The organism is Peptostreptococcus porci (assembly GCF_009695815.1).
Classification (GTDB): domain Bacteria; phylum Bacillota; class Clostridia; order Peptostreptococcales; family Peptostreptococcaceae; genus Peptostreptococcus; species Peptostreptococcus porci.
The window spans coordinates 115,344-230,686 of record NZ_VUNE01000004.1; the positions used below are offsets into that span (position 1 = coordinate 115,344).

Annotated in this window: 115 protein-coding genes (2 of these 115 cut by a window edge); 43 read left to right on the forward strand and 72 right to left on the reverse strand. The window is 32.1% G+C overall.

The window, feature by feature from the left end; all coding sequences use genetic code 11:
- From FYJ71_RS07685 to FYJ71_RS07705, 5 genes are all read right to left on the reverse strand, one after another.
- Positions 1 to 162, reverse strand: the 5' portion of a protein-coding gene (locus FYJ71_RS07685) for an SIR2 family NAD-dependent protein deacylase (protein WP_235899104.1). 756 nt of this gene lie to the left of the window's left edge; only the first 162 of its 918 coding nucleotides appear in the window; its start codon is at positions 160 to 162; its stop codon lies off the left edge, out of view.
- Positions 104 to 883, reverse strand: a complete 780-nt coding sequence (locus FYJ71_RS07690; RefSeq protein ID WP_154538280.1) for a protein-ADP-ribose hydrolase — start codon at positions 881 to 883, stop codon at positions 104 to 106. Before FYJ71_RS07690 ends, FYJ71_RS07685 begins: the two co-directional genes overlap by 59 nt.
- A 7-nt stretch (positions 884 to 890) precedes the next feature.
- Entirely contained in the window at positions 891 to 1,328 is a 438-nt protein-coding gene (locus tag FYJ71_RS07695; RefSeq protein ID WP_154538282.1) for an Rrf2 family transcriptional regulator, read from the reverse strand.
- A 173-nt stretch (positions 1,329 to 1,501) separates the two neighbouring features.
- A complete protein-coding gene (locus FYJ71_RS07700; RefSeq protein WP_154538284.1) occupies positions 1,502 to 2,131 on the reverse strand; it encodes an NAD(P)-dependent oxidoreductase in 630 nt (209 codons plus the stop codon).
- 294 nt (positions 2,132 to 2,425) lie between these two features.
- A complete protein-coding gene (locus FYJ71_RS07705) occupies positions 2,426 to 2,821 on the reverse strand; it encodes an SH3 domain-containing protein (protein WP_154538286.1) in 396 nt (131 codons plus the stop codon).
- Between the two features lie 224 nt (positions 2,822 to 3,045).
- Between FYJ71_RS07705 and FYJ71_RS07710 the strand changes: the two genes are divergently transcribed.
- Together FYJ71_RS07710 and FYJ71_RS07715 are read left to right on the forward strand one after the other, a co-directional pair.
- Entirely contained in the window at positions 3,046 to 3,771 is a 726-nt protein-coding gene (locus tag FYJ71_RS07710; RefSeq protein WP_154538288.1) for a response regulator transcription factor, read from the forward strand.
- The gene (locus FYJ71_RS07715; RefSeq protein WP_154538290.1) at positions 3,764 to 5,161 is read left to right on the forward strand and encodes a HAMP domain-containing sensor histidine kinase; all 1,398 of its coding nucleotides are present in this window, start codon (positions 3,764 to 3,766) and stop codon (positions 5,159 to 5,161) included. Before FYJ71_RS07710 ends, FYJ71_RS07715 begins: the two co-directional genes overlap by 8 nt.
- Before the next feature lie 188 nt (positions 5,162 to 5,349).
- Here FYJ71_RS07715 and FYJ71_RS07720 read toward each other — a convergent pair whose 3' ends face one another.
- The 13 genes from FYJ71_RS07720 to FYJ71_RS07780 all read right to left on the reverse strand — a co-directional run bounded on the left by FYJ71_RS07720 (position 5,350) and on the right by FYJ71_RS07780 (position 22,332).
- On the reverse strand, positions 5,350 to 5,991 hold the full coding sequence (locus FYJ71_RS07720; RefSeq protein WP_154538292.1) for a V-type ATP synthase subunit D: 642 nt from the start codon (positions 5,989 to 5,991) through the stop codon (positions 5,350 to 5,352).
- Between the two features lies 1 nt (position 5,992).
- Positions 5,993 to 7,378 carry a V-type ATP synthase subunit B gene (locus FYJ71_RS07725; protein WP_154538293.1) on the reverse strand — a complete coding sequence of 462 codons (1,386 nt, stop codon included), beginning with the start codon at positions 7,376 to 7,378 and terminating at the stop codon, positions 5,993 to 5,995.
- On the reverse strand, positions 7,371 to 9,143 hold the full coding sequence (locus tag FYJ71_RS07730; RefSeq protein WP_154538295.1) for a V-type ATP synthase subunit A: 1,773 nt from the start codon (positions 9,141 to 9,143) through the stop codon (positions 7,371 to 7,373). Before FYJ71_RS07730 ends, FYJ71_RS07725 begins: the two co-directional genes overlap by 8 nt.
- Before the next feature lie 17 nt (positions 9,144 to 9,160).
- On the reverse strand, positions 9,161 to 9,484 hold the full coding sequence (locus tag FYJ71_RS07735; RefSeq protein WP_154538297.1) for a V-type ATP synthase subunit F: 324 nt from the start codon (positions 9,482 to 9,484) through the stop codon (positions 9,161 to 9,163).
- Positions 9,484 to 10,479, reverse strand: coding sequence for a V-type ATP synthase subunit C (locus FYJ71_RS07740; RefSeq protein WP_154538299.1), 996 nt, complete (start codon positions 10,477 to 10,479; stop codon positions 9,484 to 9,486). Before FYJ71_RS07740 ends, FYJ71_RS07735 begins: the two co-directional genes overlap by 1 nt.
- 13 nt (positions 10,480 to 10,492) lie before the next feature.
- Positions 10,493 to 11,038 carry a V-type ATP synthase subunit E gene (locus FYJ71_RS07745; RefSeq protein ID WP_154538301.1) on the reverse strand — a complete coding sequence of 182 codons (546 nt, stop codon included), beginning with the start codon at positions 11,036 to 11,038 and terminating at the stop codon, positions 10,493 to 10,495.
- 45 nt (positions 11,039 to 11,083) lie between these two features.
- A complete protein-coding gene (locus FYJ71_RS07750; RefSeq protein ID WP_154538303.1) occupies positions 11,084 to 11,569 on the reverse strand; it encodes a V-type ATP synthase subunit K in 486 nt (161 codons plus the stop codon).
- A gap of 115 nt (positions 11,570 to 11,684) precedes the next feature.
- Positions 11,685 to 13,658, reverse strand: a complete 1,974-nt coding sequence (locus FYJ71_RS07755) for a V-type ATP synthase subunit I (RefSeq protein WP_235899105.1) — start codon at positions 13,656 to 13,658, stop codon at positions 11,685 to 11,687.
- Between the two features lies 1 nt (position 13,659).
- Positions 13,660 to 13,971 carry a hypothetical protein gene (locus FYJ71_RS07760; protein ID WP_154538305.1) on the reverse strand — a complete coding sequence of 104 codons (312 nt, stop codon included), beginning with the start codon at positions 13,969 to 13,971 and terminating at the stop codon, positions 13,660 to 13,662.
- Between the two features lie 539 nt (positions 13,972 to 14,510).
- A complete protein-coding gene (gene adhE, locus FYJ71_RS07765; protein ID WP_154538307.1) occupies positions 14,511 to 17,147 on the reverse strand; it encodes a bifunctional acetaldehyde-CoA/alcohol dehydrogenase in 2,637 nt (878 codons plus the stop codon).
- A gap of 403 nt (positions 17,148 to 17,550) precedes the next feature.
- Positions 17,551 to 18,828: a Zn-dependent hydrolase gene (locus FYJ71_RS07770; RefSeq protein WP_154538309.1), complete on the reverse strand. Its 1,278-nt coding sequence runs from the start codon at positions 18,826 to 18,828 to the stop codon at positions 17,551 to 17,553.
- Between the two features lie 238 nt (positions 18,829 to 19,066).
- Positions 19,067 to 20,446, reverse strand: coding sequence for a dihydropyrimidinase (gene hydA, locus FYJ71_RS07775; RefSeq protein ID WP_154538311.1), 1,380 nt, complete (start codon positions 20,444 to 20,446; stop codon positions 19,067 to 19,069).
- Between the two features lie 296 nt (positions 20,447 to 20,742).
- Positions 20,743 to 22,332 carry a sigma-54 interaction domain-containing protein gene (locus FYJ71_RS07780; protein ID WP_328597753.1) on the reverse strand — a complete coding sequence of 530 codons (1,590 nt, stop codon included), beginning with the start codon at positions 22,330 to 22,332 and terminating at the stop codon, positions 20,743 to 20,745.
- Positions 22,333 to 22,970: 638 nt separating this feature from the next.
- Between FYJ71_RS07780 and FYJ71_RS07785 the strand changes: the two genes are divergently transcribed.
- From FYJ71_RS07785 to FYJ71_RS07825, 9 genes are all read left to right on the forward strand, one after another.
- Positions 22,971 to 23,462 carry a DUF1097 domain-containing protein gene (locus FYJ71_RS07785; RefSeq protein ID WP_154538313.1) on the forward strand — a complete coding sequence of 164 codons (492 nt, stop codon included), beginning with the start codon at positions 22,971 to 22,973 and terminating at the stop codon, positions 23,460 to 23,462.
- A 73-nt stretch (positions 23,463 to 23,535) separates the two neighbouring features.
- A complete protein-coding gene (locus tag FYJ71_RS07790; protein WP_154538315.1) occupies positions 23,536 to 24,729 on the forward strand; it encodes a CaiB/BaiF CoA transferase family protein in 1,194 nt (397 codons plus the stop codon).
- 15 nt (positions 24,730 to 24,744) lie between these two features.
- Positions 24,745 to 25,200, forward strand: coding sequence for a beta-alanyl-CoA:ammonia lyase (locus FYJ71_RS07795; RefSeq protein ID WP_154538317.1), 456 nt, complete (start codon positions 24,745 to 24,747; stop codon positions 25,198 to 25,200).
- 17 nt (positions 25,201 to 25,217) lie between these two features.
- Positions 25,218 to 25,607, forward strand: a complete 390-nt coding sequence (locus FYJ71_RS07800) for a hotdog fold domain-containing protein (protein WP_154538319.1) — start codon at positions 25,218 to 25,220, stop codon at positions 25,605 to 25,607.
- Between the two features lie 12 nt (positions 25,608 to 25,619).
- Positions 25,620 to 26,852 (forward strand): FAD-dependent oxidoreductase, encoded by a 1,233-nt coding sequence (locus FYJ71_RS07805; RefSeq protein WP_154538321.1) that lies wholly within the window; start codon positions 25,620 to 25,622, stop codon positions 26,850 to 26,852.
- Between the two features lies 1 nt (position 26,853).
- Positions 26,854 to 28,107 carry an NAD-dependent dihydropyrimidine dehydrogenase subunit PreA gene (gene preA / locus FYJ71_RS07810; RefSeq protein WP_154538323.1) on the forward strand — a complete coding sequence of 418 codons (1,254 nt, stop codon included), beginning with the start codon at positions 26,854 to 26,856 and terminating at the stop codon, positions 28,105 to 28,107.
- A gap of 140 nt (positions 28,108 to 28,247) precedes the next feature.
- Positions 28,248 to 29,384, forward strand: a complete 1,137-nt coding sequence (acrC, locus tag FYJ71_RS07815; protein WP_154538325.1) for an acryloyl-CoA reductase — start codon at positions 28,248 to 28,250, stop codon at positions 29,382 to 29,384.
- 12 nt (positions 29,385 to 29,396) lie between these two features.
- Complete coding sequence (locus FYJ71_RS07820; RefSeq protein ID WP_154538327.1) at positions 29,397 to 30,188, forward strand: electron transfer flavoprotein subunit beta/FixA family protein; 792 nt, start codon at positions 29,397 to 29,399, stop codon at positions 30,186 to 30,188.
- Between the two features lie 12 nt (positions 30,189 to 30,200).
- Positions 30,201 to 31,229 (forward strand): electron transfer flavoprotein subunit alpha/FixB family protein, encoded by a 1,029-nt coding sequence (locus FYJ71_RS07825; protein ID WP_154538329.1) that lies wholly within the window; start codon positions 30,201 to 30,203, stop codon positions 31,227 to 31,229.
- Positions 31,230 to 31,344: 115 nt separating this feature from the next.
- Here the strand turns inward: FYJ71_RS07825 and FYJ71_RS07830 are convergent, their stop codons facing one another.
- The 13 genes from FYJ71_RS07830 to FYJ71_RS07890 form a co-directional block, all read right to left on the reverse strand.
- Positions 31,345 to 32,178: an IS1096 element passenger TnpR family protein gene (locus FYJ71_RS07830; RefSeq protein WP_154538331.1), complete on the reverse strand. Its 834-nt coding sequence runs from the start codon at positions 32,176 to 32,178 to the stop codon at positions 31,345 to 31,347.
- 168 nt (positions 32,179 to 32,346) lie between these two features.
- A complete protein-coding gene (locus tag FYJ71_RS07835; RefSeq protein WP_154538333.1) occupies positions 32,347 to 33,165 on the reverse strand; it encodes a radical SAM protein in 819 nt (272 codons plus the stop codon).
- A 1-nt stretch (position 33,166) separates the two neighbouring features.
- Positions 33,167 to 34,339, reverse strand: coding sequence for an MFS transporter (locus FYJ71_RS07840; protein ID WP_195836918.1), 1,173 nt, complete (start codon positions 34,337 to 34,339; stop codon positions 33,167 to 33,169).
- Positions 34,340 to 35,108: 769 nt separating this feature from the next.
- The gene (gene tuf / locus FYJ71_RS07845) at positions 35,109 to 36,302 is read right to left on the reverse strand and encodes an elongation factor Tu (RefSeq protein WP_154538337.1); all 1,194 of its coding nucleotides are present in this window, start codon (positions 36,300 to 36,302) and stop codon (positions 35,109 to 35,111) included.
- 47 nt (positions 36,303 to 36,349) lie between these two features.
- Positions 36,350 to 36,997, reverse strand: coding sequence for an RNA polymerase sporulation sigma factor SigH (sigH, locus tag FYJ71_RS07850; protein ID WP_154538339.1), 648 nt, complete (start codon positions 36,995 to 36,997; stop codon positions 36,350 to 36,352).
- A 24-nt stretch (positions 36,998 to 37,021) separates the two neighbouring features.
- Positions 37,022 to 37,564 carry an NYN domain-containing protein gene (locus FYJ71_RS07855; protein WP_235899106.1) on the reverse strand — a complete coding sequence of 181 codons (543 nt, stop codon included), beginning with the start codon at positions 37,562 to 37,564 and terminating at the stop codon, positions 37,022 to 37,024.
- A complete protein-coding gene (rlmB, locus tag FYJ71_RS07860; RefSeq protein WP_154538343.1) occupies positions 37,551 to 38,285 on the reverse strand; it encodes a 23S rRNA (guanosine(2251)-2'-O)-methyltransferase RlmB in 735 nt (244 codons plus the stop codon). The genes FYJ71_RS07855 and rlmB overlap by 14 nt, the downstream gene beginning before the upstream one ends.
- 11 nt (positions 38,286 to 38,296) lie before the next feature.
- The gene (locus tag FYJ71_RS07865; RefSeq protein ID WP_330389414.1) at positions 38,297 to 38,737 is read right to left on the reverse strand and encodes a Mini-ribonuclease 3; all 441 of its coding nucleotides are present in this window, start codon (positions 38,735 to 38,737) and stop codon (positions 38,297 to 38,299) included.
- A complete protein-coding gene (gene cysS, locus FYJ71_RS07870) occupies positions 38,722 to 40,125 on the reverse strand; it encodes a cysteine--tRNA ligase (protein ID WP_154538345.1) in 1,404 nt (467 codons plus the stop codon). Before cysS ends, FYJ71_RS07865 begins: the two co-directional genes overlap by 16 nt.
- A 35-nt stretch (positions 40,126 to 40,160) precedes the next feature.
- A complete protein-coding gene (locus FYJ71_RS07875; RefSeq protein ID WP_235899107.1) occupies positions 40,161 to 40,622 on the reverse strand; it encodes an S-ribosylhomocysteine lyase in 462 nt (153 codons plus the stop codon).
- A gap of 23 nt (positions 40,623 to 40,645) precedes the next feature.
- Complete coding sequence (locus tag FYJ71_RS07880) at positions 40,646 to 43,141, reverse strand: cell wall-binding repeat-containing protein (protein WP_154538349.1); 2,496 nt, start codon at positions 43,139 to 43,141, stop codon at positions 40,646 to 40,648.
- Positions 43,142 to 43,284: 143 nt separating this feature from the next.
- Complete coding sequence (locus FYJ71_RS07885) at positions 43,285 to 44,070, reverse strand: TIGR03943 family putative permease subunit (protein WP_154538351.1); 786 nt, start codon at positions 44,068 to 44,070, stop codon at positions 43,285 to 43,287.
- Positions 44,071 to 44,081: 11 nt separating this feature from the next.
- Positions 44,082 to 45,677, reverse strand: coding sequence for a permease (locus tag FYJ71_RS07890; protein ID WP_154538353.1), 1,596 nt, complete (start codon positions 45,675 to 45,677; stop codon positions 44,082 to 44,084).
- 240 nt (positions 45,678 to 45,917) lie between these two features.
- Here FYJ71_RS07890 and FYJ71_RS07895 point away from each other — a divergent pair, with 240 nt between their 5' ends.
- Positions 45,918 to 46,877, forward strand: coding sequence for a CobW family GTP-binding protein (locus FYJ71_RS07895; protein ID WP_154538355.1), 960 nt, complete (start codon positions 45,918 to 45,920; stop codon positions 46,875 to 46,877).
- Between the two features lie 149 nt (positions 46,878 to 47,026).
- Here FYJ71_RS07895 and FYJ71_RS07900 read toward each other — a convergent pair whose 3' ends face one another.
- The 4 genes from FYJ71_RS07900 to FYJ71_RS07915 all read right to left on the reverse strand — a co-directional run bounded on the left by FYJ71_RS07900 (position 47,027) and on the right by FYJ71_RS07915 (position 51,592).
- Positions 47,027 to 48,778 (reverse strand): cell wall-binding repeat-containing protein, encoded by a 1,752-nt coding sequence (locus FYJ71_RS07900; protein WP_195836919.1) that lies wholly within the window; start codon positions 48,776 to 48,778, stop codon positions 47,027 to 47,029.
- 225 nt (positions 48,779 to 49,003) lie between these two features.
- Positions 49,004 to 49,786 carry a metal ABC transporter permease gene (locus FYJ71_RS07905; protein ID WP_154538359.1) on the reverse strand — a complete coding sequence of 261 codons (783 nt, stop codon included), beginning with the start codon at positions 49,784 to 49,786 and terminating at the stop codon, positions 49,004 to 49,006.
- A gap of 1 nt (position 49,787) precedes the next feature.
- Positions 49,788 to 50,456 carry a metal ABC transporter ATP-binding protein gene (locus FYJ71_RS07910; protein ID WP_154538361.1) on the reverse strand — a complete coding sequence of 223 codons (669 nt, stop codon included), beginning with the start codon at positions 50,454 to 50,456 and terminating at the stop codon, positions 49,788 to 49,790.
- A 140-nt stretch (positions 50,457 to 50,596) separates the two neighbouring features.
- Complete coding sequence (locus FYJ71_RS07915; RefSeq protein WP_154538363.1) at positions 50,597 to 51,592, reverse strand: metal ABC transporter substrate-binding protein; 996 nt, start codon at positions 51,590 to 51,592, stop codon at positions 50,597 to 50,599.
- A gap of 263 nt (positions 51,593 to 51,855) precedes the next feature.
- Here FYJ71_RS07915 and FYJ71_RS07920 point away from each other — a divergent pair, with 263 nt between their 5' ends.
- The 6 genes from FYJ71_RS07920 (at position 51,856) to FYJ71_RS07945 (ending at position 56,254) form a co-directional block, all read left to right on the forward strand.
- On the forward strand, positions 51,856 to 52,314 hold the full coding sequence (locus tag FYJ71_RS07920; RefSeq protein ID WP_154538365.1) for a Fur family transcriptional regulator: 459 nt from the start codon (positions 51,856 to 51,858) through the stop codon (positions 52,312 to 52,314).
- 111 nt (positions 52,315 to 52,425) lie between these two features.
- A complete protein-coding gene (gene rd, locus FYJ71_RS07925; protein WP_091994470.1) occupies positions 52,426 to 52,587 on the forward strand; it encodes a rubredoxin in 162 nt (53 codons plus the stop codon).
- A gap of 246 nt (positions 52,588 to 52,833) precedes the next feature.
- Positions 52,834 to 53,631, forward strand: a complete 798-nt coding sequence (locus tag FYJ71_RS07930) for an MBL fold metallo-hydrolase (RefSeq protein WP_154538367.1) — start codon at positions 52,834 to 52,836, stop codon at positions 53,629 to 53,631.
- A gap of 2 nt (positions 53,632 to 53,633) precedes the next feature.
- Entirely contained in the window at positions 53,634 to 54,113 is a 480-nt protein-coding gene (gene rlmH / locus FYJ71_RS07935; RefSeq protein ID WP_277087104.1) for a 23S rRNA (pseudouridine(1915)-N(3))-methyltransferase RlmH, read from the forward strand.
- 60 nt (positions 54,114 to 54,173) lie between these two features.
- Entirely contained in the window at positions 54,174 to 55,259 is a 1,086-nt protein-coding gene (locus FYJ71_RS07940) for a DnaD domain protein (RefSeq protein WP_154538369.1), read from the forward strand.
- Between the two features lie 8 nt (positions 55,260 to 55,267).
- Positions 55,268 to 56,254, forward strand: a complete 987-nt coding sequence (locus tag FYJ71_RS07945) for an ATP-binding protein (protein ID WP_154538370.1) — start codon at positions 55,268 to 55,270, stop codon at positions 56,252 to 56,254.
- Between the two features lie 418 nt (positions 56,255 to 56,672).
- Here the strand turns inward: FYJ71_RS07945 and dnaB are convergent, their stop codons facing one another.
- From dnaB to yedF, 19 genes are all read right to left on the reverse strand, one after another.
- Positions 56,673 to 58,007, reverse strand: a complete 1,335-nt coding sequence (dnaB, locus tag FYJ71_RS07950; protein WP_154538371.1) for a replicative DNA helicase — start codon at positions 58,005 to 58,007, stop codon at positions 56,673 to 56,675.
- Positions 58,008 to 58,082: 75 nt separating this feature from the next.
- Complete coding sequence (gene rplI / locus FYJ71_RS07955) at positions 58,083 to 58,532, reverse strand: 50S ribosomal protein L9 (protein ID WP_154538372.1); 450 nt, start codon at positions 58,530 to 58,532, stop codon at positions 58,083 to 58,085.
- Position 58,533: 1 nt separating this feature from the next.
- The gene (locus FYJ71_RS07960; protein ID WP_154538373.1) at positions 58,534 to 60,540 is read right to left on the reverse strand and encodes a DHH family phosphoesterase; all 2,007 of its coding nucleotides are present in this window, start codon (positions 60,538 to 60,540) and stop codon (positions 58,534 to 58,536) included.
- 17 nt (positions 60,541 to 60,557) lie between these two features.
- On the reverse strand, positions 60,558 to 61,580 hold the full coding sequence (locus tag FYJ71_RS07965; protein WP_154538374.1) for a DUF2232 domain-containing protein: 1,023 nt from the start codon (positions 61,578 to 61,580) through the stop codon (positions 60,558 to 60,560).
- A gap of 120 nt (positions 61,581 to 61,700) precedes the next feature.
- A complete protein-coding gene (rpsR, locus tag FYJ71_RS07970) occupies positions 61,701 to 61,928 on the reverse strand; it encodes a 30S ribosomal protein S18 (protein WP_091994457.1) in 228 nt (75 codons plus the stop codon).
- 21 nt (positions 61,929 to 61,949) lie between these two features.
- Entirely contained in the window at positions 61,950 to 62,384 is a 435-nt protein-coding gene (locus FYJ71_RS07975) for a single-stranded DNA-binding protein (protein ID WP_091994497.1), read from the reverse strand.
- A gap of 17 nt (positions 62,385 to 62,401) precedes the next feature.
- Positions 62,402 to 62,692 carry a 30S ribosomal protein S6 gene (gene rpsF, locus FYJ71_RS07980; RefSeq protein ID WP_154538376.1) on the reverse strand — a complete coding sequence of 97 codons (291 nt, stop codon included), beginning with the start codon at positions 62,690 to 62,692 and terminating at the stop codon, positions 62,402 to 62,404.
- A 308-nt stretch (positions 62,693 to 63,000) separates the two neighbouring features.
- Entirely contained in the window at positions 63,001 to 64,308 is a 1,308-nt protein-coding gene (locus FYJ71_RS07985; RefSeq protein ID WP_154538377.1) for a sensor histidine kinase, read from the reverse strand.
- Complete coding sequence (locus tag FYJ71_RS07990; protein ID WP_154538378.1) at positions 64,305 to 65,048, reverse strand: LytR/AlgR family response regulator transcription factor; 744 nt, start codon at positions 65,046 to 65,048, stop codon at positions 64,305 to 64,307. The genes FYJ71_RS07985 and FYJ71_RS07990 overlap by 4 nt, the downstream gene beginning before the upstream one ends.
- 135 nt (positions 65,049 to 65,183) lie before the next feature.
- Entirely contained in the window at positions 65,184 to 66,245 is a 1,062-nt protein-coding gene (locus tag FYJ71_RS07995; protein ID WP_154538379.1) for a cell wall-binding repeat-containing protein, read from the reverse strand.
- A gap of 204 nt (positions 66,246 to 66,449) precedes the next feature.
- Positions 66,450 to 67,418: a hypothetical protein gene (locus tag FYJ71_RS08000; protein WP_154538380.1), complete on the reverse strand. Its 969-nt coding sequence runs from the start codon at positions 67,416 to 67,418 to the stop codon at positions 66,450 to 66,452.
- A 2-nt stretch (positions 67,419 to 67,420) separates the two neighbouring features.
- Positions 67,421 to 67,906, reverse strand: coding sequence for an RNA polymerase sigma factor (locus FYJ71_RS08005; protein ID WP_154538381.1), 486 nt, complete (start codon positions 67,904 to 67,906; stop codon positions 67,421 to 67,423).
- Between the two features lie 265 nt (positions 67,907 to 68,171).
- Positions 68,172 to 69,161 carry a helix-turn-helix domain-containing protein gene (locus FYJ71_RS08010; protein ID WP_154538382.1) on the reverse strand — a complete coding sequence of 330 codons (990 nt, stop codon included), beginning with the start codon at positions 69,159 to 69,161 and terminating at the stop codon, positions 68,172 to 68,174.
- 211 nt (positions 69,162 to 69,372) lie between these two features.
- Positions 69,373 to 70,272 (reverse strand): radical SAM protein, encoded by a 900-nt coding sequence (locus FYJ71_RS08015; RefSeq protein ID WP_154538383.1) that lies wholly within the window; start codon positions 70,270 to 70,272, stop codon positions 69,373 to 69,375.
- A 15-nt stretch (positions 70,273 to 70,287) separates the two neighbouring features.
- The gene (locus tag FYJ71_RS08020) at positions 70,288 to 71,091 is read right to left on the reverse strand and encodes a hypothetical protein (RefSeq protein ID WP_154538384.1); all 804 of its coding nucleotides are present in this window, start codon (positions 71,089 to 71,091) and stop codon (positions 70,288 to 70,290) included.
- A 260-nt stretch (positions 71,092 to 71,351) separates the two neighbouring features.
- Entirely contained in the window at positions 71,352 to 72,548 is a 1,197-nt protein-coding gene (locus FYJ71_RS08025) for an aminotransferase-like domain-containing protein (RefSeq protein ID WP_154538385.1), read from the reverse strand.
- Between the two features lie 116 nt (positions 72,549 to 72,664).
- The gene (locus tag FYJ71_RS08030; protein WP_154538386.1) at positions 72,665 to 72,844 is read right to left on the reverse strand and encodes a DUF951 domain-containing protein; all 180 of its coding nucleotides are present in this window, start codon (positions 72,842 to 72,844) and stop codon (positions 72,665 to 72,667) included.
- Between the two features lie 39 nt (positions 72,845 to 72,883).
- Positions 72,884 to 73,150, reverse strand: a complete 267-nt coding sequence (locus FYJ71_RS08035) for a DUF3343 domain-containing protein (protein WP_154538387.1) — start codon at positions 73,148 to 73,150, stop codon at positions 72,884 to 72,886.
- A 7-nt stretch (positions 73,151 to 73,157) separates the two neighbouring features.
- Complete coding sequence (gene yedF / locus FYJ71_RS08040; protein WP_154538388.1) at positions 73,158 to 73,772, reverse strand: sulfurtransferase-like selenium metabolism protein YedF; 615 nt, start codon at positions 73,770 to 73,772, stop codon at positions 73,158 to 73,160.
- Between the two features lie 349 nt (positions 73,773 to 74,121).
- Between yedF and FYJ71_RS08045 the strand changes: the two genes are divergently transcribed.
- The 4 genes from FYJ71_RS08045 (at position 74,122) to FYJ71_RS08060 (ending at position 77,054) form a co-directional block, all read left to right on the forward strand.
- The gene (locus tag FYJ71_RS08045; RefSeq protein ID WP_154538389.1) at positions 74,122 to 74,754 is read left to right on the forward strand and encodes a GerMN domain-containing protein; all 633 of its coding nucleotides are present in this window, start codon (positions 74,122 to 74,124) and stop codon (positions 74,752 to 74,754) included.
- 55 nt (positions 74,755 to 74,809) lie between these two features.
- Positions 74,810 to 75,952, forward strand: coding sequence for an aminotransferase class V-fold PLP-dependent enzyme (locus tag FYJ71_RS08050; protein WP_154538390.1), 1,143 nt, complete (start codon positions 74,810 to 74,812; stop codon positions 75,950 to 75,952).
- Positions 75,953 to 76,145: 193 nt separating this feature from the next.
- A complete protein-coding gene (locus tag FYJ71_RS08055; protein ID WP_154538391.1) occupies positions 76,146 to 76,598 on the forward strand; it encodes a thioredoxin fold domain-containing protein in 453 nt (150 codons plus the stop codon).
- Between the two features lie 267 nt (positions 76,599 to 76,865).
- On the forward strand, positions 76,866 to 77,054 hold the full coding sequence (locus FYJ71_RS08060; RefSeq protein WP_154538392.1) for a hypothetical protein: 189 nt from the start codon (positions 76,866 to 76,868) through the stop codon (positions 77,052 to 77,054).
- A gap of 130 nt (positions 77,055 to 77,184) precedes the next feature.
- Here FYJ71_RS08060 and rsmG read toward each other — a convergent pair whose 3' ends face one another.
- The 3 genes from rsmG to mnmE are packed head-to-tail and all read right to left on the reverse strand — an operon-like array spanning position 77,185 to position 81,216.
- Positions 77,185 to 77,907, reverse strand: coding sequence for a 16S rRNA (guanine(527)-N(7))-methyltransferase RsmG (gene rsmG / locus FYJ71_RS08065; protein ID WP_320640535.1), 723 nt, complete (start codon positions 77,905 to 77,907; stop codon positions 77,185 to 77,187).
- The gene (gene mnmG, locus FYJ71_RS08070) at positions 77,908 to 79,794 is read right to left on the reverse strand and encodes a tRNA uridine-5-carboxymethylaminomethyl(34) synthesis enzyme MnmG (RefSeq protein WP_154538393.1); all 1,887 of its coding nucleotides are present in this window, start codon (positions 79,792 to 79,794) and stop codon (positions 77,908 to 77,910) included.
- A 42-nt stretch (positions 79,795 to 79,836) separates the two neighbouring features.
- Complete coding sequence (gene mnmE / locus FYJ71_RS08075) at positions 79,837 to 81,216, reverse strand: tRNA uridine-5-carboxymethylaminomethyl(34) synthesis GTPase MnmE (protein WP_320797938.1); 1,380 nt, start codon at positions 81,214 to 81,216, stop codon at positions 79,837 to 79,839.
- 369 nt (positions 81,217 to 81,585) lie between these two features.
- On the opposite strand from mnmE, the gene FYJ71_RS08080 reads away from it, so the two are divergent.
- Both FYJ71_RS08080 and FYJ71_RS08085 read left to right on the forward strand, forming a co-directional pair.
- Positions 81,586 to 82,125, forward strand: coding sequence for a TDE2712 family protein (locus FYJ71_RS08080; protein WP_154538394.1), 540 nt, complete (start codon positions 81,586 to 81,588; stop codon positions 82,123 to 82,125).
- 74 nt (positions 82,126 to 82,199) lie between these two features.
- Positions 82,200 to 82,943 carry an HAD family hydrolase gene (locus tag FYJ71_RS08085; protein ID WP_195836920.1) on the forward strand — a complete coding sequence of 248 codons (744 nt, stop codon included), beginning with the start codon at positions 82,200 to 82,202 and terminating at the stop codon, positions 82,941 to 82,943.
- Between the two features lie 91 nt (positions 82,944 to 83,034).
- On the opposite strand, the gene FYJ71_RS08090 is transcribed toward FYJ71_RS08085, so the two are convergent.
- Entirely contained in the window at positions 83,035 to 83,280 is a 246-nt protein-coding gene (locus tag FYJ71_RS08090) for a hypothetical protein (RefSeq protein ID WP_154538396.1), read from the reverse strand.
- Positions 83,281 to 83,791: 511 nt separating this feature from the next.
- On the reverse strand, positions 83,792 to 84,967 hold the full coding sequence (locus FYJ71_RS08095; RefSeq protein ID WP_154538397.1) for an IS110 family RNA-guided transposase: 1,176 nt from the start codon (positions 84,965 to 84,967) through the stop codon (positions 83,792 to 83,794).
- 270 nt (positions 84,968 to 85,237) lie between these two features.
- Here FYJ71_RS08095 and FYJ71_RS08100 point away from each other — a divergent pair, with 270 nt between their 5' ends.
- Positions 85,238 to 86,326: a cell wall-binding repeat-containing protein gene (locus FYJ71_RS08100; RefSeq protein WP_154538398.1), complete on the forward strand. Its 1,089-nt coding sequence runs from the start codon at positions 85,238 to 85,240 to the stop codon at positions 86,324 to 86,326.
- A 125-nt stretch (positions 86,327 to 86,451) separates the two neighbouring features.
- Here the strand turns inward: FYJ71_RS08100 and panC are convergent, their stop codons facing one another.
- The 9 genes from panC to rpmH form a co-directional block, all read right to left on the reverse strand.
- Complete coding sequence (gene panC / locus FYJ71_RS08105; RefSeq protein ID WP_154538399.1) at positions 86,452 to 87,300, reverse strand: pantoate--beta-alanine ligase; 849 nt, start codon at positions 87,298 to 87,300, stop codon at positions 86,452 to 86,454.
- Between the two features lie 21 nt (positions 87,301 to 87,321).
- A complete protein-coding gene (gene panB, locus FYJ71_RS08110; protein WP_154538400.1) occupies positions 87,322 to 88,149 on the reverse strand; it encodes a 3-methyl-2-oxobutanoate hydroxymethyltransferase in 828 nt (275 codons plus the stop codon).
- A 37-nt stretch (positions 88,150 to 88,186) separates the two neighbouring features.
- Positions 88,187 to 89,059, reverse strand: coding sequence for a Rossmann-like and DUF2520 domain-containing protein (locus tag FYJ71_RS08115; protein ID WP_154538401.1), 873 nt, complete (start codon positions 89,057 to 89,059; stop codon positions 88,187 to 88,189).
- Between the two features lie 219 nt (positions 89,060 to 89,278).
- A complete protein-coding gene (locus FYJ71_RS08120; RefSeq protein WP_154538402.1) occupies positions 89,279 to 89,959 on the reverse strand; it encodes a beta/alpha barrel domain-containing protein in 681 nt (226 codons plus the stop codon).
- A gap of 181 nt (positions 89,960 to 90,140) precedes the next feature.
- Positions 90,141 to 90,902: an RNA-binding cell elongation regulator Jag/EloR gene (jag, locus tag FYJ71_RS10015; protein ID WP_328597754.1), complete on the reverse strand. Its 762-nt coding sequence runs from the start codon at positions 90,900 to 90,902 to the stop codon at positions 90,141 to 90,143.
- Positions 90,903 to 90,921: 19 nt separating this feature from the next.
- On the reverse strand, positions 90,922 to 91,620 hold the full coding sequence (locus FYJ71_RS08130) for a YidC/Oxa1 family membrane protein insertase (protein ID WP_154538403.1): 699 nt from the start codon (positions 91,618 to 91,620) through the stop codon (positions 90,922 to 90,924).
- 43 nt (positions 91,621 to 91,663) lie between these two features.
- Complete coding sequence (yidD, locus tag FYJ71_RS08135; protein WP_235899108.1) at positions 91,664 to 91,903, reverse strand: membrane protein insertion efficiency factor YidD; 240 nt, start codon at positions 91,901 to 91,903, stop codon at positions 91,664 to 91,666.
- Positions 91,878 to 92,261 carry a ribonuclease P protein component gene (rnpA, locus tag FYJ71_RS08140; protein ID WP_154538405.1) on the reverse strand — a complete coding sequence of 128 codons (384 nt, stop codon included), beginning with the start codon at positions 92,259 to 92,261 and terminating at the stop codon, positions 91,878 to 91,880. Before rnpA ends, yidD begins: the two co-directional genes overlap by 26 nt.
- Before the next feature lie 87 nt (positions 92,262 to 92,348).
- A complete protein-coding gene (gene rpmH, locus FYJ71_RS08145) occupies positions 92,349 to 92,483 on the reverse strand; it encodes a 50S ribosomal protein L34 (protein ID WP_091994402.1) in 135 nt (44 codons plus the stop codon).
- A gap of 514 nt (positions 92,484 to 92,997) precedes the next feature.
- Here rpmH and dnaA point away from each other — a divergent pair.
- The 9 genes from dnaA to FYJ71_RS08195 all read left to right on the forward strand — a co-directional run bounded on the left by dnaA (position 92,998) and on the right by FYJ71_RS08195 (position 103,185).
- Entirely contained in the window at positions 92,998 to 94,386 is a 1,389-nt protein-coding gene (gene dnaA / locus FYJ71_RS08155; protein ID WP_154538406.1) for a chromosomal replication initiator protein DnaA, read from the forward strand.
- A gap of 275 nt (positions 94,387 to 94,661) precedes the next feature.
- Positions 94,662 to 95,762 carry a DNA polymerase III subunit beta gene (dnaN, locus tag FYJ71_RS08160; protein WP_154538407.1) on the forward strand — a complete coding sequence of 367 codons (1,101 nt, stop codon included), beginning with the start codon at positions 94,662 to 94,664 and terminating at the stop codon, positions 95,760 to 95,762.
- Positions 95,763 to 95,946: 184 nt separating this feature from the next.
- Positions 95,947 to 96,153: an RNA-binding S4 domain-containing protein gene (locus FYJ71_RS08165; RefSeq protein WP_154538408.1), complete on the forward strand. Its 207-nt coding sequence runs from the start codon at positions 95,947 to 95,949 to the stop codon at positions 96,151 to 96,153.
- 32 nt (positions 96,154 to 96,185) lie between these two features.
- Entirely contained in the window at positions 96,186 to 97,301 is a 1,116-nt protein-coding gene (recF, locus tag FYJ71_RS08170) for a DNA replication/repair protein RecF (protein ID WP_154538409.1), read from the forward strand.
- Positions 97,302 to 99,209 carry a DNA topoisomerase (ATP-hydrolyzing) subunit B gene (gyrB, locus tag FYJ71_RS08175; protein WP_154538410.1) on the forward strand — a complete coding sequence of 636 codons (1,908 nt, stop codon included), beginning with the start codon at positions 97,302 to 97,304 and terminating at the stop codon, positions 99,207 to 99,209. It abuts the gene before it with no gap.
- Positions 99,210 to 99,225: 16 nt separating this feature from the next.
- Positions 99,226 to 101,670, forward strand: coding sequence for a DNA gyrase subunit A (gyrA, locus tag FYJ71_RS08180; RefSeq protein ID WP_154538411.1), 2,445 nt, complete (start codon positions 99,226 to 99,228; stop codon positions 101,668 to 101,670).
- A 14-nt stretch (positions 101,671 to 101,684) separates the two neighbouring features.
- A complete protein-coding gene (locus FYJ71_RS08185; protein ID WP_154538412.1) occupies positions 101,685 to 102,002 on the forward strand; it encodes an STAS domain-containing protein in 318 nt (105 codons plus the stop codon).
- Between the two features lie 2 nt (positions 102,003 to 102,004).
- Positions 102,005 to 102,412 (forward strand): ATP-binding protein, encoded by a 408-nt coding sequence (locus tag FYJ71_RS08190; RefSeq protein ID WP_154538413.1) that lies wholly within the window; start codon positions 102,005 to 102,007, stop codon positions 102,410 to 102,412.
- Entirely contained in the window at positions 102,412 to 103,185 is a 774-nt protein-coding gene (locus tag FYJ71_RS08195; RefSeq protein WP_154538414.1) for a SigB/SigF/SigG family RNA polymerase sigma factor, read from the forward strand. Before FYJ71_RS08190 ends, FYJ71_RS08195 begins: the two co-directional genes overlap by 1 nt.
- 138 nt (positions 103,186 to 103,323) lie before the next feature.
- On the opposite strand, the gene FYJ71_RS08200 is transcribed toward FYJ71_RS08195, so the two are convergent.
- From FYJ71_RS08200 to FYJ71_RS08215, 4 genes are read right to left on the reverse strand one after another with little or no spacing between them, the layout of a single operon-like run.
- Entirely contained in the window at positions 103,324 to 104,535 is a 1,212-nt protein-coding gene (locus tag FYJ71_RS08200; protein ID WP_154538415.1) for an ABC transporter permease, read from the reverse strand.
- Positions 104,532 to 105,635, reverse strand: a complete 1,104-nt coding sequence (locus FYJ71_RS08205; protein ID WP_154538416.1) for an FtsX-like permease family protein — start codon at positions 105,633 to 105,635, stop codon at positions 104,532 to 104,534. The genes FYJ71_RS08200 and FYJ71_RS08205 overlap by 4 nt, the downstream gene beginning before the upstream one ends.
- A gap of 9 nt (positions 105,636 to 105,644) precedes the next feature.
- Positions 105,645 to 106,310 (reverse strand): ABC transporter ATP-binding protein, encoded by a 666-nt coding sequence (locus FYJ71_RS08210; protein WP_154538417.1) that lies wholly within the window; start codon positions 106,308 to 106,310, stop codon positions 105,645 to 105,647.
- A gap of 26 nt (positions 106,311 to 106,336) precedes the next feature.
- Positions 106,337 to 107,353, reverse strand: a complete 1,017-nt coding sequence (locus FYJ71_RS08215; protein WP_154538418.1) for an NHL repeat-containing protein — start codon at positions 107,351 to 107,353, stop codon at positions 106,337 to 106,339.
- Positions 107,354 to 107,654: 301 nt separating this feature from the next.
- Here FYJ71_RS08215 and FYJ71_RS08220 point away from each other — a divergent pair, with 301 nt between their 5' ends.
- The 9 genes from FYJ71_RS08220 to hydF form a co-directional block, all read left to right on the forward strand.
- Positions 107,655 to 107,798, forward strand: coding sequence for a CD1871A family CXXC motif-containing protein (locus tag FYJ71_RS08220; protein ID WP_154538419.1), 144 nt, complete (start codon positions 107,655 to 107,657; stop codon positions 107,796 to 107,798).
- An 18-nt stretch (positions 107,799 to 107,816) separates the two neighbouring features.
- The gene (locus FYJ71_RS08225) at positions 107,817 to 108,716 is read left to right on the forward strand and encodes a 4Fe-4S binding protein (RefSeq protein WP_154538420.1); all 900 of its coding nucleotides are present in this window, start codon (positions 107,817 to 107,819) and stop codon (positions 108,714 to 108,716) included.
- Between the two features lie 120 nt (positions 108,717 to 108,836).
- Positions 108,837 to 109,415 carry a TlpA family protein disulfide reductase gene (locus tag FYJ71_RS08230; protein WP_195836921.1) on the forward strand — a complete coding sequence of 193 codons (579 nt, stop codon included), beginning with the start codon at positions 108,837 to 108,839 and terminating at the stop codon, positions 109,413 to 109,415.
- A gap of 1,425 nt (positions 109,416 to 110,840) precedes the next feature.
- A complete protein-coding gene (locus FYJ71_RS08235; protein ID WP_154538422.1) occupies positions 110,841 to 111,161 on the forward strand; it encodes an ATP-binding cassette domain-containing protein in 321 nt (106 codons plus the stop codon).
- Between the two features lie 418 nt (positions 111,162 to 111,579).
- The gene (locus FYJ71_RS10190) at positions 111,580 to 111,861 is read left to right on the forward strand and encodes a CPBP family intramembrane glutamic endopeptidase (protein ID WP_408634632.1); all 282 of its coding nucleotides are present in this window, start codon (positions 111,580 to 111,582) and stop codon (positions 111,859 to 111,861) included.
- A gap of 51 nt (positions 111,862 to 111,912) precedes the next feature.
- Positions 111,913 to 112,056, forward strand: coding sequence for a hypothetical protein (locus FYJ71_RS08245; RefSeq protein WP_154538424.1), 144 nt, complete (start codon positions 111,913 to 111,915; stop codon positions 112,054 to 112,056).
- Positions 112,057 to 112,648: 592 nt separating this feature from the next.
- The gene (gene hydE, locus FYJ71_RS08250; RefSeq protein WP_154538425.1) at positions 112,649 to 113,713 is read left to right on the forward strand and encodes a [FeFe] hydrogenase H-cluster radical SAM maturase HydE; all 1,065 of its coding nucleotides are present in this window, start codon (positions 112,649 to 112,651) and stop codon (positions 113,711 to 113,713) included.
- A gap of 23 nt (positions 113,714 to 113,736) precedes the next feature.
- Complete coding sequence (gene hydG, locus FYJ71_RS08255; RefSeq protein ID WP_154538426.1) at positions 113,737 to 115,161, forward strand: [FeFe] hydrogenase H-cluster radical SAM maturase HydG; 1,425 nt, start codon at positions 113,737 to 113,739, stop codon at positions 115,159 to 115,161.
- Between the two features lie 16 nt (positions 115,162 to 115,177).
- Positions 115,178 to 115,343: the beginning of a [FeFe] hydrogenase H-cluster maturation GTPase HydF gene (gene hydF / locus FYJ71_RS08260; protein ID WP_154538427.1), read on the forward strand. Its footprint extends 1,040 nt past the window's final position; only the first 166 of its 1,206 coding nucleotides appear in the window; it begins with the start codon at positions 115,178 to 115,180; its stop codon lies beyond the right edge, outside the window.

Genomic DNA, 115,343 nt, shown 5'->3' on the forward strand with positions numbered 1-115,343 from the left:
AGTTAATCCAGCAGATGTTGACATTCCAGCACCAATTCCAACCAATACTGCATCAGCATCATCAATTTTTTTCTTTATTTCCAATAGAGTTGCTTCACTTATACTACTTCTTATATCCAAACAGTCCTCTGTAAATCTGTTCATCTTTTTCTTTAAAAACATTAAATACCACCTTCATTTCAGTACCCTTTTCTTTTTTGAAATCTCTAACAGTATTTATAGCTATTTCTGCCGCCTTGTCATTTGGAAAATGAAATTCACCCGTCGATATACAACAAAAAGCAATACTTTTTACTCCATTTGCCTCAGCGACATCCAAGCATGATCTATAGCATGACTCCAATAATTTACAGTCATTTTGAGTCAACTTGCCTCCTATTATCGGTCCAACAGTATGGATTACAAATTTGCTAGGTAGGTTAAAAGCCGAAGTTATTTTTGCTTGACCTGTATCTTCTCCATGCCCCTGCATTTTGATTATTTTGCTACATTCCCAACGCAATTGAACACCAGAGAATGTATGAATAGCATTGTCAATACAATGATGTCCTGGATAAAAGCATCCCAACAGACTGCTGTTTGCTGCATTGACTATTGCATCAACTTTTAAAAGTGTAATATCGCCTTTCCACAGATGTATGTCCTTTTCTATTTCATCAAGATTATCAATATCCACAACGCCTTTTTTCATTATTTCTGCTTGTAAATATTCGTCTTGAATTTTCAAAAACTCGTCGTCAATCACTCTCGGTTCACGTATATTAAATAATGCTCTCAAAAGCTGCTTCTGATCATCTTCATTTGTCGGTATTTTTATATCCAAGTTTTTTGCTTCCTCTAGCAACCTTTTTATTAGGTATATTCTTTTTTCATCCTGGTTCATATTAGCCTCATTTCACACCTGCACTTAATTTTATTTCACTAACTATATCAGAAATTTTGTATTTAAAAAGATTTTTTTTCATTTCAAGCTGCACTTCATCAAGCTTTGAATTTAGCGTTTCATGTATATTTTTTCCAACGGGGCAGTTAGGGTTTGGCGAATCGTGGAAACTAAAAAGATTTTTATCTCCTGTAGGTTCTACTGCCTCATAGACATCTAACAAGGATATATCCTCTAGCGGTTTTGAAATTTTCGCACCCCCCTCGCCCCTTTTAACTTCAATTAATTGGGCATTTTTCAACTGTTGAATTGTCTTTCTGATAATAACAGGGTTGACACCCACACTTCCTGCTATAAAATCGCTTGTAAGTTTATACTGCCCATCAAAATAACTAATACAAGCCAAAATATGAACAGCTATTGTAAATCTACTTGGTATTTGCATATCTCTCTTCCTCTAATTTATTATTTTCAATATTAAAATCAATAACACACACTTCTGTTTTAAATATTATATTCTAAATATTCTCTTTTTACTTTATTAGTATACCACTAAATAGATGTTACAACAACTAGCACATCAGCCTAGTTTAACCATCATTTTATTGGAAAATTTGACTATTTTCCCAATACAGATATTCTTTCTCTGATATGATTACCTGACTCTATTTCATCTAGCATTGCTATTGCATAATCGGCATAACTAATTACTGACTCTCCTCTATCGTTTAATGTAAAATACTCTCCTGCCAAAATATATTCACCACTCCTCTTTCCATCGGCTTGATAGTCTGCAGCAGGACTAACGTATGTCCATTTTAAATTATTTTGCTTTCTTAGATGATTTAATGCACTTTGATGAACACTTGCAACTGGTTTAAATATTTCTGGAAAATCTGGTGCATCAGCTACTGTTACAGTCTTTTCTTCATCTGTATAAAGACTTCCAGCACCTCCAACTACCAACAGTCTAACATCAGTATTTTCCAAAATCTCAGCAAGATATTTTACCGCATCAGGTATAACATTAAGTGAATCCTCTGTCCAAGCTCCTATAGCATCAACAACTACGTCAAACTTCACTAAATCATCTTTACTTAAATCAAATACGTCCTTTATTAATACCTTTGAGGCATTAGTTTTATTTTCACCTCTCACTATTGCAGTCACATCTACACCTCTATTTAAGGCTTCTTCCACAATCAAATTTCCTGTTCTTCCATTTGCTCCAACTACTGCTATTTTCATAATACTTCCTCCTAAAACTTATTTATTTCATTGTTGTAATATAAATTATTACAACTCAAGCTTAACATTTTATCATCGTAATGTCAATAGTTACAACAAAACTTTTTTATTTTTTTAAATCGGTACTTTATTCATATAAAAAAACGTTGATGATTAATAGATTTAGCTATTCCCAGTTTTTTCGTCATAAATATAAATAAAGAGTTGGAGTTGATGCTTGAAAAATTATTCATCAGTCATAAAACATCAACTTCAACCCTTATATTATGCTATATTCTACTCAACATCGCACCTCTAATCCTGTGTTAGATATTGAATTGAGACGAAGCAAGTATTTCCTTTGTATTTAAACTTGACCCATCCATATTCGTAAACACCCCAAATTACGTCGCCGTATTTTAGCTTTCCAACCTTTTTATAGTTTATTCCTGGTCCAGATCTTACATTTAAATAGTCGCTGATAACCCTATATCTTGATGGGAATTTTATTCTTCTGTACTCTATCTTATCCTCCCCATTTTCAGATTTCTGAATATAATTTACATTGTTTTCAATCAGCTGTACTCCTTCTTTGTTATTTTCTTTTGGCAATGTTTTTGCACTTACCCCAAAAATGGCACCATAGCCTGACAATACTATTGTAGATGTCAATGCTACGGCAGTTAAATTTTTTAATAAATTTTTCTTCATTGTTCATCCTCCATTTTAATTTTCATCAGTTTTTTTTACAAAGCTTTGTAATAAAATATTAACATAGGTGATATTTAATTTCATCTTAATAAATCTTAATTAAATCTTAAATTCTATAATAATTTATGCAATTAAACCTATTATTATGATAAAATCTAGATATATAAATTATTTGGAGTAATCCACTCGAAGATATAAAGTTTAATTTGGATAGAGGTGTTAATATGGAAAAATATAAAATACTTGTTGTTGAGGACGATGATGATGTTAGAAATAGCATAAAATTGTTGCTAAAATCCGAAAACTATATGGTTGATGAAGCTAGATGTGGCGAGGTGGGTCTAGAGAAATTCTCAGACGATACAAGCTTGATAATACTCGATATTATGATGAACGGTATGACAGGACTTGAGTTTTGTGAATCGATAAGAAAAAAATCTACTGTTCCGATATTGTTTTTAACAGCCAAAGCCAGTGAATCCGACAAGCTGCTTGGATTAATGGCTGGTGCAGATGATTATCTAACAAAACCATTCTCATATGCAGAATTATTTGCAAGAGTAAATTCTTTGATAAGAAGAAGCTATCAATATAGCAGTGTCAAAAACAACTCTAATGTTGACTTGCCACCCACAAATGTTTTGAATGCCAAATATATTGAACTTGAATCTGTAAAAATTAATGTCAATGAAAATGAGGTCTTTATAAGAGGCGAGAGAGTTGAATTGACTGAAATGGAATATAAGATACTTCTTTTAATGGCTCATTATCCTAAAAAGGTATTTTCTATACAAAATATTTATGAAAGCACTTGGGATGAATCGTTTTTTAGTTCATCGGCAAATACGGTTATGGTTCATATCCGAAACATTCGTTCGAAAATAGAAGAAGACAATAAGAAGCCGAAAATATTGACGACCGTATGGGGGAAAGGATACAAGCTTGAGTAACATTAATTTTCAGAAAAAGAAAAAATACGTGCCCAATAAATTATTAAATAGAAAAACCTCACTAAAGAAACAAATGGTCAGCATTCTAGCATTGGGTATGATTATATCAAGTCTATTCTCTTCAATATGTGCCTTGATATTTATTGAAACAGACATATATTATATCATACCCAAAAAGCTTGAAGGCGTTTGCTTCGAATACATATGCAATGACCTTGAAAACTATATCAAGGACAATAATATTTCTTCAACCGATTATCTCAAAATTAGAGAGTGGAACGATAGCCATGAATTTACCGTCGACTTCCTATATATATTTGAGGGCGAAAAAATGCTATACAACTCTTATGTTTACATAGAGAAGGTCGGTGATGAAGAACTGAGATATTTGGAAAACTTGAGCAAATCATCAAAGGATTTGGTTTATGAGTACGAAGTCAAAAACAAAAATATAAAATTTAAATACAGTAAAGCCGATGTTTATATTGCACTAAATATAGCCAGCTATACTCAAATATTTTTTGCATTGGTGATAATAATGATGTGGATCATTGTCTTCGTTCTGTTTTTTATTCATGGGGTAAAGAAAGAAATCTCATATATAAATCTTTTAAGCTCACAAGTGGATAATATGGATATCGGAAACTTGGATACCAAATTTTCAATCAAAGGGAATAATGAGATAACAAACTTGGCAAACACACTGAATACTCTCATAAATAATCTACAGAAAAAAGAAGAAAAGGAGCTTGAAATGATTCAGGCACAAAAACGCCTAGTGACGGGAATGGCACACGATTTACGTACTCCAATGACAGCACTTTTAAATTATGCTGAAATTCTGAAGCGATGTGATGACGAGGAAAAATACATATACATTGAAAAGATAAAATCCAAGACAATGGAACTCAAAAGCCTATCAGATCAAATGTTCGAATATTTCTATGTCAGCGGAGAAAATCTTCCCAATGATTTCAAAATTGATGCTATAGAGTTTTCATTGGGTGATTACCTATCTGAATTATTCGTATTACTGGAAAATGAAGGCTTTCACGTTCTAATTGAAGATTTGTCATGGGAGGACAGGTGTATAGAAATTTCACCGATTCTACTTGGAAGAGTTATGAACAATATATTCTCCAATGTTGTGAAATACGCTTCGAAAAAATCGCCCATATACTTTTACTCAGATTACGATGGTAAAAGCTACTCAATTTCAATAAAAAATTCAAAGCTGAAAAATAACACAAGCAATGATTACAGCACCAAAATTGGAGTAAATAATATTTCGATGATGATGGGTTATATGAATGGTAAATGCAAGGTCAATAATGACTCTGAGGAATATTATGTCATTACTCTCTCATTTAAAATAGTAGAACAACAATAAACCTATTTCGTATTTAGAAGCCAGTGCAGTATTGATTTTAAAGGATCAGAATTTGATACTTGAATGGCAACTCAAAATAGTTTTCAATTAAATAACCTAGCTCAATACATTATTAAAGGGTTGGAGTTTGATATTTACAAAAGCACACGAGGTCACTTTAAAAATATCAATTCCAACCCTTATAAAATCTAGCTCTCTTTATTGATAATATCCTTTACCTTCATCAATCTCGTTATCGAGCTTCTGTCGTTTTCTTCAAGTTTCATCTTGATATATGTAATTGTCTCTTTCAATTGAGGTATAGTCATATACTCAAGTGCGTTAACTCTTCTTCTTGTACTTTCAATTTCATCTGCCATTAATTGACAAGCTTTTTCGATTTCTGCCAGCTTTAGCAACTCTGGAAGTATATCGTAAAGTTTCTTTACAGCATTATCCAGCTCGGAAGATGTACCACCAAATCCATATGGATATATAGCTGACGTATCTTCTTCGTCACTTCTACTAAAAGTCATTACTGGAACATTTACACTCATCAGGTTTTTTGTTTGAATATCTAGGCTAATATTTTCTTTTGATATAGCCAAAGCTTCGTCCAACATCTGTGATGAATTCATACTTCTAGCAAGCAGGAAATCTTCAAAGGAATCTGTAATTTTCCCTTCTACCTCTTCCCTAAGCCTCTTATTCTCTTTGATCATAGCGATAAATTGTCTCATCAATTCATCCTGCTTGTCTTTAAGAAGCTTATGGCCTCTCGTAGAAGTTGCCAATCTAGCTTTAAGCCTTGAAAGCTCCATTCTAGTTGGGTTTACATTTAATTTAGCCATATTAGTCCACCTGGCTTTCCTCTGGTAAATACTTTTCTATATACTTATCCTTAATTCTCTTCAATTCTGTTCTTGGAAGTATCTTTAATAAATCCCAACCAAGATTTAATGTTTCTTCAATCGTTCTGTTAGTTCCATAGCCCTGAGAAACATATAGCTTTTCAAACTGATCAGCAAATTTTGCAAATGCCTTGTCTGTTTCTGAAAGTGCAGATTCTCCAAGTATTACCTGAAGCTCTTTTGCTTCCTTACCTGCTGCATAGGCCGCAAACAGCTGGTTCATAGTATCTGCGTGGTCTTCTCTAGTTTTACCGTCACCGATACCTTTGTCTTTAAGTCTTGATAGAGATGGTAAAACGTCTATAGGTGGCATCAAATTCTTTTTGTATAGCTCTCTAGAAAGAATTATCTGACCCTCTGTGATATATCCTGTCAAGTCAGGGATAGGATGCGTTTTATCGTCTTCTGGCATTGTCAGAATAGGAACCTGTGTTATAGATCCTTTTTTGCCCTTAATTCTTCCGGCTCTTTCATACAATGTTGAAAGGTCAGTATATAAGTAACCTGGATAACCTCTTCTTCCTGGAACCTCACGTCTGGCTGCAGAAATTTCACGAAGTGCTTCACAGTAGTTAGTCAAGTCTGTCAATATTACTAGTACGTGCATTCCCTTTTCAAATGCAAGGTACTCTGCACAAGTAAGTGCCATTCTAGGCGTTGATATACGCTCTATAGCCGGGTCATTTGCCAAATTCATAAATAGTACAGCTCTGTCTATCGCACCAGTTTTCTTGAAGTCATCAATAAAGAACTGCGCTTCTTCAAATGTGATACCTATGGCTGCGAACACAACCGCAAACTTTTCATCTGTTCCCAAAACTCTCGCCTGTCTAGCTATCTGAGATGCCAGGTTGGCATGAGGAAGTCCTGAACCTGAGAATATAGGAAGCTTTTGCCCTCTAACCAGCGTATTTAATCCATCTATTGCAGATACACCTGTCTGTATAAACTCTGACGGATAATCTCTTGCAACTGGATTTATTGCAATACCATTGATATCTAGCTTATCATCTGGAATTAACTCAGGACCACCATCCTTTGGATTACCCATTCCATCAAATACTCTACCTATCATATCTTCAGAAACACCAAGAGTTAGAGGCTTTCCTAAAAATCTAACCTTTGAATCCTTCAAGTTGATACCCGCAGATCCTTCAAATAACTGAACCATAGCCTTATCGCCATTGATTTCAAGAACTCTACCACGACGAATATCGCCATTTTGCATTTCGATTTCAACAAGCTCTTCGTACTTTATTCCTTCTACTCCATCTACCATTAAAAGTGGACCTACAATTTCTCTTATAGTTTTGTACTCCTTAATCATCTAGCCCACCTCCTCTATTAATTAATGCATTGATATCAGAAGTTATTTGTTCAGATATTTCATCTAATCTCGATATGTTAGCTTCTTCAGTATATTTTGCTCTGGCTATCGATTCTCTTACTGGTAGGTCTATCAATTCGTTTAAATATACCTTGTTTTCCAAAGCTCTAAGTGACTCGCTGTAGAACTTTAAAACTAAATCTAACATTTTATCTTGCTTTTCAAGAGATGTAAATGTATCTACATCTTGGAAAGCATTCTGCTGTAGGTAGTCTTCTCTAATTGACTTTGCCACCTCTAGCTTTAGCTGATCCTTTTCAGATAAGGTGTCCTTACCTACCAATCTAACTATTTCTTGAAGAGCTGATTCTTCTTGCAATAAAGCCATTGCTTCAGCTCTGTTTTCAGGGAATTTTGGAGATACATTTTCTCCCATCCACTCATCTACATCTGACTGATATAATGAATATGAATCTAGCCAAGAAATCGCAGGGAAGTGTCTTCTATAAGCTAGGTTTGCATTCAATCCCCAGAATACTTTTACTATTCTCAGTGTTGCCTGAGAAACTGGTTCAGATATATCTCCACCTGGAGGAGATACCGCACCTATTATTGTAAGTGCACCTTCTCTACTATCGCTACCCTTACAGATTACTTTACCAGCTCTTTCATAAAATTCAGCGGCTCTAGAAGACAAGTACGCTGGGTAACCTTCGTCACCAGGCATTTCTTCAAGACGACCAGACATTTCTCTAAGTGCCTCTGCCCATCTAGATGTCGAGTCAGCCATAACAGCTACCGAATACCCCATATCTCTAAAGTATTCTGCTATTGTTATACCAGTATATATACTTGCTTCACGGGCTGCAACCGGCATATTTGATGTATTTGCAATAAGTACTGTTCTTTTCATCAAGGTCTGACCAGTATGTGGGTCAATTAGCTCTGGGAACTCGTTCAAAACGTCTGTCATTTCGTTTCCACGTTCTCCACAACCAACATAAACAACTATCTGAGCATCTGCCCATTTAGCCAACTGATGCTGAACAACTGTCTTTCCAGAACCGAAAGGACCCGGTACACAAGCAGTACCACCTTTTGTAACTGGAAAGAATGTATCTATAACTCTCTGTCCTGTAATTAGAGGAACCTTTGGAGCAATTTTTTCCTTTATTCTTCTGCTTCTTCTAACAGGCCATTTCTGCAACATTTGTACAGGCTTTGATTCGCCCTTATCATTTTTTATTACAGCTATATCATCGACAACTGTAAAATCACCTTCCTCGATGCTTTCTACCACACCCTCCATTCTATATGGAACCATGATTAGATGCTTTACAACCTCAGTTTCTTGAACATATCCAAGGATATCTCCTTCTTCTACTCTGTCACCGACCTTTGCTTCAGCGTGGAAAGTCCATTTCTTTTCTCTATCAAGTGAAGGTACTTCAACACCTTTTGTAAGGAAATCCCCAGCAACTGCTCTAAATTTTTCCAATGGTCTTTGAATACCATCAAACATATTTTCAATCAACCCAGGACCAAGCTCAACACTCAATGGTTCTCCTGTAGTTTCAACTGGTTCACCAGGACCAATTCCTGCTGTTTCTTCGTATACCTGTATTGAAGCTTTGTCATCACGCATTTCTATTATCTCGCCTATCAGCTTTGAATCAGATACTTTTACAACGTCGTAAATATTAGCATCTGACATTCCTTCTGCTACAACAAGTGGACCAGATACTTTGACTATTTTTCCTGCCATAACGTCGCCTCTCCTCCTTATTTATCAGAATTGGCAAATATATTACTACCAACTGCCTTTTCTACGTTTTTATTTATATCATTCATCCCTATTCCAAGACTACCTTGATTAGAAGGTATTAATATTATCGCTGGAACAAGTTTTTTCTTATATCTCAATATAGTTTCCTCAATATGCTGAGCAATATGCTCTGTAACAAATATCAATCCATAATTTTCCTCAGCAAGAGAATCTATTATATTTCTGGCTTCTTTTCCATCAATAGCTGGAAAAACATCTATTCCTATCGACTTAAAAGCCAATATTGAGTCCTTATCTCCGACTGCACCTATCTTATACATTAAATATCACCCAACCTCTCTCTAAGCTTAGTAGATGGAATGTTATTCAATTTTCCAACTAGTATCAGTCTAATTATTGAAATTTCCTTTTCTTTTGCCACAAGATATGCGAATATAGGTTCTGGCCCAAAGGAAACAAATCTAGAATCAGAATTTAGTCTACTCAAGAAAACATCTCTCATGTTGTCAATTACTCCAAGACTTCCTTTTTCCTTGTATTCATCAACACATTCCAATAAGGCTCTTCCTACTCGTTCAGACTTTAGTGCCACTGCAACTCTATCGAAATCCTCTCTTGATAAGGAAATCAATCTAGACACAGATACACCTCCACCTTCAACCAAAATTTGATTTAGGAAGTTTTGAGATTTACCCATTTTCACTGCCCTTAGCATCGACGATATATTGAAGAAATCTATGCTCGAACTGACATATTCACTAAACAAATCTATCGCCAGTGAATCTGAAATCTCTTTGAGATGTGAGTAATATGCCTTATCTATAACTATGTCAATCATCTGAGGATCATTTGTCTCTTCATAGATAGCTTCCCCACTTCTCAAAGCTTTGATAAATTCACTTTTTGTATCTGTAAAGTGTCCGTTTTCAAATTGAACTCTTATCTTATCCGGATTATTATCACTCGAATATATAAATAAGTCATCAAAATTCTTTCCAGAAACCTTACCCTTTACAATTGCCTTTAAATTATGGTAGTCGTACTTCAATGACAAAATTTCTAATATTCTCTTGTCATTTAACATCTCAGCTCCTAATTTAAAAACTCTGGAAGTTTCATTTTTCAACAAAAGTTCATAATTTTTGACACCATCAACGCCTTCTGCACTCTTTATGTACTCTGAATCCAAAAGAATCTTAAACGCTTCATCAGCATCTTTGGCATCTATCATCTTATCTAGTTTTCCTTTGTCGAGAAGTCTTTTCTCATAAACCCTCGCCATCACTACACCCTGGGCGTAATCCAATCTATCCATAAACTACCCCCTGTTATTTAAAAAGTACCTTAGCTATTTCACCCTGTACCTCATCTTTTATATAGTTAAGTTGAGTGTCAAAAGTATAATTCTTTTCTATTCCACCTGTCACTTCGATAAAACCAGATTCTGTAAATCTATCTTCCAGCACCTTAACATTTGGAAATGCACTCTTTACAACATCCAATTTATCTTGCTGTACTACTAGAATTGAATCTTCTGAGAAACTCAAATTGTTCTTGATATATTCCACATACTTTTCTGATCCAATTTCTTTCATATCCTTCAAAGCAGCCTCAAAAACTCTTTGAATTACCTCTTGCTTTACCTTTAATTCTCCGTCTCTAGCTTTCAGATTCGCATTTGAAACCAATCTCTCCTTTAGGCTCTCAGCTTCTCTAGCTCCCTTTTCAACCATAGATTTATACTTAGCTTCACACTGATTCTCAGAACTCAACTCAATTTTTTTGACCTTGTCCTTCGCTTCGGATAGAATATCGTCAGCAGACCTTTTGGCTTCGTCCAATATTCTATCAGTCAGTTTACTTAGTTCTGCCATAACATCACTTCCTTTTCTATAAATTTAATTTCTTTTTGCATTTTTTTAAGCAAAGAAAGAAGTAAAGTTAAAGAATAATAGAAGTGAGATTACGAATGCCAATAGTGCATAAGTTTCAACCATTACTGAGTAAATTATACCCTTTGTAGTCTGTGATTCGTTCTTTGCAAGGATTCCTATACCACTTGCAGCAACCTTACCCTGAGAAACAGCTGAACCCCAGCCTACAAACCCTATCGGCATACCAACTGCTGCCAAGTACATACCTTGTTCTAGCGGAAGATCACCTGTTAATTTTAAAAGTATTAAAAGACCTATAACAAATCCGTATAGTCCCTGTGTACCAGGAAGTAACTGTAATATAAGTGTCTTACCAAATTTTTGTGGCTCTTCTGGAACCAATCCTGATGCAGCTTGTCCAACTATTGAAAGCCCCTTTGCAGAACCTATTGCTGCCAACATCGCTGCTACAACACCAACTGCTCCAAATACTACTCCACCGTGTTCTACTATCCATGTTGCGAAATTCATAAAAATAACCTCCTCAATTTCTTGTTTAATAATCGTTTTATCTTTTTATTTTTCACATTATTATTTGTTATTTTTCCTTTTCAGTTTTTATGTTTTTCTTCTTTAGTTTTATGTATTAATCCTCATAATGTCTATCTAGGTTAATATATTTTGTCTTATTTCTAAAGAATCTAAACGCCTTTCCTCCACCTTCATAGAATTTTCCGAAGAATTCCACGTAGATCAATCTAAGTGCGTGAACATAAGCACCTAGGCAAGAAAGGAATAAGTTAAATGCATGGAAGAATACCAAAATAAATATGGCTGCTACCATTCCAACTGGGCTACCCCACATCATACCAGCTATCATGTTTACAGAAAATGCTATATATCCACCAGACATTCCCAATGCCATCAAACGTGAATACGAAACAAAGTCGCCTATATAGCTTGAGATTCCATATACATTATATAATCCTGCAACCAATCTAACTGCGATGTTTCCTTCTGCACCTCTTGCTCCACCTATTACCAATAGAACTATACCTATAATCATACAATACTTAAATATGTTTGATAGGGCCGGATTGACAACACCCATTGTCGATAACAAGAATAATATTATTCCTGCCAATGTTATATACCATGCTATTACATCAAAAAACATATCGACGTACTGACCATCTCTTATTTGCATATAGCCTTTTATTGCAAGAGCGTATGCTAGATGAATGCCCCCGATTGCTATAGATATTACCAATACAGTCATAAACTGAGTACCTAAATCCAAAAGCTTCCACATACCTGGTATGCTTGCTCCAAAATATGAACCGTACAAAAATCCCCATATCGTCGTCGAAACACCCAACAACTGGAAGAATCTGACGTTCTTTCTCATATCTGGAGTAAAGTTGCAGAACTTTAATCCTAATGTTGTAAGTAAAAGCAATACCACTCCATAACCAAAGTCCGCAGACATCATTCCGAAGAAAAATGCGTATATCGGTGCGTATAGTGGAGTTGGATCTATTTCATTATACTTTGGCAACGCATATGTTGATGTTATCCCTTCAAAAATTCTTACAAACCTATTGTTTTTTAATAGAATTGGAACATCATCACTATCTCTTTCTGCGTCTTCATACTCGATTGAATAAACCTCACCGGAAATTTTCTCAACAGATTGCTCAAATCTTTTGACCTCAAAATCTGGAAGATAGCCACTGATCATACAGATACTAGCAGTCGTCATAAAATCCTTCTGAGCCGATTCTCTAACCTTCAAATTTCCTATATAGTCATACATTAACTTGAAATCGTCAGCCAGCTCAGCTTTTTCTGCTATTTTCTGTTCTATAGAAGCTTTCTCAATTTCTATTTCCTTGACCTCCGATGTCAAGGTCTCAATCTTTTTCATAGGCAGGTCATCTGAATCGAATTTCAGCTTATTAAAGTTACCAGCTCTAAAGGCTTCGTTTAATTCTTCAGTTTCTCGCTTATCGCTTACTACGAAGAATAGATGTTCGTCTTTATTTTGTCCAAACTCCTCATAATAAGTGTATTCCATTTTCTTCATCTCATCCAAAAATGGTTCCAGCACTTTTTCAGAAACGCCTCCAACAACACCATCAAATCTTTTCAAATGTTCCAACTCATCAAAGCTGATATCCAGATTAGAAATGGGCTGAAGCTCCTTTATCATCTCTTTCCTTTTAGAAATTTTCGACTCAGCTCTACTCAAATCATCACCTAGTAATTTGACCTCTTCATAATCCTTCTCAAAGTCAATTTCGGAAATCCTTTTTTCCATCTCTTCAAATGTAAAGTTCGGAAGTCCCCTTATCAAACCTTTAATACCTGAAACAGAAGGACTATACTTACTGATTAAATCAATTGCATAAGTACACTTGTTCAGTTTTTCGTCATAGCTAGAAATAGTGTCATCAAAATCAATCGTCTTAAACCTTGAAAGTAATTCTTCATCGAATTCTGCTACTTCCTTTACATCTTCAAACTGAACGCTTCTAAAAAGCTGGAGCTCTCTCAACAATTCCTCGCGATGAGATTGCAATACTAAGAGGTTGAACTTTTTCATATTTACTATCGCCATACTACTTCACTATCCTCTCTATTAGTATTTTTTTTGCAGCATCGAATTTTACTTGAGGAATGTCTACTATTTCTTTACATCTTTCTTTACTCGTATTAGAAATATCATCCAACTCTGATTTAATATCTTCCTGAGCCTGTACTCTCAATCTTTCACATTCCTTTTTTGCAGACAGTATCGTTTCTTCAAGTCGAGACTTTGACTTATTTTCTGCTAAATTAACCAAGTTTTTTGCCTCGTCTTTTGCTCTTTTTACCATAGTATCTGCTTCTTCCTCTGCTTCAATTATTTTTAATAAAGCATCTTTTGCCATCAAACTTCCTCCTTTCGAAAAAAATCTTAATTTTCAGATATTATTGTTAATAATTTTACACCAAATCACTTTAATATACAAGTCCGAAATATTACAAAAAATAAAAACAAAAAAATTTTTATTATATTTTTTCTTTATTTTTACCACATTTTGAATACAAAAAAGTGACTTATGTATTAGTATTAGTATACCCTATTTCCAACGATATTAAATATTTAAAATTTTCTTAATTTTTATTTTTTAGACTTGTGAGCACCTATTTTAAAATAATATACCAACTGTATTTCCCCTTGTATTTCTATTGTTTTTTTATAAAAATACACATTGTTCAATCAAATGTTTTCCCAGTTGTTTTTTTTACTTTTTTGTTACTTTTTTATCATTTAAAAAAGTTGGCATGATAGTTTTTTTCTATATTTAATATATGAAATCGCTATATTGTTGGATTACATACATTTTTTTCACCAAAAAAGAAAGTTACAACAAGCAAAAAATCATTGCTGTAACTTTCAAATTTACTCTATATCATTTATGTCATTTTATTTTCCATAGTAAGCGTTTAAATACATCTGTTTCAATTCTTCTACTAATGGATATCTAGGATTTGCTCCCGTACACTGATCATTAAATGCTTGTAGTGACATTTCATCAAGGTTATTCAAAAAGGCTTTTTCATCAATGCCAGCTTCCTGAATCGTCTTTGGAAGACCTATTTTTTCCTTTAATTCATCTAAAGCTTTCAATAAATTATCTACAGTTTCTCTGTCGTTCTTTCCAGATTCTACACCACAGAATCTAGCAAATTCTGCGTATCTCTTAACACAATCTGGATACTTATATTGAGGAAATGTACCCATTTTTGTTGGAGACTCAGAACAATTGTATTTTATTACTTCATTTATCAATAATGAGTTGGCAACACCGTGTTGAACATGGTGAAATGCTCCTAATTTATGAGCCATAGAATGACATACTCCCAAAAATGCATTTGCAAAAGACATACCTGCCATAGTGGCTGCTATAGCCAACTTTTCTCTAGCTTTGGAATTTGAACCATCTAGATAAGCTATTGATAGGTATTCAAAAATAGTCTTTCCTGCTTGTAAAGCCATTCCATCTGCAGGCTCAGATCTCAACATAGAAGCATAAGCTTCTAGCGCATGAGTCATTGCATCTATACCTGAAGATGCTGTAAGTCTAGGTGGCATATCTATCATTAAATCAGCATCTACAATTGCCATATTTGGAAGTAATTCATAATCTGCCAGAGGATATTTTACACCCGAATCTTGATCAGTTATTACTGCAAATGGTGTTACTTCTGATCCTGTTCCTGCTGATGTTGGAATAGCACAAAAATAAGCCTTTTCTCCCATCTTAGGGAATGTATATGCCCTCTTTCTAATATCCATAAATGTCATAGCCATATCTTTAAAATTTGCATCTGGATGCTCGTATAATACCCACATTATCTTTGCTGCATCCATTGCTGATCCACCTCCAAGTGCAATTATTAAATCTGGGTTAAAACTCTTCATCGAATTTGCACCTTCGATAGCACAAGCAAGAGTAGGATCTGGAGCAACATTATAGAATGTTGTATGCATTATTCCCATTTTATCCAATTCATCAGTTATTCTATCGACATATCCATTATTGTACAAAAAATTATCAGTAACAATAAATGCTCTTCTTTTGTTCATTACTTCCTTAAATTCTTTAATTGCTACTGGAAGGCATCCTTTCTTGAAGTATACTTTTTCTGGTGCTCTAAACCAAAGCATATTTTCTCTCCTCTCTGCAACCGTCTTGATATTTAACAAATGTTTAACTCCAACGTTTTCTGATACAGAATTACCTCCCCAAGATCCACAACCTAGAGTGAACGAAGGAGCAAGTTTAAAGTTATATAAATCTCCGATACCACCTTGTGAAGACGGTGTATTAATAACCACTCTACAAGTTTTCATGCTACTTATAAACAAATTCATTTTTTCAGTACAATTGTCAGTATCAATGTACAATGAAGATGTATGTCCTAAACCACCTTGTTCTACGAGATGTTCAGCTTTTTTTACAGCATCTTCAAATTTCTTATATTTATACATTGCAAGAATTGGAGATAATTTTTCATGTGCAAATGGTTCAGAAAAATCAGTAGTTTCCACCTCTCCTATAATAATTCTAGCAGTCTTTGGAACATCAACCCCAGCCATTTTTCCTAAATTATATGGTGATTGCCCAACAATATTTGCGTTTAGTCCTCCGTTTTCGGACAAAATAATTTTTCTAAATTTGTCAACTTCTTCTTTTGAGAGAATATATGCACCTCTAAAGTCAAATTCATTTCTTACTTTTTCATAAATACTTTCTGGAACTAACACAGACTGTTCGGATGCACAAATCATACCATTATCAAAGGACTTAGAAAGAATTATGGAACTCACAGCATTCATTATATCAGCGCTTTCATCAATAATTGCAGGTACATTTCCTGCACCAACTCCCACTGCTGGCTTTCCTGATGAATATGCAGACTTCACCATTGCAGGTCCTCCTGTAGCTAATATCAAATCTGCCTCTTTCATTAATGATGCAGTCAACTCTATAGAAGGCTCATCAACCCAAGCAATTATACCTTCTGGCGCTCCAGCTTTTACCGCTGCTTCCAATACAACTTTTGCAGCAGCAATTGTTGAATTTTTCGCTCTTGGATGTGGAGAGATAATTATTCCATTTCTTGTTTTCAAAGAAATCAAAGTCTTAAATATCGCTGTTGAAGTTGGGTTTGTTGTAGGTATTACAGCTGCAATAACACCTACTGGTTCAGCAATTTTTGTTAATCCAAATGCATCATCTCGTTCTATTACACCACAAGTTTTTGTATTTTTATACGCATTATAAGTATATTCAGCAGCATAATTATTCTTTATTACTTTGTCTTCAAACACGCCCATTCCCGTTTCATCATTTGCCATTCTAGCCAAAGGAATTCTCTGGTGATTTGCCGCAAGAGCAGCCGCTAAAAATATTTCATCTACTTTTTCCTGAGAAAATTTTGCAAACTTTTCCTGAGCAGATTTCACCTCTTTCAACTTTTTTTCAAATGATGTCAAATCATTTACTAGATATTGATTTTTAACTACTTTTGCATTTTTTGTTTTCTGGTTATTCATTCTTCTACCTCCAAAGCTGTTAAAACAAGCAAAATATAAATAATTTATAAAATATTGTTTATTATTTAACGTTATTATAAAGCTTTGTTGTTTAATTGTCAACACATTTCACAGAAATATTTATATTTATATTACACTTATATATATCCTATAAACCTATATAAACTTTAGTTTTTATCCTAATTTATTTATTTTATTTTGTATGTCAATGCTTTTATCTTGTTTTAATAAAATTGGTATTTATTGTATTTTTGTTGAATTTTCTAAGATTTAAAGTTGATTTCTATGAATATTATTGTGTTTTTATTGTCATTATTTGGTTTTCATTTAATATGTAAAAAGGGATCGCAAAATAGCAATCCCTTTTTATCTTCAAACAAATACCTAAAAAATTTATTAAATTTTATTTTTCAATATCGTCCAATTTGTCTGCTTTTAATATTGCATTTAGCAATACTGATGCACCTTCTGTACACTGCTCATCAGAAGAAAATTCTGGCTCACAATGAGATAAACCATCTTTTGATACTACAAATATCATTGTTGTAGGCATCATATATGCCACGAACTGAGCATCATGTCCTGCACCTGAATGTATTGGCATATTTGCAACACCTATTTCGTCGGCTGACTGCTGAACAAAGTCTACCAAAGTCTTGTTCCAGTATACCGTATCTCTTTCCCAAGCCAGCTTGATTTCACACTTACATCCAGCCCACTCCATAGTTGGAAGCTTCTTTACTATTTCACGAACGGCTTCCAATACCTTTGGATCTTCATGTCTTACATCAAGTGAAAACTCAACAAAATCTGGAATTACAGTGTGTACACAAGGATGACAAACAATTTCGCCAGTTGTATAAACTAGCTCCGGTCTTCCCAGCTTGTCTATTTCGTCATGTAAATATATAAGAGCCTGAGAAGCTGCATAAAGAGCATCTCTTCTCTTGTGCATTGGGAACGTACCCGCATGAGCAGCTTGTCCGCTAAAATTAATTCTATAGTTAAACATACCAAGAACACAATCTACAACTCCAATTGTCTTACCTTCATCTTCAAGAATTGGTCCCTGTTCTATATGAAGCTCGAAGTCACACATATATTCTTCAGGATTTAATCTGTTCTTCTTATCGCCCTTGTATTTGAAGTTTTCAAGCTTACTTCCAAATGTTGTAGCTCCATCTTCAACACTAACAGAGTTCATCATGTTTTCATACTTGAAGTTTTTCGCAATTTCCGGTGGAAGATAATCATTACATACTACACCAGAAGACATCATAGCTGGCGGATATAGAGATCCTTCTTCATTTGTCCATATCATTGCAACTATATCATGTCTATGAGGTATTTTTTCCGCCACGATTGTTTCCAATACTTCCATCGCACCTATTACACCTAGTATACCATCATAATTACCACCATTTTTAACTGAATCACAGTGAGAACCTGTAACTATCTTCTTTAATCCAGGCTCTGTACCTGGCAAAGTCGCATACATATTCGCCATATCATCGGTAGTTACGATAGCTCCTATTTTTTCCATTCTTTCTTTGAAGTAATCTCTTGCTTTTATAGCGTCATCACTTAGTGAATATCTTGTTATTCCACCATGTCCAGCATCTCCAAATTTTGAAAAAGTATGTATCTTTTCAGACATTCTTTCTAAACTACATTTAATCATGACAATTCCCCTTCCAAACAAGTTTCTTTAATATACTATCATTTTGTAAAATTATTTTCTAAAATCATTTTTCCTAATTATTTTTAAACCGTTTTATTAAAAATCATTTTTGTATGTGGTAGAGCTTTCCACGACTCTACCACAATTTTTTCCAAATTCTTACTTTCATTTTTATTTATTTTTGCATCACCCATAGGTGTTGCTCAACTTTTCACTTTTCTAAATTTTTCCTATAATCCTATAGTAAAATTGGTGCTCCTCTTCTGATTAGCTGACCTCTAGCCTCTTCACCAACATATTCTCCATTTTCAGCTACTAGCTCACCTCTAGAGAATGTTGCCACAGGATATCCCTTTACCTTAAAGCCTTCGTATGGTGTGTAATCTACATTTTCGTGTAAATTATCGACTGAAATAGTAACTTCCTTTTCTGGATCAAATACTACCAAATCGGCATCAGAACCTACTGCAATCGTTCCTTTCTTAGGATACATACCGAAGATCTTTGCAGGATTTGTAGATGTCAATTCAACAAATTTTCCAAGTGAAATATGGCCTTCATTCACTCCATAATGATGCATTAGAACCATTCTTCCCTCGATACCTGGTGCACCGTTAGGAATCTTTGTAAAATTATCTAATCCCATCTTTTTCTGTTCCATAAAGAATGGGCAGTGATCAGTCGCAACAGTCTGTAAGCCATCGTCTCTTAAAGCTTCCCATATTAATTCTTGATTGAATTTTTCTCTTAAAGGCGGACTCATTACATATTTGGCTCCCGCAAAATTTTCTTCCAAATAGTTATCTATTGATAACAACATATATTGCGGACATGTTTCACCCATAGTCTTGAATCCTTGCTTTCTTGATTTTATTATTTCATCAGCTGCTTCTCTGTTACTTACGTGAACTATATAAATAGGAGCATCTACCATTTCTGCTAATTTAACAGCTCTATTTGTAGCTTCAGCCTCGCACTTTTGAGGTCTTGATATAGCATGATAAACAGGATCAGTCTTTCCTTCAGACAACAGCTGAGCAATTTTATAGTTAATTGAGTCATAGTTTTCTGCATGAACGCACACCAATCCGTTATTATCTCTCGCAATAGTCAATATTTCAAGCAATTCCTTATCAGTAAGTCTCATTCCATCGTAAACCATGAAAACCTTAAAGCTAGAAAATCCATCCTTTAATATTCTAGGCAATTCTTCTCTTACTGAATCGTCAAGTCTAGTAACACCCAAATGGAAGCCGTAGTCGATAACCGCTTTCCCATTAGCCTTTTCTTCCCACATTTCAATTGTTTCATATAGCCCTTTTCCACTTTGCTGCACAGCATAGTCTATTATTGAAGTCGTACCGCCGATTGCAGCAGCTTTTGTACCAGTTCTAAAATCATCGCTAGAGAAAGTTCCACCAAAAGGCATATCAAGATGCGTATGTACATCTATTCCACCAGGAAGCACATATTTACCTTTTGCATCATAAAAAATATCTGTATCAATATTTTTTGAAATATTTACTATCTTTCCGTCTTTAATTCCCAAATCAGCAATATAATTATCTCCGCTTGTTACTATATTTCCGTTTTTTATTACCAAATCATAATTAGACATAGCTCTCCTCCATAATACTAAAACTTTAATACAAAATATAATTTTTTAAATTTTTTGTAAACTTTAACTGGTAAGTAAATAGACTTGTTTCATAGAAAACAATATTTATTATAATACATAAATAATATATACTTTATTAATATACTATAATTATTAAATTGAAAATACCAACTTGATTAATTTTGATTGATTGATTAATAAACAAGATATCACATAATTATTTTTGTGTCAATCATTTTTTTAATATTTTTATATTTTTTTGAAAATTTCAAATATATAATGTGCAGATATAGATATCATCTATTAGATTTACAATGCTTATTTATCAATCTATTCGCCGTACTTTGAGAAATATTTAAAACCTCTGCTAATTTGTACGAAGAATTATGTTTTTTGTAGTATTCTCTGACAATATTTTTCTCTGCCAAATCCAATATACCCTTCAAATCTAAATTATCATTTTCAGAAATATTTAATACTATCTCACCAGAATCATTATAACTATCATGACTTGTAATAATATTTTGTGGCAAATCATCTATTCTTATAGTTTCATCATGCGAATTGATTACAAGGTATTCAATCAAATGCTCCAACTCTCTTATATTTCCTGGCCATGAATAGTTTTCGAAATACTCCATCAAATTTGCTCCCATATTTACTTTAGAATCGTATTTTTTATTAAAATAATCAATAAAATGGTATACTAGCTTTGGTATATCCTCTTTTCTATTGACAAGCTTTGGCATCTCTAATTGCACCACGTTTAGCCTATAGTATAGGTCCTCTCTGAATTGCCCTCTCTCCACTAGCTCCGACAGATTTTTATTTGTTGCGACAATTATCCTAATATCAGCAATTTTTTTTGAGGTACTACCTATTGGCATATATTGCTTTTCTTGAACTAGTTCAAGTAGCTTGGACTGCAAATTTAAAGGTATCTCTCCAATTTCATCCAAAAATAGAGTACCGCCCTCTGCTTGCTCAACAAGACCCTTTTTTCCAGAATTTAAAGCCCCTGTAAACGCACCTTTTTTATATCCAAACAATTCGGACTCCATCAAATTTTCCGGTATTGTAGTACAGTTTATATTCACAAAAGGCTTTGATGATCTATTGCTTATATTGTGTATATACTTTGCTAAAGATGTCTTTCCTGTACCAGATGCCCCTGTGATAAGTATATTTACATCCTTATCTACAAATCTATTTATCTTGGATATTATCTCGGTGATGCCCTTACTTTGAAAATTTCTAAAATTATTCTTCAATCCATCGCTTCTCAAATTGACATTTTTCTCTTTTTCAAGCTGAGACTTCGTATAATTTAGAGTATTGTACAATATTTCATTTTCTGTAATATCCTTGCAGTTTTCGACTACAAATAATACATTCCCTTCATCATCAACTACAGGAGAAGATGTATTTAGTATTACCCTGCCAGTCCTAGTCTTTTGCTTATATGTAATTGTACGTTTTTCCTCCAATACCTTGTCAAACAGAAGCACATCGACATAACCATTTTCCAAAACATAGTTTACGTGTTTACCTATCAAATCCTCTCTTTTCACTCCGTAGTTTTTTTCGAAAATCTCATTGCAATAAATAGCTATACCTTCTCCATCAGCTACAAAAATCTCATCAAAGGAATTATCCAATATATTCTTAAAAAAACCCTCCTCTATCTCATCATCGGAGACGATGTATAGATCATTTTTCTTCATTGCCATATGGAATACATTGTAGCTTCCAAAATCGATATCATCAATATGCTTTTCATTTTTTATATTATCAAAAACATATTCAGCATACACATTGTAGTCTAGTACAGTTTTGTCCTTTCCTGTCATTATTACCGGCTTTGTTACTATACCTTTAATGTTCACAGCTATCCCTCCCTTTTTTTATCATTATCCTGATCTTAATAATAGTATATGATACTAATATACTTTTCTAAACAATCTATTGTCAAGTCAAAATTGACTCAGTAATAAAATAAATATTATTAATATTCGATCAAAGCTACTGTATTTGCAAACCACAAATAAATATCACAGACAAATATTGTAAACCTAGAATCATAATAAGTCAATTTCGACTTGCATTCACTTTGTTTTTAAGTCACTATTGACTTATTATGATATATTTTTATCTATGATTATCTATTTCAAATCCAATTTTGTAAATTTTTTCATATAATTATCCGATTATTGAGAAAAAAATCGATTTTTTATGTAAATTTTTAAACACTCTATGGATTATTTTTTCACGAACTAAATGTTGAAATTAGGCACTTTTTAAATCTTAATATCTCAAAATAAGTGAAAAAACATTTTCCGTTTTGTTAATATTTTTATTTATTGGCATGGTAATTGCTATATTTTATTTATAAAAAATGGTAGGTTTATTTTTATAATTGACTAATTGATTTTATAACTTGATTTGATTTGATTAAAACTGGTGGTAGATGACATGATTTATTTTGATGAATTGATTGACATAATAAATTTCAGGAGGAAATTACATGAGTTTTTTACTTGCACTATCACTATCAACAGGTATTTGTTGCGCTATTTGGGCTTGGATATCTTCCATTCCATCGCTTCACTTGATAACATGGATAGGCTTTGCCGGTTGCACAGCCTATTTCGCATCAGGTAAACATGGTTTAGAGGGTATTTCTGCGGCATTTTTCTCCACTATGTCTGGAGTATTTTCGGCAGCAGTCGCCCTATTTATTTCTAGCAAAATACCAACACCAGCGACTGCAATAATAATGACTGGTATAATTTCATGTACTATGTGCTTGAAATCTGTCGCAAAACCATTTTGGTTTATCCCTGGAGCATTTATAGGTTGTTTTTCAACCTTTGCATATCTTTCATCAGGTGCGAATATACTTAGTGCTGATATAATACCTCATTTATTATCATTATCGGCTGGTACAATTTTAGCTTTATCTTGTGATAAAGGAGGAAATTTGTTATTTAGCCTTTTTGGCAAAAAAGAAAAATAAAAGTATGGCTTGGATTTATTTTTACAAACCTAGCTAACTTTATCTTAAATAATTTGTTTTGGGAGGAAAAAATATGAAAAAAGCTCTTGAAGGACTAAAGGTATTAGATTTAACACATGCTTATAACGGTCCTTTTTGTACAACACTATTAGCAGATAACGGTGCCGATGTTTTAAAAATCGAACCACCACATGGAGACCAATGTAGAACATGGGGTCCCATAGACGATAAAAGTGGCGAAAGTGGATTTTTTGCATTCTTGAATAGAAATAAGAAAGGCATCACATTGAATTTAAAAAATGAAGAAGCTAGGGAAATATTCTATGAATTGGTAAAGGACGCCGATGTTGTAGTTGAAAACTTTAGACCAGGTGTATCTAAAAAATTAAAAGTAGATTATGACACAATTAAAGAAATCAACCCTGGTATCGTATATGCTTCTGGTTCAGGATTTGGTCAGACTGGACCTCTAAAAAATAGACCTTGCTATGATATCGTAGCTCAGTCAATGGCGGGTATGGTAAACCTAACAGGATTTGAGGACTCAGTTCCAACAAAGGTCGGACCTTCTATCGCAGACAACGTTACTGGAATATATCTATGTGTAGGCGTGATGATGGCACTTTACAACAAGGAAAAAACTGGTCTTGGGCAACAGGTTGACGTTTCGATGTTCGATACGATATTTACACTTCTTGAAAATGCAATCGTTATTCAGACAATGAAGGGCGTAACACCTCAAAGACAGGGAAATATCGACCCATCAATAGCACCTTTTGACATCTATGCCACTGTGGACGGATATGTTGCAATAGGTGTCGGAAATGATAGATTATTTAAGCTTTTCTGCGATTTGATAGAAAGACCTGATTTGCTTGATAATCCACTATATGCCACAAATGACTTGAGAAGCCAGAACTATAGACCTGAGCTACAAAACATAATTGCAGAGTGGTGTTCAAACAAGAGCAAATATGATATTGAAAGTATGTGTGATGAAATAGGAATTCCTTGTGGACCGGTTTTGGATATGAAAGAGGCAATTGATCATCCACATGTACAAGCTAGAGAAATGATGGTTCATCAGACGCACCCAACTATTGGAGAAATGTACTTCCAAGGTTGCCCTATAAAGCTTTCTAGAACACCTGGAAGCGTAGATACTCCTGCTCCTTTGTTGGGAGAATACAACGAAGAGTTCTACAAAAATGTTTTGGGATTCTCTGATGAAAAATACAAAAAATTGATAGAAAACGAAGTAATATAAATGGGAGGTAAAAAAATGAGAAAAGAGTCTGTTCTTTGCTATAATATGACAACTTTCGACGCAAATAATCTGGAAGGTATCGTTCCAGTTGGTAGACAATTTGATTTCTGGGGAGATGCCGAAACTGAATTGATGATATTGAATGATGGAGATGAATCTCTTTGCTTGGGATACAAAAATGTAAAATTTTTCGACAGCATCTACGTCGGAGATCAAATGAATTTCAAGGCTACTTTACTTGAAGTTGGAAACTCTGCCAGAACTTGCAAAGTTCAATCCTTTAGAGTTGCAACGTCTGCAAAACGTCTTGGTGTCGATGGTGCCAAGGATGGAGATATGGTTTACTACGATGAGCCTCAGCTAGTTGGAGAGGGTACTGTTACTCTTGTAGTTAGAAAGCACCTTCAACGTGGAAACCAACCAGACGGACTTATTGAAGATCCATGGGCTGATATAGAAGAATACCTATAGAATTGAGGAGGCGTGAAATGAGAGATTTATTACCTGAAGAAAAAGAATTTAGAATGAGATATAGAATGTCTAGTAGAGATGTTTTCTATGGCGGCGGAATAGTAAATGGAGCGAGAACTATTACATATATTGGCGATTTGATGGATAGAGCTATGACAAAGCTATACGGAAATGCTGGTCGTTGTGTGGAAATAGAAAATATAAGACTGTACAATCCTGTTCATGCAGGAGATTATATGGAATTTGTAGCAAGAGTCCTAGAATGTGATGACAAAACTGCAAAAATAGAATGTAGAGCATTTAAAATTGCTGTTTTACCAGAAGAACCGGAATTCCCAAGCTCTATTGATGTTTTGGAAAAACCAATTGTAGCAATAGAAAGCACAATGATTTACGAAAGCAAATAGGAGGAAAAAGACATGAGTTTTGTTGATAAGATAAAATATGGTGAAAAAGCAGAACAGGATTTTAACATTAGAACGGCTATGGAAGAAGCAACTAGATGCCTACTTTGTGAAGATGCACCATGTAGCAAGGGGTGTCCAGCTGGAACAAATCCTGGAAAATTTATAAGATCGATACGTCTAAGAAATTTCAAGGGCGCTGCTGAAACTATTAGAGAAAACAATATTTTGGGAGGCTGCTGCTCCCTAGTCTGTCCATACGGAAATCTTTGTGAAAAAGAATGTGCAAGATGTGGAATTGACGAACCTATAAAAATTGGTAAGCTACAAAAATTTGCAATAGATCATGAGAAGGAATCTGGAATGAAAATACTTAAAGCTCCAGAAAAAAAGATTGGTAAAAAAGTTGCTTGTATAGGATCTGGTCCTGCATCACTTGCTTGTGCCACTGAGCTGGCACTTGCTGGTATCGATGTGACTATATTTGAACAATTTGATCAACCAGGAGGTGTTTTGACTTACGGAATAACACCTTCCAGACTACCTCAAGAGGTTATAGATCACGATATACAACAGGTTAAAGATCTAGGAATCGAATTTAAAATGAACACTAGAATAGATGGCAAAGACGGTGTTGAAAAACTGCTTAAAGAATTTGACTCTGTGTTCGTAGGTGTTGGTCTTTGGGATGCATCAGTTCCACAAATAAAAGGAATAGATGCCAAAGGTGTATACACTGCACAGGAATTTTTGAAAAATGCTAGAGAAAATAACGGAAATATAGAACTTGGCAATGACATATTAGTTATAGGTGGTGGTGATGTTGCGATGGACTGTGCATCTACATCAAAACAGCTCGGAGCAAAGAACGTTGCAATAGTATACAGAAGAACAATTGAAGAAGCCCCTGCATATTATGAAGAAATCAGGTACATTCAAAACATGGGAGTCCCTATGATAACTAGATTTGCCCCTGAAGAAATCTTAACTGACTCAGATGGAAAAGTTGAAAAAATGTTGTTTAAATCATGGGATAATGTATCCGAATTATCTATGAAAGCCGATACGGTTGTTTTCGCAATAGGTCAAAAAGCGAGCGACGACTATGCAAATATCAATCTACCGGACGGAGTATTTGCCAACGGAGACCTTGTAAATGGAGGACTTACAGTCGTACAGGCAGTCGCAGACGGCAAAAAATCTGCACTTGATATTATGAATTACCTTGGTGTAAAGGAGGCAAAATAACATGGCATTAGTAAAAGACCTTTCGATAGATTTTTTAGGAGTTAGATGTGAAAATCCTTTCTTTCTTTCATCATCTCCTGTTTGTAGTAACTATGAAATGATAAAAAAAGCATTTGAAGCTGGATGGGCAGGAGTTTTCTATAAGACTCTTGGTATATTCATCCCTGATGAATGCTCTCCAAGATTTGATATAACAAGAAAAGAAAGTGCTGTATGGACAGGTTTCAAAAATATGGAAATGATATCAGACAAGCCTTTGGAAAAAAACTTGGAATATATCAGAAGACTAAAGGAAGAATTCCCAACAAAGGTCATGGCTATAAGTATAATGGGAAGTGACGAAGAAGAGTGGAGAATATTGGCAAAAAAAGTTACAGAGGCTGGCGCAGACTTGATTGAATGTAACTTCTCATGTCCACAGATGACTACTAGTGCAATGGGGTCTGATGTTGGACAAAATCCTGAATTGGTAGAAAGATACACTAGAGCTGTCGTAGAATCAACTCATTTACCAGTAATTGCAAAGATGACACCAAATATCGGTAACATGGAAATTCCTGCAATGGCTGCCATAAAAGGTGGAGCAAAAGGTATTGCTGCTATAAATACAATAAAATCTATAACAAACATAGACATTGAAAATATGACTGCAATGCCTGTAGTAAATGCAAAATCTTCTATATCAGGATATTCAGGAGCTGCTGTTAAACCTATAGCGCTTCGCTTTATAACTCAGATGAAACAATATCCGGATCTTGCAGATGTACCTATCACTGGTATGGGTGGAATTGAAACATGGAGAGATGCTCTTGAGTTTTTATTAGTTGGCTCTGGAAACCTTCAGGTTACAACAGCAGTTATGCAATATGGATATAGAATAGTTGAAGATTTAATCAGTGGGTTGTCTCACTTTATGGATGAACATGGTTTTGAAAAAGTTGAAGATTTAATAGGATTAGCTCTTCCAAATATAGTTCCAGCAGATGCTCTTGATCGTTCATTTAAAATAATTCCAAAAATAAATGAAGATTTATGCGTAGGCTGCGGAAGATGTTATGTATCATGTTTTGATGCTGCACATCAGGCCATAGATTGGGATGGAGAAAATAGAAAACCTATTATAAATGACAACTGTGTTGGATGTCATCTTTGCTTAAATGTATGTCCAGTTCTTGATTGTATACTACCTGGTGAAGTCAAATTTAAAGAAGGTAGAGAACCTCATACTATAGAATTAAAACACAAGTATGAATAATTCACATCCACTTAATTACAATTAAAAAAATAAATTAGGATGGAGTAAATGCTCCATCCTAATTATCTATCTCATAATGACATAGAATAGAAAAATCAATTTATATAATATTGCAAAATCATTAAAAGAGGAGGAATAATATGGATTTTAAATTTTCAGAAGCTGAATTAAAAATACAAGATATTGCCAGAAAGTTTGCAGAAAACGAAGTAGAACCATATGCTGAAGAAATTGATAAGAAATCAATATTTCCAGAGGATACCTTTAATAAAATGGTATCTTGTGGATTTACAGGTATTGGAACACCAGTAGAATATGGTGGTTCTGGTGGAGATGATATAGCAAAGATAATAGTAGTATCTGAAATTGCTAAAAAATGTGCTGCTACAGCAGCTATTCTTTCTATTCATACAATTTTTTCAGATGTTATCAAGACATTCGGTAACAAAGAACAAAAAGAATTCTACCTTCCACAGGTTTCAAATGGTGGAAAAAAAGGTGCATTTGCTCTTACTGAACCAAATGCTGGTTCAGATGCTGCAGCTGTAAAAACTACAGCAATATCTGATGGTGATGACTACATAATAAATGGTGCAAAATGTTTTATAACTGGTGGAGCCCATGCAGATTATATGGTTGTATTTGCTTCAACAGACTTGACAAAAGGTGTAAAAGGATTATCAGCAATAGTAGTTCCAAAAGGAACTGAAGGGTTTTCAATAGGTAAAACTGAAGATAAAATGGGAATTAGAGGCTCTGAAACATCTGAACTTATATTTGATAATTGTAGAGTTCCAAAGTCTAATCTTGTAGGTAAGGAAGGACAAGGCTTTAAAATAGCCATGGTCGCCCTTGATAGCGCTAGAATAGGAGTTGCTGCTCAAGCATTTGGTATAGCTGAAGGTGCCCTTGACCATGCAGTAAAATATATGAAAGAAAGAGTACAGTTCGGAAAACCGCTAACTGCTCTACAAGGTTTAAATTGGTATATTGCCGATATGAAAACAAGAATTGAATGTGCTAAATGGATGACATATAGAGCTGCTTGCCTTAAAAGAGATGGAGAAAAATTCACTATGGATGCTGCAATAGCAAAATACAATGCAGCCAATACTGCTATGTTTGTTACAAATCTCGCATTACAAATACATGGTGGATATGGATACATGAAAGAATACCCTCTTGAAAGAATGTTTAGAGATGCAAAGATTACAGAAATATATGAAGGTACATCTGAAATACACAAATTAGTAATTTCAAGAGAAACATTAAAATAAGGAGGTTGACCTATGAAAATCATTGTTTGTCTAAAGCAAGTACCAGACACAAACGAAGTAAAAATAAATAAAGAAACAGGTACATTAATTCGTGAAGGCGTGCCAAGTATAATAAATCCTGACGATATGAATGCTCTTGAAGAAGCTCTAAAAATCAAAGACAATACAAAATCAGAAGTAATTGTAGTGTCTATGGGACCTCCTCAGGCTAAAAATGCACTAAAAGAAGCATTGGCAATGGGAGCAGACAAAGCATATTTAGTAAGTGACAGAGCCTTTGGTGGCTCGGATACTTGGGCAACTGCAACCATACTATCATCAGCCATTGAAAAAATAGGCGATTATGATATTATTTTATGTGGTAGACAAGCCATAGATGGTGATACTGCTCAGGTTGGCCCAGAAATTGCCGAATTTTTAAATATACCTCAAATAACTTATGCAAAAGATGTTAAAATCAATGATAAAAAAGTACAAGTAACTAGATATACTGAATTTGGAGATTTAGTATATAAATCTGAAATGCCAGTATTGTTAACAGCTATAAAAGATTTAAATACACCTAGATATCCTGAAATTAAAAAAATATATGAAGCATATTCTAATGATGACAATATAGAAATATTAGGGCTTAATGATTTAGATGTAGATACAACACAAATTGGTTTAAAAGGTTCACCTACGAATGTATATAAATCTTTTGTTCCTGTAAAAGAAAAACATTTTGAAATGATAAGTGGGCTAACAGATAAAGAAAAAGCATCAAATTTATTTGATAAATTAATAGAATTAAAACTAGTATAGAGGAGGATACCGATGAGAGCAAAAGTTAATCAAGATATTAATATTTCAGACTACAACGGTGTCTGGGTTATTAGTGAACAAAATTTAGGTAAACTACATAATGTTACCTTAGAATTAATTGGGGAAGGAAGAAAACTTGCCGATAAAATAAATAAAGAAGTTTCTGTAGTAGTTTTGGGAGAAAATATAGAAAATATAGTAAAACAACTTGAAGAATATCCAGTTGATAATATAATATGCATAGATAAACCTGAATTAAAACACTACAACACAGATATATACGCAAATTGTATTGATGAAATAATAAAAGAAATGAAACCTGAAATTGTGCTTTTCGGTGCAACTTCAATAGGAAGAGATTTAGCTCCTAGAGTTTCTGCAAAAGTAGGAACAGGTCTAACTGCAGATTGTACATCCCTTGAAATAGATGATATAGATGGAAAACTTTTACAAACAAGACCGGCATTTGGTGGAAATTTAATGGCTACAATTATATGCCCTAAAAATAGACCTCAAATGTCTACAGTAAGACCTGGTGTAATGCAAAAGGCACAAAAAATAGAAAATAAAATTGCAAAAATAATAATTCCTAATATAGATAAAAATAATCTGATATCCAAAGTTATGTTTAAAGAACTTTTAATAAATGATAAACCGAGGGTTAATCTTCAAGATGCAAAAATTATAGTATCAGGAGGTAGAGGATTAAAAACTCCAGAAGGGTTCAAACTTATAGAAGAACTTGCTGAAGCATTAGGTGGAGTAGTAGGAGCTTCAAGAGCTGCAGTAGATTCAGGATGGATAGATCATAGCCATCAAGTAGGTCAAACTGGAACAACAGTCAGACCGGAACTTTACATTGCATGTGGAATATCTGGTGCTATTCAACACCTAGCTGGTATGAGTGAATCAAAAACTATAGTAGCTATAAATAGTGACCCTAATGCACCTATTTTTAAAGTTTGTGACTATGGTATCGTTGGAGATTTGTATAAAATAATCCCAGAACTTATTGAACAGGCAAAAAATAATAAAAGATAAATTAATATAATTATACAAAATATCTGACCTAATATGGTCATTTTACCCTACTAAAAAGCTTGATAGAAAGAGTGTGCTAACTTTCTATCAAGCTTTACTATTACTTGTCTAATTGTTATTTATCTTTATCTCTATCTTTTGATAATGATAAGAAATCTATAACATTGTCATCCTTTATTTTATTAGACTCTTCATCAAAATCTAACACCTTCAAAGAGTCTTTTTTATTTTTTGGAGATCCATTTTTTTTCATATTTTCCTTAGAGATTGCTGCTCTTTTAAATTCTTCAACTAACTCATCAAATTCACTGAAATCTATTTCTTTTCCATCTTCTCCAATATTTTCAAACTCTGAAAAACTATTTAAAAATTCCTCTTCAAATTCATTATCTTCCATATGGCTACGTATATCATCTTCCTCTGGAAATACTATCATATTTTTTTCAAATATCTTTGATAAATTATCATTTACAGAAAATATATCAAATTCAATTTCATCTCCTGATTCTCTTGTAAACAATAATTCTTCATTTCCAGCCATATGGTCATTTAGGTTTTCTCCCTTATATTTTAATATCCTTGGCTTGAAATCAAAATCCTTGCATTCCTTTAAACCTTTATACTCTATATTAAAAACCCAATTACTAGTATAGTCATATCTATATATAACCTTGCTATCATTCATAAGAACAATATCTGCCATGCTAATCACTGGATCAAGATAGTTTTCATGTTCTTGAAAACAAGGTGATGTCATTGGATTAAATGATGAAATTATATCTTTATCTATCTCGAATTCCCAACCAAATAACTTTTCAAACCCAAATGCAGTTTGAATAATTAAATGTAATTCAAAAAATGATATTCTAAGAGGTATTTCTATTTCCCTCCATACAGGTGGTTTTGATATTCCTTTTAACTTTACTTTGATTACATTTTTATACATCATTTTCACTCCTCTAATAGTAAATAGTTTGATTTTTATTTTACTCTATATATAAATATTATCAGAAAATCAAATAAATATAAATACAAAATCTCAAATAACTTTAAATATAGTATTTATATAGTTATTTTCTAAAAATAAACAATATAATTTTATATACTATTTACTATCTTAAGTTTTTGATTTATTGCTATGATTAAAATAGATTTTATATTTTATATTTTTTTTCTTACAATATTCTTGAATAGATAAATTCATATCATCCCAATAACTATCATTATTATTATTGTAAATATCCCTATATAAATCATATAAATTTGTAAAATTTTCCATAATGAAATCTAAAAATCTCTTCTTATAATTACCCCTTAAATTCAGATTTTCAAAATAAAATTCATCAACAAAATATTCTAACCTGTCGATAATATCAAAAACATTGGTGATTTCAGGAAAAATTGGTGATATAAAAGCATATGTTTTAATTCCATTATCTTTCAACTTTTTCAATGTGTCAATTCTTTGTTCAATGCTACTTGCTCTAGGCTCAGTCATACTTCTCAAGTTATCATCTAATGTATTTAAAGATATACCAACTTTTAAATTTTTTATCTTTATTAATATAGGTAAGTCTCTCAATATTAAATTTGATTTTGTTAATATTTCTAAATTTGCATTTGAATCTATAAATTGCTCTAAAATTTTTTGAGTAACACAATACTTTTTCTCAAAAATATTATAAGCATCTGTCACAGAACTTAATAATACTACTTTTTCTGATAACTTTCCAACATCAATATTTTTTAAGCTATTTTTTATATCAATAAAATCTCCCCAAGGTTCTTTATGATTAGTAAATCTTTTCATAAATTCTGCATAACAATATATACATTTATGAGGGCAACCTATATATGGATTAATAACATAATCAGCATCTGGTAGATTAGATTTTGTTATAATAGACTTTGTGACAACTTCATTAACATTAATCATATTAACTCCTTAACTCCAAAAAATTTTTTTCAGTATACAATCCTATAGACACAACAAGCATGATTAAAATTATCATCCCTATTAATAAGTTATATTCTAATAGTATTCCTATGCCTGTAAGCATTATAGTATTTAAAATTAAGACACAAAAAGATATAGTCGAAAGATATGTTGCTCTTATATCGTTATTTACCATTTCATTTTTTTTCATCTCCAAACTCTGATGCCTTAAAGGACTAATAGCTTGAATTAAAAACATTCCTAATATAATGTAATAGGTACTATTTGCTAATATAAATAACAAACCTAAACTTAAAATAATAGGAGAGTATTTTAATACTTTTTTCCTACCGAAATATCCTATAATACAATCAGCTTTTCTTTGTATCATAAATGTTATCATTTGAGATGATGTATAAATAATACCAAAATAAAATATATTAATACCTTGTTTATATAGCAATGGTTGTATTATTACAGGCAAATAAAATGTTAATCTCCCTGTTGACTCATAGAAAATTAATGATATACCTTCTCCATTTTTTTTTATAATTTCAAAACTTCGTTTAAAAATTTGAAGAGGATTACTATATCCATTTCTTTCTGCATTTATATCAATTTTTACAAAAAAAGATATTATAAAAGCTATACTTCTAAAAACAGCAAAAAAATATATAAATAATTTAAAATCAATATCTTTTAATATAAAGCTACAACTAGAGTTAATTATGCCTGATATAATAGAACCTAATGTAATTCCTGAATAAAAAAATGCTAGTTGTTTACCTATATTTACTTTTTTACCTATAGCCTGTTCTACTATAATTGCATCATTATTTCCTGAAAATAAACTCCATCCTAATCCCTCTAATATATATACTGCAAAAAAACCTATCGCTGTATTTGCAAACAATAAGACTATTGAAGATGATAAAAAGGCAATTTGAGAAAATATTAATATTCTTTTTCGTCCAACTATATCTCCAATTATCCCTGTTGGAATTTCTAATAATGCACAACTTAATGGCACAGTCAAATTAAGTATAGATATAACAGATATTGGTATTCCCTTGTTTTGAATGTATATAACTTCTATAGGTGCAAACAAGTTTAACATAGTCATAAATACAATCATATACAATAGTTTTGTGTTTTTTAATATTTTATCACTCATTTTTATACCATCCATTTATACATTATTTGATATTTGTATCCATTTATCAATAGATTTCTGAATATTAGATTGATCGAAAAGTTGAATGCAAATATCAATATCCCTATTTAATTTTTTTATGTATTTTGCAATTTTTTTAAAATCAATAACACCTTCACCTAAAGGTAAATGATCATCTCTTTCACCATGATTATCATGTATACATATATATTCTAAAAATGGTTCCATTTTTTCAAACCAATACTTTATCTAAAGATTTAACCACTTTGTATTCTAAACCCATTAAAAAATTTTGATAGTAATCATTTTCAATTTTAAGATTTTGTAAAAGTTGATACTTTCTAATTCTCAGTCTTTTTCTAGTATTATATTTGAATATCTTTTTAACACTCTATATTCGTGTGTACTACTATTAAAATTTTTCATCTTAGTTATTAAATTTATTTATATTTTTTGTAAATAACCTGTACTATATGGAACTTAGATTATTGTTTACTCTATATATTAGTACCTTCACTTTTTGACTTCCCATTTTTTACGATTAAATTGTTTTTATTTCGGGAACCATAATGTGGAAAATACTTCACACCATATGTTAAAATTACCTCTATTGCTTAATATTGTCAACATTTTTTATATATAAATAACGTTGATAGCAATTTATCCATTTTTCATCTAATCGACAATCATATTTTTATTACCATCAACGTTAAATATTATATATACTAAAATCAAATTTTATTTTTTACACCTTTGAATAAAATTACAACTATTCGATTATAGATGCAACAACACCAGAAGCTACTGTTCTACCACCTTCTCTAATGGCAAATCTTAATCCTTCTTCAACACATATTGAGTTGATTAGGTCTACTTCTATTGTTACATTATCTCCAGGCATTACCATTTCTATTCCTTCTGGTAATTTACACTCTCCTGTTACGTCTGTTGTTCTGAAATAGAACTGTGGTCTATATCCATCGAAGAATGGTGTATGTCTTCCACCTTCTTCTTTCTTCAATACGTATATTTCTGCTGTAAACTTTGTATGTGCATTTACTGTTCCTGGCTTTGCTAGAACCTGTCCTCTTTCGATTTCTGTTCTCTGCACACCTCTCAACAATGCTCCTATGTTATCTCCAGCTTCTGCTTGGTCTAGTAACTTTCTGAACATTTCTACTCCTGTTACTACTACCTTTCTTGGTTCTTCTGTTAATCCTACTAGCTCAACTTCATCAGATACCTTCAATACTCCTCTTTCTACTCTACCTGTAGCAACTGTTCCTCTTCCTGTGATTGAGAATACGTCTTCTACTGGCATCAAGAATGGCTTGTCTATATCTCTTTCTGGTGCTGGGATATATTCATCTATTGTGTTGAAGAAATCTACTATTACTTCTCCCCATTTTGAGTTTGGATCTTCTAGTGCCATTAACGCTGATCCTCTTACTATTGGAGTATCATCTCCTGGGAATTCGTATTCGTTTAGTAATTCTCTTACTTCCATTTCTACTAGTTCTAGTAATTCTTCATCATCTACCATATCACACTTGTTCAAGAATACTACTATGTATGGTACACCTACCTGTCTTGATAGTAGGATATGTTCTCTTGTCTGTGGCATTGGTCCATCTGTTGCCGCAACTACTAGGATCGCTCCATCCATCTGTGCTGCTCCTGTGATCATGTTCTTTACATAATCGGCATGTCCTGGGCAGTCTACGTGTGCGTAGTGTCTGTTTGGTGTTTCATACTCTACGTGTGCTGTTGAGATTGTGATACCTCTTTCTCTTTCTTCTGGAGCCTTATCTATGTTGTCAAATGCAACTGCTTCTCCTAGATGATACTTTTCAAATAATGTTTTTGTTATAGCTGCTGTTAATGTTGTTTTACCGTGGTCAACGTGTCCTATTGTTCCGATATTAACATGTGGCTTACTTCTTTCAAATTTAGCTTTTGCCATTTTAAAATCTCCTCCTAAAAAAATTTTTCTCTGGTTGTATTTTACTATTATTCTCTATGATTTTCAAGTGATTTCTCCAATTTTCTCTTCACTCGCTGTATTGCATTATCAATAGATTTTATATCTTTAGACAACACTTCTGAAATCATCCTATAGCTTAATCCTCTTAAATATAATATAAAGACTTTTTTTTCAAACTTACTCAGGCTTCGATCAATAATGCTTTCAAGGTATTCAAAATCCTCTTTTCCAATTATTAGCTGTTCTGGATTTCCGTCTGGATTTTTCATAGATTGCTGAAAAAGTTCACTACTAGATTCATCATCTACTGATGCTTTATCAAAAGACACATATGTATTGAGTGGAATGTGTTTCTGTCTTGTGGATGCCCTCACAGCAGTTATCATCTGTCGGGTAACACATATCTCAGCAAAATGCTTAAATGATGCAGACATATTAGGTTTATAGTCTCTGATAGCTTTGTAAAAGCCTATCATCCCTTCCTGTATGATATCGTCCCTATCTCCTCCAATCAAAAAATACGTCCTTGATTTTTGCAAAATCATAGGTCTATATTTTTCTACTAGATAATTTTGAGCTTCGACATCTCCAAGCATTGCCTTTTCCACATACCTATAATCTTCTTTTTCTCTACATGACTTTTCAAAATCTAATTCTATCTTAGAATCCAACATCAAAACCTCCCAGTCCCAACACAGTCATTTTCTATTTCTTCTCATGTTTTCAAGCCTATTTAAAATGTCGCTATCTATTCTATTTTCGAGCCTATTCATATCATTATACTTCTTAGTCGTATTTTTATTGCTGTTTCTCAACTCTTCTTTTGCGTTATTCAAATCTCCAATCAGTTCCCTAGAGGAAATTCTCGTACATCCCTTTCCCAAAACTATCTGTTGCTCTGCATAATCGCTAGTTGCAACAGCAATTTCATCATATTTTGAAAGACCTGATATAAATTTTTCTATATAGCTGTCAGCGGTCTGATTTTCTCTGGTAAATATTACAGTTATGCCATGATGATTTTCAAGCTTCTCATCGCACCCCTTTACATTATATGCATCAAATACCACATAGGCCTCATATCCCTTTAGTTTTGCGTACTCTTGTATGTTACTGATCAATTTATCTCTTGCCTCTTCCAAATTATCCTTTGATATCTGCTTCAATTTACTCCATGCATTGATTACATTGTATCCATCTACTATCAATATTTTTCTCGGCACAAACTTATTTTTTTTCATTTCTTTGCCTATATACTTCATACAACAAAATACCACCGGCAACGGATGCATTGAGTGATGAAACATTTCCAGACATAGGCATTGATACCGTAAAGTCGCAATTTTTCTTCACCAGCCTTGATATACCTTTGCCCTCGCTGCCAACAACCAACGCCAACGCTCCCGATAAATTTTGTTCATAGAAGGTTTTGCCGTCCATATCTACTGCGGCTATCCACAATCCATTTTCCTTTAATGTGTTGATGGTGTTTACAATATTTGTAACAATACATACTGGAACATATTCAACAGCTCCCGCAGATGCTTTTGCAACAACTGGAGTAATGTGTACACTCCTTCTTTTTGGAATGATTACGGCATGAGCGCCAACCGCATCAGCAGTTCTGATAATAGATCCCAAATTATGCGGATCAGTTATCTCATCCAATATTATAAAAAAGGGATCTTCTCCCTTGCTTCTTGGAATCTCTAGTATTTCATCCAATTCATAATACTTGTATTCAGCCGTCAATGCAATTACCCCTTGATGAGAATGACTCTCTGACATTTCATCTAACTTGTGTCTATCTACATTTTGAATAACTATGCTCTTTTCTTTGGCAATGGCGATAATTTTTTTTATTGAGCCTTCCTTTGAGTCTTTGTTCACAAGAATTTTTTCTATTTCTCTATCATTTTTTAATGCTTCTAATACTGGATTTCTTCCCTCTATCAAAGCCATTTCTTCACCACCTATCTGTTTTCAATGGCTTGAATTGCCATCAAAACTATAAATTCCAATCTATCTGTATCGCCCTTCAAATATAGATACCCTATCAAAGACTCGAATCCAGTGGCGTGTCTATAGTCAATAATACTGGCATTTTTTGCTCCAGTTGACTTTTTATGATTACGACCTCTTTTATAAATGGTGGTTTCTTCCTCAGAAAGAATCCCCTCCATCGACTTTATTGCCTTTGACTGAGCGGCTGCACTTACATACATAATCGCAGACCTATGTAGCTCATTAATCTTAGTATATATACTTTTCTTTATTAGATATTCTCTGATATATGTTTCGTAAATCGTATCTCCCAAATAAGCAAGAGTAAGAGGAGATATCCTCAATAGCTCCTCTTTGCTCAATTCACGTAAATTTATTCCGTCTTTTTCCATAGCTACATCTTTTTCCACTTGACACCTTGTCTTGTATCTTCAATTGAAATTCCCATAGATGTCAATTCATCTCTTATTTTATCAGCCAACGCAAAATCCTTCGCTTTTTTGGCTTCAGTTCTTTTTTCAATCAAGTCTTCTACCTTTTTAACTAATTCTTCATCAAGGTCGTCTGATTTTTGTGCTATATTTAATACATTTGTCAGCTCATAGAACATATCGAGATTGCACTTTATAAACTCTTTTGAAGAAGTTTCAGCCACATTCGTATTCATAAACTTCGCTAGTTCAAAGATTGTACTTATGGCATCAGCAGTATTCAAATCGTCATCCATAGCCTCTATAAATTTATCTCTGAAAGATTCGATAGTAGGGATTAACTCTTTTTCTTCTGCACTAATCCCCTCTACTGTCTGATTGCTCAAAATAAATTCTGCCCTATCTCTGGCATTTGTCAATCTTTCCAATCCTGATTTCGCCTGCTCCAATATTGTGTCACTAAAGTTTACAGGATTTCTGTAGTGAGTTGATAGCAAGAAAAATCTCACCAAGCCAAGATCATAAACCTTTGATATATCTCTTACTGTAAAGAAATTACCCAATGACTTGCTCATCTTTTCGCCATCCACATTTATATACCCATTGTGCATCCAATATCTTGCAAAAGTCGCATCATTAGCACACTCACTCTGTGCTATTTCATTTTCATGGTGAGGGAATTGAAGATCCTGTCCACCAGCATGAATATCAAGTGTATTACCCAAATATCTTCTAGACATTACAGAGCATTCTATGTGCCAGCCTGGTCTTCCTTCTCCCCATGGACTAGCCCATCCAGGTTCGCCCTCCTTCTTTGCCTTCCATAGAACAAAGTCAAGTGGGTCTTCTTTTTTGTCATCAACATCAATTCTTGCACCTAATTCCAATTCTTCTATATTCTGATGAGATAGCTTTCCATATTCATCAAATTTTCTAGTTCTGAATAGAACATCGCCTTCAGATTCGTATGCAAACCCTTTGTCCACCAAAGTCTGGATAAAGTTGATAATCTCTTTTATATTGTCTGTAACCTGAGGATGTACATTTGCTCGCTTGATTCCCAAACCATCACAGTCAACAAAATATTCTTCTATATATTTTCTAGACACTTCTTCTGGAGAAATCCCTTCCTCATGACTTCTCTTAATAATTTTGTCATCCACATCAGTAAAATTCTGAATGTATGTAACCTCGTAACCTCTGTATTCGAAATATCGTCTTAATGCATCAAATACAGTAAATGGTCTCGCATTACCCAAGTGTATATAGTTGTACACAGTAGGTCCACAAACATACATCTTTACCTTACCTGGCTCTAGAGGTATGAATTCTTCCTTTTGTCTAGTCATTGTGTTATATACTCTCATCGAAAACCTCCGTCTACTTATCAATTAGTAATTTTTTATTTTTCCCCGTATATATTTAATGAAAAACCTTCTTCTAGCACTTTTCTAGCATATTTTTTTGCACCTTCCAGAGAAAGATCTCTGTAGTTTCCACATTCTTCTTCTGAAGCGGCTGGAATATTTTCGGCTGCTAAAACCATCTCTAAAGATTTTTCAAGGCCATCCTTAACATATGATGGCTCCACATCTCCCCACATAATCAGATAGTATCCTGTCCTACATCCCATAGGAGATAAGTCAATAACTCCATCCATATTATCTCTCAAAAACGTAGCCAATAGATGCTCTAGACCATGAATGGCATCCGTTTCAAATACCTCTTTGTTCGGCTGCAAAAATCTCAAATCGAACTTTGTGACCTTGTCTCCATTTTTTCCATCTAAGACGCAACACTTTCTTACATAAGGTGCCTTTACCTTAGTGTGGTCAAGTTGAAAGCTTTCAACATTAGATTTCATAATATAACCTCTTTTCATATTTTCTATTTTTGTTTATCCTTCATCAAAAGAAGTTCAGTAACTGCCATACTGTTATTTCCATTACCAACCTGCACGATTTTATCTATTTTTTTCTTTTCGAGAACTCTTTTCTGCTCGGCTGATAGCCTTCCATGAGTCAACACTATTGGAGATTTTTCACCAGCGGCATATGCTCCAATCGCCAAGCCGTCTATCAACATACCTTGATTTCCATAACCATCCTTTGCAACGAAGACCTGTTTTAATTCACTGCTAGTATAAAACCTTTCGATAATCTTTGCATTAGTATCGTTTCTATCAAGTCCACTAACTCTGGCAGGATTTTTCAACTCACTTTCTATACTTTGCGGAACAGAGGATTCTCCACCTATAATATATGATGACAGAACACTGTCAGAAGATTTTAGCTCTGAAGGAATGTCGACCTTACCTTTTTCATCTGATAGGATAATAGGTATGTTTTTCTCTCCGGAAACAGGTGAAAAGCTTATTGCATCTGCCAATCCCTTATAACCATTTACGACTGCATACGCATTTACTTTAGAGCTATCTACAGACAATGTTTTCTGAGCAATCTTGTTGCTAGTTTCGAATCTGTCCTGTCCGTATATTCTCTCAACACCAAAGCCTTGTTTTTTTAGTTCATTGACAATAGAGCTGGATATCGAATTCTCTCCACCTATTATTACCACATTCTTTGCTCCCAGACGCTTTATTTCATTCATGACGTTTTTATTTATAGAGCCTTTTTCCGTAAGCAATATAGGTGCGTTTAATAACTTCGCAAGAGGTGTAGATGTCAGAGCATCGGCTATTGCTCCTCCATTTACCAAAAATACATTTTCTGCACTAGACCAGCCATTTGCCGAAACCTTGATCGCTGTTTCATATCTGTCCTGACCAGCCAAAATATTTGCTCCTCCAACGCTCTTAGTTATTCCTTTTATAACAACATTGGATGGATAATAGGTGCTTACTCTATTTAAATCCACAAGTCTGCCCTTTGAAAGTATGTATGATTGACCGTAGTTTGCTTTGGATACAAACATTTTGTAGTTTTTTACATTCTTTTCAAGTCCAATACTCGATTTTTTTGACTGTGATGAATTATCTATCTTTACACATATTGATCCATTTCCAGTCGGAAGAATATAGTTATCAACGTCAGCTGTTATATATCCAGAAAACGGCACTACTCCTGACTTTATAAGCATTCTCTTATTGTAGCTAGGTGTTCCGTTCTCTTCTGGTACATAGTATATCTCATATTTCGCTCCAATACTATCAGTTGCAAACATCACTCCCTGAAGAACTTCATTCTGTCCGAAATTGAATTTATTTGCAGCAACCACTACATCAGATGATAGAGTTGAAGACATCGAATATTCATGTTGATATATCTTTTGCCCCTTGTCTTTCTGTACTCTGGCAATTGCATAATTATCAGAATATGACAACAAAGTCTTGTCCTCATATGAAATCCAAAGATATCCACTTTCCTTGTTGTAATTTCCCCAGCTATTTTTTATCAGCCAAGCTCCATTACTCTTTGGTTTTACCTTTCCAGTAAATCTATCTTTTGAAAAATTATCATCCCATCCTACAATCGCTATTGCATGAGTCTGTCCCAGCGATTCGTCACAATAAAAGGCTGTAGAGTCCTGACTCATGTATTTTGCATCGTCATAATAACCAGATGTAATTGCTCCATATTTCAAAATTGCATTTTTGACGGAACTTCTATCAGTAGCTACATTCACAACATCCAAAACATTATATCCAAGCCTTGGAGCAGAATCGAAGTTCGCAGGTTTTTTTGCACCCTCATCAGTAGTCACATTTCCATTATAGGGAATATCAGACTCTAGCTTTGGACCTTGCCATGAAGTAAAATAACCCATTGATGTTTCATTTGTAGATCCTTCAGAATCACCGATCTTCCAATCAAAAGTACCATCCTTTGCCCACCATCTCATATGTTCTTCAGAAAGATCATATGTTCCAATATTACTCTTCTTTAGAAAACTTTCAAGAGCGGCGTTTCCAGCAAATGACCAGCAAATACCAAGCTTTAACTGATTTTTGATGCTTGTCATCAAATTAAATTCTCTTGGATCAAACTTGTTAGACTCAGCCGTTATACCACTTACGCTTTTACTATTATCAGTCAATTTGGTTCCATTAAAATCAAAAGGATCTGTCTTTATCACTTCAGAATTATTATTTGTAATGACTTCCCCTTGCCCATTACTTGGCTGATAGTTGCCTTGATTTTCAGATTTCCCTGAAATAGACTCTGCCTGTACTTGTGGCTGTGAAACGCTACTATTTGAGTCTGTGTTTCCTGAAGTAACTCCCTCATAGCTATATACCGGATTTTGATTTCTTTCATCTGCATTTGAAAATGAGAAAGAGCATCCAGTAGAAACAATAACTGATACAAGAGAGACACACACTATTTTTTTTATTAATTTTTTACCACTACGTTTATATGTCATTTTTATCTCCTAATCACTACCTTATAAATAAATTTATCCATCTACATAATACCACGAAATATCAATATTTTCAACTTATTGATATACATACAAGGACTTCAAAAACAACTCACTCTCGTGGTATTTATGCTTTTAAATCACACCTATTGAATATATACAAATTTGTCTTTTGGTTCATCAGCTTTCGTGAATTTTACATTAAAAATAATTGGGAGTCTTTCATAATTATATTCCCTATAATTATTCTCTTTAATCTCCCCTTCGACAATATACCACTGACCTCTTTTCAGATTGTGCATATCCTTATCTTCGTAAATAAATCCACAGGTTTGAAGGTCAGCCATACAGCACAACATACCCATTCTTCCAATTACAGCAAAATCACCATTGTTCTGTTTGTCATCAAGCACACAACACAAGAGTCTGAATTTTGTGCCCTTATATTTTTTCCAATCTAATATAGAATCATAGTACCATTTCATGTACTTTACATCCGTTATGTCTATATAGTCTTTTCCTCTTTCCTTTTTGTATACCGTCCTCTTTATCTTTTCAGTTCTGTTTATTCCGCTTGAAACACTTGTAATTCCAGCCTTTGACTCAGTTTTTATAACACTTGATGATTGAGACGTCGATAACATTGCCACAACAAGATCCTTCGACATATAAAAAACCATCATCAAGGGTATTATCACGATAAAATACCTACAAAGATTATTCATATGTCTTGGTTTAAACAATTTAGATACTGAGAATACTGCAATAGCTATCAATATGACTGCAGAAATCGCCAAAATAGTATTAAATTTCGGATGAACAAACAAGTTCAGTCTCCCGTTTTGTAATCCCACTAGGATGAGTGCAGAAAGAAAGAGCTCTATCAGAATCTGTATCAGTATCTCTAAATTAATTCTATTAATTTTATTCATACTCACCCCCCCTAAAAAAATCTATACCAATTACCCATGATAGAGAAAATTAAAAATGATATAGTCAAAACCAAAAATATTAAAAATACAATAAATCGCTTCTTAAACGTCCCCAACAAAACAGAAATATTTGTAATATCCAGTATTGGTCCCACTACCATAAATCCCAAAACCGAATTTGCAGGCATCATATTGACAAATGACCTTGCGATAAAAGAATTCGAGGTCGAGCATACAGATATGAAAAACGCAGCAATCAACATTACTATTACCGAAAGTATATTGATGCTATTTATCTGTATATACACATACTTTGGAATCAACACTTGCAAGCACGCAGAGATAAAAGCTCCAACTACAATATAGGTTCCAATTTTAAAAAGCTCTTTCTTTGAGTGAAGCACAATTGCCTCTATATATTTCATTTTTCCTGTTTTTCCTGTTTTTTCAGTATCTACAAGCATTAAATCATCCATTGCAAAATCGCTGAAATTATACTTCTCAAAATCATCCTTTATTACACTCAGTTTTCTTCGTCTTTCAATAAACATCAGAATAACCCCAACTGTAAAAGCAATTGCCAATCCAAAAATAGATCTCAATATCACCACACTAGGACTATTTGGAAACGCATAGTAAGTAGAAGCTATTACTATAGGATTTACAGCGGGTGCCGCCATCAAAAAGGTAATTATAACAGGTATTGAATACCCTTTTTTCGCAACCGATGTAGCTATTGGAATCATTGCACAATCACATACCGGAAAAAATACCCCTCCAAACAGCGCCAAAAATATCGATTTAAAACCTGACTTTGAAAAAATATTATTCAGTCTATTTTGTGGCACGAAAATCTGTATAATACTAGAAACTATTGCCCCAATCAGAAGAAATGGCAAAATTTGAACCAGCAAACTCAAAAAAATCCCCAGCACCTTCTGAAATATCCCGCCATAAAAAACCGGAAAAGCATTTTTTATAACCAAAATAACGGAATTTAGCATCAAAAATAACAACGCAAATTTTATTATCTCTTTATCAGATCGAGTTATTTCTTCACTCAAAATCCCTTTTTTGCCCAAATATAAATCATCATAATTTTCGATTGAACAACCTCTATTTATTCGCTTGATTACCTTCTTCTTTTTCTCTAATATCAGAAAATCCTCATTATCGACTTTGGTAAAAACCACCATATCCGCATTTGAAATCTTGTCTATAATAAACCTACTCATATTGGAAAAATAAGAGTCCATTGTCTTGAAATCCAATGTCGTGATAACATTTCTAAGATAATATCCATCAGAGTAGCATACTTCAAGCACCACAGACAAATCCCAAGTTCCATTGTATTCTATGATAATATAGTCTGGATTATGCTCCTCTATTATTGATTTTAGGTATTCACTATTGATTTTATCTTTATCAAAAATATCGATAACATTAATATTTTCAACATTTTTGTAGTCGTCATACGAAACTATTCCATACTCGCAATTTATTATCAGTATATTATCATAAATTTTCGCAGCTTCTTCCTCAATTATTTTTTTGACCAAAGTCGTCTTTCCACTTTGAAAAAAACCTGCAACTATATCTATTTCCATGTTTTTACCACCTCATTTATCATAAAAATCCCCAATTATAATACTACATAAAAAAACTTAGTTTTTGATTAATTCCGCAAAAGATTTGCGATTTTATTGAAAGTAATTCATGAAATAATGTATAATATATTATTGGTATCGATATATTATTGGTGTTGATATTTTATCACTGAAACATTCAACATTATGGAAATACCAAAATAAAATGCACTACAGCTATGTTATATGAGGAGGAAAACTATGAAAAAAACTGAAATAGAAATTATATCAGGATTTTTGGGATGTGGAAAAACCACTTTCATCAAAAAAATAATAAGTGAATCAGAAGATTTTTCAAACACTGTAATTCTTGAAAACGAGTTTGGTGAAGTAAGTATAGATGGCGAGATATTACAAAGGGAAGGTGTAAAAATCAAAGAAATAAATGCTGGATGTATATGCTGTTCGGTAGCTGGAGATTTTGCAAAATCTCTAATAGAAATCAAAGATATGTTCGATCCAGATAAAATAATTATAGAGCCGTCTGGTGTTGGTAAATTATCAGAAATAATCTCCACTTGCAATAAATACCCTGAGATTTTTCAGCTAAATAAAATTATTACCATATTAGACCTGAAGAACTTTTTGATGTTTTTAACGAATTTTGGCGAATTTTATATCGACCAAATAGAAAACGCAAATATGATTATTTTCAGTCGATTTACAGATGCAGTAAATTCCGGAACTGATTTGGTAGATATAGAAAACAAAATACGAGAAATAAATCCGAAAGTAAATATTATTTCTAAGGAGTGGGACAATTTTTCAATTGAGGATCTATTCGTTGAGAAAAAGAAAATGAAAAAATTGGATATGTTTAGTCATCACCATCACCATCATCATCATCATGAGGATGGACATTGCTGTCACTGCTCTTCAGAAAATAAGGAATCAAATAACGATTTCGAAAGCATTACAATAGCTATAAACAATGAAATTTCAAGAGAAACTCTGACAAACATATTAAATGATTTTGAATCTGGAAAATACGGCTCTATTATTCGTTCAAAGGGTAGCGTCCCTAATGAAAAAGGTAGCCTTCAATTTGACTATGTACCGGGGGAAATCAGAATAAACGACAAACCGTGTGATACAAAATGTCACGTGGTTATAATCGGAGAAAAATTAGATAGAGAAGCATTGGAAAAATTATTTTTGTAATGTATTCTATATAAATTGAATACCAGCCCTATGAAAAAAGTATCCAGCATTATATAAGCTTGAAAATAAATGCTCGGATACTTTTTTTCATAGAGCTTTTCTCTTTAACACCATTTCAGTATTCTTGGTGTATTGAATTTTTTAATTTCCTAATGAATTATACCAACTGTTTTCTTATTTGAAAGACTATCCATAATCGCCTTGTTAAGCATATTCATTTCCTTTATCTCTTCATCAGACATTGTATAGTCACTGCCAAACATAGAAATTCCGAGATGATTATCTACATAAAGGCTATATTTCTTCCCCTTTTTCTCAATCGTTCCGAAAGTATTCATAGATGCAGCTATATGAGTATTTGCATTGGTACCCACATATTTAATAAGATCCATCATTAGAATCATAGACGCATCTTCATCTCCTGTTATTGAATACAACTCTTTATGCAGAATTCTACTTCCATCTTCAGACCATTTTAGTTTTCTTGCCACATTTCTAGGTAATATTATGCTAGCTTTCCCATCTGTATTTGGTATTGAAAAATTTACCATTGTATTATCATTTGAATTTGAATAGTTCATATCAAATTTTGCTCTCATTTCATCAAAATAATCTCGGTTAAGGGTAAATTTACTTCCTTTTGTTCCAGCTAAAGCACCTTTTTCAATACTATTAAGCACGCTGTTGAGTGTCGAAAAATACGTAGCTTCATCATTATATTCTGGCATTTTTCCAATAAATAGAAAAACAGAATAATTTTTTCCATTCTGATTTAACGTACCAATATTTCTTTCGTAATTTCCAGAAGAGGATTCTTTCTCAAAATCTGAAACAAAGATTAAAAATAAATTTCCTTTATATGGATTTTTCATCCTTACCATTAAATCCGATTCATTCAAATAATTTGATCTAGATATTTCAATTTTTTGTTTCAAATCGTCCGGCAATCTGAATGCCAAGTTAAATCCGGAAATATTGTCAGCTTCATCAGTATTACTTTTCTTAATTCCTCTAATTGCATTTTGAATATTTTTATCTGGCAAAGTATCTTTTCCACCAACCACAAATATATTATCAGCTTGCTCAGATATATTTTTTGTAGCCAAACTTCCAAAATCTGGAGTTAAAATGATATCGGCTTTTTTTGAGTTAACTAAATTTATCGAACTAAGGGCATCAGCAAATGTTTTCCCACTCACAAATACGATATCTCTATTTGATGTCTTGTTCGCAATTTTTAATGAAGTCTCGTATCTGTCATTTCCTGCAATTCTCTCCCCATAGTTTTGTGCAACAGATGTATTCCCCCCAAAAGTATATTTGATATTGTAATTACCAAATAGGTTATTACCTTTTGGATTGTATAATAATATTCCGATATTTTTTTCCCTCAAAAGAGAGTATGAAGAAAGAGCATCAGCATAATTTACACCGCTTGCCACACCGACATCTTTATAATTTGCAATAGCAAGTGTTTTTTTGTTTGTCTCATACCTATCTGCTCCAGAAATACGAATTATTTCTGTATTACCAATTTTGTCATTTTCAATTTTGTTACTAACAACACCACCAACCAAATAGATTTTTCGAGGTTTAAAATTGTTTGCCACATAACTTATAAACGAAGCATCTGTTTTGCCTCTACCATCTAATAGCAATTTCGAATTAAACCTATTAGATATATTCATAGCACTTAGCGAGTCTGCAAAACTGTATCCATCTGCAATAACTATATCTGCACCCACATTTGATGTACTTAATTCAGAAGAAGCAATGCTCGTTTTTTCACGATCCACCCCTTCATATCTGGTATACCGGAATTCTTGGGCATTGGAATAATTAGTACTACCAACAAATAATCCACATAATGTTAAAAGAACCAACGATGATTTAATTTTCATATTCCCCTCCATACTTAAAACTAATTTTGATAAAAATAACTATAGCATTTATCTGTTATTGATATTAGCTATACAATTAAAATATATCACTAAATCATATAAATTTCAATTAGTTTAACATGATAAATATATAAAATTAAAAGGTTAGAGAAACACTCTAACCTCAATAAAATAACTACATACTTATATATAAAATTGTGACATTTATCTATTTTACAATTGCCGTTATTTTTTCAATGCCATAGATATTATCAATGTTATAACTCCAGTCAAAACTATCGTTCCACCTGGTTTTAATCCCAAATAATATGATAGAGTCAAACCAATAATCGTAAAACTAACTGCAAAAATAATAGCCAACAACACAGTCATTTTATAGCTTTTCGAAAATCTCATTGAGCACGCAACTGGAATTACCATAAGCGACGAAACTATAAGAGCTCCAACCGCCCTTGCAGCAATAGAAACTGTCAACGCAGTCAGTATTGTAAAGATAACATTGACAAATCTTACTGGTATTCCGATTAATCTCGCTCCCACCTCATCAAATGAAAAATACAAAAGCTCCTTATACAGCAAAATATATGAAATCATAACAAACACAGAAAGCAGCACCACTAAACATAGCTCAAAATCTGTTATCGCCACAATACTTCCAAATAGAAAGCTGCTAAACCCAGATGAATTGCTCGAAAATCCAGAAAGAACCCCCGCCAAACCAATTCCTGCTGACATCACTATGGCGATGGAAATCTCTGAGTATTGAGGAAATTTCTTTCTTATAAAATCAATTCCAAATCCAGAAAACACCGTTATTATTATCGCACCGACAATTGGATTAATACCCAATATCAATCCCATGGCTACACCAGCTAACGATGTATGCGAAAGTGCATCTCCAATCATAGAAAGCCTCTTTAAAACTATAACAGTTCCTATACATGGTATAATCATCGCCAACAAAATTCCCACGATAAACGCACGTCTCATAAACTCATACTCAAACATTCTACACCTCCTCACGCCAAAAAGATTCAACTTCAATGATTCTGTTTGAATGTTTTTTTAGCCTCTCTATATCATGAGAAATCATAACAATCGTTATTTTTCTTTCTAAATGCAATCTATCTAATAATTCATAAAGAGCATCTTCTGATCTATGATCAATACCCGATGTAGGTTCATCCAAAATCAATATTTCAGGATTATTCGCTAAAGCTTTGGCAATCACTACCCTCTGCTGTTGACCACCAGACAAATCACAAAACCTTCTATTCGCATACTCTGTCATCCCTACGATTGAAAGTATTTCTTTTACCTTTTCAATATGCTTTCTCTTTGCGAATTTAAACAGTCCAATCTCTCTGTACATATTCATCAGAACTATTTCTGTAACTGTCGCAGGAAACTCCACACCACTAGATACGCCAACCTGTGGAACATATCCAATGCCACTTACCTGTTTTGATTTGCTGGGATTACTACCAGATATCAGTATTTCACCAGAGTCAGGCTTTAATATTCCCAAAATTAGTTTTATCAATGTACTTTTGCCTGTTCCATTTGCACCTATTATTCCAACAAAATCTCCCTTTTCAATATCAAAGCTCACATTTTGAAGAATATATTCTTTGTCGTATTTAAAAAATATATCTCTTACTTCAATTATTTTTTCCATTATTTTCTTTCCTTACCTTTTCTATAACAAAGAGGCTCTATTCTAATAATAAAGCCTCCTAAAAACATTACTACCAACAATATTATACTATAGCTAGGCAGCAATTTGAATATTTTGTTGTATTAATCTATCACTTAATATTAATTCAATGCTTTAATCAATACTTCCAGATTTTTATTCATGATTGAAAAATAATCTTCACCATCTTTGACTTGCTTATCTGTCAAGCCTTCTAAAGGATTAAGAACTTCTGTCTTTGCACCTACTTCTTTCGCTATAGTTTCAGATACCTTTGGATTTACCAACTCTTCAAAGAATATATACTTCACATCATGTTCTTTCGCAAATTTTGTTATTTCTGCCATTCTACTAGCATCAGGTTCAGAATCTGGAGATAAACCTTCTATACCCAATTGGTTTATTCCATACTTATTCAGCATATATGCAAACGCACTGTGAGAAACTACAACTTCTTTCTTCTTTGTATTTGACAAGGAATCCTTGAATTTCTTATTCAACTCATCCAATTTTTTTGCATTGTCTTGATAATTTTTTTCGTATGTATCCTTGTTCTTAGGATCTGCCTTGATAAAAGCATCCTTGATATTATTCATCTCTATTTTAGCATTTTCAGGGTCTAACCATGTATGAGGATCATACTTGCCTTCATGCTCATGTGAGTGTTCATCTTCATGCTTACCATCTTCATGCTTGCCGTCTTCATGCCCCTCTTCATGATGATCTGATTCTTTTGCTTCTATAAGCTTTACACCTTTTGAAGCCTCTACTAGAGAAACCTTACCCTCTTTAAAAGTTCCGTCTAATTTTTCTACCCAGCTTTCCATGCCAGCACCGTTATAGATAAACACATTTGATTCTCCAAGCTTGGCTATATCTTTTGTGCTAGGCTCCCAATCATGCGGCTCAACACCTGCTGGAACGAGGTTTTCAACATCAACCTTATCCCCACCGATTTTTTTTGCAAAATCATACATTGGATAAAAGCTAGTGTACACCTTTAATTTTCCACTATCGCTACTATTTGAGCTAGTATTCGAATTTGCGCCAGAGCATCCTGCCAGCAAAAGTGATGATGATAATGCCAATCCGGCTAATTTAAAAGCTATTTTCTTCATAATATCCTCCAATCAACTAAATATAATGTTACTTTAAACTAACGTATCCATATATTTGCGAATTGCTTTTTAATTTGCAAAAGAAAAGCGTTCGCATATTCTATAAAAAAGTATATTCCTATAAGACTTCTTTGTCAAGAATTATGACAATTTTGATATTTAATTTTATACAAAAAGTGGTATAAATATATTATAAGTAATTATACTTTTTATTTGTAAAATATGTTATAATCAATGGTAGTGTACTGAAAGGAAGTGATTAGATGCCATTTGATAAGAATAGATGCCCGAACGACAGTCATGGAATAGAAAGTCAAAAAATTCTAAAGAATGCAAACCTAAAGATGACAAAAAAGAGAGTTCTGATAATAGATTGTTTCAAACACTCCAATGTTCCTCTAACAGCGGACGACGTGTTTAATATCTTAAGGGAGAATACTAATATCAACTTGTCAACTATTTATAGGGCATTGAGTGCTCTTACAGATTCAGAAATTTTGACAAAACAGACTTTGTCTGATGGTACCTATGTTTTCCAATTAAACGGAGACGTACACCGACATATATTGACATGCAAAGAGTGTGGCAAAATAGATTACATAGAATTCTGTCCTATAGAAAAGACTATTGATGACATTACTTCAAAGACGGGATTTGAAATAACAGGCCACAGTTTAGAATTTACGGGAATTTGCCCTGATTGTAAGAAAAAACTAAAATAAGATAACTGTTTACCCTTATAAATTTGGTTGGGTAATGATTAGATTGATTTGCTTGTGGGTAGAAATACAAATAAGCGATGAGATAAATAATAATTTTTTAGGAGGAATACTATGAAAAAATATGTTTGTGATGTATGTGGATACGTTTATGACCCAGAAATAGGAGATCCAGATTCTGGAATAGCTCCAGGAACTCCATTTGAAGATATACCAGATGATTGGGAATGTCCTGACTGTGGTGTTACTAAAGAAGATTTCTCTGTAATGGACTAATCAACTATACTGATAAATACAGAATAGAGATTGAAAAATCAGCTTTGTAACGTAGAGCTAGCAAGCCGTAGGTGTTAATTCGCCTACGGTAATTTTTTACAAGAAATACGCATTTCACGATAAATATTACAGACATTTATCAAACGATATAGCTTCATCCATGATTTGTTGTTTTAATCTGAAATTTGCTTTATAATAAATATGTGGAAATATAAATGATAATTATATTACTGAAAGGATTGATTTATGAAATATTGTTCCATTGGAAGTGGTAGTAGCGGTAATTGCCACTATGTAGGATATAAAAATACAAACATTTTGATAGATGCTGGATTAAGCGGAAAAAAAATTATTGAGGGGCTTCAAGATATCGATGTAGACGCAAAGAGTCTAAATGGCATACTGATAACCCATGAACACGTTGATCACATTAAGGGAGTGGGGATACTTTCTAGAAAATTTAATCTTCCCATCTTTGCAAATTATAACACGTGGATGAGCATAAGAGATAAAATAGGAAAAGTTGATGAAAATAATATAATAATATTTGAGAATGATAAATCATACTCCATCAACGATATAGCCATCAAGCCTTTTTCCATAACTCATGATGCAGTAGATCCAGTCGGCTACTCTATGATAAATGAAAGAGGAGAAAAACTATCTATTGCAACTGATACGGGGCAGATTACTGATACGATAAGGGAGAATGTCTTAGACTCAAAACTTGTAATCTTAGAATCGAATTATGACAAAGAAATGTTACTGATGGGTTCATATACATACGCTCTTAAAAAAAGAGTTATGTCGAATATAGGTCATCTTTCAAACGAGGATGCTTCCAAATTTGCAGTAGAATTGATAAACAAAGGCACAGAAAAGATATTGCTAGCACATTTAAGTCGTGAAAATAATTTTCCAGCTTTGGCATACGAAACTTCGAACCACATATTGTCTGAAAATGGTATAAAAATCGGCAAGGATGTCGAAATCGATATACTCAGACGTGATACATTGTCAAAAATACACGAGGTGGGAAAATAATGATAAAAATTAGCATATTGACTGTCGGAAAATTGAAAGAAAAATACATCAAGCTGGGTATTGAAGAATTTTCTAAAAGACTATCAAAATATTGCAAGCTTGATATTATAGAGGTTCCAGATGAAAAAGCTCCAGAAACACTGAGTTTCAAGGAAATGGAGATTGTAAAAAACAGAGAAGGCGAGAAGCTTTTAGCGCAAATTAATCAAAATGCCTATGTAATCTCATTGGCAATAGATGGAAAGAAATTCACATCTGAGGAATTGGCGCAAAAAATTTCAAAGCTATCCATCGATGGAAATAGCCATATATGTTTTGTAATTGGCGGATCATTGGGATTATCTGATGAAATACTTTCCAGATCCAATATGAAATTGTCTTTTTCTGATTTTACCTTTCCTCATCAGCTCATGAGATTAATTCTACTTGAGCAGGTGTATAGAAGCTTTAGGATCATAAACAATGAACCTTATCACAAGTAATCAATATATGTAAATTTTCGAGGATAGAAATCTAAATCAAAGCATAAAGGTGGTGATAAAATGTTCTTCAAAACAAAGAGTAATCCAATACTGATGGATATTTATGTGCCCAGTATTTTTTTCGATATATATATCCCCATAGCGACAGGAAACCAATTGAAGGTATACCTACTAGGATATAAAAGTGCCCAAGTAAGTATACTCTCAGACGAAGAGAATACTAATAACAGAATTATTGCAAATATGGTTGGTATCACAGAGGATGAGGTTGTCGATTGCTGGAAATTCTGGGAGGAAATGGGAGCAATCAAAATCCACAAGAATAACGATGAAAAAAATATTCAGATAGAATTTTTAGACATTAAAGACGATTTTGTTAACCGTCGCAATGCAAATTCAGGTAGCAATACAGAGAAAAATGACCAAGCTGAAGAAATATCAGATGATAAAATAGATTCATCACAATTTGTAAATATGTACGATGAAATTGAGATTATATCAGGAAGATTGCTGACACCAAATGAGAAACTTTCCATTTTAGATGCGATAGAAAGCTACTCTTTTGAAACAAATCTGGTAGTAGCAGCCTTTGAAAAAGCAAAAAGTGACAGCGGAAAAATAAAATCTGTAAACTATGTCATCGGCATTCTGAAATCATGGTACGACAACAACATAAAAACATTGGAAGAACTTGAAATATTCAACTGCATTAGCTCTGAATTAAAATCTAAATACAACCAGATATTTAAAAGTCTTGGATTTTTCAGAAGTCCCACACAGGCTGAGGAAAAAATAATGAACAGATGGATAGAAGAATACAAGATGGATATGGAAATAATACTATTCGCTTGCTCGAAGTCTGCGAATATTTCAAATCCAAACTTAAAGTACTTCGATTCAATTATTTCAGATTGGCATGAGAATGGTCTTACCACTATGGAAAAAGTGCTTGAATCAGAGAGAATTTTTGAAGAGAGTAAAAAATCGAAGAAAAAGGTCAACCAAGCCAAAGAAAAGAAATCACAGAACACATCAAATCAAAACGGCAAAAAAAATAAATTCCATAATTACGATCAAGGAATTTCTGACAAATACACAGATGACGAGTTAAATGCTCTAATAAAGAAATTGAATAATCAAAAATAGGTGAACGTATGAACGAACAAAATCTAAGATCTATACTAACTGAATACCAAAAAACAAGGCAGAGAAATAAGAATTTACTTGAGGAAAGAATAAACGAAATACATGAAAGATTTCCAGAAATAAAAAAACTAAGTGATCAAATTAGAGATAACGGAATCAAAATGGCAAAAGCTGCACTCGGCTCCACATCAAACGAGGAATTGGAAAAGCTAAGTGATTATCAAGAAAAGCTAATATATCAAAAAAATAGGTCACTTGAAGAAAACAATATACCCTCTGATTACCTAAAGTTAAAGTACGACTGCGATATATGCAAGGACACAGGATTTGTGGAGAGTGGAGTACAGTGTAAATGCTTCAAACAAAAAATAATAAATAGCTTATACAGGATGTCGAATTTAGAAAAAATTCTCGAAAAAGATAACTTTTCAAACTTCAACTTGGATTTATATCCAGATGAAATAGTGGAGGGCTACGACAAATCTCCCAAAGAAAACATGAGAGATATAATCATGGATGTATACCACTACATACAAAATTTTGGTACATACAGCTCTGATGAAAAAAACAATCTTCTATTTTGGGGAAAGCCTGGATTAGGAAAGACTTTTTTGTGTAGTTGTATTGCAAAGGATATATTAAACAATGGATATACAGTCATTTACCAAACATCGTTTAACCTAATGGAAATTATCGAAAAATATAAATTTCATAGAAACGACTGTACCTCTGACGATATGGAAAACTTCAGAAATTTATTTGAATGCGACCTATTGATAATTGACGACTTGGGTACAGAACTTGTAAACAGTTTTATAACATCTGAGCTGTTCAATATTATTAACGATAGACTTAACGCAAACAAGAAAATTATTATTTCCACAAACCTCAACCCACCACAGATAGGTAGAGAATATACAGATAGAGTTTTATCTAGGATAATTGGTAATTTCAAAATCTATGAATTTTATGGTAATGACTTAAGACTCAAGTAAATTTATCCACAGAATTTTTATCCACTTTTCCACAGAAACTGTTGATAAGTTTGTGGATTAAGTTCTGAAAAAATTCTTGAAAACTCAATCTATCCACATAAAAAAATAGAGTTATCCACAGATTTCTGTTGAAAAAAACATATTTTCTGTGAATAACTCGTTTTTTTTATGAATTATGGGTATAGTTTATTGTTCATGACCATAATTTTTACCCAAAAATCGGATATAACTTTTGGCACTGTTTTTTCTGTTGTGGATAACTTTTTTTCAACATCTCATCAAATCTATATATTGATATTGTTATTAATAACAAGTATTTGATTTTATCATAACTATCAAAGTCATAAACAGTTAAAAAATGTATTTGTCTAAGTATCTATTTCGACTTAATTGCAAAATTTCGACTTGTAGAGAATACCTACACCTTTTTTATCTTATCTCCAAACTTCTGTATATGCCCCATCCAAACTAGCTCCACATCAGAAGTTTCTCCGTGCCTATTTTTTGCTATTTTTATTTCTGCTATATTCTTCTTCTTTGTATCATTAGGATGATAATATTCATCTCTATATATAAACATAACTATATCTGCATCCTGCTCTATTGCACCAGAATCTCTCAAATCAGACAATTTTGGAACATGATCCTTTGTGTTTTCCGTATTTCTTGATAACTGTGACAAAGCGACAACTGGACAATCCAACTCCTTTGCAAGAATCTTTAAAGATCTAGATATTTTTGAAACCTCCTGTTGTCTACTTTCTGATCTGCCATCGCCTTCCATCAGCTGTAAATAATCTATCATAACCATATCAAGCTTTTTATTTTCCGTCTTTAGTTTTCTACATTTCGACCTAATTTCGGACACCTTTATACCTGGTGTGTCATCAATATAGATATCTGCCTTTGAAAGAATTTTCATGGCATCCATTATTTTTTTCCAATCCTCATCTGCCAATCTTCCCTTTGAAATTTTTTCCATTTCTACGTGTGATTGACTAGAAACCAAACGTTGAACCAACTGCTCTTTGGACATTTCCAAACTAAATACAGCAACACTAGCCATTGATTTTATAGCTGCATTCATCACGAGATTAAGTGCAAATGCAGTCTTACCCATAGCTGGTCTAGCGGCGATTAGTATCAAGTCACTATCATGAAATCCACCCAATGCACTATTTAAATCAGCGAAACCTGTATCAAGACCAGTAATATCTGATCCTTTTACACTGACTTCTTCTATTTGACCTAATACAGTTCCTAGAACATCCCCGATTTTATTAAAATTGTTGGACATTCTTTCCTGAGAAATTTTAAATATATTTCTTTCTGCGAGATTTAGAATCTCTAATACATTATCTGAATCACTGTACCCAATATTGATAATATCATTAGAAGCCTTTATCAATTTTCTAAGTATTGATTTTTCTCTCACTATTTCAGCATATGTCTTTACATTTGAAGTAGTTGGTACCATTGTAACCGTACTGGTAAGGTAATTCATTCCTCCAACAACATCCAGCATATCCCTATTTCTCAGCTTTTCAGAAATTGTAACTATATCAATAGGCGTTCTTTCCTCACTCAGCTCCAACATACATTCATAAATTGATCGATGCCCCTCAGAATAAAAATCATCTACCTTTAATATCTCGGATACAATCATCAATGCCTCTGTATCTGATAATATAGACCCGATTACACACTGCTCCGATTCAATACTATTGGGAGGGACCTTTATCAAATCTGCCATAAAATTCTCCTTTCGATGCTATACAGCATCTTCCCATTCAATAAAACTATAGCGAGGAATAAACCTCGCTAAAAATTAATTTTTTTCTTTGACATCTACTCTTACTTTAGTAGTTACTTTTTGATGTATTTTTATTTCCACAAATCTAGACCCCAAAGATCTTATAGGCTCATCAAGAAGTATCTTTCTTTTATCTACATCTATGTTTTTCTGTTTTTTAAGCTGTTCTGCTATTTCTTTTGAAGTTATTGAACCAAATAATCTTCCACCTTCCCCAGCCTTTGAGTATATTTCTATATTAACGTCTTCCATCTGCTTTCCTAATAGAACTGCCTCTTCGTATTCTATTAATTCTTTTCTTTCTTTTGATTTTGACTTTTCGTCCAATTCCTTTAAGTTGGTATTATTCGCTTCAACAGCTACCTTCTTTTTCAAAAGAAAGTTTCTCGCATATCCGTCGCTAACTTCCTTTATTTCACCTTTTTTTCCTGTACCTTTAACATCTTGTAATAAAATAACTTTCATTTTATTCCTCCTTCAAGTAATCTTCTATTATATCCTTGACCATATTGTACGCTTGCGATAAACTCACATCCTTCATTTGAGCACCAGCTATATCAATATGACCTCCGCCACCTATCTTTTCCATCAGCACATGCACATTTATATCGCCTAGCGATCTAGCACTTATAAATACGGTATCACCCTTCATACCCAATACAAAGGACGCCTCGATTTTTTTGATATTCAACAATTCGTCAGCAGCCTTCGCAATCACAATATTAATATTGTCTATCTCCTCTTTTGAGTACGAAATACATATCTTTTCGTCCAAAATTTCAGTTCTTTGAATTATCTCTGCCTTAACCAAGAAATCCTCTGCATAGGAGTTGAAGAATTTCTTTACAGAAAGAGTATCTGCTCCCATGTTTCTCAAGAAAGACGCCGCCTCAAAAGTTCTGACTCCTGTTTTAAATTCAAAATTCTTGGTGTCGAGATATATACCACCAAGTAGACCTTCTGCAGTCAGTTTATTTATCTTTATATCATGCTCAGTATATTGTATAAGCTCGGTTACCATTTCACAGGTAGACGAAACATATATCTCATGGAACAGCAGAACTGTATCCTGAATATATTCAACACCTCTTCTATGGTGATCAATAACGACCACTCTTTTTGAGATATTCAATAGTTCCTCACACTCTGTATAGCTTGGTCTGTGAGTATCTACCACTACAACCAATGTGTTTTTATTACAAATATCTATAGCCTTTTCATGCCCGACAAACATTCCACTATAGTATGCATCATCCTTTATTCTGTCGACAAATATTTCTACAGCCTCATTTACACTGTCCAATACTATATGGGCCTGTTTTCCATAGGACTTACATATGTCATAAACACCGACAGCCGCACCCATCGCATCCATATCTGGATAGTGATGTCCCATTATCAATATTGTTTCACTCTGATTAATTAGCTCTCTCAGGGCAAAGCCTATCAATCTAGATTTAACCTTCGTCTTTCTTTCAAATCCCTTAGATTTTCCACCATAAAAGTTAAACCCCTCTTGATTTCTAAGAGCGACCTGATCTCCACCTCTACCTAGCACCATATCAAATGCTCCAGAAGCAAATTCCCCTGTCTGTTCAACCGATTCTCCATCAACGCCGACACCTATACTAAGAGTAACAGGCAGAGAATTTCCATGATTTATTTCTCTGGCTTTGTCCAAAATAGAGAATTTAGATCTTTCAAGGCTTTCTAAATGCTCCTTTTTCATAAAAATAATATACTTATCATTGGACAGCTTTTGAAGAAGACCATTTGATTCAGATTCAAGGCTAGTCAGCAACTTGTCTATATCCATCGCCATAAGAGATCTATTTTCTTCCGGTGTACTCTTAATTACATCCTCATATCCATCAATCTCAATAAACATTATGGCTTCTTTTCCATTTTCAAATTTATTTTTCATATTGATATAATCAGTTCTATCAATCCAATAAATCAATACTCGATAATCTACGCTTCCAGTGCTTTCGTCCATTGTTTTGGAAAAACAATATCTAATGACATAGTCCTTCTCTTTAAAGACCACTTCATCCTCTAATATTTTCTTTTCGTCCAAAACCTTTCTGATGGTAAAATCTTCAATAAAATCTTCGATATTCTTGGAAATAGAAGACTCTTCATCGCTTGATACCATCTCATCAAAAGCATTATTAGACCAGAATATAGTTCCGTCCAATTCCAATATACATATAGGAAGAGGATTATTCTTTACCGCCTTTTTTATTATATTATCTACATCAAATTCTACATTGTGTAGCCTATCAATCCATTCTTTTTTTTCAATTTTCTTCTTATATGTATAAGCTGCGATAATAAAAACTGATAAAACGACACCAACAGTACCAATAAATCTATTCCTAAACAACTCGAAAATACTGAGCATCAGAACAGAAATAAAAAATAGGTAATCGATGTAGTTAAAAATACCGAATTTGTTATCTTTGGCTTTCATCTTCTCCTCCATTAACATTACATTGTCAAATTCCATCTTTTTCTAAGATCAAAAGAGTTATCAAACATTCCCAAAATAGATATTCCAGGTACAACTCCCAAGAAAATTACCAGAAAAGCAAAAATCAAAACATTCACCCTGCTTTTTATTTTTTTCCAATTTTTAACTGCATAAATAATTATCGATACCCCTTCCATAAAGAACAACATATTCATAATGATTATATAACCACCAATCATAGTCGATACTCCAAGATTAGGATATGAATAGTCGATCAAAAACATCAGCAAAATGGAATAAAACAGTACGGATACAGGTCTTCCAGGAAAATAAATACTTTCTATTGGCACACACATTGTCTTTTCACTATAAAAGCAACTATATAGCTTTATACAAATAAAGTACGAAACCAATGAAAATATCAATGATCTAGAAAAACAAAGCACTAATACAACTGTACTGGTGTCTTTTAATATATCCAAAACTCCAGATGAAACGATTTTTTCATACTCACTAGGCTTTAAACTATTTTTATATACCTCCAATACATTCTGTAGCGTATCATTTAAAACAACCCTTAGTTCTTTTATTATATCTATATTCAATAAGTATTTTACAGATACGATATATATCATACTTCCTATCACAAAAAATATCATCGATAATAGGAGCGCTTTTATAGAAATAAATCTAAAATCATCACCATTTTTTCTCACTTTTATCTTGTACTTGACACCGTTTCTGTCTATATATTCATCAGAAAGAAATACAATACCACTTATAAATGCGGGTATCAAATACACAAACGCCACCAATAAGGCATACTCTGCTCCATTAATAATATAAGCTTCCACACACGCCAACATCAAAATAAATCCAGAGAACTTTATATCAGATCCCATAGTCAGCAAAACCATCGGAATAATCGCAATAACAATTAATATTGATGAAATGGAATTGATTTTTGACACTGCAACAAACAAAAAAATCAGTGCAAACATGGCAACATTTACAAAATTAATATTGCTTTTTTTCTCCAAACAATCACCTCCAAAATAAATATAGCTATCCTTTATATTATACCATTTACGACAATTAGTGTAAATTAAAAAAATAGGTCATTGCAATAATGCAACGACCTTTATGTTTACAATTGGATACTATTCAACTGTGTATGGTAAAAGTGCCACGTTTCTAGCAAGCTTAATTGCCTTTGTTATTTCTCTCTGATGTTTTGCACAAGTACCAGTTATTCTTCTAGGAAGAATTTTTCCTCTTTCAGTTACGAACTTTTCAAGCTTTTGATAGTTCTTGTAATCTATTACAGTGTTTTTATCAGCACAAAACTGACAAACTCTTTTTTTCTTACGTCTTTTCTTGTTTATCATGACTTTCACCTCTCCTCTTTATTAAAATGGAACATCGTCATTTTCTACGGCAGAAAACTCTGACGGGCTAACAACGCCACTTGGCTCAAATACCGGTGCTTCAAAATTATCATTTGAAGTATTAGGAGCTGCACTTCCCTTGCTTTCTAATGCCTGTATATTACGAGCAGCAACTTTTGTAAAAGTTCTCTTCTCGCCATTTGGAGTTTCATATCTGTCTACTCTAATATTACCTTGAACTCCAACCAATCTTCCTTTTGTAATGTAGTTTGCACAGAATTCAGCAGGCTTTCCCATTAATTCTACTGGAATAAAATCAGTAGTCGTTGAACCATCTTTATTCTTGTAATCTCTATCAATAGCCAACGTAAATGTAGCCACTGGTGTACCAGTACCAGGTATATATCTGATATCTGGATCTTTTGTTAATCTACCAACTAATACAACATTATTAATCATATTAACACCACCTATTATTTTTCTTCTTGTACAACTATGACATGTCTTATTACATCTTCACTTATCTTTAATCTTCTGTCTAATTCCTTTGGAAAATCAACAGATGCCTTGAAGTTTACTAGTGTATACACACCATCTCTAAACTTCTGGATTGGATAAGCTAACTTTCTGCTACCCCAAACATCAACTTCACCAACTTCACCGTTAGCAGAAGTTATTATTTCTTTGATTGAGTTTAGCACAGCCTCTCTTGCTTCTTCATCAAGTGTTGGCTTTACAATGTAAAGTAATTCATAAGCTCTCATTCATTTCACCTCCCTTTGGACTATACGGCTCCGAGACCTTTCGGAGCAGAGACGAGAATGCTTAAATTCTCATACCAAACTATTTTACTATATTAGAGGTGATTTAGTCAATAGTTTTACAGCTATTAATTGTTTTATTTTTTTACTGTTGTCCTTGATTCTCTCAATTATTGAAAAATATAACAACATTACTAATCATTTGTTTTTTTATGCTGAATAAATTGGAGAGGAAAAGTCATCATAGATATTATAGACAAAAAAATCAAAAATAATACAAAAGTAAAAAAACTGTCAAAATAACAGCTTTTTTACTTTTTGCATATACTTATTATTATAGATATTGAAAATATACAGTCTTTTACATCAACATCAACAAATCCACCATATTTGTCTACAGAATTTCTAATATTGCTAATACCCAATCCATGTCCATCTTTGTCATTTTTTGATGTAATAATTTTTCCGTTTTTAGTAACAATTTTTCCGTCAAAATTGTTCTCACAATTAATCACAAGAAAATTATTGTTTTCATCGTTGAATATATTTAGATTAACAGTCGGCTTTTCCGTTTTTAAAGATGCTTCAAGTGCGTTATCAATAGTATTTCCAACGATAGATATCATATCTATGTCTTGCAAAAAATCAATATTGATACTGGGATTAACCTCTATATTGAACTCTATATCGTTTTTTTCAGCATATATTTTTTTATCAGATATAACTGCATTCAATACCGCATTATTAGAATATAATACATCCTCAAATGAGTTTATTTCAATACTCATATTATTTATTACTGAAAATATCTCCTCATTTTTGTTATTGCTAGCCAAATTTGCAATTGTAGTTAGATAATTTCTTAAATCGTGGTTGAACTTCTTTTGGCTATTATTTTTCTCTTCTAATTTGGTGTAATAGCTTTTTTCCAAATCAAGCTTTATCGAATACAATTCAAGCTCTTTTTTTTCAGAATCCAGCTTGAAGGTGTAGTCAAATAGTATAAATACTATAAAATTCGAAATCAGTAGCAATAAACAGCTAATAATAACTAAAATCTCTATATCTTCTGGGAGTGATTTTATAACACTAGAATAGAAAATAGATAAATACACAAATCCAGTGGAAAATGGAAGAACCAAATACCAGGCTAGCTGTCTTTTTCTAAAGTACGCTCCTCCTTTATTTACCATTCTACTCAAAACATATAGAAATATAAAACTAGTCAGCCTTTCAATTGAAACAACAGAAAACTTAAATAGCTCACCAGAATTGTCCCAACTATAGTTGCTTCCCAGAATAAAGATAATAATTAATTCAGAAATTAACTCAACGCCTATAAATACAATCAAAAATATTAAAAAATTAAAAATCTTCCTTTTTATAGATCCATCAAATAGTAAGTGAATCATTACTACAAAAAACATAATATTTGAAATCAACATCGCTATGCTATTACCGAATGATGAAATCAAATAAGACATCAATACATAGATTAAGTATACAGCAGGATATATCGGAAAAAAATTAAACCTTCTGTTTAAAATATGCCCAAAGAAGATATCAAATATCAGCATGGAAAATATTCCCGATATTAAACCTGAAACAACAGCACTCATCTCATACCTCTCTTGAAATTCTTTCCTGCGTACTTGGCAAATCTATTAACAAAAATATCTCTTTTAGATCTAGATAAATTTAGTACAGTTCCGTCCTTTAATTCTATTATTTCCTTGCTAACTCGTATCACAGAACTAAAATTTATAATATAACTATTATGTCCATACTCAAAACAATAATCCTTTAAAGCTTCGTAAATCTCTGGTAATTTTTGATTACATTTTATTTCATGTTTTTCTTTTGTCTTGTAATCATATATATTGAATAAAGTTCCTCTTTTCGTTCTTGAAACATACAATATACCATCAATCGAGATTCTTTCAAATTTTCCATCTGAAACAATTGAAATAGAATAATCTTTTTGATAAGATATCATTTTATCCAATGCCAATTCGATTTCTTGACTTAGCCTGTCATCTGAATATGACTTTAATAAATATCTAAAAGGATTGACGTTAAAATGTTCTGGTTTAGGCGATATCTCTCCTGTACAAAATACTATAACTGTATCCTCAGAATGCTTTCTAAGTTCAAAAGCAGCATCCAGACCATCAATATTTTCCATTTGCATATCCAATATTACTAAATTAAATGTCATATCAAGTGATTCCACAAAGCTAGTGCCTGAATAATATTTACTGATTGACATTTCATCTGTGTATTTTTTTGACGATTTAATCTTTTCTTCAAGAAAATCTACATACTCAGGATTATCATCACAAATTGCAATCCTATACATATTTATCACCTCAATATGATTATATATCAAAGATTTAATATTTTCTATAATAATATAATTTATTTAATAGTTAGAGCTGTCTTAAAAATAAGACAGCTCCCTAAAAAACATATATACTTTTTACAAATAAATTGTCTATTGTCTAATATTTAGTAATTCTTTTTCAACATCCTTTGATACTGAGTTCTCTCCACCAACTATAATTATGTTTTTTATATTTGGATTTGATTTAATATACTCTTTTGTATCAACGTTTAGCTTTTTCGAATTAGTCAAAAGAATTGCTGCCTTTTTATTCGATGCCAAAGGTCCTGCACAAAGTGCATCTGGATAATCCTCTCCACTTGTTATTACTACTGTGTCAATATCCATATTTAGCATTGTTTTATATGCTTTAGCAACTTCCACAGCAGTTTTGTATCTGTCTTCACCAGCAAGTCTTAATTTTTCCTTTCCAAGTTTTGGAGTTGGAACTGAATCTATACCTCCGAATACTGTGTCTACAGAAATTATTCTTTCAGGAAAATTTGGTAACAGTATTTCTACATTACCATTCTTTGATCTCTGATATAAAAATGGTGTTGCAGTAAGGGCATCTGAAAATTGGTCTGGGTTATATAGATTAGAAACATCCCCAACCGCTATAATACGTCGCTTTGTCAAAATTTGTTGAAAAACTTTAATTGCAGTATCAAACCTATTCTTATCAGATAATCTTTCAAATGAAGCTATTTCAGTTAACAAATCTTTCTTTATTTGTTGTTCTACAACTTCAGAAATTGTGTTCTTTCCACCAACTAAGAAAGTATCGTATTTCAAATATTTTGAGTAGAACTCTCTTACGCTACCTGGAATTTCATTTTTTTTCACTAGCAATAACGGTGCATTATATTCACTAGCTAAGCATCCAGCAGATAGTGAATCAGAAAAGCTTTCACCACTCGCAAAAACAGAAACTTTGTTGTCGCTCTCATTATAAGTAGATGCTATTACTTTTGCTATTTCAACAGATGTATCATACCTATCATTTCCAGAAATTCTAGTTACATTTATTTCTGTTTTCTCTCTAGCATTCGTTGATTCAAAAGCTACATTTTCGTTATTTTTATTCGTTTCAAGCCCATATACTGGCGTAATAATACTTGAAAATAACATAGTTAATCCCAAAATAATAGAAATTCTCCTACTCGTTTTCATAAATCCTCCCCAAAATATCATTAAATAATATTCGACATATATTGTTATTATAATGTCAATTTAATTATATCACTCAAAAACTATTTTTCAATACAATGGCAAAAAATGCTTATAAATCGGAAATTTTTGCATTATTTCTCAATTTTCCATTAAAATAGGGCGCATATTTTTTATACACGCCCAAACTATTTATAGCCTTATAATCTATTTGATCTCTTCCATTGAAGAACAAATGTCAACCAATTTATCTTCTGATATTTTTCCATCTGTTACACGAACACCAATTAATTTGTCTTTATACTCCCAATCCAATGAATCTCCATCAGAAAGAATCCCTTTTTCACCATTTATACTAACTTCTTTTACATTTTTTCCACCACCAACATATGAATTGTCTTTAGATGAAAATCTCTGCTGTACATATATTTTTATATTATCTTTTGATAATATCATTTCCACTGCTTCATCAGATGCCTTACCTTTATCATCCTTGTACAAGGATACCTGCTCTACCTTGAATCCAGGTATAGTCATAGGCTTGAATTTTAAATCTTTGGCTGCACTTTCAATGCTATTATACTTTACCAAATCATTTTCCATGCTTTCTTCAGTACAAATTTCCATTTTTCCTGTATCTTCAATAGTAGTGAAGCCCACGATTAGTTTTCCATCCTTTGTATATATTTTGCCCTCTAATTCTGGAGTTAAATATTCCACCTCTTTTCCATTTTTATCAAATATTTTACCCTTTAGCTGTTCTGGTACTTTCTGAGATATCTCATTTATATCACCATCGAATTTTTCTTCTATCATTGTGATATTTCCAGTACTTATTTCTTTTATAAGAGTGAACATATCCTTACCATAAACTCCCAAGCTTCCTATATTACCTACTATCAACACTAGAGCAATTGATGCAGCTACAATTTTTAAAGCCTTATTCCTTTTCTTATTTTTCATATCCAACGCCCTCCTATTTTCATCCTCTTTGATATCCATAGAAACAATATTCATACCGATATCTGACTCTTTTTCGATTGATTCCTCAACTCTCTTTTTAATTCTTTCCCTCACAGCTTTTGTTGCATTAAATTCATTTTTGATATTTTCTTGCAAGAATAGATCAAATTCTTTATCAAATATTTCGTCAATATTGTGTTCTTTTTTATCCATATCTATCCCTCCAATTCCTTTTTTAACTTTTTCATACTTCTAAACAAAACTACACCTACATTGGAACTAGAAATACCCATCAGTTCTGCTATTTCAATATTTGTTAGCCCTGCACCATACTTACATGAAACTGCAAATCTTTCATTATCATTCAAATTTCCAATAGCATTATATAGTCTTTCATTTTTTATGTTTGTTTCCATTATATTTTCAGGGGAGCTTGTACTATCGTTTATTTCGGATATACATTCCATACTTACAACTTGAATTTTTTTCGTTCTGAAAAAAGAGGTCACCTCATTTCTTGCTATGGTAAATATCCATACATCCAGACTTCCTTTTTCAGGAGAATATGTATCTAGGCTCCTATAGATTTTCTCGAATATCTTTACAGCAATATCCTCTGAATCCATATGATTCATAACCCTCACATTAACAAATCTGTATACTCTATCAAAGTATTTTTCATAAATATCGTCAAAACTCAATGGTCCATTCCCCCCTTTCTTGTCACTAGTGATTTATTAATACTATAGTATATTTTTAATGGTTTTCACATATATATACGCAAAAGAATTTTAAGTATTAACAAAATCACAATTTTTTTTGATATTTCTCGCATATTATTAGAAAAAAATAATAAAAAAGAAATCCTACCAAATTATCGGAGGATTTCCATGCTTCATTTTAAAAAACTATTATTAATTGCTCTTATATCATATTTCTTATATTAAATTTCTTGCATAAACTTCATTAAGCCTTCTTTTTTATCATCTTCTCTACTTGTGATACTACTGCGGATAATACTCCAGCCACAGGCCAAATTATCCAACTCATGCTCCAATTGTTAGACACAAAGCTATAGCATAAATATATTGCAATAACGATACACCAATATATACCCATGATTGAATTTCTTCTATAGGCCTTATTACTTCTAGTATATTCATCTTCTTCAAGAAGCTTAATAATTGAGTTCCATACTATAGAAGTATCGACTATTGTTTTTACGCCTATTGAAACCATAATCAATAATATACATACTGCAAATATTGTGAATTCACTTTCCTCACCAAATACGATTATACTGCACATAATAGGAATAACGGATGCAATACATAAACCCACACCAATTATAAGACTTCTCGTATGTATCTCTGAATATTCTCTTTTTCTGTCTTTTGCCATCCCATCTACACCATACTCAGTTTCAATGACATCATTCTCCAAGTAATCATACTCTTTCATTTTAATAGTATTTTTTATAATTATGCCAACAGAAATAGCAACAATAGCAATCAGTATCATTACTCCAAATGCACCAACTCTATCCTCAGACATCTTTAACATATTCATTTCCATCAATCCCATAAGAAAAATCAACATAACTGGAGACAGTATACATAGCATTACGGCAAAGGAGATTTCTTTCGCTGATTTTAAGCTTTTTCCCAGAAAGTCACTCGCTTCTTGCATAGAAACGTATTTTACTTTATAATCGTTATCTGTTTTTACTATTTCATCACCTAAAAGATCCTCTTCCCCAAGCTCATCCTTTAACAAGTAGTCTGTGCTTACACCAAATATAGAACTCATTTTTAGTATTTTTTTTAAGTCAGGTATAGATTGAGAACTCTCCCATTTTGATACAGATTGCCTACTAACATCCAAAAGATCAGCCAGCTCCTCTTGAGAATATCCATTCTTTTTTCTAAGTAGAGTTATCTTGTCTGCTAATTTCATTTTTTATCACTCCTTTTACCAAATTAATATGTATCAATTATACATTCGTTTATGGTTGCATACCACCAACCAGACCTTGCAATTTGTCAACCAACGCTTGCAACTAAGTATTTTCAATGATTTCGCTTAATCCAAATCAAATGAATCTTATAATAAATACATATATTCAGTATCCTATCTCATCATCTCTAAAAAACAATCTAGCATAAAATTAGAGTCTTATTCTTCTTCTATCTATCCATTCTTGCATTTCCTCTGGAGATGCCTCGCTCAATATTTCATCTATCTCATTAATCAGTCTATCCTTTTCAGTTGGAACAATTCCTTTTATATACATAGTATTCGAATTATGAGCAGAAGAAATAAGTGCTGTTTTTTGAGGATTTAAATTCTCCAATATTTCTCTCAGCTCTATTAATCTATCATACTCTGTGGCTTCCTCATACTCTCCATTGGCATACATTTCCCATAATTCAGTTCCAGGAACAATCGTTACAGACATCGGAAATATACCTCTGCAATTTACTTGACTGAGCATTTCTCCTGTTTTTCTACCATTTTCAATAGCTTTATCCACACCTTTACCCATCAAGCCTGTCAATATCATAGCATAGTAGTAATAGTCAAACTTGTCTAGTCGCTTCATTTCTCTTATCGCTTCTTCCACTGTGTTACCTTTATTGATAAATGTCAAGGCTTCTTGATTGCCAGATTCAACACCAATGTATAAGTCGTTATATCCAGCTTCTTTTAGGGCTTTTAACTCTTCATCATTTTTTCTCTCAATATCCTTTATTGAAGCGTATGTTGTAATCACTTCGACCTTTGGAAGATATCTATGAATCAATTCAGCGATTTTTAGAAGTCTTTCAGTTTGTAGTACAAATGGATTGCCATTTAAGAGAAATAATCTTTTAGTATTCCTGTAAAACGGATGATTACTTGCCTCAATGATATCTTTTTCTATTTGTTCCAAACTTTCCATTTTGAAATTTGTGTACCTATACATTCCACAAAATTTACATTTGTTGTGAGTACATCCACTAGTCACCTGAAGCAATATTGATTTATACTCCTTTGGTGGTCTATATATCTGTTCGTCATATTTCATATTATAATACCTCCACTACTGTTCTGAATAAATTGTTGATATTGTAATACCAGTCGCTTCATCATGCAAAACGCATGGAGCAAAAAGATATTTTTTGTTATCCTTGTTCTTTCTATTATCTTTTATTTTCTCATATTCATCGTTTTTTATCACATATGTTAGTCCATTGATTTTTTTTTCTTTTATCTTTACCACATTCGATTCATATCCCGGAATCTTATTGATTTTATGATAATAATTCTTTAATCCACTGGCTTTTGCTTCGTTTTTCAATTCTGCAAGTATATCCTTATATACAGCTGGATAAGAGTTTTGTGACTCCAAAAGCTTATTGGACAATTCCTTGTCATTTTCTGTAAGCTCCAATATCGAATCAGTAAATAGACCTCCATCCTTTGCTTCATGCACTTTTTTTATGCTAAAATCCTTAAACAAATCATATCTAACGGGATAAGCCGAGCCTGACTCATCGGTAAATACTCCATCTTCAAATGAAAACAGGTTTGTATTCACATTTGCAAACACTGCATGAAAATTCCCCTTATCTTTTACCCCTACAATTCTCAAGACTACTATTGGCAACAATCCATCCAAATCCTCTTTTTCATATGAATTTCTGATATCCTTAATGATATCACCTTTTATTGCTTCAACAGCATCCTTTTTAAAATTTTTATCAATATTTACTTCGCTTCCTTCAAGCTTCTGATCATAGTTTACTTCATTATCGGCTGATTCAGATATCTGACATGCCACCATCATAAGCATTGAAGATAATAGTATTGAAACCGCCAATATAGAATTTTTTTTACTTAACATAATTACACACCCTCTCTTACTTACTGCAAATTACTTATATACCCATTAAATTACCTTATCTTATTTTTTAATATATCACATAAATAAAACGTTTACCTAATATATATTTTAAATCATTTCTTCCCATTGCACAATAATAAAGCAGGAAATTAACGTTAAATCACGCAATTTCCTGCCTATCTATTGTTGAAGTTTATATTTAATAACGCTTCATATATAAAATAGTTTATTTTTCTGTTATTCTAAATAAAGATCAAATATTATAGTTTTTCTATAGCTTCTGTCAAAGCCTTTCCTAATCTCTTAACACCTTCTACTATCTTATCATCAGGCATACAAGAATAGTTCATTCTGAAATGGTTAGCATTTCCTCCGTTTGGATAGAATGGTTCACCTGGAACGTAAGCAACGTTATTAGGAAGAACAACATCCTTCATCAACTGAGCAGCATCTATTCCTTCTGGAAGAGTTACCCATGTAAATAATCCACCGTCAGTTCTAGTGAATGTTACACCTTCTGGGAAGTATTCATCCATTGCATCAAGCATAACTGTTCTTCTGTGTCCATATACTTCTTTGATTTTTTCAACGTGAGCATCCAAATCAAACATTTCGATAAATTTAGCTATTTCCATCTGAGAAATTGTAGATGCCTGTAAATCAGCAGCCTGCTTAGAAATATTGAATTTTTCAAGTATTTCTGGTGCTGCAGAAACCCAACCTAATCTGTATCCTGGGCAAAGAATCTTAGAGAATGTTCCGAAGAAGCAAACCAATCCCTTAGTATCGTAAGACTTCAATGATGGGAATATTTCTCCCTCAAATCTTAACTCACCGTATGGGTTATCTTCTGCAACTGGAACTTCATACTTATTTATGATTTCCATAAATTGTTTACGTCTTTCGATTGGCCAAGTTCTTCCTGATGGATTCTGGAAATCAGGAATAACGTATATAAATTTAACGTCAGGGTTTTCAGCAAGAGCTTTTTCTAGCTCTGACATTATCATTCCATCACCATCTGTAGGTATTTCAATAAACTGTGGTCCATAAGCCTTAAATGCATTTAATGCACCAAGATAAGATGGGCTTTCAACTATAACCTTGTCACCTTCGTCAAGGAATACTCTACCCATAAAGTCTAGACACTGTTGAGAACCGTTAGTTACCAATATGCTATCAGCAGTAACATCAGTGTATAGCTTTCTGTTCATTCTTTCAGCTATAGCTTCTCTTAGTGGTGGGTAACCATCTGTTGCAGAATACTGCATAGCAGCTCTACCTTGTTCTTCCATTACTGCAATCGCCACTTGCTTCATTTCTTCAACTGGAAATAATTCAGGAGCTGGTAGCCCACCAGCAAAAGATATTACATCCGGATTTGAAGCCAACTTAAGGATTTCACGAATCGCAGAACCTTCTGCATTTTCTAGTCTTTTTGCAAATTTTACAGCCATTTAAAAAGCACCTCCATAATTTAGAATAATTTAATTATATTATTTTATTTAAAAGCATGACAAACACATTAATAATACTAAAACTCCCATATTTTGCCCTGCTAGTAAAAACAACCTTAAAGAAACTTCTTTATTCTTTTCTCAGCAGTTTCTCTATCAAGCATTATTATTCTTCCACAATTATTACATTTAAACTTTACATCAGCTCCTGTTCTAGTTACTGTAAATTCTTTAGAACCGCAAGCGTGCTGTTTTTTTAATTCAACAATATTTCCAACCTTAATATCTACTGCCATATTTTCTCCTATATTCATAGCAAGAAGAAAATTCTCTCATTAAAATTCTATTTCAAGTGCTTCTCTATCACCTGATTCATTCCTTAGTATATGATAAACACCCTTTATGTCAATAGAACTTTCTTCTAATAGCTCTTTTATTCTTTTTTTATCTTCAAATTCAAATTTTATCGACAACCCACAACTAGCAGCTACTTCTCTAGGAGTAGGCAATGTCATAATCTTTAGACCATCGTCTAACAATATCTTCTCTGATCTAATAGCATGGTGTGTCGAGTTAAACGACACAATATAAAAATCATTCATATAGCACCTACCCGATTGTAATTACTTTTGACGCAGCTTTCATCTCTTCAACGATTGTATACATATTAGTCACTGTACCAACCTTTAATTCTTCTTTTAGACCGTAGTAATCTAGACAAGTTCCACAAGAAAGTATTTCGACACCCAAATCTTCCAATTTCTTAATATGCTCTACAGTCGCTTCATTCTTTGTAGTTAATTCTACTCCACCATTTAAAAATAAAACCGACTTTGGCAATGGCTTGGACTCTGTAAGTGTGAATAAGAAGCCTTTTATCAAAACAGCACCTAATTCATCATTACCGCTTCCAATTCTATTACTCATGATAGCTATCACTTCTTTTCCCTTAGGTATTTCGACATCACAAGTAATATCTTCATCAGCGATATCAAATTTTGTTCCATTCTCCTTTGAAATTCTAATGACGATTTCGTCTTTTTCTTCTTTTATAATCTCAGCCTTACAATTTACTGATCTTGCAAATTTTAAAACATTTTCCTTTGGAACATTGTCACTTACTACAACCTCGACAATTCCTGACTCTATTTGCTCAAGAGCATTTTTAGTTTTTATTACAGGCATTGGGCAAGCAAGCCCCTTTGCGTCTACATTTACTACCATTATTCCTACCTCCAACATAGTACACTCACACTTATATAATATCACATTATTAGTGTTTGTGACACATAATAATTTCAATTTCATCCAAAGGAAAACGCTACACAATTATTATTTTTAGTTAATTTTAGTTTTTTCTTATATTTAACTAAAAAAAATAAAATTAAAGAGATTATTATTAATAAATTTTCACGATTTTGAGAAAAATTTTTTCATCTGTATTTTTGATATTTCTTATTCGAAATTCTATTATATATTAAAAAAGTCACGAATATGATATAATAATGTAAATATCAATTTTTGATATTTCGCTTAAGGTAATTGAGGAAAACAAGCTAAGGAGGGTTACACTATGAAATACAATAAAAAAATTAAAGGATTACTAATGGTTGGAATACTTATTGCATCAACTATTTCAATGGCAGGATGCACGACAAGTGCAAATAATTCCTCTGAGCAAAAAACACAAACAGAGGAAAAAAATACCAATGAAGGTTCAGAGTCTAAAAATAGCGAGAATAACGACGCTTCTAAAGAAGCTTCAAAGGATGCAACTGATAAAGAAAAGGAGTCCACTCAAAATAACGAGGCAAATAAAACAGAATCTGGAAAGGCTGAAATAACTTACTACACTTATGATATCAACACAGAAAAATTGACTGAGCATAAGCAAAAGGCTGATGAAGTAAGTGTCGGAAATGTTATCAAAGCACTTATTTCAGAAAAAGTGCTTCAAAAAGGCACAGATGTAAATAAAGCCAAAGTTGAAACAGTTGATGGAGTTAGAACATTAATCGTCGATGTAAATGACAAATTCATTAACTTTGATTTGGGTTCAAGTGCTGAAACTCTTATGTTGAGATCATTCACAAATAGCTTGATAAAAACTTTCAAGGTCGAACAGGTCAAATTGACAATTGATGGAAAAAGCTATTCAAGTGGGCATATAGTAATAAAAGATGGGGAATATCTAAAATTCAAGTAATATAAACTTAGATAATATCAAACGACAATTGACATTATCACAAGGAGGCAATAAAATGATTTATTTAGACAATGCTGCAACGACTTTTCCAAAACCAGAAAAAGTTTATAGGGCTATGGATCATTGTTCAAGGGCATATTGTGCCAATCCTGGCAGATCTGGTCACAAGATGGCAATGGAGTCTGCTAGAACGGTAGAAGCTACTAGAGATTTGGTAGCAAAACTATTTAATATAAAAAATCCAATGGAGGTTGTCTATACCTTCAATGCGACAGATTCGTTAAATCTAGCTATAAAGGGATTTTTGGAAACTGGAGATCATGTAATCACAACGACTATGGAGCATAATTCTGTTCTAAGACCAATAATGGAGCTTGAAAAAATAGGAGTTGAACATACATTTGTTCAGGCTGATTGCGAGGGAAAAATATCACCAAAAGATATAGAATCAGCGATAAAGAAAAATACTAAATTAATTGTAACGACTCATGCATCTAATGTCGTGGGAACGCTTGTAGACATAGAGGCTATTGGAAATATAGCAAAAAAACATAATATCAAATACTTGGTAGATGCTTCTCAATCAGCCGGAATTTACGATATAGATGTTCAGAGAATGAATATAGATATGTTGGCAATGCCTGGACACAAAGGTCTTTTAGGACCTCAAGGTACGGGAATTTTGTATGTAAATGATGCCATTAAGTTAAAGAGCCAAAGAGAAGGTGGTACTGGCAGTAAATCTGAAGATATAATACAACCAGATCTATATCCAGATAAATATGAATCTGGTACTCACAACACACCTGGCATAGCCGGACTTGGAGCAGGTATCGAGTTTTTGTTGGAAACTGGACTTTCAAGGATTAGAAATCACGAGGAAGAGCTTACTCAATACATGCTAGACAGGCTATCAGAAATAGACAATATAAAGATATATGGACCAAGGTCTTCAAAGGAAAGGTCTGCTGTTATCGCAGTAAATATAGGCGATATTGACTCCGGAGAAATTACATTTAGATTGGATAGAGAATTTGATATTGCTACAAGATCAGGTATTCATTGTGCACCTCTTGCCCACAAAACAATAGGTACATTGAATCAGGGCGCAATCAGATTTAGCTTTGGTTATTTTAACAGTAAAGATGACGTAGATAAGGCGATTCATGCATTAAAGGAAATATCAAAATCATATTAATGTGTAGTAGATATTTATTGACGTTAATTATTAAACTTATAGATAATATTAATGCTTCAACCGCAGCTATATAGTTTTTTTATATATTTGTTTACTTTTTATCAGTAATAGGATAATATATTAGTGCAATAATGGAATTTTGAGAATATTATTGGCATTATTATTTATTATCTTAATATTATGAGAGGTACATATGAAAAACAAAAAACTTATTTATATAGTAGTAATTGTTTTAGTTGCTTTGGTTGGTGGCATTTTTGCTAAAAAGGATGATATTAAACTAATGATGGAGCAGAAAGAATATAAAAATAACATAAAATTCTTGGTAAATAAAAAAAGCTGGAAAGATATCACTAGCGAAGAAGATGGATTGTATGTATTGACCTCTGAAGATTGCCCATACTGTATTAGATTTTCGAGTTCATATGAATACATAGTTTCAAATATACAGAAAAAAGTAAATGTGAAAAGCTATCTTGTCGAAGTCGATATGGATAAGGATTTTAAAGACAAAAATTACGAGAAGTTTTATGAAAAATACGGACTTGAAACAATTCCTAGTATGTTACTGATTAAAGATGGTAAATTTAAAGTTTTACCTACCGAGTTGATCGATAAAACTCATCAAGAGCTTAACAAACAATAACATCTAAACAGTAATTAATATAATTGATAGCTTCTATAATTTATAGGTTATCACAAAAATTTATTATATTTCAAATAAGTTGTTGCTTAACATAACATAAATTTTTTAACCGTAAAAATGGTATGACTTGAAAGTCAATCCTAAGCAAAGAGGTATCCAACATTCTTATGAATGATTGGATACCTTTTTGTATAAGAATTATTTACATTTATGTTTACATTTTTTATAGTATCTTTTATAATAAAACAAAAAAAGGGGAATTTGTTTATGTTAAAAAAAACGATACTGATACTATATGAATCTATAAAAACTTACTTAGCAATAATTGGAATAGATTTTTTATTTAATAGAAAATCTATTCTATTAAGCTTTGATGACATTAAAAGTGTATTATTTTCTGTCTTGATAATAATATTCGCTATTTTGATAAATATTAGAAAAATAAAAGAAAAATAGGAATCTATCCACATTTCCACCATTTATGGAGAATGTGGATAGACTTTTTATTTTTAAAATCTATATTTTACACTATATCATCCTTTTGATGATATTAGTTTACTATTATTTTGATTATCCTAAATTTGTATTAAAGTGGTTTTTTAGATAATTTCCCAGCTTTTCTAGGATATTTACCTGGAGTTTCTTTTATTTTTTTAAACACCAATATCCTGTGTTTAAGTTCTTCATCAGGCAGACTTACCTCAATATTTTCAACTAATTTTACATCGAGTACATCCATTGCATTTTTCGCTTCTTCGACCTCATTTTCAGCATTTGGTCCTTTTAAACAAATAAAGAAGCCTCCAACCTTCACGAATGGAATGCATAGCTCCAAAAGAACGGGTAAATTTGCAACAGCTCTTGCAGTTGCGATATCAAATTTTTCTCTAAAATCTTCATTTTGACCAAAATCCTCTGCTCTTCCATGAACAAATTCGACATCATCAAAGCCTATATTTGTACAAACTTCCTTCAAGAAATTAATTCTCTTATTTAAAGAATCTAGAAGTGTAAGCTTTATTGTTGGATTGCAAATTTTGTATGGTATTCCAGGAAACCCCGCACCAGTACCAACGTCTATCACAGATAATCCATCCATAATATATCCATCTTTAAAAATTGCTACCGAATCCAAAAAATGCTTTATATAAACCTCTCTCTGTTCAGTAATTCCCGTCAAATTCATATTTTTATTGTATTCAACCAATATTTCTCTATACTTCTCAAATTTTTCCAGCATAGTATCATTTACATCAATATTGAAATTTTTTAAACCATTTTCCAACAGCTCTATATTTTCTCTGCTCACTTACGCCTCCACTTTTCTTCTCTTTTGCTCTAAATATATTAAAAGAACTGATATATCAGATGGAGAAACACCAGATATTCTCGAAGCCTGTCCTATCGAAGTTGGCTTAATCAGATCTAATTTCTGTCTAGCTTCAAGTCTTAGCCCATCTATCAAGCTATAATCTATATCCTCAGAAAGCTTTTTATTCTCTAGCTTTCTAAATTGTTCAATTTGCTTCATTTGCTTTTCAATATAGCCTTCATATTTTATCATTATTACAGCTTGCTCCTTAACATCCTCTGGCAGCTCCAATTCACTTGATTTTCCAGTAATATCTAAAAATGAATAGTCTATTTCTGGTCTCTTTAAAAATTCATAAAGTGACAATCCATTATTTAGACCTACAATTCCCCTCTCAGCCAATAATTCATTAGCCTCATTTGGTGTTATTCTATTCTTTTTTAGCCTTTCTATCTCGGATTCAATCTGTTCTTTCTTCTCAATATATCTATCATATCTTTCTTGTGTAACAAGCCCTATATCATATCCTTTTTGAGTCAATCTCATATCGGCATTATCCTGACGCAAATACAGTCTATATTCAGCTCTAGATGTCATCATTCTGTATGGCTCATTCGTTCCCTTTGTAACCAAATCATCTATCAAAACACCTATATATCCCTCAGATCTGTCTATGATAAAAGGCTCTTTCCCTTGAATTTTTAAGACTGCATTTATTCCTGCAATCAATCCTTGAGCAGCTGCCTCTTCATATCCCGATGTTCCATTGAATTGTCCAGCAGAAAATAAATTTTCAACTCCCTTTATCTCCAAATTCTGCTTTAATTGAGTCGGATCAATACAATCGTACTCTATTGCATAAGCCGGCCTCATAATTTGAGCATTTTCCAAGCCCTTTATCGTTCTATACATTCTGACCTGCATATCCAGTGGGAAACTCGTTGATACACCTTGAATATACATTTCCTTTGTATCCAATCCCTCTGGCTCTATAAATAGCTGATGCGTTTCCTTATCAGCAAACTTCACAATCTTGTCCTCAATTGATGGACAGTATCTAGGACCTGTTCCCTCTATATTTCCACTGTACATAGCACTTCTAGTAATATTTTCTTGAATCAAGTTCTTCGTTTCAGGAGTGGTTCTTGTTAGATGACACAAAACCTGATCTCTCTGAATATCATCACTCATAAATGAGAACGGAGTAATCTTGCTATCTCCCTCTTGAATTTCCATAACTGAAAAATCTATACTATCTCTATGAATTCTCGCTGGAGTACCTGTTTTGAATCTTCTCATAGAAAGCCCAAGCTCCACCAAGCTCTTTGTCAAACTTTTTGCATATGCCAGTCCATTTGGACCCTCTTTAAATTTATCATGACCAATAAAAACAGTTGATTCAAGGTAAACACCTGTAGCTAAAATTACAGACTTGGATCTATAATTACATCCCAATCTAGTACCTACACCTGTAACAACCCTTCCCTCATGAAGAATTTCTTCCACTTCATCCATCACAACATCCAGATTATCCTGATTTTCTATTGTTTCTTTCATAACTCTATGATACAAATTTTTGTCAGTTTGTGCTCTCAAGGAATGTACTGCCGGACCTTTTGCCGTATTAAGCATCTTACTCTGAATATATGTTCTATCGATATTTATACCCATTTCACCACCCAATGCGTCAACCTCTCTCACCAGCTGACCTTTTCCAGTTCCTCCAATTGAAGGATTACAAGCCAATGCTGCAATCGCATCTAGAGAAAGTGTAATCATCAGAGTTTTCATTCCTAGCCTTGCAGAAGCCAACGCCGCTTCACATCCAGCATGTCCGGCACCAACTACAATAATATCATAATTTCCCGCTTCAAATCTTTCCATATATTTCCTTTCTTTAATTTATCTTTACTTTTCAAATACAGTCTACTTTCCAATGCAAAAATTGCTAAATATCGTATCTAACAAGTCCTCTGATACTGTATCTCCATTGATATATCCAAGACTATCCCAAGCATCTTTTAAATCAACTTCTATAAAATCATAAGGAAGTGTATCCTTCAATCCGTTTACGGCATCCTCAATGGAATTCATAGCCTTATATATAGCATCCTTATGTCTAGAATTTGTAATTACTACATCAGATGAACTTTGTACTTCACCACTAAATACCATCTTTTCTATTTTTTGATGAATCGAATTTAACCCCTCATGCTTTAATGCAGATATGCTAATAATATTTTCATTATCAACATATTTTTCAATCTCTTTTAAGTCTATTTTTGACTCCAAATCAATCTTATTAAGCAGCACGATAGTTTTATTAGGATCAATATTTTTCAATATATCCAAATCGTCAGCTTCCAATTCTCTAGATATATCTATTACCAATAAATTTAAATCAGATGATTTAAGATGAGAAATAGATTTTTCAACACCTATTTTCTCTACTATATCTTCGGTTTCCCTTATTCCTGCTGTATCGACAATTTTCAATGGAATACCATTTATATTTACAAACTCCTCGATTACATCTCTAGTTGTTCCTGGAATATCCGTCACAATGGCTCTATTTTCGCCTAAAATTGCATTCATTAGTGATGATTTTCCAACATTCGGCTTACCCAAAATAGCTGTTTTAAGCCCCTCTCTAAAAATCTTTCCCGTATCTGAGGTATTATACAGAAATCTAATCTCATCTCTTATAGACTCGGTTTTTTCAGTTAATTCTTTGTATGTGATAAACTCTATATCCTCCTCAGGATAATCTATCGCAACCTCTACCTGAGCCAAAACCTCAGTTATCCTGTGTCTCAATTTCTTTATTTTATCAGAAAGCGATCCCTCCAGCTGACTTTGCGCAATTTCATGAGATTTGTCTGTTTTGGCATTGATAATATCTATAATTGCCTCTGCCTGTGATAAATCAATTCTACCATTCAAAAATGCTCTCTTTGTGAACTCCCCTCTGTCTGCCAATCTCGCTCCATTTTTCAAAGTCAGCTCTAGTATTTTTTTTACGGAAATAAACCCACCATGACAGTTTATTTCTATCACATCTTCAGCTGTATATGAATTAGGACCTTTCATATATGCCAGCAAAACTTCATCCACAATTTCTTCGCCATCCACTATATTACCATATATCAATGTTCTGGCATTATATTCATCAATACCATTTTTATAAAAAGGTTTAAATATTGCTTTTGCAATATCTACAGCCTTACTTCCACTTATTCTAATTATGCCTATACCACCCTCACCAGGAGCTGTAGCAATGGCAGAAATAGTATCATCAATAAACACTCTATACCTCGCTCTCTATTTCAATATTCCTTGACAATTTCACCATTTATCTAACATAACATACTATAATACATATTTGTACATGTATGCTCATATGTATTCATATAAATCTATTATAATCAACAATAAACTTTATATCATTTTTGTACTCTGAATTCAAATTTTCAGACCTATCCAATATATAAAATTATATCACATTGTTGCAAGTCATAACTAAATTTTTTACTATTGCTACATATATATGAAAAATATCGTACTTCTAACTATAAATTTGAATGAAAATATACTATAATAATGTTATTGATAAAAATTTTAACATAATATGCTTAATATAGTTTATATCTATATAAGATATTGGAGGAGGAAACCATGATAAAATCAGTAACTATTAATCTTGAAGTAATTGAATCAATGCTATACTACTGGAGTACTGTAGTCGACAGAGAAAAGGTCAATGAAAGCTTTTTCGTTGATGTAGCCAATATGGAAGCGATGAAACTAGTACAAAGTCCTGAATTCACAGAGGAATCAATCAGAAAAGTATTAAGCTCTATTCAAAACAGAGAATTACTTTCAGCTGCAACAAAACCAGAAAAGAGATTCTGGAGTAAAAATATGTGGATTGCGGAAGACGTTTCACTTGCTACAAAAATGGCACAGCCAGTGAAGGTTTTAAATGTAGACGACCTTGTTGAAAAGCTAAACGAAAAATATCCAAATTCAAATTTGGAAAAAATAACAGTTCATATAGCACCACTTCATCTAGATCCATACTATATATTTGGAGATGCCCTAGTAATAAACTTCTTCACAATATACTTTGATGAAAACGACAATGCAGTGGTAGACGGAAAACCATTGAAGGATTATGTATTTGAAAGACTGTGTGAATTAGTTGAAAAAAATTAATACTCGTTGTATTATCTTAGTATGAAGCTTAATAAGTCACAATAATCAGCAACTATTGATGGGAGGTAATGTATATGAATAGAAATGTTTTCTTTTTTGATATTGACGATACTCTATATGATTTGGAATATCCATTTAGACTTGCATTTAAAAAAATGTATAATTACCTCCCTAAAAATATTCACCAAATATTTTTGGATTTTAGAAGATACAACAATGAAATTTATGATAAAGCATTAAATGGCGAAATTTCTATGGAGTATCTATGCATTTATAGAACAAAAAATTCATTTATTGATAACGGAATATCTATAGACGACAAAGAGGCAATGCAATTCCATCTGGTTTATTTGGATCAAAAAAAACATATCAAACTTGAGGATCACGTCCGAATGTCACTTGATTATATCATTTCAAAAAGCTCAGAAATAGGAATTATATCAAATGGACCTCACAAAGAACAGTATAATAAGATAAAATATTTAGATATGTACAAATATGTAGATAAAAATAATATTTTTGTTTCTGAGGATGTTGGTTTCCATAAACCAGATTCCAGAATATTTTGCTATGCAAAAAAACATATTGAAGATAACCTGATTTTAAATAACAAACTTCAACCATATGACATACCTAATTTGAAATATTACTATATTGGTGATTCATTTGAAAATGATGTGATTGGTGCAAAAATTTCAAACTTTGGCTCTATATGGATAAATCATAGGGGATATGATATAAATTGTGAGAAATACAAGGCAGACTTTGAAGTAAAGACCTTTGAAGAGTTTTATTTACTTATTAAAAGCATTATTTAGTATTAATTTACATTTATATAATAAAAAGGAGAATATGGAATTTCTCCATTTTCTCCCTTTATTATCTGTTTGTATGTCTTTATTATGGTTTTTATTTTATTATAGAGATAATGAAAAGCTGTATTAATACAATATAGGATAACAGCCCAAACAAGGATACATTTTCATTTTTGTAGTCATGAACTAATAACGAAATTACAATAACATTAGCACATAATACTCTTAAAATTTCATTGCTTTTAAATGCATACATAAGTATCAACATCAAAACTGATAATGAATATACGCCTATTCTACTAATTTGAACATTACTATATCTTGTTCTTAGATTATTCATCCTCATACCTCCATGTTCCTAAAATATAATAAATCCTATCAATAATCCATTCGTAATTAAAACAATATTTGTGATATATATCACGAAAAACTATCTGTATTGTTAAAATTATTTTTTGGAATAATCTGAAAGATACGTATAAAAATATAAAACAATTATTAAATTGTCGATTTAACATGATTTTAACATAAAATTTAACCAAAGTAAATATAAAAAGCATTTTTTTAATATTCATTTGGGTTTTTTGTTGTTTTTCTGTTGTTTTTTATGTAACTATATGCAATCACAAGATTACATAACTTCATAGCGGGAATATTTTGCAATAATTAGTTGACACTTAAAATTATTTGTGATAATATCCATGTAAAATAGTGCCATATATATTTAATATAATAAAAAAATAGACCAGCTATCAAATGTCAATACAAAATAAAAAATAAATTTAACTCTGACATTATTGCATAGCAAATAAGCCTAATGAATAGGCTTAAAAAATTAATAATACTGACAACTAAATATTTGGAGTATACGGTTTTTGATCTCTTAAGACAGCAAATATAATATTGGTCAATTTCCTTGCAACTGCCCCTATAGCTGTACCATGAGCTTTACCTCGTGCTCTCAATCCTTGATAGTATATGGATAAGGCAGGGTCCTTAAAGGCTGCTACAGTGGCGGCAAGCCAAATAGAACGTCTTAAGTAAGGAGAACCTCGCTTGGAAAGTTTTGTATTTGTGGCTGAAAAATCGCCAGATTGTTTTATGCGTGTGTCTAAACCGGCATAGGCAACAAGTTGGTTTGCTCTTTCAAATCTAGAAATATTGCCTATCTCGGATACTATGGACGCACCTAAAACACTACCAATACCCGTTATTGTAGTAATGACTGGACATATATCCTCAAGCAAGCAACTAATCTCAATTTCAATTTCTTTAAGTTGTTCTTCTAGGAATGAAATTTGGCTAATTATTTGCTTGATTTGGAAAGAAAAAGATCTTTTTGCGAACTTAATTCCAAAAGATTCCCTGGCACAGGATTGGATTTCTTCGGCTTTATTCATGCCAAGACGACCCTTGCTACACTTACAAAGTAAATTGCCTAGCTCTTCAGCAGGAATCGACAGCATGTCTTCTTGTAAAGGATATTTTGACAACAGTTCCTTTGAGGCAACACCATATATATTCGAAAAAAGACTTGAGTACTCAGGGAAAACTTGGTCAAGTATAGCTACAAGCTTTCTTTTCCAATCTGAGCATTCATCAATTAAGGCAAACCTATATCTAGTTAAATTTCTAAGGGCAAATGTATTCTCATCGGAAAAATTAGATATAGAGAACTCTCCAAAACGCATTATTTGAGCAATTATAAATGAATCAACTGAATCATTCTTAGTTTGTCTAACGTACACTTTCCTAAAAGCATCAGACTGAATTGGATTTATAACATAGCACGTAAATCCTAGATCAATGATGTAAGAGAACAAACTGATCCAATAATGACCAGTTGCTTCCATTCCAATAATGCAATTATTAGTTGTTACACCAAATTCAGCAATAAAATTATTGAACTTTTCTATCCCTTTTGTAGAATTAGGAAAGGAAATACTTTTGGATAAGCTCTTTCCAGAAGAATCAATTATTGAAGCTTCGTGGTTTTTCTTAGCAATATCAATACCTATGTAAAACATAAAATCACCTAGCTTTCATATATTTTAGATAGAGAAAGAACCCTCTAAAACTTTACGACAATGCAACCTCGTTAGATATACAGCAACTTGGTGCTATCCAGCTAATACGCATAAAGACGTAAAGAAGAGGCGTAAGCCTATTTTAGGAAGATATGACTTCAAGGAGGTAGCTACGACCTCTATCTATACTAATATTATCCCACAAAGAAGAGGGGATAGAAAAGAAAAAAAGTAGTTTTAACTACAAGTATATTATACGAGGAGGTAGTTATGAGAAAAATATGTTTTTCGTTAATATTTATTTTATCTATTATTTTCCTTACAACCACATCTCAAGCAAGAGATATTGATATGGAAAATGTCATTGTAGTATCAAAACAAAGTCCATCAGATATTTTACCAGCAGTTACTTTGTCTAACTACATTGGTACAGATTTTATGCTTTTAGATAAAGAGCAAATTTCTAATATAAAGTTTGATAAGAATAAAAACTATATTCTTGTTGGTGGAAAATGTTCGCTTAACGATAATTTATTCAAGGATTTAAATTATATTAGAATTAGTGGAGAAAACCGATATGAAACATCAATTTCTGTATTGGAATATGCCAACAAGCATAAAAAAGTTGATAAGGTTAACTTAGTTTCTGGAAATTCTTATGCTGATAGTTCAATTGTAGCTTCTTCAAAAAATATATCTATTTTGGTTTCAGATAATATTGAAACAAACACTAGAATAAAAAATATTTTGGATTCAATGGGAATTTTAGACAGAGTTGTGGTTGGTGGTAATTTAAAAATCGGTGACGATATAGTTAGTTTTTTTAATTCAAAACGTATTTCCGGAAAAGACAGATATAATACATCAAGAGTTTTTTCAGGAATTAATAATAACGGATATATTTATTCTGAATCTGGTTCATACTTTAATAATATAATGGATGCCAGACAATCTTTAATAGAAAGCAAAGGGTTTATTTTGAAAAATTCAACAAAAACCAAGATTATTTTTACCCTATCTCAAGTAAATTCGAGGCAAGAATTAAGCGAGTTTTTAATAGAAAATGACAAAAAGCTATTGAAACTATACAATGATATTAACAAGGGTATAGCAGAAAATAATAAGAGTAAAATTATCGCAACTAGTCCAACTAATACGGCATATGCGATAAAAATTATATACAATAAAGATATCCTGTATATAACAGATAAAAATTTAAATGACAATCATGAATCTATGCACATTGCAATTTCTAAAAACTCGTCACACTTAAAAGAATATATTGTCAAAGACAATAATTTAATTAAACAACTGGTTGATTCTATAAATCACTCTATTTATAGTGAATACTCACTATAACATATAATTATTATAAATAACGTATTTAAAAGGTCATTCAATGAAAAACTAAATTATCATCGAATGACCTTTATTACATTCCTATTTACTGAACTTGTTTCATCAATTTATGCGTTACGACTCGATTAAATGCTCACTATTTCATTATCTATTAATCTTGTATTTCCAATATACACAGCAATAGCTATTAGAGTATTTTTACTTACTTCTTCAACTCTATCAAAAGTATCAAAATCCAATATCTCAACGTAGTCTATCCTCGCTGTTTCCTCAGCTTCAATTGTTTCACAAATTATATCTCTAATGGCTTTACTTTTCCTTTCTCCCTCTTTTACTATATCTATGCCCTTCAGTATACTTTTTCTCAACACTGTAGCTGATTTTCTTTCCTTTTCACTAAGATATGAATTCCTTGAGCTTTTTGCAAGTCCGTCTTCTTCTCTAATTATAGGGCATCCAATTATATTAATACCAAAATTAAAATCCTTTACCATTCTCTTTACTATTGCCAATTGCTGTATATCTTTCTTTCCAAAATATGCATTATCTGGAGCTACAATATTGAATAATTTTGTCAATATTGTGCATACACCTCTAAAGTGTCCTGGTCTAGTCACACCACAGAGAATATTTGTCATTCTTTCACTTGGTACGACAAATGTTGAATATCCTTCTGGATACATTTCTTTTGCATCTGGGTGAAAAACATAATCCACTCCTAGCTTGCGACAAATCTCTGAATCTCTCTGCAAATCTCGTGGATAATTATCATAGTCTTCATCTGGACCAAATTGACTTGGATTAACAAAGACACTCACTACTACTATATCATTGTTATCTCTTGCATTTTTTATCAGGCTTTCATGCCCCTCATGCAAAAAACCCATCGTTGGAACCATTCCTATTTTTTTATTTTGACTTTTATGAGAAAAACAAATGCTTTTCATTTCATCTATAGTTCTGATAATCTTCATTTTATTTTTTCTCCGTTTCTACTAATACAGTTTTTTTATTATTTCGTCATCTATTTTGAAGGTATGTTGTTCCTCAGGAAAGCTACAATCCTTCACAGCATCAATGTATGATTTTATTCCTTTTCTCATTTCATCTCCAGCATTTGCAAACCTCTTTACAAATTTAGGTGTAAAATCGCTATATAGACCTAACATATCTTGATAAACCAAAACCTGACCATCGCAATCCAAACCGGCTCCTATACCTATTGTCGGAATGTCTAACAACTCAGTAATCCTCTTTGCCAATTTGTCAGGAACACATTCTAACACAATTGCAAAAGCACCTGCCTCTTGTATTGCCAAAGCATCCTCTATAATTTTCTTGGCTGACTCTTCATCCTTTCCTTGAACCTTAAATCCACCTAATGCGTTTAAGGACTGTGGAGTTAAGCCCAAATGACCACAGACTGGTATTTTGGCATCTACAATTGCCTTTATCACATCACAAACCTCTCTACCACCTTCTAGCTTTACACAGTTCGCTCTTCCCTCACTCATAAATCTACCGGCATTAATAACGGCATCTCTTATTCCAGTATTGTAAGACATAAACGGCATATCGCCAATAACCAATGCATTTTTTGCACCTCTTGCAACTGCTTTTGTATGGTGAATCATATCATCCATAGTTACGCTTAATGTATCCTCATACCCCAACATAACCATTCCTAATGAATCTCCAACAAGTATTGAGTTTATCCCACATTCATCTACAATCTTGGCTGTAGTATAATCATATGCAGTCAGCATAGTAAGCTTTTCTCCATTTTTTTTTGCATCCTTAAAAGTTAGTACTGTATTTTTCATATCCATTCTTTTCTAATTAATAAATCAGATTTTCCTTTCATTTCATTAATAATTTAATAATATTTGTATAATCTCTATCTTCGTGCTTGTTTTTTGCAATTTCTACTAATTCCAGACTTAACAGCCTATAAATATCAGTTATGTCTTTATGCTTGATATCACCATCGTCTATAGCCATTAGGTGATTTTCAATTGTAGTAAAATCATTTCTTTCTACTGGTCCGGTCAATGCTTTTATCGGCCCATTTTTTACAAAATTTTCGACATTCAACCCTGCCAGATTAGCCAATACATCAAAGGATTCACTTTCGTCAAAGCCACATTCCTCCAGCAATTTCAATGAAATGTTTCCCAATGCCAAAAATAAATTACTGACAAAAACAGATGACAAATGATATTTTATCTTATCATCTGGTCGAATAATTTTATATCTGTTGCCTTTTTTTACTAGTATATTTTTAAATATATCGATAAATTCTCTATCTCCCTCTAGTGAGAAAAAAGCTTTTTCCAAATCCCTGTATGAGCTATTAATGTCATTAATAGCCAAAGCTGGATGAACAGAGCCTTTATATATTTTTTCTGATGGTGCATCGGTAAATATTTTAGATGATAGTGAACCACTACAATGACATATTACTTTGTTTTCAAGATTATAGCTTTTTAGTTGTCGCCAAACGTTTTTAATTTCTCCATCCGGCGTCGCAATTATCAAAAAATTACTATCCTTTACAATAGATTCCAAATTATTATAACTTATTGAGTTGGTAAATCTCGAAGCGAAATCAGCACTTTTAGTTGTCTTGCTGTAGTATCCATTTAAGCTAAAGCCGACCAAAGAACTATCAAACAGGTATTTCCCTAGTGAAACACCGACCTTTCCAGCTCCAATTATACCTATTTTTACCATAGTTATCACCTCCTAATTGAGTGTAATACTATTATCACAAAAACAAAATAAAATAAATGTGTAGTTTCTTAATGTCGAATACCACCATAATTTCAATTTAACATAATTTTGTATAATTTTCAATAATAAATTGACGCAAAAAAAGAGCCTGTTCAAAGCTCTTTCATATTTTTATATTTTTACACTTCTGCATTTTTTATAGCTTAAAAATCATTATTGCTACTTTAAGCTTTCTCTGTATCCTATCATTACGGTTCTGAAAAGATCTTGTATGCTAGGTGGAGTATAGGTTATAGCATTTGCACCTGCTTTTATAGTTTCAACTATTGTATCTGGATCTCCACCACCAGTGGCGATAATAGGTATTTCATCGTCAATTTCTCTAATCTTTCTAATTATTGCCGGCGTATCCTTTCCGCCAGCGACATTCAAAATTGCTGCACCAGCATTAATCCTTGCGTTTATATCTGTATCTTCACTGATAACAGTAACGATTGTTGGAATATCGATTGCCTCAGAAACAACCTTTAAATTTAAGTTTGAAATAGGAGCATTTAATACGACTCCCCATGCACCTTGGCATTCTACATCCTTTGCCAAAGAAATGGTTCTAAGCCCCTTCGTTGTACCTCCACCAACTCCACAAAATACCGGCATTGATGAGTGCTTAATTATGGCATCACTAATAGATTGCTGTGGCGTAAATGGATAAACTGCAAAAACAGCATCTGCATCACAATTTTTGATAATTGCCAAATCAGTTGTAAAAACCAAGCTTTTGATTCTTTTGCCATGAACAACTATCCCACTAGCCATCTGAACTTCTTTTGGTACTCTTAAAATATTATATCTCAGTTTACCATTTATTTCTCTAACTTCCTTAATACTTCCTGCATTCATAATAATCAATCTCCCTAATTTAAAATAAAAATAAATAATCTCTTTTATAACTTTAAATTTTAATAATTATCTATACTTTCTTACGCTTTAACTATTTTTTTTAAGTTAATATATATAATATAAAAAAAATCCTAACATTTCAATAGTAATGTTTAGGATTTTTTTATAAATTAATATTTTTTTATCTCTTATATTCTATTACAACTCTTCTATATGGATCTGTACCCTCACTGTAAGTTATTACAAATCTATCATTCTGTAAAGCAGAATGAACAATTCTTCTTTCGTAAGGATTCATATAATCAAGCTTCTTAGTTCTCTTTGTTCTAGCAACTTCTCTAGCTGCCTTATAGCAATATCTCTTTAGAGATTCTTCTCTTTTGCTCCTATAGTTTTCAATATCGACAAAAACTCTAGTGTGAGAATTTTTATTTACCTTGCTCAAAGCAAGACCTGTTAAAAACTGAATTGCATCTAGTGTATCTCCTCTTCTACCGATAAGACAGCTAGCTTCGTCGCCAGTTATCTTGACCTTTAGAAGATCTTTCTCAACACTGACATTCACATCAGCATTTACATCGGCATTTTTTAACAATTCTTCTATGAAGCCTCTCGCTGTTTCTATTTCATCTTCTACTGTTATGTTTACCTTGCTCTCTGTAGAAACTTCATTAGATACTTCTATTTTTTTATCATTTATTTCTTCATCATTTTCAACTTTATCTTCTTTTACACTATCTTCAATACATTCGAATATATCTACTTCTTCCAACAAATTGTAAAATAGCTCAAATACTCCGTCCTTTGCACCTATTCCTAAAAAACCTTTGCTAGGTTTTTCTTTAACTGTTATCTGAATACTTGCTTTATCTGCCTTTGTAGATTTAAGTAGTTGTTCAACAGCTTCATCTGAACTTCTCGCATATAAAACTTTTGATTCCACTATACAACCTCCTACTTTACTATTTCTTTACTTTTGTATACTTTCCAGAAGACTTTGATTTTTCTTCTTCCAGCTTCGCCTTTAAAGGTTTTGTGATTACATAATACTGTAAAACAGCGAATACATTGCTCACTGTCCAATAAAGAGTAAGGGCTGCTGGGAAAGTGAATCCCCAAATTAATGAAAGTGCCGGCATCATATATGTCAAGCTCTTCATAGCACCCTGCATCTGATCTTTTGGAGTCATGCTTATCTGCATAAAATAAGCACTTATACCTGATAAAACTGCCAACACATAGTCAGGCTTTATCAGTGATTTAATCCATAAGAAATTTCCATTTGCTGATAAAAATGTAGCATTATCTACAAACACACCATACTTCATCGGATCTCTAAACACATAGAAAAGAGCGAATAATATAGGCATCTGTATCAACATCGGTAGACACCCTGCCAAAGGGTTAAACCCTGATTCTTTATACAATTTAGTAATTTCTTCATTCTGTTTTTCAGGCTTATTCTTGTACTTTTCCTGAATTTCTTTAATTTTTGGATTGATTTCAGACATTGCAAAGGTAGACTTAGTCTGCTTTACAGTCAAAGGAGTCAGCAATGCCTTTACGATAATAGTAAACACAATTATAGCCAAACCATAGTTTCCTATTAAACCGTAAATATTTTTTAAAACCATTCCAAAGAATTCTGCAATAAAACTCATTAATACCTCCTAAATACATATTCCAACTTTTGGAACAAACTTTCTACTTCAAAGGGTCGTAACCACCTGGGTGAAAAGGGTGACACTTAGAAATTCTCTTTATAGTCAACCACAGTCCCTTTAGAAAGCCATACTTCTTGAATGCTTGGATAGAATATTGAGAACAAGTGGGGTAAAATCTACAGCTTGGACCTTTTAATGGAGAAATAAATTTCTGATAATATTCTATTAGAAATATACAAACTCTCACAGAAAAATCACTTATTTTTTTTATTACTTTCATTTGTACCACCATCTTTTTTTATAACATTCGCTTTTTTTGTTATATACTTTATTGACTTTTCAATAGCTTTATAATCTGAATTTGAGCTGTTTACTCTGGCAATAAAAACAATATCATATCCTCGTTTGATTTTTGAATCTATCTTCAAACGATATGATTCCTTTATGTACCTTCTTATTCTATTTCTAACGTTGGCTTTTCCAACTTTTTTTGAAATAGATATACCTATTCTAGATTTTCCCACATTGTTATTCATATAATATATTACCAAATTTCTATCCGCAAAAGACTTACCCTTTTGGTAAATCCTTCTAAAATCGGAATCTTTTTTAATTCCATCGGTGTTATTAAATTTCATCAATAACCTCCATTTCTTAATGATCATTATAAAAAAAACCACTTAAAAAAGTGGCATTTTATTATCATTAATTTAGAACAAAACTGACTAGTGAGTTAATCTGTTTCTTCCCTTAGCTCTTCTTCTCTTTAAAACATTTCTCCCGTTAGAAGTTTTCATTCTTTTTCTGAAGCCATGTTCTCTTTTTCTTTGTCTTTTCTTTGGCTGATAAGTTCTCTTCATACTTGAACACTCCTTTCCATAAACGTAATTGTAAACATAACAATATAATTATAATTATTTTTATAGTAAAAGTCAATTGTTTTTTGTATATAAACTACATGAAAACTGCATATTTTTAATAAAATATCCATTCCAAATACATAAAAAAAAATTTAAAAAAAGTTATCAACAATATACGGAAATAAAAATAGAATATTTATCCACAGTAACACAATATGTTGATAATATAAAAATATATCACAAAGTTATCCACAAAATGTGAATAACTTTGTGGACAAAAAAGTTTTTTATAGTTGTATAATATATCTATAAAGTTAATACTATAGCAATTATAACGGATATTAAAAGTTGTTTTTTTGTGGTCAAATTACTGGTGACTTATATACAATTTTATAAACATTTTTTACACACTAGTAAAAATAATACTTATTAGTGGATTTTTTAATCCAGTTTTATTAACACAAATCAACAATATTATAAACAATTAATAAACAGATAAATCGGAGGATACGGAATGGATGCTAACAAACTTTGGATCTCAGTAAAAAATAAGCTAAAAGGAGAGTTTACAAGTGTTCACTATGATATATATATTGAACCATGTATTCCTATTGCAATAAACAATAATATTTTTTATATAAAGGGTCAAGACAAAAGAACAAAAGAATTTTATGAAAAAGAAGAAAGTAAAAAAATCATTTTAGATATTTTTAGCGAGTTAGCAGCTAATATCAGTGATATAATAGTTATTATTGACGAGAAAGATGAACTAGAAATTATCAATAGTATAAATGGTAAAAATTCTTTGCAAAAACAATCATATAATTCAAGTGGTGATAACTATGATCCAATAAAATTCGTAAATAGCGTTGAAAAAGCTAATCTAAATCCAAAATACACTTTTGAGACATTTGTAGCTGGTCCAAGCAACAATATTGCAATGGCTGCTTGTCAAAGAGTTGCTAATTACGACAATATTTCAAATGATAACCCCCTTTTTCTATATGGTGGGGTTGGTCTTGGAAAAACGCATTTGATGCATGCAATAGGACATAGAATACTTGAAAGAGATCCGTCAAAGAAAGTTCTATATGTTTCATCAGAAACATATACCAATGAATTTATAACGTCATTGGGACAAAAAAACACAGGCAATTTCAGAGCGAAATACAGAAATGTTGACATATTAATGGTAGATGATATTCAATTTTTTGCAAAAACAGACTCAGTTCAGGAGGAATTATTCCATACCTTCAACGATCTTCATAATGCTGGAAAAAAAATAATTCTTTCTAGTGATAGAGTGCCTCAAGATATACCAAAGCTTGAAGAGAGATTAAAGAGTAGATTTGTTTGGGGAATCACAATTGACATACAGCCTCCAGACTATAGTACGAGAATGGCGGTGCTTCAAATGAAATCTGAATCAGAAAATATACAAATACCAAAAGAAGTATTTGAGTACATTGCTGACAATGTCAAATCAAATATCAGAGAGCTAGAAGGTGCCTTGAATAAGGTTATTTTGTATGCAGATTTATCTGGAAAAAAAGAAATAGATTTGCAGCTTGCAAAGGAAGCATTGAAGGACAGTCTGGTTTCTTATACTACAAACGAGGTCAATGTACTTAGAATAAAAGAAACTGTTGCAGATGCATTCAATGTTTCAGTTGAAGATATCGATTCAAAAAAAAGGGACAAGAAGTATGCTTTCCCAAGACAAATAGCAATGTATATAGCTAGAGAAATTATGGATATTTCACTCCCTTCTATAGGAGAAGAGTTTGGAAATCGAGACCATTCAACAGTAATTCACGCAATAAAGAAAATTAATGATGAAATAGAAAAAAGCGAAACTACAAAGATAAAAATAGAGAAAATAAAGTCGGATTTAATAGGGTAGTTACCAACATTTTTTATGTTAATAAGATATTGATTATTGTGGATAAAAAATAATGTAAATTTTATCCACATTTTGTACATATGATATCCATATGCTTATCAATATAAAATTAACAATTGAAGCACTGTTGATTTCAATGCTTTGATATGCTTATTAACACAATAAACAGACACTACTACTATTACTACTATATATATTATTTATTTATATATAATATATGAATAAATACTTATCAACAAAATAATGATAAACATTTAAGAGAAAGGTGGTTATACATGAATATTTTATGTAATCAAAAAAAATTATCACAAGCGATAACAAATGCTCAAAAAGCTATCAATAACAAAACTACAATAGAACTTTTAAGGGGAATACTTATAACAGCAAAGGAAGGTAAGCTTATAGTAACAGGCTATGATAGTGAATTGAGTATTGAAACTAATATAGATGCTCAAGTGAATAAGGAAGGAAGTGTCGTAGTCAATTCAAGGCTTATAGGTGAAATTGTAAGAAAGCTACCAGATACATTTATTTCATTGGAGACTGATGCAGATTGCAATGTTTATATAAATTGTATGAATTCAAGATTTAAAATAAAAGGTCTACCAGCAGAAGAATTTCCACAGATTGGTGACATAAATGTTGATAATGAAGTGAAGATAAATCAAATAGAGATGAGAAACATGATAAAGCAGACTGTTTTTGCAACGGCTATAGAGCCTATGAATCCTACTCTTGCAGGTGAATTATTTGAACTAAGAGATAATAATCTTAGTCTGGTTGCACTTGATGGGTATAGATTGGCTGTGAGAAAATCTGAAATAAAAGATGGTGTAGATACTGATATCAGTGCAATTATACCTGGTATTACACTAAATCATCTTAACAGCCTATTGACAGATGATGGAGAAATTTGTGTAGGGTTCGACAGCAAAAACATTATTTTCAAATTGAAGGATACAAAAATTATCGCAAGATTGATTGAGGGTAACTTCACAAAATATGATAGTTTGCTACCAAAGGACCATATGACGAAAATAAAGGTGGAAACTAGAAAGCTTCAGGAGTCAATTGAGAGAGCTTCATTGTTGTTTACGTCTCCGAAAAATAACCTGATAAAGATATCAATAATGAAGGACATGATAGCAATCACATCCAACAATGAAAATGGAAATGCCTATGAAGAGTTAGACGTTGAATTTGAAGGTAATGAGCTTGAAATAGCATTTAATTCAAGATATTTCCTTGATGGTATAAAAAATATAGATAGTGAATACATCAGCATAGAATTTGGAGGAGAAGTAAATCCAGCCGTAATTAAGCCTATAGATGGACCTGAATATATTTATTTGATTCTTCCAGTTAGATTCAGTTAGAAAAAGTGATTTTGGACTGTTGCACGATAAATATCTTGTGTAACAGTCCTTAATATTTTGTTCTATAGCCTATTTTTGAACATTATTGAAGTTTGTTATTACCAAGTGTTGGTTATTTATGATATAATAGAGTAGTCGAATTATGCAACTAACAAAAATTTGTATTAGATAGCGGGGGTACGAAATGAAAAATATTAAAATAAAGACTGATTTTATAAAGTTAGATCAATTTTTAAAGTTGGCTGATGTCGTAATGTCAGGTGGAGAAGCAAAAGTTTTAATACTTAGTGAAGATGTTATTGTAAATGGAGAAATATGTACCCAAAGAGGCAGGAAAATAAAAAAAGGCGACATTGTAAAAGTAAATGATATGAGTTTTTTAGTTGAGTAACTACAATACTATTTTAAAAAGTAGGTGTTATATTGTATATCAATAACATAAAACTGATGAATTATAGAAATTACCAATCATTAGAATTGGATTTCAATAAAAAAATCAATTTAATAATTGGTAGTAATGGTCAAGGTAAGACGAATATAGTTGAATCAATAACGTTGATGTCAATAGGAAAGTCCTTTAGGACAAATAAAGATAAGGACTTGATAATGTTTAACAAGGATTCACTGTATACAAATTGTAATTTTTCAAGAAATGGAATAAACAAGAGTATTGAAGTAGTTGTCACAAAAGAAAAAAAAGGCATAAAAATAAATGGTGTTTCAGTGAAGTCATTGCATGAGCTACTTGGAATACTAAATGTAGTTGTTTTTTCACCTGAGGATTTGAAGCTAGTAAAGGATGGTCCTAAGGAAAGACGAAGCTTTATTGATAAAGAGATAAGTCAGGTAATGCCTAGATATTATAGTTTGCTTATGGATTATAACAAGACTATGAACCAAAGAAACATATTGCTAAAATCTAATTACATAGATAAGAATTTACTCGACGTTTATGATTTAAGTCTATCAAAGTATGGCAGTGAAATTTATGTATTTAGAAATAGATTTATTGAAAAGCTATCTGCTATTTCAAATAATTTACATAGGAATCTTACTTTAAATAAGGAAAATTTGACTATAAAATATAAGAACCAATTGGATATAGATGACTATAGTGATGCTGATTTGATTAAGGAGCTGCTTTATCAAAAATATAAAGAAACAATTGATAGCGATTTATACAACAGAAATACAAAAATAGGACCTCATAAGGACGATATCAGTATTCATATTAACGATATCGACGTTAGAATGTTCGGATCTCAAGGTCAACAGAGAACGGCTTCGATTTCCTTGAAGTTATCAGAAATTGAGCTGATTAAGCAAGAGGTTGGAGATTATCCGGTATTGATTTTAGACGATGTATTTAGTGAACTTGATCAAGACAGACAAAAAATGTTGGTTGAAAAATTAGGAGATGTTCAGATGTTTGTAACATCGGCAGATCCTTTGCATATTAATATATTAAAGGAATTGGAGTATTCCGTTTTTCATATAGAAAATGGAAAAGTTATAAGTAGTGAGAATGGAGGATTGTAAATGGCTAAACACGAATATGGTGCGGATCAAATTCAGGTCTTAGAGGGATTAGAGGCTGTTAGAAAAAGACCTGGTATGTATATAGGATCTACTGGTACTAGAGGTTTGCATCATTTGGTATACGAGGTTGTAGATAACAGTGTAGATGAGGCTTTGGCAGGTAATTGCTCTGAAATATACGTTTCATTAAACAATGATGGAAGTGTAACTGTAAGGGATAATGGTAGAGGTATTCCTGTAGAAGTTCATCCAAAGACAGGATTGTCGACTCTTGAGACGGTATTGACAGTGCTTCATGCAGGTGGAAAATTTGGTGGAGGAGGATACAAGGTATCTGGTGGTCTTCACGGAGTTGGTGTATCTGTAGTTAATGCATTAAGTGACTGGCTTGTCGCAGAAGTTTTTAGAGATGGTAAAATATATAGACAAGAATACAAAAGAGGTGTGGCTACAACAAAGCTAGAGGTATTTGATGGTAAGTCTAATGAAAGCGGAACAGCTATCACATTCCTACCAGATGCTAGTATTTTTGATGAAACTGAGTTTAGCTATGAAACTTTGGAGTTTAGATTTAGAGAGCTTTCATTCCTAAATAAGGTTATAAAAATTGAATTTGAAGATAAGAGAGAAGGTCTTGAAAAGACAAGAACGTTCCATTTTACAGGTGGACTTATAGAGTATGTAAAATATTTAAACAAGACAAAGACTGCTATCCATCCACAGATTATTCATATAGATAAGGTAGCAGATGATTGTACTATAGAATTGGCTCTTCAGTATACGGATGCCTATCGTGAAAATATTTATTCATTTGCCAACAATATAAATACTCATGAGGGAGGATCACATCTTTCTGGGTTTAAAACTGCTCTTACAAAGGTTATGAATGACTATGCGAGAAGAAATAATTACCTAAAGGAAAAGGATCAAAATCTTTCTGGTGAAGATATCAGAGAGGGATTGACAGCAATAATATCTGTAAAGCTTCCAGAGCCTCAGTTTGAAGGACAGACGAAAACAAAGCTTGGTAATACATTTATGAGAGGTCTTGTAGATACTATTACAAATGAAGAGGTTGGAGCTTTTATGGAGGAAAATCCTTCAGTTGCAAGGATAATTATAGATAAGTGCCTAAGAGCTCAAAGGGCAAGAGAGGCTGCAAAGAAAGCGAGAGAGTTGACAAGAAGAAAAAGCGTTCTTGAAAACACATCTCTTCCTGGAAAACTAGCAGACTGCTCAGAAAAATCACCAGAAAAGAGTGAGATATTCCTAGTCGAAGGTGATTCTGCCGGTGGTTCTGCAAAGGGCGGTAGAGATAGAAATATACAAGCTATTTTGCCTTTAAGAGGTAAAATACTGAATGTCGAAAAATCTAGGCTAGACAAAATACTGTCTTCAGAAGAAATAAAGAACATGATAACAGCATTCGGATGTGGTATAGGTGATGATTTTGATATTGAAAAATTAAGATATCACAAAATAATAATAATGACCGATGCCGATGTCGATGGAGCTCATATCAGAACTCTTTTACTTACATTCTTTTTCAGATATATGAGGCCTTTAATTGAAGAGGGATATGTATATGCTGCGCAACCGCCACTTTTCAAAATAAAGAAAAATAAGAAAGAATTTTATGCTTATGATGAAAGACAGTTAAACGCCACTCTTGAAGAGGTTGGAAGACAGGGAACTGAAGTTTCACGTTACAAAGGGCTTGGTGAAATGAATGCAGAACAGCTTTGGGAAACTACAATGGATCCAGAGTCCAGAATATTGTTACAGATAACAGTAGATGATGCAATTGTAGCCGATGAGGTATTTTCTATGTTGATGGGTGATAAGGTCGCACCTAGAAGAGAATTTATCGAAGCTAATGCTAAATTTGTAAAGAATTTGGATATATAGGAGGTTGGCTGAATAAATGGAAGAAAATAAGAGAATAATTCTGCGTGAGATAGCAGATGAGATGAAAAATTCATATATTGATTACTCTATGAGTGTAATAGCTGGTAGAGCTTTACCTGATGTCAGAGATGGATTGAAGCCTGTACATCGAAGAATACTTTACTCTATGAGTGAGCAAGGAATAACACCGGATAAACCATATAGAAAATCAGCTCGTATTGTCGGGGATGTTCTTGGTAAGTATCATCCACATGGCGATAGATCTGTATATATGGCAATGGTAAAAATGGCACAGGATTTTTCTACTAGAGGGTTATTAGTTGATGGTCAAGGTAACTTTGGTACAGTGGATGGAGATAGTCCTGCTGCAATGCGTTATACCGAAGCGAGAATGAGCAAGCTTGCTTTGGAATTATTGAGAGATATAGATAAAGAAACTGTGGATTTTGGTCCTAACTTTGATGAATCATTAAAGGAGCCATTAGTTCTTCCAGCTAGATATCCGAACTTATTGGTAAATGGTTCAAATGGTATTGCTGTAGGTATGGCGACTTCAATTCCTCCACACAACTTGGGCGAAGTTATAGATGCGACAATTCACTACATAGACAACAGGGATTGTAGCGTGGATGAATTGTTGAAATATGTAAAAGGTCCAGACTTTCCAACAGCTGCGACAATAGTTGGAACTGAAGGAATAAAAGAAGCATACAAAACTGGTAGAGGAAAAGTCAAAGTTAGAGCAAAAGCTGAAATAGAGGAACTGCCAAAAGGTAGACAGCAAATTGTAATAACAGAAATTCCTTATCAAGTAAATAAAGCTAGGTTAGTAGAGAGAATAGCCGAGCTTGTAAAGGAAAAAAAGGTCGAAGGAATATCTGATTTGAGAGATGAGAGTAATAGGCATGGTATGAGAATAGTTATAGAGCTAAAGAGAGATACCAATGCAAATATTGTTTTAAACAATATATATAAGCATTCTCAGCTCGAGGATACTTTTAGTATAATTATGCTTTCACTAGTTAATGGAACACCAAGAATACTTAACCTAAAGGAAGTAATCCATTACTATGTAGAGCATCAAAGAGAGGTAATAACAAGAAGAACTCAGTTTGAATTGGATAAAGCAAATGCAAGAGCACATATACTTGAGGGGCTTAGAATTGCATTAGACAATATTGATAGAGTTATTAATATAATTAGAAGTTCAGCAAATGGTCAAATTGCCAAGGAAAAACTTATTGAAGAATTTGCTTTTTCTGATATTCAAGCTCAGGCAATACTTGATATGAGACTTCAGAGATTAACAGGTCTTGAAAGAGAAAAGATCGATAATGAGTACAATGAATTGATGAAGAAAATCGAATATCTTGAAAGCTTGTTGGCTGATGAATTAAAGCTATTTGGTGTTATAAAGGACGAAATGACAGCAATTAAAGACAAGCATACTGATGAAAGAAGAACTGAGATAATACCAGCTGAAGGCGAATTCGATGTAAAGGATTTATTTGAAGAAGAGGATATAGTTGTAACTCTTACTCATCTAGGCTATATCAAAAGATTGCCGGCAGATACATATAGAAGTCAAAAAAGAGGTGGAAGAGGTATTTCAGCTCTTACTACGAGAGAAGAAGATTTCATTACAGATTTGATAACTACTACAAATCACTCAAGAATGCTGTTCTTGACTAATAGAGGTAGAGTATACAAGTTAAATGCTTATGAGATACCAGAAGGCAAGAGAACATCAAAGGGAACTGCAATAGTCAATTTATTGCAATTGAATCCTGGAGAAAAAATTGCGAGAATAATCACTTTCAACCCAGACAGTGTAAAAGACGACTACAAGTATCTGTTGATGGTGACTAAGAATGGTATAGTTAAAAAGACTCCTATTGATGAATTTAAAAATATCAATAAGTCGGGAATAATTGCCATAGGATTAAAAGATGGTGATGAGCTGATAGGTGTAAAGATGACCGATGGAGATGAAGAAATAATGTTGGTCACTCAAAATGCAATGTCTATCAAGTTCAATGAAAAAGATATAAGACCTATGGGTAGAACTGCAACAGGTGTAAAGGGAATTACACTATCAAAAGACGATATGGTCGTTTCAATGGATTTGGCTAGTGAGGGTAGCGATTTATTGGTTGTCAGTGAAAAAGGCTACGGAAAGAGAACTGATTTGGAAGAGTATAGAATTCAAATGAGAGCTGGAAAAGGTATAAAGACATATAATATAAATGCCAAGACTGGAAAACTAATAGGTGCAACAATCGTCAATGAAGATGATGAGATGATGATGATAAACTCTGATGGAGTATTGATTAGAATTAGAGTAAATGAAATCTCAATTTTTGGAAGAATTACAAGTGGTGTAAAATTGATGAGAACTGACGAGGAAGTTGAGGTTGTTTCAATAGCTAAAATAAAGAACGAGGACGATATTGTAGAGTAGAAAGTGAGGTATCTATGTCAATTAATTTCAATTCAAAATATGACAGCGAAAAAGAAAACTGGATTGTAAATGTTTCAGGGGAGCTTGATGTTTCTTGTGCAGATATATTAAAGGATGAATTAAACGAAAGAATAGATGAAAAGTTTTCTGATGTAATATTGGATATGTCAGATCTTCAATATATTGATTCTACAGGTGTTGGTGTTATTGTAGGAATAATGAAGAGATTAAAACCAGAGGATAAAAAAATATCTCTTATCAATACGAAAAATAATGTGAAGAAAATATTTAAAATTACTGGTCTAGATCAGATTATAACTTTGGAGGGATAGCGATGAGTTGTGATAAAATTAGCATGAAGTTGACAAGTAATCCTAATTTTGTATCTGTGATAAGATTGACTGTATCAGGTATTGCTAGTAAAATTGGTTTTAGCTTTGATGAAATTGAGGATTTAAAGGTTTCTATCTCTGAAGCTTGTACCAATGCAATAAAGCATAGCAAGGAAGACTTGTTTGAAATAAATTTTTATATTTACGAAGACAAGCTATCAATCGAAGTTATCGACGATGGTGTAGGATATGATGAAGATTCTGTTGAAGATCCAGATCCGCTAAATCCGAAAACAAGTGGGTTAGGGCTATTCATTATTAAGACCTTGATGGATGAAGTAGAAGTAAAAACTTGTGAAGATTGTGGAACTGTAATAAAGATGACAAAGTTGGTTGGAGTTGATAATTAATGAATTTAACCTCAGAAAAAGAATATGAAAAGATGGATGTCAAAGAACTTTTCAAGGTTTTTTCTGAAGATAAGAGCAATACAGTTGTAAGAAATATATTGATTGAAAAACATCTTTATTTGGCAAAGATTCTTTCAAAAAAATATATAAACAAGGGTGTCGACTATGAAGATATTTTTCAAGTTGCATCTCTTGCTCTTATCTATGCTATTGATAGATATGATATATCTAAGGGGTTTGAATTTTCGAGTTTTGCAACTCCGACAATAGTGGGAGAAATCAAGAAGTATTTTAGAGATAAAGTTTGGACACTGAGAGTTCCTAGAAGGATTCAGGAGCTAAGCAAGAAGATAAGCAATGCTAAGATTCAATTAGAGCAGGATAACAAAAAAAGTCCAAGACCCAAGGAAATTGCCGAATATTTGGGCGTAACAGAAGAAGATGTGCTTGAAGCAATGGAAGCTGCTTACGGATATCAGCCTGTTTCTCTTGATATGCCAAGTGGTGAAGAGTCTGAGGAAAAAGACATTACACTGGGAGATAAAATAGGTACCGAAGAGACTAGATTTGGAGAAATTGAACAAAGAGATTTTTTGGAGCAATTTATGAAAACTTTAAATGAATTGGAAGTAAAAATAGTAATTGGGAGATTTTTCGACAACAAAACTCAGTCTGCAATAGCTGATGATATTGGCATATCTCAAATGACGGTATCGAGATTGGAAAAAAAGATAATTGAAAAGCTAAAAAAAGAATATAATAAAGCTGTATAAATCTATTATTTTTCTTATAGTTTTTTAATTGATTGAAGTTATTTAACTAAATTGAATAAATAAATTAAATAAAATAGAGTGTATTTACTCAAAAAGGTAGCAACGTACTGAATAAAAAAACAGTGTTGCTACCTTTAATTATTGCTCATTTATAATATCGACTACCTCCATATTCGATAACCGTATAATAGAACCTATCGACGATATAAAGCTAATAATGATGGACAATATTACTAGAAAAATCACAAGTTCTATACTCACTCCTTTTTTGAATAAATCTGTCGTTAGGTGACTATTTATTTTTATACCACACAATATTCCGATTATAGTTCCTAAAAATATAACTGAATAATTTTCTATTAGTATCGATAAAATTAATCTTAATCTATTGCTTCCAAATGCAAGGCTTACAGCAAGATCCTTTTCTCTCTTTTTCATCAATATTTTAAACATTCCTGTAAATGTAATCAAAAATAGCATAATTATTACTACTGATATAAACAGATATACGCACATATATATCAGGTCGGATCTATTGTTTACACTAAAATGACCCAAATCGTTCTTAAACGCATACTCATATAAAGGATGCCTATTTTTTAAATAACTAGTCAAATTATCCTTTATTTTTTCAGGATTGGTTAGTTTTTTTTCATTTAAGAAAAGCCGTATTCCAACAGGAGAAAACTTAACCTTATTTTCGAGTAAGCTTATGTCAGCGTATATTCTTGGTATGTTTTCAGCTTTTTCATTTTCTTCATCGGTTGACTCATATTCATGAATATAGAGGTCTCTTATTTTTATATTTCCCTTATTTATATATTCGTATTTTTTGCCATTATATTCAATGTTGTTGTTATTTAATGAAATACTATACTCATCCGAATATATTTTCATATCGGAAACATCAATTACATCATTTAAATCAAGAATAAATTTGGCTGTATCATTGTTTTTACTTAACCTTGAATAATTTTTCGTTCCAAGAATTTTTTTGAAATCGAAAAATATGATATCAAACCTTCTAACTTCTCCGTTTTTTTCAAACAATTGATTACTTATCAAATATGTTTCAAATTTATTGCTGATTCTATTATTTATATAGTTATAATCATCGAGATTTATAGCATTGTCATCAATATTATTTTCTCCGGTTATTTCCAATCTTGTTTCATATGGCTTTAATTGCGAATCTATTTGATCAGCAGTTTTTTTATACTCTAGCAGGTGGTTTAGGGAGAAAAACAATATCGTCATGCCGAGTGCTATCTCAACAAGAAAAAATAGATACATAATTCTATTCTTGTATATTCTCTTTATTATTATTTCAAGATCATATCTTCTAATCATACATAATCACCATCACTTATCAAATCAATCACAGTTTTGGAAAAATACTCTCGTAACGAAAGCCATGTCACAACAAATACCAATAGAATAGTCAAAAACAAAACACCTGTCATATATGTTGAGCTTATATGGACATAGTTTATCAATGCTCCCATGTCTGAAATATATAAAACTGCCGATAAAATCAGTATTGCAGGCACTAGCGTTAGCAATAGAAGTTCAATAAATATAATAGAATATATTTTCTTTCTATTCATGCCGAGTGCTAGCAGAATATATATCAATTTTTTATTTTTTGATGTCTTTATTTTTATAACTATAAACAAGTTAATCAGCAGATATATAGTGCACATTAGTGACATAATTACTTCATTTCTGATATTATTCTTATATTCTCTCATTTGAATTTTTACCATTTCACCATTTTCTGATATCTCATAATGATCATGTATACCTATATTTGACAACATATTTTCTATGGATGATTTATCTGTATCTGAATTTATATATATCCATTGTTGTAACTTTTTGCCTTTTGAGATTAAGTATTTGGCATAATTGTTAGAATCAAGGTAAATATCTGTCATTTCACCTCTAAATATACCTCTGACTATATACTTCTGTTGTCCAATACTTATAAAATCTCCAGTATTAATTTTTAAATACTTGGACACTTTATAATTAATCAGACATTGGTTTGAGCTATCAACTAGAGAACTACCACTGACAAGATCAATTTTATATTTTAGTTTGGATTTAGTGTCCACTGTATTTAAAATAAATGGCTTTTCTTCATTTCCGTTAATGTATATTCTGTCATAAATTTTAAGCTTTATGTCATTAAACTTGAAATCTCTAGATATCTTATTATAGGTCATTTCATCTATCATTTTGTTGTTCATTATATCTACACAATAGTTATAGCTTCTATTGTTATATTCTAAATTTTTATAGTTTTTATATAATAGACTTATGTTTCCAAGCAAAATAAACGGCACTAATATTCCAACAAGAATTGAAAACATAAATACGAAATTAATTTTTTTATTAATTTTCATTATTTTTCTAATCAAATCTAATATATATTTGTAATTATTCATACCCTACCTCTATACAAAATTGTAGACCTCTTTTATTTTGCCGTAGTCGAGTTCCACGACTCTGTCGGCATATTTTAATAACTCTCTATCATGAGTTATCATTACAATGGTAATGCCATCTTGGTTTAATTTTCTAAATATATTCAATACTGTTTGGGTGTTATTTTCATCTAAATTTCCAGTAGGCTCATCAGCAAATATGACGCTGGGATTATTTGAAATAGCTCTTGCTATTGCAACTCTTTGTTTTTGCCCTCCGGATAGTTGACTTGTCAATGACTGACCTTTGTCAGATATATCAAATTTTTTTAGTAGAGTATCAACTCTTTCTTTTCTTTCTGATTTATTAATACCGTATATTCCCATCGGCATTTCAATATTTTCAATTACGGTAAAATCGTTTATAAGGTTGAATGATTGAAACACAAATCCAAACAGAGTATTTCTTATTTTCGATTTTTGAACTTCATCAATAGTATCAATATCCTCACCATTGAAATAATATTTCCCTGATGTTTTTGTATCCATTAGACCAAGAATATTCATAAGGCTGGTTTTTCCACAACCAGATGTTCCTGTTATCATCAAAAATTCTCCTTTATTTATTTCAAGGTCGATATTTTTTAACACATTGTTTTCACCATAAGTCTTACATAATCCTTCTAGTTTTATCATATGATATACACATCCTTATTATGAATTTATTTTTTTTTGTAGATATACACATCGTTTGACGCATTTGTGGTATATACATAACCATCTTTTGCATCCATACGTGCCATAGATTGCATATTCTTTTCACTATATTTTCCGATATTGTCTATATATTTTCCGGTTTTTCTATCGAATCTCATTAGGCATAGTGACGAATCTGACATAATATAAGTATACTTTTCATCCATACAGAAGCTAGCTGGTGTGAGTGGAGAGTTAAATTCATACTCCTTTTTCAATTTATCCTTAGAAATGCTTAACATAAAGTTTCTTCCTGTATTCACGCTGAGTTCACCACTTCTATTTACCAAAAACTGTCCAAAATTTACTGCATATACAATATCATTATAGTAATATAGATTTCCAGAAAAATTATCCTTTATATAACTGGACTTGTTATTGCTGTCTATTTTTTGTATTGATCTTGTAAATAGGGTTTCTCCAGATAGATAAATATTTTCATCTTTATCTATAGCCATTGATGTATAAATAAATTCTGGAAACTCATTAGGTTTTTCAAATTTTATATCCTTGATATGGGATAGATTTTTATCTAAAATCTGTATTCTCTGGTTTCCATAATCCAAAACGTATAGCTTTCCATTGGCGAATTTGACATCACTAGGACTTATAAATTCGAGACTGCCATTACCGGTTTTTCCGACGGATTTTATAAGATTAAAATCACTGTCGTACATAAACAATGAGTCCTTTTTAATGTCCGAAACTATCACATTGGAATCGACAAACGCAATACCGCTTATCGTTTTTACATTGTCCTTGTCAAGCTTTATTTTTTGAACTGTATAGTCTGTGCTATCGATTTCCTTTATCTTATATAGGTCTTTATTCGAATATTCCTCATCCTTTAATATTTTTAATACATATTTATCATTGGTTTTCATTAGATCTTCGCTTTTATCACTTGGTGAAAAAAATGCAAAATAAACAGATATAATACAAACAGATGATATAGCCACGCCTCTTAGTAATCTTTTATTCATAACAATCCCCCCTCATCAAAATTGTATCCTATACCTAAATTCGACATCATTATAAGATACTTGAAATGTAAAGTCAATAATTTTTTTTGAATATTTATTCTATTTTGAGATGCAAGTTTTAGAATATATAGATGATTTCTTTCTTAAAAAGGCGTTATTTAGCTATTATTTATAAAATAAGTTGTTCTTTATAAAATATTAATATTTTTTTAAAGAAATTTAACTTTAATTTAATATAAACTTTATTCAAATTATCTCTAATAAGTGGTATAGTGTATATGTAAGAGAGGAGAGTATTATTATGAGTATTGTATCGAAATTAATAAAACCAGCTTTTTTGGTTTTGGGTATTGCCTTTGTTGTGATTGGTGTAAATAGAGGAGAATCAGCAACAGTATTTGCAAAGGCAATAAAATTATGTTTGGAATGTGTAGGAATCGGATAGGGGGAGTTTATAAATATTATGGGTTCTATTTTTAACTTTTTTAAGAAAAGAGGGACTATTCAGGCTCTGGCAGCCTTTTTCACAAACCCTCATGTCGGAAATTTTATGAGCGGAAGTCTGTATACTGGTAAACTAAAAACAGTATGCGTGCCTGGACTAAACTGTTATTCATGTCCAGCAGCGACAGGTGCTTGTCCAATAGGAGCTTTTCAAGCGGTTGTTGGATCATCAAAGTTCAATTTTTCATACTATATTACAGGGATTTTGATATTAATAGGAACTTTGTTTGGTAGATTGATTTGCGGTTTTCTATGTCCGTTTGGATGGTTTCAGGATTTATTACATAAAATACCAACAAAGAAGTTTAGTACGAAAAAACTTAAATTTTTAACATATATTAAATTTATCATGTTGTTTGTGGTTGTGGGGTTATTACCTGTTCTGATTACAAATAAAATAGGTATGGGATCACCATTTTTCTGTAAGTACGTATGTCCACAAGGTATACTTGAAGGTGGTATTCCATTATCGATTGCCAATGAAGGTATTAGAGGTGCCATCGGTAAGCTATTCGCACTGAAGAGTGTTATTCTTGCTTCAGTTATAATATTGTCTATATTGGTTTATAGACCGTTTTGCAAGTGGATTTGTCCTTTGGGAGCGTTCTATGCATTATTCAATAAAATTTCAATGTATGGATATAATTTCGATGAGAGCAAGTGTGTAAATTGTGGTAAGTGTAGAAGAACTTGTAAGATGGACGTGGATATTACAAAGACAACTACATCTCTTGAATGTATAAGATGTGGTGAATGTGTGAGCGTTTGTCCAACTAAGGCACTTTCAAAGAAATTTGATATTACGGACAAAAAAAGAGTAATAGATTTGAACAACAAAACAGTTATAGATAATAATTAAAATAAAAAATAGTGAATATAAAATTAGTATTAGTAATATAAAAAATAATATAGTGGTAATAAAATTAATAAAATTTTATGTATAAAAAGTATAGTAAGTATAAAAAAAGGAGTTATGGTTATGAAAATGAAGAAAATTACAAGTTTAATGTTATGTGGATTAGTAGTTGCAACTTTGGCTACAGGATGCTCTCAGAATAAGGGAGCAGATAAAGGTACAGAAGGACAGACGACAGCTTCTACAACTAGTGGTGAATCAGAAATGTTTCCCAAAATAGATTTGAAGGATACTATGGGAAACAAGGTAGATAACAGTATATTCAAAAACAATAAGTTGACTATTCTAAATATGTGGAACACAGGTTGTCAGGCTTGTATAGATGAAATGCCGAATTTGGAGAAGATGAACAAAAATTTTGAAAAGATGGGTGCAAAGATAGTAGGTGTAAATTATGATATTCAGAATGAACCAAATCAAGTTAAAGATATCATAAAGAAGCAGGGAGTTACATACCAGAACGTAATTGTAAATAGTAATTCAAATGAAGAAATAAGAAGCTATATGGAAAAAATATTTGCATATCCAACAACAGTATTCGTAAACAGTGAAGGAAAGATAGTTGGACAAATGGAAGGTGCCATAGATGGTCCTGATAGAGTCAAGGAAATAGAAAAAATAATCAAGGACAACTCAAAATAAATCTTTGATTTGACTTTATAAAAATACACATAGGATTTGAAAAATGAAGAAATTTTTAATATCTGGTTTTTTAAATTTACTTATAATTATTATATTCTTTTACTTACATAATAAAAGAATATATGTGATTGATAATATTATTAAATTTATCATTATGGTTTGTATAATATTCCTTTTGGAGTATATAAAAAACGAATTTATTGATAAATATTTATAATAAAAAATATGAATTCCCAAAGTTAATTTATTAACTTTGGGAATAAATTGTATTTGGGTTAACAATATAAATATAATGTTGATTTTTTGTTTATATTATTATTTTTTTGCTAGGTGGTCGCCTAATAACATTCATTTTAAGAGGAAAATTTCTGATAGTGGAAATTTAATTTTCAGAGAATAGAAATCTATTTCTAATATGTGTAGAACTATTAAATCCTCTTGATTGTATCTTTTAAAATCATTTATTTTTCTATCCATAGCTTCAATAGGTCAATTACAAAGTCTTGATTTATATTGACATTGGAATTTTTTTAGATAGCTACAAAGGAATTAATTATATTTCATAAGACATCCATAGTTTCGCATTAGGATTATGCAATGTACCGATTTTTATTTGCGTTAGTTTATGTTATTAAATTATTAAAAAGATAACCTATATTAAATCTAATCAATTATTTTTTCTCTGTTATTATCGTATCGAGATAATAGACTTTCCATAGTTACCGATTTTTCTATTATTTTTGATGTATTTTTCAGTATTCATTTCTAAAAGATTTTGCTATATACACATATTCTGCACTATTTGACTTTGATATTGTTAGCTCCATAAAAATACCTATTTAAATACTTTATCATAAATATTGTATTTTTTTGAAAAAACAGAATTTTTTTGCATTTAAGGTGAAATGTTTTTTTATGTAAGTATTAAAATACTGATAAATGAAATCTTATGAAATAATAAAAAAAAATGAAAAATCTGAAAAAGGTACTTGAGGATTTAAATGCAATATGCTACAATTGAGATGTTAAAATATTAATTAATAAATAGTTGAGCAGGTGGAGTTAATCTATGAATAAATATAATGAGATAAGTAATTTAAAGAAAATAATAAAAATACTATTAGAAACTGATAAAAAAATATTTTTATTATGAGTATAGATACAATTATAAGTTCTCTAATACCAGCGTTATCACTGACTATAATGCAGTCAGTTTTGAATAAAATACAAAATGATGTTGATGATTTTAAGTACATATTAATGTTATTAGCAACATATATTCTTTTGGATTTATTTACTGTTTTAAAAGATAATATGATTGATATTTATAATGCTAAAATTAAAATAATTTTAAATAGAAAAATAAAAAAATTTTAGATAAAACAAGTGAACTGAGTTTAAAGGATTTTGAGGATAGTAATATATATGACAAAAGGCTCACAAATATCTGAAGGTCAATGGCAAAAAATAGCTATTGCAAGAACCTTTTTTAAAAATGCTAGTGTGTTTATTCTAGATGAGCCAAACTCAGCGCTAGATGTAATAACAGAGAATGATATTGAAGAAGAGTATATGAGATATATGGATAAGAAAATTTCGATAATAGTAATACATAGGTTTAAGAAGATTGTAGAAAAGGATGTAAATATAATAGTAATGGATAAAGGAAAAATAGTAGATGAAGGTAAGCATAATGAATTACTAGATAGGTGTAGAGTATATATAGATTTGTATGAAAATATATAAAAAATAAAATTAAAATCATATAAAAAAGAGGGGGAAAAATTATATGAAAAAAAATAATATTAACAAATTTATTATCGTGTTATTTATATTGTATCCACTTATGAGTCCAATTTTTCAGATGAAATTTATTAATAATCAACTAGTACTTACAGAAAGTATAAGTGGAATAAATGAGGTAATATTTTTGCTTGTATTATCAATAATTTTATATATAATATTCAGAAGCTTATACAAAAATAATATAATTAAATTTAGTCTATGTAAAAAGGAAATAGTATATATTTTAATAGGAGTTATTTTATTAAGAATAATAGTCTATACATCTTATTTAATTTTATTATGTGTTGAAACAGGAAAAGTACAAAATGATGAAATTATAAAACAGTATATTAATGATTTTAGTATATTACAAATAATAATGTTTATGTCAATATATATGCCAATTTTAGAAGAGCTAGTATACAGATATATAATAATAGGAAGTTTGTTTGAATTTAAAAAAATTTCTATTTTTGTTAGTAGTTTATTATTTTGTATAGCACATATACCAAATAACATTACGTCTTTTATAATGTATTTTTTAATGGGATTAGTGTTGAGTTATTCTTACTATAAAACTAGGTCTATATTTGTTAGCATATTAATTCATTGCTTAAATAATTTACTTGTTAATATACTATATATATTATACAGTTTGTGATTATATATTTACTTCAAAAGATGAGAGCGTACTATTAAGGAGGGAAATATAATGGGAAAATATGAGGATTTTGATATAGATATAAGAAAAACAGAACCAAGAACAACAGTTAGTGGGTTACCAAAGATAACAGGTAAGGTTTGTGATACGATTACCAAATATGTTTGTAGTCCAATAATAACTTATAGGGGCTGACCCAAAAGCCCCTTAAGTAATTGTGGTGGAAATTTCATTTTTAGATAATAGAAATCTATTTCTAATATGTGTAAATCTATTAAATTCTTTTGAATATTTCTTTAAATCCTTTGTTTTTTAAAAGAAGAATAAGTTTTTAGTTTACTGAGAATTTTATTAAACAAATCTCCACTTGAGTTTATTCCTCAAGTTTGTCATCCAAAGTTGCAGAATTCTAAAGTTTTTGAGAACTATTTTTTAATTTGAACGCATATGCCCAACATAAAAAAATGTATTTTTTTACTATAATTTATTTTTCAAATTAACAGCGTGAAAATATTATGTATAATTTGTATTCTTCTATTGAAAAAACAGCGCAAATTATATTATAATATTGTGAGATTAGTTGTGCTAAAATTTTACATCTGACATTAAAGAGAGATCTGAGATGAAATGTGTGAAAGTTTATTATTTATCTTTTTATTTATAAAATTATTTGTTAGATTTTTTTGAAAAATTTGATAAATAATAAAATAATATTATTTTTTTCGATCTTTATTTCGTCAATTTTTATAAAATTTTAGCGATTTTTATTACTCAAGAGGTATTTTATATGAAATATTCCAAAAAATTGATAAATGAAAAAACGAATTGTATTAAAAATATAATAAACGATACGATTATAAATAAGCGTATTTCTGAAAGATTTATTGATGGCTTGGTTGATGATAGTTTTATTATGCAATTATTGGAAATGGATGATTTTGACGATATTTTTTCCTGTGCAAATAGAATCAATCAATATACACATGGCAAATATGTCGATATTAGAGGTATAATCGAGTTTTCAAATTTTTGTAAAAGGCAATGTAAGTATTGTGGCTTAAATAAGAATAATAAAAAGGCTTCAAGGTATAGGATGAGTGTAGATGAAATAGTGGATGTTGGCGTAAAAGCATATGAAATTGGTTATAAAACGGTAGTTCTTCAATCTGGTGAAGATCCATATTATTCAAGGGAGATACTTGGAAATATAATAAAAAGAATAAAGTCTAATGCAGAAATTAAAATAACACTGAGCTGTGGAGAGCTGGATTTCGAGTCATTAAAATATTTGAAAAAATGTGGAGCAGATCGCTATTTGCTTAAGCACGAAACATCTGATGATAGGATTTATTCATTACTTCATCCCTGTGGAAATCTATCATCTAGAATTAAATGTTTGGAAAGCCTGAAGCTACTAAATTACGAGACCGGAAGTGGTTTTATGATAGGGTTACCAAATCAAACAAATACGACCATTGCCAGAGATATCCTACTATTAAAGAATTTAAAATGTGATATGGCAGGCATTGGACCGTTTATTCCTCATCCAGAAACTGAATTAAAAGAAAAAGAACATGGTAGTATAGAGCTTACGAAAAGATCTGTAGCAATTACAAGGATATTGCTTCCATTTGCAAATTTGCCAGCAACTACTTCTCTCGGTGTGATTGATTCCGATGAAAAAAGAAATGTTTTTGAATGTGGTGCAAATGTAATAATGAACAAGCTTACACCTCAAAAATATTTAAAGCTATATGAAATATATCCAAATGATATAGAGACACTGGAGCCAAAAAAAGAAAGAAAAAAATTAGAGGATTATTTACTGTCTATAGACAGGATTCCAAGATAAATAATATTGGGGAGGTTACAAAAATGGTTGAGTACAACAGTAAATCATCAAAAGCAATGGAATTTATCAACGATAAGGAAATATTGGATACAATTTCATTTGCAAAAAAAAATTGTGGCAACAAAAAAATGATAGAAGTGATATTATCAAAGGCAAGACTGATGAATGGTATTTCTCACAGAGAAGCGGCACTTTTGTTAGAGTGTGATGATCAATCGGTATGGAACGATATTTTTCTATTGGCAAAGCAAATAAAAGAGAAGATATATGGAAATAGAATAGTTATGTTTGCTCCGTTGTATCTGTCCAATTATTGTGTAAATTCATGTTCTTACTGTCCATATCACACGAAGAACAAATTGATAAATCGCAAAAAGCTAACTCAGGATGATATTATAAAAGAGGTAATGGCATTGCAAGATATGGGGCATAAGAGATTGGCTTTGGAAACAGGAGAAGATCCGATAAATTCTCCAATTGAGTATGTTTTAGAGAGCATAAAAACTATATACAGCATAAAACATAAAAATGGAGAAATAAGGCGAGTAAACGTAAATATCGCAGCGACTACAGTAGAAAATTATAAAAAATTGAAGGATGCTGGGATAGGTACATATATTTTATTCCAAGAAACATATCATAAGGAAACCTATGAGCGTATTCATCCCAAAGGTCCAAAGCATGACTACGATTATCATACAGAAGCTATGGATAGGGCTATGGAAGCTGGTATAGATGACGTTGGTATAGGAGTGCTGTTTGGATTGTATGACTATCTTTATGATTTTATCGGACTTATGATGCACGCCGAGCATCTTGAAGCAAGGTTTGGAGTTGGTCCTCATACAATCAGCATTCCTAGAATAAGACCTGCAGATGATATTGATTTGGACGAATTTCCAAACGCTGTAAATGATAAAATTTTCAAGAAAATAGTAGCATTGGTACGTATTACGGCACCTTATACAGGTATAATAATATCTACTAGAGAATCGGAAAAATCTCGAAAAGAAGTATTAGAAATCGGTGTTTCGCAAATTAGTGGTGGATCATCGACAAGTGTTGGTGGGTATGTTGAAAAAGAATCGATAGAAGAAAACTCTTCTCAGTTCGATACAAATGATAAGAGAACTTTGGATGAAATTATAAACTGGCTGTTGAAATTGGGATACGTACCTAGTTTTTGTACTGCTTGCTACAGAGAGGGTAGAACTGGAGATCGCTTTATGCGTCTGGCAAAATCAGGTCAAATTGGAAATGTATGTCAACCAAACTCTCTTATTACCTTAAAGGAGTATTTATTGGATTATGCATCAAATGATACCTCTGAAGTTGGAGATTTTGTGATAAAAAAAGAAATTGATAGGATAAGAAGTGATAAGGTTAAATCTATTACTATGGATTATTTGAACCAACTAGAACATGGAGAAAGGGATTTTAGATTCTAGATTAAGGAGGTTATTTATGAATTCCACACCTTTGGCAAATAGAGTACATATTTCTTTTTTTGGAAAAACCAACACAGGTAAATCGTCAGTTGTAAACACTCTTTTGAAGCAGGATATAGCAATAGTGTCAGATGTTGCAGGGACTACTACTGATATAGTGTACAAAACGACTGAAATAAATA

What these genes read in the sequence shown, in the direction of transcription:
- FYJ71_RS07690 (WP_154538280.1), bottom strand. Translation starts at nt 883, where the DNA reads ATGAACCAGGATGAAAAAAGAATATACCTAATAAAAAGGTTGCTAGAG.
- FYJ71_RS07695 (WP_154538282.1), bottom strand. Translation starts at nt 1,328, where the DNA reads ATGCAAATACCAAGTAGATTTACAATAGCTGTTCATATTTTGGCTTGT.
- FYJ71_RS07700 (WP_154538284.1), bottom strand. Translation starts at nt 2,131, where the DNA reads ATGAAAATAGCAGTAGTTGGAGCAAATGGAAGAACAGGAAATTTGATT.
- FYJ71_RS07705 (WP_154538286.1), bottom strand. Translation starts at nt 2,821, where the DNA reads ATGAAGAAAAATTTATTAAAAAATTTAACTGCCGTAGCATTGACATCT.
- FYJ71_RS07710 (WP_154538288.1), top strand. Translation starts at nt 3,046, where the DNA reads ATGGAAAAATATAAAATACTTGTTGTTGAGGACGATGATGATGTTAGA.
- FYJ71_RS07720 (WP_154538292.1), bottom strand. Translation starts at nt 5,991, where the DNA reads ATGGCTAAATTAAATGTAAACCCAACTAGAATGGAGCTTTCAAGGCTT.
- FYJ71_RS07725 (WP_154538293.1), bottom strand. Translation starts at nt 7,378, where the DNA reads ATGATTAAGGAGTACAAAACTATAAGAGAAATTGTAGGTCCACTTTTA.
- FYJ71_RS07730 (WP_154538295.1), bottom strand. Translation starts at nt 9,143, where the DNA reads ATGGCAGGAAAAATAGTCAAAGTATCTGGTCCACTTGTTGTAGCAGAA.
- FYJ71_RS07735 (WP_154538297.1), bottom strand. Translation starts at nt 9,484, where the DNA reads ATGTATAAGATAGGTGCAGTCGGAGATAAGGACTCAATATTGGCTTTT.
- FYJ71_RS07740 (WP_154538299.1), bottom strand. Translation starts at nt 10,479, where the DNA reads ATGGATAGATTGGATTACGCCCAGGGTGTAGTGATGGCGAGGGTTTAT.
- FYJ71_RS07745 (WP_154538301.1), bottom strand. Translation starts at nt 11,038, where the DNA reads ATGGCAGAACTAAGTAAACTGACTGATAGAATATTGGACGAAGCCAAA.
- FYJ71_RS07750 (WP_154538303.1), bottom strand. Translation starts at nt 11,569, where the DNA reads ATGAATTTCGCAACATGGATAGTAGAACACGGTGGAGTAGTATTTGGA.
- FYJ71_RS07755 (WP_235899105.1), bottom strand. Translation starts at nt 13,658, where the DNA reads ATGGCGATAGTAAATATGAAAAAGTTCAACCTCTTAGTATTGCAATCT.
- FYJ71_RS07760 (WP_154538305.1), bottom strand. Translation starts at nt 13,971, where the DNA reads ATGGCAAAAGATGCTTTATTAAAAATAATTGAAGCAGAGGAAGAAGCA.
- adhE (WP_154538307.1), bottom strand. Translation starts at nt 17,147, where the DNA reads ATGAATAACCAGAAAACAAAAAATGCAAAAGTAGTTAAAAATCAATAT.
- FYJ71_RS07770 (WP_154538309.1), bottom strand. Translation starts at nt 18,828, where the DNA reads ATGATTAAATGTAGTTTAGAAAGAATGTCTGAAAAGATACATACTTTT.
- hydA (WP_154538311.1), bottom strand. Translation starts at nt 20,446, where the DNA reads ATGTCTAATTATGATTTGGTAATAAAAAACGGAAATATAGTAACAAGC.
- FYJ71_RS07785 (WP_154538313.1), top strand. Translation starts at nt 22,971, where the DNA reads ATGAGTTTTTTACTTGCACTATCACTATCAACAGGTATTTGTTGCGCT.
- FYJ71_RS07790 (WP_154538315.1), top strand. Translation starts at nt 23,536, where the DNA reads ATGAAAAAAGCTCTTGAAGGACTAAAGGTATTAGATTTAACACATGCT.
- FYJ71_RS07795 (WP_154538317.1), top strand. Translation starts at nt 24,745, where the DNA reads ATGAGAAAAGAGTCTGTTCTTTGCTATAATATGACAACTTTCGACGCA.
- FYJ71_RS07800 (WP_154538319.1), top strand. Translation starts at nt 25,218, where the DNA reads ATGAGAGATTTATTACCTGAAGAAAAAGAATTTAGAATGAGATATAGA.
- FYJ71_RS07805 (WP_154538321.1), top strand. Translation starts at nt 25,620, where the DNA reads ATGAGTTTTGTTGATAAGATAAAATATGGTGAAAAAGCAGAACAGGAT.
- preA (WP_154538323.1), top strand. Translation starts at nt 26,854, where the DNA reads ATGGCATTAGTAAAAGACCTTTCGATAGATTTTTTAGGAGTTAGATGT.
- acrC (WP_154538325.1), top strand. Translation starts at nt 28,248, where the DNA reads ATGGATTTTAAATTTTCAGAAGCTGAATTAAAAATACAAGATATTGCC.
- FYJ71_RS07820 (WP_154538327.1), top strand. Translation starts at nt 29,397, where the DNA reads ATGAAAATCATTGTTTGTCTAAAGCAAGTACCAGACACAAACGAAGTA.
- FYJ71_RS07825 (WP_154538329.1), top strand. Translation starts at nt 30,201, where the DNA reads ATGAGAGCAAAAGTTAATCAAGATATTAATATTTCAGACTACAACGGT.
- FYJ71_RS07830 (WP_154538331.1), bottom strand. Translation starts at nt 32,178, where the DNA reads ATGATGTATAAAAATGTAATCAAAGTAAAGTTAAAAGGAATATCAAAA.
- FYJ71_RS07835 (WP_154538333.1), bottom strand. Translation starts at nt 33,165, where the DNA reads ATGATTAATGTTAATGAAGTTGTCACAAAGTCTATTATAACAAAATCT.
- FYJ71_RS07840 (WP_195836918.1), bottom strand. Translation starts at nt 34,339, where the DNA reads ATGAGTGATAAAATATTAAAAAACACAAAACTATTGTATATGATTGTA.
- tuf (WP_154538337.1), bottom strand. Translation starts at nt 36,302, where the DNA reads ATGGCAAAAGCTAAATTTGAAAGAAGTAAGCCACATGTTAATATCGGA.
- sigH (WP_154538339.1), bottom strand. Translation starts at nt 36,997, where the DNA reads ATGTTGGATTCTAAGATAGAATTAGATTTTGAAAAGTCATGTAGAGAA.
- FYJ71_RS07855 (WP_235899106.1), bottom strand. Translation starts at nt 37,564, where the DNA reads ATGAAAAAAAATAAGTTTGTGCCGAGAAAAATATTGATAGTAGATGGA.
- rlmB (WP_154538343.1), bottom strand. Translation starts at nt 38,285, where the DNA reads ATGGCTTTGATAGAGGGAAGAAATCCAGTATTAGAAGCATTAAAAAAT.
- cysS (WP_154538345.1), bottom strand. Translation starts at nt 40,125, where the DNA reads ATGAGAGTATATAACACAATGACTAGACAAAAGGAAGAATTCATACCT.
- FYJ71_RS07875 (WP_235899107.1), bottom strand. Translation starts at nt 40,622, where the DNA reads ATGAAATCTAATGTTGAAAGCTTTCAACTTGACCACACTAAGGTAAAG.
- FYJ71_RS07880 (WP_154538349.1), bottom strand. Translation starts at nt 43,141, where the DNA reads ATGACATATAAACGTAGTGGTAAAAAATTAATAAAAAAAATAGTGTGT.
- FYJ71_RS07885 (WP_154538351.1), bottom strand. Translation starts at nt 44,070, where the DNA reads ATGAATAAAATTAATAGAATTAATTTAGAGATACTGATACAGATTCTG.
- FYJ71_RS07890 (WP_154538353.1), bottom strand. Translation starts at nt 45,677, where the DNA reads ATGGAAATAGATATAGTTGCAGGTTTTTTTCAAAGTGGAAAGACGACT.
- FYJ71_RS07895 (WP_154538355.1), top strand. Translation starts at nt 45,918, where the DNA reads ATGAAAAAAACTGAAATAGAAATTATATCAGGATTTTTGGGATGTGGA.
- FYJ71_RS07900 (WP_195836919.1), bottom strand. Translation starts at nt 48,778, where the DNA reads ATGAAAATTAAATCATCGTTGGTTCTTTTAACATTATGTGGATTATTT.
- FYJ71_RS07905 (WP_154538359.1), bottom strand. Translation starts at nt 49,786, where the DNA reads ATGTTTGAGTATGAGTTTATGAGACGTGCGTTTATCGTGGGAATTTTG.
- FYJ71_RS07910 (WP_154538361.1), bottom strand. Translation starts at nt 50,456, where the DNA reads ATGGAAAAAATAATTGAAGTAAGAGATATATTTTTTAAATACGACAAA.
- FYJ71_RS07915 (WP_154538363.1), bottom strand. Translation starts at nt 51,592, where the DNA reads ATGAAGAAAATAGCTTTTAAATTAGCCGGATTGGCATTATCATCATCA.
- FYJ71_RS07920 (WP_154538365.1), top strand. Translation starts at nt 51,856, where the DNA reads ATGCCATTTGATAAGAATAGATGCCCGAACGACAGTCATGGAATAGAA.
- rd (WP_091994470.1), top strand. Translation starts at nt 52,426, where the DNA reads ATGAAAAAATATGTTTGTGATGTATGTGGATACGTTTATGACCCAGAA.
- FYJ71_RS07930 (WP_154538367.1), top strand. Translation starts at nt 52,834, where the DNA reads ATGAAATATTGTTCCATTGGAAGTGGTAGTAGCGGTAATTGCCACTAT.
- FYJ71_RS07940 (WP_154538369.1), top strand. Translation starts at nt 54,174, where the DNA reads ATGTTCTTCAAAACAAAGAGTAATCCAATACTGATGGATATTTATGTG.
- FYJ71_RS07945 (WP_154538370.1), top strand. Translation starts at nt 55,268, where the DNA reads ATGAACGAACAAAATCTAAGATCTATACTAACTGAATACCAAAAAACA.
- dnaB (WP_154538371.1), bottom strand. Translation starts at nt 58,007, where the DNA reads ATGGCAGATTTGATAAAGGTCCCTCCCAATAGTATTGAATCGGAGCAG.
- rplI (WP_154538372.1), bottom strand. Translation starts at nt 58,532, where the DNA reads ATGAAAGTTATTTTATTACAAGATGTTAAAGGTACAGGAAAAAAAGGT.
- FYJ71_RS07960 (WP_154538373.1), bottom strand. Translation starts at nt 60,540, where the DNA reads ATGAAAGCCAAAGATAACAAATTCGGTATTTTTAACTACATCGATTAC.
- rpsR (WP_091994457.1), bottom strand. Translation starts at nt 61,928, where the DNA reads ATGATAAACAAGAAAAGACGTAAGAAAAAAAGAGTTTGTCAGTTTTGT.
- rpsF (WP_154538376.1), bottom strand. Translation starts at nt 62,692, where the DNA reads ATGAGAGCTTATGAATTACTTTACATTGTAAAGCCAACACTTGATGAA.
- FYJ71_RS07985 (WP_154538377.1), bottom strand. Translation starts at nt 64,308, where the DNA reads ATGAGTGCTGTTGTTTCAGGTTTAATATCGGGAATATTTTCCATGCTG.
- FYJ71_RS07990 (WP_154538378.1), bottom strand. Translation starts at nt 65,048, where the DNA reads ATGTATAGGATTGCAATTTGTGATGATAATCCTGAGTATGTAGATTTT.
- FYJ71_RS07995 (WP_154538379.1), bottom strand. Translation starts at nt 66,245, where the DNA reads ATGAAAACGAGTAGGAGAATTTCTATTATTTTGGGATTAACTATGTTA.
- FYJ71_RS08000 (WP_154538380.1), bottom strand. Translation starts at nt 67,418, where the DNA reads ATGGATAAAAAAGAACACAATATTGACGAAATATTTGATAAAGAATTT.
- FYJ71_RS08010 (WP_154538382.1), bottom strand. Translation starts at nt 69,161, where the DNA reads ATGAAATTAGCAGACAAGATAACTCTACTTAGAAAAAAGAATGGATAT.
- FYJ71_RS08015 (WP_154538383.1), bottom strand. Translation starts at nt 70,272, where the DNA reads ATGAAATATGACGAACAGATATATAGACCACCAAAGGAGTATAAATCA.
- FYJ71_RS08020 (WP_154538384.1), bottom strand. Translation starts at nt 71,091, where the DNA reads ATGTTAAGTAAAAAAAATTCTATATTGGCGGTTTCAATACTATTATCT.
- FYJ71_RS08025 (WP_154538385.1), bottom strand. Translation starts at nt 72,548, where the DNA reads ATGGCTGTAAAATTTGCAAAAAGACTAGAAAATGCAGAAGGTTCTGCG.
- FYJ71_RS08030 (WP_154538386.1), bottom strand. Translation starts at nt 72,844, where the DNA reads ATGGCAGTAGATATTAAGGTTGGAAATATTGTTGAATTAAAAAAACAG.
- FYJ71_RS08035 (WP_154538387.1), bottom strand. Translation starts at nt 73,150, where the DNA reads ATGAATGATTTTTATATTGTGTCGTTTAACTCGACACACCATGCTATT.
- yedF (WP_154538388.1), bottom strand. Translation starts at nt 73,772, where the DNA reads ATGGTAGTAAATGTAGACGCAAAGGGGCTTGCTTGCCCAATGCCTGTA.
- FYJ71_RS08045 (WP_154538389.1), top strand. Translation starts at nt 74,122, where the DNA reads ATGAAATACAATAAAAAAATTAAAGGATTACTAATGGTTGGAATACTT.
- FYJ71_RS08050 (WP_154538390.1), top strand. Translation starts at nt 74,810, where the DNA reads ATGATTTATTTAGACAATGCTGCAACGACTTTTCCAAAACCAGAAAAA.
- FYJ71_RS08055 (WP_154538391.1), top strand. Translation starts at nt 76,146, where the DNA reads ATGAAAAACAAAAAACTTATTTATATAGTAGTAATTGTTTTAGTTGCT.
- FYJ71_RS08060 (WP_154538392.1), top strand. Translation starts at nt 76,866, where the DNA reads ATGTTAAAAAAAACGATACTGATACTATATGAATCTATAAAAACTTAC.
- mnmG (WP_154538393.1), bottom strand. Translation starts at nt 79,794, where the DNA reads ATGGAAAGATTTGAAGCGGGAAATTATGATATTATTGTAGTTGGTGCC.
- FYJ71_RS08080 (WP_154538394.1), top strand. Translation starts at nt 81,586, where the DNA reads ATGATAAAATCAGTAACTATTAATCTTGAAGTAATTGAATCAATGCTA.
- FYJ71_RS08085 (WP_195836920.1), top strand. Translation starts at nt 82,200, where the DNA reads ATGAATAGAAATGTTTTCTTTTTTGATATTGACGATACTCTATATGAT.
- FYJ71_RS08090 (WP_154538396.1), bottom strand. Translation starts at nt 83,280, where the DNA reads ATGAATAATCTAAGAACAAGATATAGTAATGTTCAAATTAGTAGAATA.
- FYJ71_RS08095 (WP_154538397.1), bottom strand. Translation starts at nt 84,967, where the DNA reads ATGTTTTACATAGGTATTGATATTGCTAAGAAAAACCACGAAGCTTCA.
- FYJ71_RS08100 (WP_154538398.1), top strand. Translation starts at nt 85,238, where the DNA reads ATGAGAAAAATATGTTTTTCGTTAATATTTATTTTATCTATTATTTTC.
- panC (WP_154538399.1), bottom strand. Translation starts at nt 87,300, where the DNA reads ATGAAGATTATCAGAACTATAGATGAAATGAAAAGCATTTGTTTTTCT.
- panB (WP_154538400.1), bottom strand. Translation starts at nt 88,149, where the DNA reads ATGAAAAATACAGTACTAACTTTTAAGGATGCAAAAAAAAATGGAGAA.
- FYJ71_RS08115 (WP_154538401.1), bottom strand. Translation starts at nt 89,059, where the DNA reads ATGGTAAAAATAGGTATAATTGGAGCTGGAAAGGTCGGTGTTTCACTA.
- FYJ71_RS08120 (WP_154538402.1), bottom strand. Translation starts at nt 89,959, where the DNA reads ATGAATGCAGGAAGTATTAAGGAAGTTAGAGAAATAAATGGTAAACTG.
- FYJ71_RS08130 (WP_154538403.1), bottom strand. Translation starts at nt 91,620, where the DNA reads ATGAGTTTTATTGCAGAATTCTTTGGAATGGTTTTAAAAAATATTTAC.
- yidD (WP_235899108.1), bottom strand. Translation starts at nt 91,903, where the DNA reads ATGAAAGTAATAAAAAAAATAAGTGATTTTTCTGTGAGAGTTTGTATA.
- rnpA (WP_154538405.1), bottom strand. Translation starts at nt 92,261, where the DNA reads ATGAAATTTAATAACACCGATGGAATTAAAAAAGATTCCGATTTTAGA.
- rpmH (WP_091994402.1), bottom strand. Translation starts at nt 92,483, where the DNA reads ATGAAGAGAACTTATCAGCCAAAGAAAAGACAAAGAAAAAGAGAACAT.
- dnaA (WP_154538406.1), top strand. Translation starts at nt 92,998, where the DNA reads ATGGATGCTAACAAACTTTGGATCTCAGTAAAAAATAAGCTAAAAGGA.
- dnaN (WP_154538407.1), top strand. Translation starts at nt 94,662, where the DNA reads ATGAATATTTTATGTAATCAAAAAAAATTATCACAAGCGATAACAAAT.
- FYJ71_RS08165 (WP_154538408.1), top strand. Translation starts at nt 95,947, where the DNA reads ATGAAAAATATTAAAATAAAGACTGATTTTATAAAGTTAGATCAATTT.
- gyrB (WP_154538410.1), top strand. Translation starts at nt 97,302, where the DNA reads ATGGCTAAACACGAATATGGTGCGGATCAAATTCAGGTCTTAGAGGGA.
- gyrA (WP_154538411.1), top strand. Translation starts at nt 99,226, where the DNA reads ATGGAAGAAAATAAGAGAATAATTCTGCGTGAGATAGCAGATGAGATG.
- FYJ71_RS08185 (WP_154538412.1), top strand. Translation starts at nt 101,685, where the DNA reads ATGTCAATTAATTTCAATTCAAAATATGACAGCGAAAAAGAAAACTGG.
- FYJ71_RS08190 (WP_154538413.1), top strand. Translation starts at nt 102,005, where the DNA reads ATGAGTTGTGATAAAATTAGCATGAAGTTGACAAGTAATCCTAATTTT.
- FYJ71_RS08195 (WP_154538414.1), top strand. Translation starts at nt 102,412, where the DNA reads ATGAATTTAACCTCAGAAAAAGAATATGAAAAGATGGATGTCAAAGAA.
- FYJ71_RS08200 (WP_154538415.1), bottom strand. Translation starts at nt 104,535, where the DNA reads ATGATTAGAAGATATGATCTTGAAATAATAATAAAGAGAATATACAAG.
- FYJ71_RS08205 (WP_154538416.1), bottom strand. Translation starts at nt 105,635, where the DNA reads ATGAATAATTACAAATATATATTAGATTTGATTAGAAAAATAATGAAA.
- FYJ71_RS08210 (WP_154538417.1), bottom strand. Translation starts at nt 106,310, where the DNA reads ATGATAAAACTAGAAGGATTATGTAAGACTTATGGTGAAAACAATGTG.
- FYJ71_RS08215 (WP_154538418.1), bottom strand. Translation starts at nt 107,353, where the DNA reads ATGAATAAAAGATTACTAAGAGGCGTGGCTATATCATCTGTTTGTATT.
- FYJ71_RS08220 (WP_154538419.1), top strand. Translation starts at nt 107,655, where the DNA reads ATGAGTATTGTATCGAAATTAATAAAACCAGCTTTTTTGGTTTTGGGT.
- FYJ71_RS08225 (WP_154538420.1), top strand. Translation starts at nt 107,817, where the DNA reads ATGGGTTCTATTTTTAACTTTTTTAAGAAAAGAGGGACTATTCAGGCT.
- FYJ71_RS08230 (WP_195836921.1), top strand. Translation starts at nt 108,837, where the DNA reads ATGAAAATGAAGAAAATTACAAGTTTAATGTTATGTGGATTAGTAGTT.
- FYJ71_RS08235 (WP_154538422.1), top strand. Translation starts at nt 110,841, where the DNA reads ATGACAAAAGGCTCACAAATATCTGAAGGTCAATGGCAAAAAATAGCT.
- FYJ71_RS10190 (WP_408634632.1), top strand. Translation starts at nt 111,580, where the DNA reads ATGTTTATGTCAATATATATGCCAATTTTAGAAGAGCTAGTATACAGA.
- FYJ71_RS08245 (WP_154538424.1), top strand. Translation starts at nt 111,913, where the DNA reads ATGGGAAAATATGAGGATTTTGATATAGATATAAGAAAAACAGAACCA.
- hydE (WP_154538425.1), top strand. Translation starts at nt 112,649, where the DNA reads ATGAAATATTCCAAAAAATTGATAAATGAAAAAACGAATTGTATTAAA.
- hydG (WP_154538426.1), top strand. Translation starts at nt 113,737, where the DNA reads ATGGTTGAGTACAACAGTAAATCATCAAAAGCAATGGAATTTATCAAC.